Origin of the sequence: Anoxybacillus sp. PDR2, assembly GCF_009834045.1 — a bacterium.
GTDB classification, from domain to species: domain Bacteria; phylum Bacillota; class Bacilli; order Bacillales; family Anoxybacillaceae; genus Anoxybacteroides; species Anoxybacteroides rupiense.
The window spans coordinates 1,636,860-1,752,202 of the sequence record NZ_CP047158.1 but is presented as its reverse complement, the minus strand read 5'-3'; the positions used below and the strand labels follow the sequence as shown (position 1 = coordinate 1,752,202).

General features: G+C 43.5%; 106 protein-coding genes, 1 pseudogene and 2 riboswitches (2 of these 109 cut by a window edge). Of the genes and pseudogenes, 22 read left to right on the top strand and 85 right to left on the bottom strand.

The window, feature by feature from the left end:
- The 10 genes and pseudogenes from ilvA to GRQ40_RS08365 form a co-directional block, all read right to left on the bottom strand.
- On the bottom strand, positions 1-254 hold the start of the coding sequence (gene ilvA / locus GRQ40_RS08410; protein ID WP_159719735.1) for a threonine ammonia-lyase IlvA. 1,018 nt of this gene lie to the left of the window's left edge; 254 of the gene's 1,272 nt are visible here — the first part of the coding sequence; its start codon is at positions 252-254; the stop codon falls past the left edge of the window.
- Positions 255-353: 99 nt separating this feature from the next.
- Positions 354-800, bottom strand: a complete 447-nt coding sequence (locus GRQ40_RS08405; RefSeq protein WP_159719734.1) for a YndM family protein — start codon at positions 798-800, stop codon at positions 354-356.
- Positions 801-1,045: 245 nt separating this feature from the next.
- Complete coding sequence (locus GRQ40_RS08400; RefSeq protein ID WP_159719733.1) at positions 1,046-1,567, bottom strand: dihydrofolate reductase; 522 nt, start codon at positions 1,565-1,567, stop codon at positions 1,046-1,048.
- Between the two features lie 12 nt (positions 1,568-1,579).
- Positions 1,580-2,374: a thymidylate synthase gene (gene thyA / locus GRQ40_RS08395; protein WP_066149234.1), complete on the bottom strand. Its 795-nt coding sequence runs from the start codon at positions 2,372-2,374 to the stop codon at positions 1,580-1,582.
- 38 nt (positions 2,375-2,412) lie between these two features.
- Positions 2,413-3,117, bottom strand: a complete 705-nt coding sequence (locus GRQ40_RS08390) for an anthrax toxin lethal factor-related metalloendopeptidase (protein WP_159719732.1) — start codon at positions 3,115-3,117, stop codon at positions 2,413-2,415.
- Between the two features lie 103 nt (positions 3,118-3,220).
- Positions 3,221-4,405 (bottom strand): LL-diaminopimelate aminotransferase, encoded by a 1,185-nt coding sequence (locus tag GRQ40_RS08385; RefSeq protein ID WP_159719731.1) that lies wholly within the window; start codon positions 4,403-4,405, stop codon positions 3,221-3,223.
- Positions 4,406-4,802: 397 nt separating this feature from the next.
- A pseudogene (locus tag GRQ40_RS18490) lies at positions 4,803-4,919 on the bottom strand (YuzL family protein); the annotation flags it as partial.
- A gap of 4 nt (positions 4,920-4,923) precedes the next feature.
- Entirely contained in the window at positions 4,924-5,745 is an 822-nt protein-coding gene (locus GRQ40_RS08375) for a class I SAM-dependent methyltransferase (RefSeq protein WP_159719729.1), read from the bottom strand.
- Between the two features lie 38 nt (positions 5,746-5,783).
- Positions 5,784-6,221, bottom strand: coding sequence for a BrxA/BrxB family bacilliredoxin (locus GRQ40_RS08370; protein ID WP_066149226.1), 438 nt, complete (start codon positions 6,219-6,221; stop codon positions 5,784-5,786).
- 310 nt (positions 6,222-6,531) lie between these two features.
- Positions 6,532-6,930, bottom strand: a complete 399-nt coding sequence (locus tag GRQ40_RS08365) for a DUF4183 domain-containing protein (RefSeq protein ID WP_044743470.1) — start codon at positions 6,928-6,930, stop codon at positions 6,532-6,534.
- Positions 6,931-7,725: 795 nt separating this feature from the next.
- Between GRQ40_RS08365 and GRQ40_RS08360 the strand changes: the two genes are divergently transcribed.
- Positions 7,726-8,109 carry a DUF4183 domain-containing protein gene (locus tag GRQ40_RS08360; RefSeq protein WP_044743469.1) on the top strand — a complete coding sequence of 128 codons (384 nt, stop codon included), beginning with the start codon at positions 7,726-7,728 and terminating at the stop codon, positions 8,107-8,109.
- A 100-nt stretch (positions 8,110-8,209) separates the two neighbouring features.
- On the opposite strand, the gene GRQ40_RS08355 is transcribed toward GRQ40_RS08360, so the two are convergent.
- The 5 genes from GRQ40_RS08355 to GRQ40_RS08335 form a co-directional block, all read right to left on the bottom strand.
- Positions 8,210-9,340: a conserved virulence factor C family protein gene (locus GRQ40_RS08355; protein ID WP_159720813.1), complete on the bottom strand. Its 1,131-nt coding sequence runs from the start codon at positions 9,338-9,340 to the stop codon at positions 8,210-8,212.
- Entirely contained in the window at positions 9,321-10,004 is a 684-nt protein-coding gene (locus GRQ40_RS08350; protein WP_159719728.1) for an HD domain-containing protein, read from the bottom strand. The genes GRQ40_RS08355 and GRQ40_RS08350 overlap by 20 nt, the downstream gene beginning before the upstream one ends.
- Before the next feature lie 54 nt (positions 10,005-10,058).
- A complete protein-coding gene (locus GRQ40_RS08345; protein WP_066149221.1) occupies positions 10,059-10,535 on the bottom strand; it encodes a glutathione peroxidase in 477 nt (158 codons plus the stop codon).
- Between the two features lie 66 nt (positions 10,536-10,601).
- A complete protein-coding gene (locus GRQ40_RS08340; RefSeq protein WP_066149219.1) occupies positions 10,602-11,117 on the bottom strand; it encodes a hypothetical protein in 516 nt (171 codons plus the stop codon).
- A 168-nt stretch (positions 11,118-11,285) separates the two neighbouring features.
- Positions 11,286-12,974, bottom strand: coding sequence for a formate--tetrahydrofolate ligase (locus GRQ40_RS08335; protein ID WP_159719727.1), 1,689 nt, complete (start codon positions 12,972-12,974; stop codon positions 11,286-11,288).
- Between the two features lie 144 nt (positions 12,975-13,118).
- Between GRQ40_RS08335 and metA the strand changes: the two genes are divergently transcribed.
- From metA to crcB (GRQ40_RS08320), 3 genes are all read left to right on the top strand, one after another.
- A complete protein-coding gene (metA, locus tag GRQ40_RS08330) occupies positions 13,119-14,027 on the top strand; it encodes a homoserine O-acetyltransferase MetA (RefSeq protein ID WP_044743463.1) in 909 nt (302 codons plus the stop codon).
- Between the two features lie 509 nt (positions 14,028-14,536).
- A riboswitch (Fluoride riboswitch) is annotated at positions 14,537-14,596 on the top strand.
- Between the two features lie 52 nt (positions 14,597-14,648).
- Positions 14,649-15,065 (top strand): fluoride efflux transporter CrcB, encoded by a 417-nt coding sequence (gene crcB / locus GRQ40_RS08325; RefSeq protein WP_044743507.1) that lies wholly within the window; start codon positions 14,649-14,651, stop codon positions 15,063-15,065.
- Entirely contained in the window at positions 15,065-15,427 is a 363-nt protein-coding gene (gene crcB / locus GRQ40_RS08320; RefSeq protein ID WP_044743462.1) for a fluoride efflux transporter CrcB, read from the top strand. The genes crcB (GRQ40_RS08325) and crcB (GRQ40_RS08320) overlap by 1 nt, the downstream gene beginning before the upstream one ends.
- A 580-nt stretch (positions 15,428-16,007) precedes the next feature.
- Here the strand turns inward: crcB (GRQ40_RS08320) and GRQ40_RS08315 are convergent.
- The 23 genes from GRQ40_RS08315 to GRQ40_RS08205 all read right to left on the bottom strand — a co-directional run bounded on the left by GRQ40_RS08315 (position 16,008) and on the right by GRQ40_RS08205 (position 37,347).
- Positions 16,008-16,688 carry a class I SAM-dependent methyltransferase gene (locus GRQ40_RS08315; RefSeq protein ID WP_066149215.1) on the bottom strand — a complete coding sequence of 227 codons (681 nt, stop codon included), beginning with the start codon at positions 16,686-16,688 and terminating at the stop codon, positions 16,008-16,010.
- 174 nt (positions 16,689-16,862) lie between these two features.
- The gene (gene cobO / locus GRQ40_RS08310; RefSeq protein ID WP_066149213.1) at positions 16,863-17,402 is read right to left on the bottom strand and encodes a cob(I)yrinic acid a,c-diamide adenosyltransferase; all 540 of its coding nucleotides are present in this window, start codon (positions 17,400-17,402) and stop codon (positions 16,863-16,865) included.
- A complete protein-coding gene (gene cobA, locus GRQ40_RS08305) occupies positions 17,389-18,165 on the bottom strand; it encodes a uroporphyrinogen-III C-methyltransferase (RefSeq protein WP_044743459.1) in 777 nt (258 codons plus the stop codon). Before cobA ends, cobO begins: the two co-directional genes overlap by 14 nt.
- Complete coding sequence (gene cobT, locus GRQ40_RS08300) at positions 18,162-19,199, bottom strand: nicotinate-nucleotide--dimethylbenzimidazole phosphoribosyltransferase (RefSeq protein ID WP_159719726.1); 1,038 nt, start codon at positions 19,197-19,199, stop codon at positions 18,162-18,164. Before cobT ends, cobA begins: the two co-directional genes overlap by 4 nt.
- Positions 19,200-19,204: 5 nt before the next feature.
- Positions 19,205-20,710: a cobyric acid synthase gene (locus GRQ40_RS08295; protein WP_080861860.1), complete on the bottom strand. Its 1,506-nt coding sequence runs from the start codon at positions 20,708-20,710 to the stop codon at positions 19,205-19,207.
- On the bottom strand, positions 20,703-22,061 hold the full coding sequence (locus tag GRQ40_RS08290) for a cobyrinic acid a,c-diamide synthase CobB (RefSeq protein ID WP_159719725.1): 1,359 nt from the start codon (positions 22,059-22,061) through the stop codon (positions 20,703-20,705). The genes GRQ40_RS08295 and GRQ40_RS08290 overlap by 8 nt, the downstream gene beginning before the upstream one ends.
- Positions 22,046-23,143 carry a cobalt-precorrin 5A hydrolase gene (locus tag GRQ40_RS08285; protein WP_159719724.1) on the bottom strand — a complete coding sequence of 366 codons (1,098 nt, stop codon included), beginning with the start codon at positions 23,141-23,143 and terminating at the stop codon, positions 22,046-22,048. The genes GRQ40_RS08290 and GRQ40_RS08285 overlap by 16 nt, the downstream gene beginning before the upstream one ends.
- A gap of 1 nt (position 23,144) precedes the next feature.
- Positions 23,145-23,915 (bottom strand): precorrin-4 C(11)-methyltransferase, encoded by a 771-nt coding sequence (cobM, locus tag GRQ40_RS08280; protein WP_066149202.1) that lies wholly within the window; start codon positions 23,913-23,915, stop codon positions 23,145-23,147.
- A complete protein-coding gene (gene cobI / locus GRQ40_RS08275) occupies positions 23,912-24,613 on the bottom strand; it encodes a precorrin-2 C(20)-methyltransferase (protein ID WP_159719723.1) in 702 nt (233 codons plus the stop codon). Before cobI ends, cobM begins: the two co-directional genes overlap by 4 nt.
- On the bottom strand, positions 24,610-25,818 hold the full coding sequence (locus GRQ40_RS08270; RefSeq protein ID WP_044743452.1) for a bifunctional cobalt-precorrin-7 (C(5))-methyltransferase/cobalt-precorrin-6B (C(15))-methyltransferase: 1,209 nt from the start codon (positions 25,816-25,818) through the stop codon (positions 24,610-24,612). The genes cobI and GRQ40_RS08270 overlap by 4 nt, the downstream gene beginning before the upstream one ends.
- Positions 25,805-26,899, bottom strand: a complete 1,095-nt coding sequence (locus GRQ40_RS08265) for a cobalt-precorrin-5B (C(1))-methyltransferase (RefSeq protein ID WP_159719722.1) — start codon at positions 26,897-26,899, stop codon at positions 25,805-25,807. The genes GRQ40_RS08270 and GRQ40_RS08265 overlap by 14 nt, the downstream gene beginning before the upstream one ends.
- Positions 26,900-26,902: 3 nt before the next feature.
- Positions 26,903-27,550 (bottom strand): precorrin-8X methylmutase, encoded by a 648-nt coding sequence (locus tag GRQ40_RS08260; protein ID WP_159719721.1) that lies wholly within the window; start codon positions 27,548-27,550, stop codon positions 26,903-26,905.
- An 18-nt stretch (positions 27,551-27,568) separates the two neighbouring features.
- Positions 27,569-28,339, bottom strand: coding sequence for a precorrin-6A reductase (gene cobK / locus GRQ40_RS08255; RefSeq protein WP_159719720.1), 771 nt, complete (start codon positions 28,337-28,339; stop codon positions 27,569-27,571).
- Between the two features lie 11 nt (positions 28,340-28,350).
- A complete protein-coding gene (locus tag GRQ40_RS08250) occupies positions 28,351-29,181 on the bottom strand; it encodes a sirohydrochlorin chelatase (protein WP_066149188.1) in 831 nt (276 codons plus the stop codon).
- A 12-nt stretch (positions 29,182-29,193) separates the two neighbouring features.
- Entirely contained in the window at positions 29,194-30,759 is a 1,566-nt protein-coding gene (cobJ, locus tag GRQ40_RS08245; RefSeq protein ID WP_066149186.1) for a precorrin-3B C(17)-methyltransferase, read from the bottom strand.
- A gap of 254 nt (positions 30,760-31,013) precedes the next feature.
- Complete coding sequence (locus GRQ40_RS08240) at positions 31,014-31,850, bottom strand: energy-coupling factor ABC transporter ATP-binding protein (RefSeq protein ID WP_159719719.1); 837 nt, start codon at positions 31,848-31,850, stop codon at positions 31,014-31,016.
- Positions 31,851-31,866: 16 nt separating this feature from the next.
- Positions 31,867-32,580: a cobalt ECF transporter T component CbiQ gene (gene cbiQ, locus GRQ40_RS08235; RefSeq protein WP_159719718.1), complete on the bottom strand. Its 714-nt coding sequence runs from the start codon at positions 32,578-32,580 to the stop codon at positions 31,867-31,869.
- Complete coding sequence (locus tag GRQ40_RS08230; RefSeq protein WP_066149180.1) at positions 32,577-32,861, bottom strand: energy-coupling factor ABC transporter substrate-binding protein; 285 nt, start codon at positions 32,859-32,861, stop codon at positions 32,577-32,579. Before GRQ40_RS08230 ends, cbiQ begins: the two co-directional genes overlap by 4 nt.
- A gap of 3 nt (positions 32,862-32,864) precedes the next feature.
- Positions 32,865-33,605, bottom strand: coding sequence for an energy-coupling factor ABC transporter permease (locus GRQ40_RS08225; protein ID WP_159719717.1), 741 nt, complete (start codon positions 33,603-33,605; stop codon positions 32,865-32,867).
- A complete protein-coding gene (locus tag GRQ40_RS08220) occupies positions 33,602-33,991 on the bottom strand; it encodes a (2Fe-2S) ferredoxin domain-containing protein (RefSeq protein ID WP_044743442.1) in 390 nt (129 codons plus the stop codon). Before GRQ40_RS08220 ends, GRQ40_RS08225 begins: the two co-directional genes overlap by 4 nt.
- A 129-nt stretch (positions 33,992-34,120) precedes the next feature.
- Positions 34,121-34,312: riboswitch (cobalamin riboswitch) on the bottom strand.
- Positions 34,313-34,376: 64 nt separating this feature from the next.
- Positions 34,377-34,856 (bottom strand): ribonuclease E activity regulator RraA, encoded by a 480-nt coding sequence (gene rraA / locus GRQ40_RS08215; RefSeq protein ID WP_159719716.1) that lies wholly within the window; start codon positions 34,854-34,856, stop codon positions 34,377-34,379.
- Positions 34,857-35,342: 486 nt separating this feature from the next.
- Positions 35,343-37,019: a 2-polyprenylphenol 6-hydroxylase gene (ubiB, locus tag GRQ40_RS08210; protein WP_159719715.1), complete on the bottom strand. Its 1,677-nt coding sequence runs from the start codon at positions 37,017-37,019 to the stop codon at positions 35,343-35,345.
- Positions 37,020-37,056: 37 nt separating this feature from the next.
- The gene (locus GRQ40_RS08205; protein ID WP_044743439.1) at positions 37,057-37,347 is read right to left on the bottom strand and encodes a phasin family protein; all 291 of its coding nucleotides are present in this window, start codon (positions 37,345-37,347) and stop codon (positions 37,057-37,059) included.
- Positions 37,348-37,746: 399 nt separating this feature from the next.
- On the opposite strand from GRQ40_RS08205, the gene GRQ40_RS08200 reads away from it, so the two are divergent.
- Positions 37,747-38,181, top strand: coding sequence for a GNAT family N-acetyltransferase (locus tag GRQ40_RS08200; RefSeq protein WP_044743438.1), 435 nt, complete (start codon positions 37,747-37,749; stop codon positions 38,179-38,181).
- A 145-nt stretch (positions 38,182-38,326) separates the two neighbouring features.
- Here the strand turns inward: GRQ40_RS08200 and GRQ40_RS08195 are convergent, their stop codons facing one another.
- Entirely contained in the window at positions 38,327-40,471 is a 2,145-nt protein-coding gene (locus GRQ40_RS08195) for a DNA topoisomerase III (RefSeq protein WP_159719714.1), read from the bottom strand.
- A gap of 243 nt (positions 40,472-40,714) precedes the next feature.
- Between GRQ40_RS08195 and pepF the strand changes: the two genes are divergently transcribed.
- Positions 40,715-42,580 (top strand): oligoendopeptidase F, encoded by a 1,866-nt coding sequence (gene pepF, locus GRQ40_RS08190; RefSeq protein ID WP_080861810.1) that lies wholly within the window; start codon positions 40,715-40,717, stop codon positions 42,578-42,580.
- A gap of 42 nt (positions 42,581-42,622) precedes the next feature.
- Here pepF and yidC read toward each other — a convergent pair whose 3' ends face one another.
- The 3 genes from yidC to GRQ40_RS08175 all read right to left on the bottom strand — a co-directional run bounded on the left by yidC (position 42,623) and on the right by GRQ40_RS08175 (position 44,285).
- A complete protein-coding gene (gene yidC, locus GRQ40_RS08185; RefSeq protein ID WP_080861807.1) occupies positions 42,623-43,381 on the bottom strand; it encodes a membrane protein insertase YidC in 759 nt (252 codons plus the stop codon).
- Positions 43,382-43,408: 27 nt separating this feature from the next.
- The gene (locus GRQ40_RS08180) at positions 43,409-43,681 is read right to left on the bottom strand and encodes a hypothetical protein (RefSeq protein ID WP_066149164.1); all 273 of its coding nucleotides are present in this window, start codon (positions 43,679-43,681) and stop codon (positions 43,409-43,411) included.
- A gap of 85 nt (positions 43,682-43,766) precedes the next feature.
- Positions 43,767-44,285, bottom strand: a complete 519-nt coding sequence (locus tag GRQ40_RS08175) for a metal-dependent hydrolase (protein ID WP_066149162.1) — start codon at positions 44,283-44,285, stop codon at positions 43,767-43,769.
- Positions 44,286-44,589: 304 nt separating this feature from the next.
- Between GRQ40_RS08175 and GRQ40_RS08170 the strand changes: the two genes are divergently transcribed.
- The gene (locus GRQ40_RS08170; RefSeq protein ID WP_066149160.1) at positions 44,590-44,943 is read left to right on the top strand and encodes a hypothetical protein; all 354 of its coding nucleotides are present in this window, start codon (positions 44,590-44,592) and stop codon (positions 44,941-44,943) included.
- Between the two features lie 73 nt (positions 44,944-45,016).
- Here the strand turns inward: GRQ40_RS08170 and GRQ40_RS08165 are convergent, their stop codons facing one another.
- Both GRQ40_RS08165 and GRQ40_RS08160 read right to left on the bottom strand, forming a co-directional pair.
- Positions 45,017-45,814 carry a uroporphyrinogen-III synthase gene (locus tag GRQ40_RS08165; protein WP_159719713.1) on the bottom strand — a complete coding sequence of 266 codons (798 nt, stop codon included), beginning with the start codon at positions 45,812-45,814 and terminating at the stop codon, positions 45,017-45,019.
- 482 nt (positions 45,815-46,296) lie between these two features.
- Positions 46,297-46,545 (bottom strand): hypothetical protein, encoded by a 249-nt coding sequence (locus GRQ40_RS08160; protein ID WP_044743430.1) that lies wholly within the window; start codon positions 46,543-46,545, stop codon positions 46,297-46,299.
- Between the two features lie 246 nt (positions 46,546-46,791).
- Here GRQ40_RS08160 and GRQ40_RS08155 point away from each other — a divergent pair, with 246 nt between their 5' ends.
- The 3 genes from GRQ40_RS08155 (at position 46,792) to GRQ40_RS08145 (ending at position 50,038) form a co-directional block, all read left to right on the top strand.
- On the top strand, positions 46,792-48,078 hold the full coding sequence (locus GRQ40_RS08155; protein WP_066149156.1) for an ATP-binding protein: 1,287 nt from the start codon (positions 46,792-46,794) through the stop codon (positions 48,076-48,078).
- 122 nt (positions 48,079-48,200) lie between these two features.
- Positions 48,201-48,953, top strand: coding sequence for a type I methionyl aminopeptidase (gene map / locus GRQ40_RS08150; RefSeq protein ID WP_044743428.1), 753 nt, complete (start codon positions 48,201-48,203; stop codon positions 48,951-48,953).
- A 161-nt stretch (positions 48,954-49,114) separates the two neighbouring features.
- Entirely contained in the window at positions 49,115-50,038 is a 924-nt protein-coding gene (locus GRQ40_RS08145; protein WP_201295992.1) for an MBL fold metallo-hydrolase, read from the top strand.
- A 78-nt stretch (positions 50,039-50,116) separates the two neighbouring features.
- Here GRQ40_RS08145 and GRQ40_RS08140 read toward each other — a convergent pair whose 3' ends face one another.
- The 11 genes from GRQ40_RS08140 to GRQ40_RS08095 all read right to left on the bottom strand — a co-directional run bounded on the left by GRQ40_RS08140 (position 50,117) and on the right by GRQ40_RS08095 (position 63,362).
- A complete protein-coding gene (locus GRQ40_RS08140) occupies positions 50,117-50,971 on the bottom strand; it encodes a TIGR03943 family putative permease subunit (protein WP_044743426.1) in 855 nt (284 codons plus the stop codon).
- A gap of 208 nt (positions 50,972-51,179) precedes the next feature.
- Complete coding sequence (locus GRQ40_RS08135) at positions 51,180-52,043, bottom strand: permease (RefSeq protein ID WP_066149152.1); 864 nt, start codon at positions 52,041-52,043, stop codon at positions 51,180-51,182.
- Between the two features lie 872 nt (positions 52,044-52,915).
- Positions 52,916-54,778: a PTS fructose transporter subunit IIABC gene (locus GRQ40_RS08130; protein ID WP_159719711.1), complete on the bottom strand. Its 1,863-nt coding sequence runs from the start codon at positions 54,776-54,778 to the stop codon at positions 52,916-52,918.
- A 15-nt stretch (positions 54,779-54,793) separates the two neighbouring features.
- Entirely contained in the window at positions 54,794-55,705 is a 912-nt protein-coding gene (pfkB, locus tag GRQ40_RS08125; RefSeq protein WP_159719710.1) for a 1-phosphofructokinase, read from the bottom strand.
- The gene (locus GRQ40_RS08120) at positions 55,702-56,454 is read right to left on the bottom strand and encodes a DeoR/GlpR family DNA-binding transcription regulator (protein ID WP_159719709.1); all 753 of its coding nucleotides are present in this window, start codon (positions 56,452-56,454) and stop codon (positions 55,702-55,704) included. The genes pfkB and GRQ40_RS08120 overlap by 4 nt, the downstream gene beginning before the upstream one ends.
- Positions 56,455-56,708: 254 nt before the next feature.
- Positions 56,709-58,544, bottom strand: a complete 1,836-nt coding sequence (locus GRQ40_RS08115) for a diguanylate cyclase (RefSeq protein ID WP_044743506.1) — start codon at positions 58,542-58,544, stop codon at positions 56,709-56,711.
- A gap of 157 nt (positions 58,545-58,701) precedes the next feature.
- Positions 58,702-59,283: a DUF5317 domain-containing protein gene (locus GRQ40_RS08110; protein ID WP_159719708.1), complete on the bottom strand. Its 582-nt coding sequence runs from the start codon at positions 59,281-59,283 to the stop codon at positions 58,702-58,704.
- Positions 59,284-59,985: 702 nt separating this feature from the next.
- Positions 59,986-60,945 carry an endonuclease I family protein gene (locus GRQ40_RS08105; RefSeq protein WP_082063882.1) on the bottom strand — a complete coding sequence of 320 codons (960 nt, stop codon included), beginning with the start codon at positions 60,943-60,945 and terminating at the stop codon, positions 59,986-59,988.
- 26 nt (positions 60,946-60,971) lie between these two features.
- Entirely contained in the window at positions 60,972-61,094 is a 123-nt protein-coding gene (locus GRQ40_RS18745; protein ID WP_255458406.1) for a hypothetical protein, read from the bottom strand.
- A 403-nt stretch (positions 61,095-61,497) separates the two neighbouring features.
- Positions 61,498-62,967: a Na+/H+ antiporter NhaC family protein gene (locus GRQ40_RS08100; protein ID WP_159720811.1), complete on the bottom strand. Its 1,470-nt coding sequence runs from the start codon at positions 62,965-62,967 to the stop codon at positions 61,498-61,500.
- Positions 62,968-63,062: 95 nt separating this feature from the next.
- Positions 63,063-63,362, bottom strand: a complete 300-nt coding sequence (locus tag GRQ40_RS08095; protein ID WP_044746833.1) for a MerR family transcriptional regulator — start codon at positions 63,360-63,362, stop codon at positions 63,063-63,065.
- Positions 63,363-63,538: 176 nt separating this feature from the next.
- On the opposite strand from GRQ40_RS08095, the gene GRQ40_RS08090 reads away from it, so the two are divergent.
- Both GRQ40_RS08090 and GRQ40_RS18740 read left to right on the top strand, forming a co-directional pair.
- Entirely contained in the window at positions 63,539-63,733 is a 195-nt protein-coding gene (locus GRQ40_RS08090; protein ID WP_044746834.1) for a Fur-regulated basic protein FbpA, read from the top strand.
- Entirely contained in the window at positions 63,714-63,848 is a 135-nt protein-coding gene (locus GRQ40_RS18740; RefSeq protein ID WP_255357508.1) for a hypothetical protein, read from the top strand. Before GRQ40_RS08090 ends, GRQ40_RS18740 begins: the two co-directional genes overlap by 20 nt.
- A 171-nt stretch (positions 63,849-64,019) precedes the next feature.
- Here GRQ40_RS18740 and GRQ40_RS08085 read toward each other — a convergent pair whose 3' ends face one another.
- The 4 genes from GRQ40_RS08085 to GRQ40_RS08070 all read right to left on the bottom strand — a co-directional run bounded on the left by GRQ40_RS08085 (position 64,020) and on the right by GRQ40_RS08070 (position 68,711).
- Positions 64,020-64,751, bottom strand: a complete 732-nt coding sequence (locus tag GRQ40_RS08085) for a LytR/AlgR family response regulator transcription factor (protein WP_066149140.1) — start codon at positions 64,749-64,751, stop codon at positions 64,020-64,022.
- Positions 64,717-66,498 (bottom strand): sensor histidine kinase, encoded by a 1,782-nt coding sequence (locus tag GRQ40_RS08080; protein WP_044746836.1) that lies wholly within the window; start codon positions 66,496-66,498, stop codon positions 64,717-64,719. The genes GRQ40_RS08085 and GRQ40_RS08080 overlap by 35 nt, the downstream gene beginning before the upstream one ends.
- Before the next feature lie 224 nt (positions 66,499-66,722).
- On the bottom strand, positions 66,723-67,775 hold the full coding sequence (locus GRQ40_RS08075; protein ID WP_159720809.1) for an NAD(P)H-dependent flavin oxidoreductase: 1,053 nt from the start codon (positions 67,773-67,775) through the stop codon (positions 66,723-66,725).
- Positions 67,776-67,946: 171 nt separating this feature from the next.
- Complete coding sequence (locus GRQ40_RS08070) at positions 67,947-68,711, bottom strand: enoyl-CoA hydratase (RefSeq protein WP_044746837.1); 765 nt, start codon at positions 68,709-68,711, stop codon at positions 67,947-67,949.
- 367 nt (positions 68,712-69,078) lie between these two features.
- On the opposite strand from GRQ40_RS08070, the gene GRQ40_RS08065 reads away from it, so the two are divergent.
- Positions 69,079-69,540 carry a MarR family transcriptional regulator gene (locus GRQ40_RS08065; protein WP_370514202.1) on the top strand — a complete coding sequence of 154 codons (462 nt, stop codon included), beginning with the start codon at positions 69,079-69,081 and terminating at the stop codon, positions 69,538-69,540.
- Positions 69,541-69,676: 136 nt separating this feature from the next.
- Positions 69,677-70,912 (top strand): MFS transporter, encoded by a 1,236-nt coding sequence (locus GRQ40_RS08060; protein ID WP_159719706.1) that lies wholly within the window; start codon positions 69,677-69,679, stop codon positions 70,910-70,912.
- Positions 70,913-71,220: 308 nt separating this feature from the next.
- Here the strand turns inward: GRQ40_RS08060 and xylB are convergent, their stop codons facing one another.
- The 9 genes from xylB to GRQ40_RS08015 all read right to left on the bottom strand — a co-directional run bounded on the left by xylB (position 71,221) and on the right by GRQ40_RS08015 (position 83,367).
- Positions 71,221-72,720, bottom strand: coding sequence for a xylulokinase (gene xylB / locus GRQ40_RS08055; RefSeq protein ID WP_159719705.1), 1,500 nt, complete (start codon positions 72,718-72,720; stop codon positions 71,221-71,223).
- Between the two features lie 18 nt (positions 72,721-72,738).
- Positions 72,739-74,073: a xylose isomerase gene (xylA, locus tag GRQ40_RS08050; protein ID WP_159719704.1), complete on the bottom strand. Its 1,335-nt coding sequence runs from the start codon at positions 74,071-74,073 to the stop codon at positions 72,739-72,741.
- Between the two features lie 390 nt (positions 74,074-74,463).
- Positions 74,464-75,099 (bottom strand): YesL family protein, encoded by a 636-nt coding sequence (locus GRQ40_RS08045; protein WP_159719703.1) that lies wholly within the window; start codon positions 75,097-75,099, stop codon positions 74,464-74,466.
- Positions 75,100-75,193: 94 nt separating this feature from the next.
- Positions 75,194-77,311: a glycoside hydrolase family 52 protein gene (locus tag GRQ40_RS08040; protein WP_159719702.1), complete on the bottom strand. Its 2,118-nt coding sequence runs from the start codon at positions 77,309-77,311 to the stop codon at positions 75,194-75,196.
- Positions 77,312-77,591: 280 nt separating this feature from the next.
- A complete protein-coding gene (locus GRQ40_RS08035; protein WP_066147745.1) occupies positions 77,592-78,401 on the bottom strand; it encodes a carbohydrate ABC transporter permease in 810 nt (269 codons plus the stop codon).
- Positions 78,402-78,481: 80 nt separating this feature from the next.
- Positions 78,482-79,360, bottom strand: a complete 879-nt coding sequence (locus tag GRQ40_RS08030; RefSeq protein ID WP_066147617.1) for a carbohydrate ABC transporter permease — start codon at positions 79,358-79,360, stop codon at positions 78,482-78,484.
- Positions 79,361-79,436: 76 nt separating this feature from the next.
- A complete protein-coding gene (locus tag GRQ40_RS08025) occupies positions 79,437-80,756 on the bottom strand; it encodes an extracellular solute-binding protein (RefSeq protein ID WP_066147741.1) in 1,320 nt (439 codons plus the stop codon).
- A gap of 83 nt (positions 80,757-80,839) precedes the next feature.
- On the bottom strand, positions 80,840-81,625 hold the full coding sequence (locus tag GRQ40_RS08020; protein ID WP_066147613.1) for a response regulator transcription factor: 786 nt from the start codon (positions 81,623-81,625) through the stop codon (positions 80,840-80,842).
- Positions 81,622-83,367: a cache domain-containing sensor histidine kinase gene (locus GRQ40_RS08015; RefSeq protein WP_066147612.1), complete on the bottom strand. Its 1,746-nt coding sequence runs from the start codon at positions 83,365-83,367 to the stop codon at positions 81,622-81,624. The genes GRQ40_RS08020 and GRQ40_RS08015 overlap by 4 nt, the downstream gene beginning before the upstream one ends.
- A gap of 428 nt (positions 83,368-83,795) precedes the next feature.
- Between GRQ40_RS08015 and GRQ40_RS08010 the strand changes: the two genes are divergently transcribed.
- Positions 83,796-84,986, top strand: a complete 1,191-nt coding sequence (locus GRQ40_RS08010) for an ROK family transcriptional regulator (protein WP_066147607.1) — start codon at positions 83,796-83,798, stop codon at positions 84,984-84,986.
- Between the two features lie 90 nt (positions 84,987-85,076).
- Here the strand turns inward: GRQ40_RS08010 and GRQ40_RS08005 are convergent, their stop codons facing one another.
- The 15 genes from GRQ40_RS08005 to GRQ40_RS07935 form a co-directional block, all read right to left on the bottom strand.
- On the bottom strand, positions 85,077-86,060 hold the full coding sequence (locus GRQ40_RS08005) for an aldo/keto reductase (RefSeq protein ID WP_080861748.1): 984 nt from the start codon (positions 86,058-86,060) through the stop codon (positions 85,077-85,079).
- Positions 86,061-86,094: 34 nt separating this feature from the next.
- Positions 86,095-87,144, bottom strand: a complete 1,050-nt coding sequence (locus GRQ40_RS08000) for an aldose epimerase family protein (RefSeq protein ID WP_159719701.1) — start codon at positions 87,142-87,144, stop codon at positions 86,095-86,097.
- Positions 87,145-87,189: 45 nt separating this feature from the next.
- The gene (locus GRQ40_RS07995) at positions 87,190-88,188 is read right to left on the bottom strand and encodes a Gfo/Idh/MocA family protein (protein WP_066147601.1); all 999 of its coding nucleotides are present in this window, start codon (positions 88,186-88,188) and stop codon (positions 87,190-87,192) included.
- 384 nt (positions 88,189-88,572) lie between these two features.
- Entirely contained in the window at positions 88,573-90,063 is a 1,491-nt protein-coding gene (gene araA / locus GRQ40_RS07990; protein WP_159719700.1) for an L-arabinose isomerase, read from the bottom strand.
- Between the two features lie 20 nt (positions 90,064-90,083).
- Positions 90,084-91,769 (bottom strand): ribulokinase, encoded by a 1,686-nt coding sequence (locus tag GRQ40_RS07985; protein ID WP_156450506.1) that lies wholly within the window; start codon positions 91,767-91,769, stop codon positions 90,084-90,086.
- Between the two features lie 10 nt (positions 91,770-91,779).
- Positions 91,780-92,466 carry an L-ribulose-5-phosphate 4-epimerase gene (araD, locus tag GRQ40_RS07980; RefSeq protein WP_066147597.1) on the bottom strand — a complete coding sequence of 229 codons (687 nt, stop codon included), beginning with the start codon at positions 92,464-92,466 and terminating at the stop codon, positions 91,780-91,782.
- A gap of 93 nt (positions 92,467-92,559) precedes the next feature.
- Positions 92,560-93,654 carry a GntR family transcriptional regulator gene (locus GRQ40_RS07975; RefSeq protein WP_080861736.1) on the bottom strand — a complete coding sequence of 365 codons (1,095 nt, stop codon included), beginning with the start codon at positions 93,652-93,654 and terminating at the stop codon, positions 92,560-92,562.
- A gap of 218 nt (positions 93,655-93,872) precedes the next feature.
- Positions 93,873-95,093 carry a multiple monosaccharide ABC transporter permease gene (gene mmsB, locus GRQ40_RS07970; protein WP_080861734.1) on the bottom strand — a complete coding sequence of 407 codons (1,221 nt, stop codon included), beginning with the start codon at positions 95,091-95,093 and terminating at the stop codon, positions 93,873-93,875.
- 5 nt (positions 95,094-95,098) lie between these two features.
- The gene (gene mmsA / locus GRQ40_RS07965) at positions 95,099-96,634 is read right to left on the bottom strand and encodes a multiple monosaccharide ABC transporter ATP-binding protein (protein WP_159719699.1); all 1,536 of its coding nucleotides are present in this window, start codon (positions 96,632-96,634) and stop codon (positions 95,099-95,101) included.
- A gap of 72 nt (positions 96,635-96,706) precedes the next feature.
- Positions 96,707-97,783: a multiple monosaccharide ABC transporter substrate-binding protein gene (gene chvE, locus GRQ40_RS07960; protein WP_159719698.1), complete on the bottom strand. Its 1,077-nt coding sequence runs from the start codon at positions 97,781-97,783 to the stop codon at positions 96,707-96,709.
- A gap of 183 nt (positions 97,784-97,966) precedes the next feature.
- Positions 97,967-99,190, bottom strand: a complete 1,224-nt coding sequence (locus tag GRQ40_RS07955) for a response regulator transcription factor (RefSeq protein WP_159719697.1) — start codon at positions 99,188-99,190, stop codon at positions 97,967-97,969.
- Between the two features lie 12 nt (positions 99,191-99,202).
- Positions 99,203-101,002, bottom strand: a complete 1,800-nt coding sequence (locus GRQ40_RS07950) for a cache domain-containing sensor histidine kinase (protein ID WP_159720807.1) — start codon at positions 101,000-101,002, stop codon at positions 99,203-99,205.
- Between the two features lie 46 nt (positions 101,003-101,048).
- The gene (locus GRQ40_RS07945) at positions 101,049-102,053 is read right to left on the bottom strand and encodes a substrate-binding domain-containing protein (protein ID WP_044745421.1); all 1,005 of its coding nucleotides are present in this window, start codon (positions 102,051-102,053) and stop codon (positions 101,049-101,051) included.
- A 1,039-nt stretch (positions 102,054-103,092) separates the two neighbouring features.
- The gene (locus GRQ40_RS07940) at positions 103,093-103,971 is read right to left on the bottom strand and encodes an AraC family transcriptional regulator (protein ID WP_044745422.1); all 879 of its coding nucleotides are present in this window, start codon (positions 103,969-103,971) and stop codon (positions 103,093-103,095) included.
- 291 nt (positions 103,972-104,262) lie between these two features.
- The gene (locus tag GRQ40_RS07935) at positions 104,263-105,702 is read right to left on the bottom strand and encodes an aldehyde dehydrogenase family protein (protein ID WP_159719696.1); all 1,440 of its coding nucleotides are present in this window, start codon (positions 105,700-105,702) and stop codon (positions 104,263-104,265) included.
- A gap of 350 nt (positions 105,703-106,052) precedes the next feature.
- On the opposite strand from GRQ40_RS07935, the gene GRQ40_RS07930 reads away from it, so the two are divergent.
- Positions 106,053-107,357: a globin-coupled sensor protein gene (locus GRQ40_RS07930; RefSeq protein WP_159719695.1), complete on the top strand. Its 1,305-nt coding sequence runs from the start codon at positions 106,053-106,055 to the stop codon at positions 107,355-107,357.
- 102 nt (positions 107,358-107,459) lie between these two features.
- On the opposite strand, the gene GRQ40_RS07925 is transcribed toward GRQ40_RS07930, so the two are convergent.
- Positions 107,460-108,842 carry a methyl-accepting chemotaxis protein gene (locus tag GRQ40_RS07925; protein ID WP_159719694.1) on the bottom strand — a complete coding sequence of 461 codons (1,383 nt, stop codon included), beginning with the start codon at positions 108,840-108,842 and terminating at the stop codon, positions 107,460-107,462.
- 247 nt (positions 108,843-109,089) lie between these two features.
- Here GRQ40_RS07925 and GRQ40_RS07920 point away from each other — a divergent pair, with 247 nt between their 5' ends.
- On the top strand, positions 109,090-109,425 hold the full coding sequence (locus GRQ40_RS07920; protein WP_159719693.1) for a hypothetical protein: 336 nt from the start codon (positions 109,090-109,092) through the stop codon (positions 109,423-109,425).
- Positions 109,426-110,091: 666 nt separating this feature from the next.
- On the opposite strand, the gene GRQ40_RS07915 is transcribed toward GRQ40_RS07920, so the two are convergent.
- Complete coding sequence (locus tag GRQ40_RS07915; RefSeq protein WP_159719692.1) at positions 110,092-110,346, bottom strand: DUF1450 domain-containing protein; 255 nt, start codon at positions 110,344-110,346, stop codon at positions 110,092-110,094.
- Between the two features lie 191 nt (positions 110,347-110,537).
- On the opposite strand from GRQ40_RS07915, the gene GRQ40_RS07910 reads away from it, so the two are divergent.
- From GRQ40_RS07910 to GRQ40_RS07890, 5 genes are all read left to right on the top strand, one after another.
- Positions 110,538-111,266, top strand: a complete 729-nt coding sequence (locus GRQ40_RS07910; protein ID WP_044745428.1) for an amino acid ABC transporter ATP-binding protein — start codon at positions 110,538-110,540, stop codon at positions 111,264-111,266.
- Between the two features lie 22 nt (positions 111,267-111,288).
- A complete protein-coding gene (locus GRQ40_RS07905) occupies positions 111,289-112,149 on the top strand; it encodes a glutamate ABC transporter substrate-binding protein (RefSeq protein ID WP_066147575.1) in 861 nt (286 codons plus the stop codon).
- 207 nt (positions 112,150-112,356) lie between these two features.
- A complete protein-coding gene (locus GRQ40_RS07900) occupies positions 112,357-113,010 on the top strand; it encodes an amino acid ABC transporter permease (protein ID WP_066147573.1) in 654 nt (217 codons plus the stop codon).
- 26 nt (positions 113,011-113,036) lie between these two features.
- The gene (locus GRQ40_RS07895) at positions 113,037-113,687 is read left to right on the top strand and encodes an amino acid ABC transporter permease (protein ID WP_159719691.1); all 651 of its coding nucleotides are present in this window, start codon (positions 113,037-113,039) and stop codon (positions 113,685-113,687) included.
- A 408-nt stretch (positions 113,688-114,095) separates the two neighbouring features.
- Positions 114,096-115,343, top strand: the 5' portion of a protein-coding gene (locus tag GRQ40_RS07890) for a sensor histidine kinase (protein WP_159719690.1). The gene runs 6 nt beyond the window's last position; only the first 1,248 of its 1,254 coding nucleotides appear in the window; its start codon is at positions 114,096-114,098; the stop codon falls past the right edge of the window.

Below are 115,343 nucleotides of genomic sequence, written 5' to 3'. Positions count from 1 at the left end.
CTAGCACAAACAATTCCCCGTTTTCGTTCTTCGTCTGTCAGATGCTTCATGCAGTTATAAGCGCCGCGAATTTTAAACGAGCGCACAACCTGCAAATCCTCACGCTTTAAATAAACTTGACAGCCATAGCGCTCCGATAGCAATGCATTTCTTTGTAGCGGGGTGTGGTATACGACATCTTTTAGCGTATGATGCGCGATTAAAACATCTTCCACATACACGGCTCCTCGTTTTCGTTTCAATTGCTGTTCCATATTCCCTTGTCCTTTCCATCACTTTTTTAATTTGAAAATTATATCACAAATTTTAAAAAAGGAAAGGGAATTTTCAAAAAATTTATAAAAACAGGGCATTTACTGAGAATCGTCGTTTTGTTTCGGTTCTTCATACTCCTCTGCGAATTCGGTCGCCCATCTTCCTTCATCGAACCAATTTCTTGTTTGCCGCATGGTGCGGTCAGTGAAAAGATGGTTTTCAAGAAACAGATGAAAAAATGCTTCTGCAGCTCCAATCGCCAACGTTGCGAAAAAAGCAATATAAGCCATATTGGCCGTTCGTTCGATTAACCAATAACAAAAAAACCAAATCAACCCGAATGACAAAACAAGATCAGCAAGCGTTGCCACGAAATTTCCCATTCGCGGTAAAATCAATAAATCGCCAAGTACATATGAAATCACTGTTGCCGCCAATGAAATAAAAAAAATAAGCGAAATCGGCGTATTAAAAATGGTTAAAAACGAAAGCAACACTGTACTCCATAAAACAAATTTGATCACGAATGAAATGATATGCTTCATAACTTCTCCCTCCATTCTCGTTTAGTTATTGTTATCGTTCCTTTTCTACACCCTCTCTATTCAAAATCGGTCAAAAGAAAAACGTGCTTCGCAATAAGCGAAGCACGTTTTTGCGCAGACTGAAACGGACGCGGTAAGTCCTATATCCATCCAATTATGTGTTTTCACCCTTTCTTGTGGTGCCGGACAAAAGAGAAACGAAAACTGAAAAACACGGTTTACGGAGAATCGGAACGCGCATTTTTTCATGTCAAAGACCGGCCATGTTCGGAGTGCGGCCGCTTGCGTTCATAGACGAGAAACGCAAAGTCATACCGGTTTTTTTCGTCCTTTTGGCCTTGCTGGCTTGACACTAGGCACCATTCTCCCTCATCAAACGAAGGGAAGAAGGTATCCCCAGCAAATTGCCCAGCAATCTTTGTGATATAAAGGCGATCAGCCAACGGCAGCGTCGCTCGGAATAACTCAGCTCCTCCGATAATAAAAATCTCTTCATTCTCGCGCTCTGCTGCGATTTTTTGAATATCCGCTACAGAATGAATAATCGTGCAGCCTTCGGGACGAAAAGAATGATTGCGGGTTATAATAATATTTTCCCTTCCTGGCAGCGGCCGGCCAATCGACTCAAACGTTTTTCTGCCCATAATGATGGGATGGCCCATCGTAACGCGCTTAAAATAGGCAAGATCGGCTGGCAAATGCCAAGGCAATTGATTATCCTTCCCAATCACGCGATGGTGATCCATTGCGACAATAAGCGAAATCATCTTCTCTCTCCTTTAGATCGCAACCGATGCTTTAATATGCGGATGCGGATGATAGTCAACAATTTCAAAATCCTCAAACTGATAATCAAAAATAGAGTCCGGCTTCCGCTTAATCACCAGCTTTGGCAACGGTCGCGGCTCTCTTGTTAATTGAAGTCTTGCTTGTTCCAGATGGTTCAAATACAAATGAACATCCCCGCCTGTAAAAATGAGCTCACCAACTTCCAATTCGCATTGTTGGGCGATCATATGCGTCAGCAGGGCATAGCTGGCAATATTAAACGGCAAGCCAAGAAACGTATCGACAGAACGCTGCTGCCACATGCAAGACAATTTTCCATCCGCCACATAAAATTGAAACGCATAGTGGCAAGGCGGCAATTTCATTTTGTCAATTTCCGCGACATTCCATGCGCTAACAAGCAAACGGCGCGAATCAGGATTTGTTTTAATTTGTTCAATGACTTGGCTAATCTGGTCAACCGTTTTACCGTCCGCTCCTTTCCAAGAACGCCATTGCGCTCCATAGACAGGCCCCAATTCCCCGTTTTCGTCAGCCCATTCATCCCAAATCGTTACGCCATTTTCCTGTAAATAGCGAACATTGGTGTTGCCGCTTAAAAACCAGAGCAGCTCATAAATAATGGACCGAATATGTAGCTTTTTCGTTGTTAATAGCGGGAAGCCCTGTTGCAAATCAAATCGCAGCTGCCGACCGAATACCGATCGGGTCCCCACTCCTGTTCGGTCTGTTTTTTCAATCCCATTTTCCAAAATATCTTCAAGTAATTGTAAATATTGCTGCATCGTGCTCACCTCATGTTCTATCATAAATGAAAAAGAACTCATTTTCGAGTTCTTTTCGTCAATTGCTGCATAAATTCATACGTTTTTGGTGCCAATCTCTGCAAATGAGCGCGCGTTTCATTGTTATGATAGTAATAAGCAAACGCTTCCGCAAAATATTCTTCCGGATAATCAAGAAAATAGTACTGACCGGGAAACAGGCGCTCTGCTTCTTCGCGCCAAATCGCCAAAAAATCCGGGGTTTCATGAATGTCGTTCAATACAATATAATCTACAGAATGGGCAAGCTCGTGCAATTCTAAATTGATGGAACCATGCCCTTTTCCTTTGTCACTATGCCCGATTTTAACGAGCACAAGACGTGAACCGCCCATCCCTGGCACATCATCCCATGTTAAAAGCGCCATATAGCCGCGGGGCACCTTTCCGCGCAATGATCGGGCGGACGGCTCATCCGTCAGCTTTCCATTAAACAGTTTAATATATATCTGTTTATCGGCCATTTTTTGTAATAAATCCCCGTCAATGCGAGCCAGTGTGCTCACCATTTTTTTGGCCTCTACCTGGTTGAATGGCCCATCAGGCAAAATGACCATGTTTCGCAATAGCGAATAAGAGGGAACGTCCATCCCAGCAAGAGAGCTTGCTCTTAATAAAACACCGTGCGTATTCGGATATGGCGAAAACGACAGCAGCGGAATAACAGCTACAACCATTGCCACGAGACCAATCAAACGTTTCATCCAGCTATTTCCCTGCCTTTTCCTGCATGCTATGAAACTATCAAGCCAACAGACTCTTTTTTTCTACTATAGCACACGAAAACAGCTAGAGAAATGCAAAATTTTAGGAAAAAGAGGGAAGATGGAAGATGCCGCTTTGCTTAATGCGGCTAACAGCTTCGGCTAATCTCTCCTCATCTTGAACAAGAGCGATGCGGACAAAACCTTCCCCATTCGGGCCGAATGCATGTCCCGGCGTTACCACAACATGGGCTCGATCCATCAAAGCATAAACAAACTCTAGCGATGTCCATCCATCGGGAATTTCTGCCCAAACAAACATGCTTGCTTTTGGCCGCTCAATGTCCCAACCAATAGAAGAAAGGCTCTCAATCAACAAATCGCGGCGAGATTGATAAATGTTTCGGCTTTCTTCACAAAAAGAAGCTCCTTTTGTCAGAGCTGCGACAGCCGCTTTTTGAACAGGCAAAAACACGCCATAGTCTAGGTTAGATTTAAACTGTGAAAACACCTTGAGAATTTCTGCATTTCCACAGGCATATCCAATTCGGCATCCAGCCATATTATAACTTTTCGACAGCGAGTTGATCTCAATGCCTACATCCTTCGCTCCAGGAATAGATAGAAAACTAATCGGCTTATGTCCTTCATAATACAGCTCGCTATAGGCGAAATCCGAAACAACGATCACGTTATATCGTTTGGCAAATTCAATTACCTCTTGAAAAAAAGACTCAGTGGCTAACGCAGGAACAGGGTTCCCCGGAAAATTGACGATCATCATCGCCGCACGTTTTGCCACTTCCTCCGGGATCTCGCGAAGATCTGGAAGAAAGCCATTTTCTTTGCGAAGCGGCATGAAATAAGGCTCTGCTTGGGCCATCGCAATTCCTGTTGCATACGCCGTATAGCCTGGATCAGGAACTAAAATAAAATCGCCGGGATCGGCAAACACCATCGGCAAATGAACAAGACCATCCTGAGATCCCATTAAGCAAACGACTTCTTCATTTGGGTTCAGCTGCACCTTATGCTCCATTTGGTAATAGGAAGCCACCGCATCGTAAAATTCACTCGTTCCTGTTAAAGAATAACCGTATGTATCAGGCTGGCTGGCATAAAAAGCGATGGTTTCTCTTACAAAGGACGGCGGCGGCAAATCGGGACTTCCGATACTTAAATCAATCATATCAAATCCTTGAGCCATCTTCGCTTTTTTATAAGCAACCAACTCGCTAAATACAGAAGCGCCGAACGCTTTCATGCGCTCTGATATTTTCATTTCCATTCTCCAAAAAACCCCTTTCTTTTTCTTATTTTTTTGATATATATTATGAATATAAGGAATACTCCGAGACAAAGGATTTCACAATACCAGTGTAGCACAATTTGATCACTCTAGAATAGAAAGGATAGGATAAAAATGAATGCGATTTTTTTCGGACTAAGCTTGCTGACGATTGCTTATTACATTTATAGCTGTTTTGCTGACTCGTAAAAACTCGCAGGCTCCCCTGCGAGTTTTTGTTTTCATGACTATTTGGATATATTTCGACAGTCGGCAACTTGCTGTTGCCACGATTTAGCATAAACAAAAGACCGAACAGCCCGCCGTTAATGACAAATACGTTCCTATCAGCGGTGTTGTTCGATCGCTCAACCTTCCTATCTATCGCGCTATTGTTTTTTTTGCGAGCAGAATCAAGTTCGTGCGCTCCCGTTTCCGTAGTCGTCGTTCCTTGCCCTTGGATATGCGGAGAGCTTAAACCCGTCTTGGACGAATCTTTTTTTCGTTTTGACATGTTGTCACCTCCGTCCATGAATGTCCCCATCTTTATTTTTCTCTATTCCTTCTGCCAATTCAATCACCGCAAAATGGAACTTAGCCGTTTTACGCGCATAGACCGAAAAGCCGAAACGATGAAACCTTGTGCTCTGCCAATAGTCTTTAAGCACCACGCGCTGCCGCGCAACCCGTTTCGCATGGAAGATGGCCTCTTCAGCCAGCTCTGTATAAAGGGCAAAGGACTTTATGCCTTGAATGCCGTCCGATTCGACAATGGATTGTTCAAACATCGGATCGAAATAAACGACATCAAAGGAATGATCCGGAAGGGAACGTAAAAAAGAAAGGTAATCAGCGTGGAACACTTGAATGCGCCTCATCGCCTCATTCATTTGAACGATACCTGAATCCCATTGGCGCAATCCTTGCTGAACTAAATAAGCGATATAACGGTTCCCTTCTGTTCCAACAACAATGCCGTTTTCCCCTGTTACCGTACTGGCTACGATGCTGTCTGAACCGATTCCTACTGTACAATCTAAAAACGACATTCCTGGTTGCAGTTTAGTGGCTTCCAAAAACGGCTCCGTCTCTCCGCGCAATACCCTTTTCACTCGAAACATCGCCGAATTCGGATGAAAAAAGAAAGAGGACGTTCCATCAGACGGATATATTTCTAAACGTTTTTTTCCGACTACCATCACTTCATCGCCGTATTGCATTTGTAAGGCTTCTACCGACATTTTCTGACGCGGCACGTACAGAATATCGAGCTCATCCGCGATTTGTTTTGCCTTGGCGATCATGCTTGGATTCGTTCTTCCTGCAGTCGTAACAATCATACAAACCTCCACCAAAAAAGGATGTCTTGAAGACATCCTTATTCGCAGTGCGCTTCTAATGCACTCATAATATTTTCCATGACCGCTTCCATTGAATTTCCTTCAATTTCATGGCGCGGGATGAAATGGACAACCTCTTTTCCCTTAAGCAGCGCCATCGATGGCGAAGAAGGCTCGATTCCCACGAAATACTCGCGCATTTTTGCTGTCGCTTCACGATCCTGACCGGCAAACACCGTCACTAAATGATCCGGTTTTTTCTCACTGCGTAAAATCGCTTGTGTTGCGGCAGGACGCGCCAAGCCAGCCGCACACCCGCAAACCGAATTGACAACGACAAAGGTTGTTCCTTGAACATGTTCCATAAAGTTCTCCACTTCCTCAGCCGTTGTCAGCTCTTGAAATCCCGCACGGACAAGCTCATCACGCATCGGTTGAACGAGCTGGCGCATATATTCTTCATATGCCATTGACATTTGAATCCCTCCTAAACATGTCTTCAATGTCAAAAGGATACTATTTCCTTACGAAAAAATCAACGAAAAATACTGCTGTATCGATAGAAGCAAATACGTCTCTAGCCACCAGCAAGTTCACTATGATACTTGATTTTTACATCTTGAAACGGCGTGTAAACGGGATCGGCTCATCAAATTGACATGTTAACATGTGTATGGATATGGAGTTCATGAGTAGTAAAGGTCTCTTCCAACCGTGAGTTTTTACAGACCCCGTTCTGGGTTTCCTCTTTTTGAAGTTAGATTTATATAAACAGCCTTTATTCCATTAATCTTGATGATGCCTTCCTCCTTGTTTAATGGTGACAAATTGCAAAATGATCGGCGTACCTTTAAGTGGAACATCGGCAGAATTTAAAATCAACTTTCCTTCCTGTACTTCATACACGTTTTGCGGCTGCAGCACCCCGTTTATAAACAAATTGATAAAGGATACGTTCTTCGGGTCCAGTATTCCTCGATTTCCGTATTCCTTTAGTTCATCATCATTTGTATAAACCGTTTTGCAGCCATCGGATATCGAATTATATTGATACGTTTCGACTTGCAAAATTTGCGGCGGGATGAGCAAATCTACGCTGAGATGAATCGTTGTAGTTCGATTCACCCAGTCATATACCCTTGGAACAGCAATCACATGCCTCTGATCGTTCTGTTTTTTTCTCATAGATACCACCCAAACTGAAAAATAGATAACCAATCTTTCTCTTTATCAAGCGCTATTTGCCTTTTATGCAAGCGTTTGAAACGCTTGACCTATCAATGGAACGAATAGGATAACCGATTTCCCGGCCAATATGGATGGGAGTCTGTTCTGATCGATATCATTAGACGGCCCTTCAATCAAAAAATGCCAGCGGATCAATCGATCTTTCTGTCAGAAACAGAAGGAAAAACGGCGCATAAACTGGTTGGATTGATTCAGGCATTCGCCTGCTTTTTATATTTTTATGCAGAAAAAAAACATAAAGTGAACAAGGAAAGAAGATTATACAAACTAAGATGAACCTCTACTCCATCTCAGTGGATATGTTAATAGATCCAATGAGAAGACGGAATATATCGCTCTCTTTTTTACAGACGGAGGCAAGTCGGTTGCTTGCCTCGATCATGCCAAAGCGTGACCAAGAACAAAACAGCCAGCCACTTCCCGACAAAATTTATCTGTCTGGAAGCGATTGTTGTTCAGTCATCCGACCGTCATCATATCATCATAGGCTCCTTATCTGCTCATTTGCGGAAGTGATGTTGTCACAGCCAATGGGCTGAATCTATTTTTCTTTTTTATTCAAATACATGATAATTGGCTAAATCATTTTACCGTCCTCACTCATATGATAAATCATGAACAGTTAAGCAATAAACATGACCCGCGCAGTTGCTTTCTTTTTTTATGCCTTGCTTACTATGTTGGTTTATTGCTTTCTTAATTAAAAATCAAGAGGAAAGGGGGGATATGTTCATGGCTCTTCAACTTATGAAGCTCTTTGTTGGCGCTGCTACGGCCATCACGACCGTACCGACCAGCACCAAATTTTTCTACGTCGCTGCAGCTGATACAGCAGCAGGAGCTACGCTTACGATTGATGCGGCAGACTTTTTGGATGACAGCGGAAACGCGGTGACAACGCTACCAGCTTTAGCGACCGACAACAGCTATTACACGGTTTATGTGAATGGAGTTTTACAAATGGATGGAATCTCTACCTATACACCTGGTGGTACTGGGGTGGGATCACTTGCGATTGACGTGCCGGCGGGCACAGATACTATTCCGGCTGGAACGCCGATTGTGCTCGAAATTGTGCAATTCGCTCCAACCGCAACGACAGACGTTGAAACGTAACTTTTTTATAAAACTATACAATCAAAGCGTGACGGGCCATCCATCACGCTTTGATTCATTCTTGAGATTGATTGTCACTTATTAACAAAAATACAAAATTTTACTTTTCTTGTTTTCTCGTTTCTGTCATCTGTTTCCACACTGACCCTTTTGCTTCTTCGCCACCTTCAATGCGCTCGATGGCCATTTTTATTTGCATGCTCACTTCAAATTCCGGATCGTCTTCTGCCGCTTTTAATGCTGGCAAAGCGGATTCATCGCCGGTTTCGTATAGAAACATCGCGGCGCGCCAGCGGACAAGCTTGCTTTCATCCTTTAGCGCTTCAATCATCACCGGAATCGCCTCAGGATCGCCGATATCGGACAAACAGTCGCCAGCCGTACGGCGAACAGACACCGCTTTATCCTTTAACGCCTCATATAAATATGGCAGCACCTTTTTACCGCCAATCATCCCTAAATAAGCAACAGCTAAACGGCGAATCGATACTTTTTCATCCTTCAGCGCTTTTGCCAAAACAGGCAAGTCCGCTTCGCTCGGTTCCGCCATTTGCTCTAAAGCGGCATAGCGCTTGGTCCAATCTGGATGATCAAGCATTTCTTCTGTTACTTTTAGGCTGGTACGCCGTTGTGTCTTCGCTTGGTCTCCGCTGCGAAACATTTCCACCATTCGCTCCAGACGCTCAGGCGGATAAGCAGCGGAGAGCTCTTCGATCACTTCAGCTCCAATTTCGTCAAACGTACCGTAACGAACTCCTTTTTCCGACCATTTTCTTTCAAGAACTACATTCTCGGCATATTTTTGCGCTTCTTTTACAGCGTCCATAAACCGTTCTGGCAAGCCAAACCGCCGCTCCTGCTCTCCGTCTGTCAGCTTGACCTGCATAGGCAGACCGTACAGCATTTGGACGTATACCTTTATTTCACCGAAATGCTCATTATGCATACGCGTCCCGGCTTGGGCATCTTCCGCGTCTTCTCCGAACACTTCCCGCACCTTTTGCAAAATTTCTTTCCAATGATACTTAGCGTTTCGTTCAATGGCTAAGAAATCAGCCACATGATAAATCCCTTTTACTCCTTCAATTTGCATAATTTGCTGCAAAAGTGGCGGAGCCGTATGAATATTATCCGCTTTATAATTATGGCTCTTCCCAAATGGAAGCTCCTCATCCAGCAATACTTTCATCGTATTTGGACTTGGGGTTGGTTCAATCGATCGAATCCGCAAAATCGCTTCCTCCTTCATCATGAAAATCCCACTCTTTATAAAATTGCTGTAAAAATTGCTCCATAAATTCATGGCGGCGGATCGCAAGGTTTTTGGCGCTTTTGGTATGCAATAAGCTTTTCAATTTCAATAGTTTTTCATAAAAATGATGAATCGTGCTGCTAGAGCCATGCCGATATTCTTCTTTCGTCATCACATTTCGAACCGGCAGTGCCGGATCATACATAGGCTGCCCGCGATGGCCGGCATACATAAACGTTCTGGCAATTCCAATCGCCCCAATCGCATCGAGCCGGTCGGCATCTTGGACAACCATCGCTTCCAATGTTCGCGGCGCTTCTCCATTTCCTCCTTTATAGGAAACGGTTGAAATCGCCTCGATGACACTGTTTTCTTCTTTTTTCGAGAGTGAGCAGTGTTCCAGCCATTGTCTAACCTTTTTCATTCCCGCCTCTTCACTTCCCGCTATCTTTTCATCCGCAAGATCATGAAGCAGCGCGGCCATTTCCACGATAAACACGTCAGCTCCTTCTCTTTTTGCCAGCCAACAGCCAAGGCGGCGAACCCGTTCCATATGCCACCAATCGTGACCGCTTGAGTCATGCCCCAATACAGTTTTTACGTACTTTTCGGTTTCACGAATCATTTGTTCTTTGTTTTTCATCCCATCACCGACAAAAAACCGCCCTTCCCCTAAGGAAAGGCAGCTTATTCCTTTTTATAATAATTTCTCAATTTCCTGTTTTAATTCCGCAGGTCTTGTCTTAGGCGCAAATCGTTCAATAACCGTTCCATCGCGATCAACAAGAAATTTGGTAAAATTCCACTTAATCGCTTTTGTTCCAAATACCCCTGGCGCTTTCTCTGTTAAATAATCAAACAGCGGATGAGCATGTTCTCCGTTCACATCAACCTTTGCAAACATCGGGAACGTCACCCCGTAATTCAGCTCACAAAATTGAGCAATTTCTTCCTCCGTTCCTGGCTCTTGGCTTCCAAATTGATTACATGGAAACCCGAGAACCACCAATCCCTTATCGCGATATTGGTCGTACAATTCTTGTAGTTCCTTATATTGCGGAGTAAATCCGCATTTGCTCGCCGTATTGACAATCAATAAGATATTTCCCTTGTACTCCGCTAACGTTTTCTCCTCGCCATGAATCGTTTTCACTGTAAAATCGTAAATGCTCAATTAGCATCACCCCTCTCTCTTTTATAATAAAAGAACGGAGAGGAACTTTTCCACTCTGGCACTTTATCATTTGGCCAATAATTTCAGTTCGTGAAGAGATTTTAGCATATATGGCAGCATTTCCTGCAAATCATCGATATGGGTTTCATCAATAAGCCGGCCAAATTGCACTTTTATTTCATGGCTGCCTTGCCCGCTTTTATAATCGCGTCGCAAAGTTTGCGAAATGCTCCGATTGCTTCCCCAAATCTTTTGGAGCACTTCTTCCACTAAAGGGCAGACCGTTTCCTCCCGGATTAGTGGCATCGTAAACATAATCGTTAATTTGCACCCTGGAGCCGCTAATGTTTGCAGCAGTTCTCCAGCCATTTGCTCCAAATCCATTGTCAGCTCCACCTTGCACGATACATCCACTCCTAGCTGTCCCCGTAGCTGAAAAGCAATCTCGTACATTCGTGAAAGGTGCGCTAAATCGATGAAATCATGGCGCTCTATCACCGCGATGACGCCTTCTAAATCTAAATCATAAACAGCTCCTTCGATCACTGTTTTCAAATTATCAAACACGGTTGGATCAAACATTCGTGTGTCTCCCTCTTTATGAACTCCATCTTTATTTTTCAGCAGCAAAGTTGAACATGGGCCTCTTTCACTCGAAAGCGAAGGGGATGAGAACAACAGCATTCTCGTCATCAACAAAAAAATACTTCTGTTCGGCAGACGGCCAGCTTCGCCGGATCAGCCACTTAGTTAAAACAGCCCAATCGCTTGTCCGCGCTCATCAATATCCATCTTTAATGCGGCCGGCTCTTTCGGCAGTCCCGGCATCGTCATAACGTCTCCCGTCAAAGCGACAATGAAACCGGCGCCTATCGATGGCTTTAACTCCCTCACCGTAATGGCAAAGCCTGTCGGACGCCCTAATTTTTGTGGATCGTCAGACAGCGAATACTGCGTTTTCGCCATGCACACAGGTAAGCGATCCCATCCGTATTCCGCAAATTGAGCCATTTGCTTTTGCGCCTTTGTAGAAAACTCGACCGCTTGGGCTCCGTAAACAGCATGGGCAATTTTGCGAATTTTGTCAGGCAGAGGATCATGGAGATCATATAAAGGAGCAAATTGGTTTGTGCCATGTTCGATCATATCCAGCACTTTTTCCGCTAGCTCCATTCCTCCTTCGCCGCCTTTTTCCCATACTTCTGTTAAAGCAACTGGATAGTGATGGTCGCGGCAAAATGACAGCAGCGTTTCGATTTCTTGATCCGCATCAGTGATAAAGCGATTAAGAGCAACGACAAACGGCAAACCGAAGGCTTGAATGGTTTCGATATGCTTTTGTAAATTGCTTAACCCTCTTCGCAACGCATCCACATTTTCGACTGACAGTTCTTGCTTGGAAACGCCTCCATGCATTTTCAACGCACGAACGGTCGCAACAATAACAACAGCAGCCGGTTCGATTCCTGCGAAGCGAGCTTTAATATGCAAAAACTTTTCCGCGCCTAAATCCGCACCGAATCCTGCCTCTGTTACCACATACTCACCGAGCTTCTGCGCCATTTTCGTCGCAATAATGCTATTGCAGCCATGGGCAATGTTAGCGAACGGACCACCGTGCACCAGTGCTGGTGTATGCTCAGCCGTTTGAACTAAATTCGGTTTAAATGCATCCTTTAAAAGCAGCGTTAACGCTCCCTCAACACCCAAATCACCGACGGTCACCGGTTGCTTATCAACATTATACGCCACCACCATTCGCGACAAACGCTCTTTTAAATCGGTTAAATCTTTGGCTAAACAAAAGACAGCCATAATTTCTGAAGCAACGGTAATATCAAAGCCATCCTCACGCGGCACGCCTTGAGTTGGACCGCCGAGACCGACGATCACGCGGCGGAGGGCGCGGTCATTTAAATCGACCGCTCGCTTCCAAACAATGCGGCGCACGTCAATGCGCAGTTCATTTCCTTGATGAATATGATTGTCGATAAACGCTGCCAAGGCGTTTGTCGCGGTCGTAATCGCATGCAAATCTCCTGTAAAATGAAGATTAATTTCATCCATCGGCAGCACCTGTGAATAACCTCCTCCAGTTGCGCCGCCCTTTACGCCCATCGTCGGCCCAAGCGATGGTTCGCGCATTGCCACAATGGCTTTTTTGCCAAGCTTGTTCAACGCCTGCCCCAACCCTACTGTAACGGTTGATTTCCCTTCTCCGGCAGGAGTCGGGTTAATCGCTGTCACTAAAATCACTTTCCCATCTGGCTTGCTGGCTAACCGTTTCATCACATCAAGCGAGATTTTCGCCTTATAGTGACCATATGGCTCAAACTCCTCCTCTAAAAGACCAAGTTCCTGCGCAATCTCCTGAATGCGCTTTAATTTGATTTCTTTGGCAATTTCAAGATCTGTCTTCCATCTCGTTTTCGTTGTCATCGCTTTTCCTCCATCTATTCAACAGCTTGTTCTATTAGTATTTATTTTATCATTTAGAGAAATGTGAAAAAATTGATTGAACAAAATTCGTAATGTTCTTATAATTAAATTATTTAGAAAAATAAGGAATGGAGGATGAGACGATTGCCTATTAATATTCCCAAAAATCTACCTGCTAAAGAAATATTAGAGCAAGAAAACATTTTCGTGATGGATGAAGAACGGGCTTATTCCCAAGATATCCGCCCGTTGAATATAGCGATTTTAAATTTAATGCCACAAAAAGAAAAAACAGAAACACAGCTATTGCGCCTGCTCGGCAACTCGCCGCTGCAAGTGAATATTACCTTTTTGCATCCGGAAACACATGAAGCAAAAACGACAAGCAAGCATCATCTCGAACAATTTTATACGACCTTTCCTTCGATTCGACATCGCAAATTTGATGGAATGATTATTACCGGAGCTCCTATCGAGCATTTGCCATTTGAAAAGGTGGACTATTGGCGCGAGCTTCGAGACATTATGGAATGGACAACAACCAATGTGACCTCGACCTTGCATATTTGCTGGGGAGCGCAAGCGGGGCTTTATTTCCATTATGGCGTTCCAAAATATCAGCTGCCGCAAAAATGCTTTGGCGTCTTTGAACACTCGATCAAAGCAAAAAATATCAAACTATTACGCGGGTTTGACGATGTATTTCGCGTTCCGCATTCGCGCCATACTGATATTTCGCACAAAGATATCGAAGCCGTTCCAGAGTTGACGATTCTAGCGTCCTCCGATAAAGCAGGAGTATGTCTCGTCGCCTCAAACGATGGCAAACACATTTTTCTAACAGGGCATCCAGAATACGATGCCACTACACTCCAAGAAGAGTACGAGCGGGATCTCTCTAAAGGCCTGCCTATTCAAATTCCGGAATCTTATTTTCCAAATGACGATCCGACCAAACCGCCGTTGAATACATGGCGTGCTCATGCCAATTTGTTATTTGTCAACTGGCTCAATTACTACGTCTATCAAGAAACGCCTTATATTTGGGAGTGATGTTATTCTTTTTTCTTCGTGTTTATCTAATTGAAGAAAAAACTTGATTTAATAGGTTTTTTCCACCTATCTTCCCTTATTGTTTTTATTGTATTTAACTCATTTTCACCTAATTACGTGGTCAAATGCGTGGTCAATGTGGTCACAGAAAAAGCGGGAGCAATCCCGCTTATTTTTTAGATATCATATTTACATAGAATTTCACAAAGAACGTCATATATTTGGGAGTAAGTCGATTCTTTTTCTTTAGATTCGGCTAAATTGAAAGGCTTATCAAATTAATATTTTTCACTTATTTTCCTATCATTCATTTTAATGTACCATCATCCACCGGGAAGTTTCCCCACCTCTTACGGAATGGAGGTGGGGGCATATTCTGCTTACCATTTTTTATCTCTCCGTCTATTCCCCCTGCATAATCCAGCTTATCGTACAAAATGAACGCCAGATCCTTATGTAGGCCTTTCGATCATTGACAGAAGCCGCGCTTCCTTGATATAATCCAAGGTAATTGAAGAGGCGATGGAGTTCGCCGTAATTGCCTTTGAGCTGATGACTCCTACCGGTATGCAAATACTGGTGGAGTCTTTTTTTGTCCAAACTATTGAAGGGGTGGAAAAAATGATTTATATTGTTGTTGGCATCGCTGGCATGATCGGAGCGTTGTCTCGCTATTATTTGGGGCTGTTCGTGGATATATGGTGGCATCACCCATTTCCGTTTGCCACATTGTCCATCAATCTGATCGGCTGCTTTGCAATCAGTTGGATCACCATGTATTTAGCGCGTTTGCATAGACTCCCTTCCGAGCTTATAACAGCCATTAATACCGGATTTATCGGTTCGTTTACAACATTCTCCACATTTAGTGTGGAATCGGTAAGACTCCTTCAACAATCCGAATGGGCCATCGCCCTTAGCTATATTTTCAGCAGTTTAGCAGGAGGGCTTGCAATGTCTTGGCTGGGAGCTCAGACAGGTAATTTCCTTTTTGTTAAATCAACACAAAAGCATCGTTTCGAAGGAGAAAAAAAGTAATGCTCAATCATTCTGCTTTATTAGTAGCGATCGGTGGATTTTTTGGCGCCATTGCCCGATTCAGTATAAACAATTGGTTGAAACGGAGTGGAAGCACCCCTTTTCCAACGGGCACCTTTGTAATCAATTTAGCGGGAGCTTTTCTATTGGGATACATCTTAGGCAAAGAGCTGAATCAAGGCTGGCAGCTGCTATTAGGCACTGGTTTTATGGGAGCTTTCACGACCTTCTCTACATTTAAATTGGAAGCGATTCAGCTGCATGCGAATCGGAAACGGAAAATGTTCCTTCTATACTTAGGCGCAAGTTATCTATTCGGGATGCTTCTCGCCTTTTTAGGCATGAAATTAGGCCAGCGATGACGTCTGCTGGCTGCATGTAAGACTTTAAATTAAAAATTTGTTATAATGTTTAAATGGTTGCTTGTCGACAGTACTATACTGATTCCTTCTACACAGCAAAACTTCTTATATCTCGACAAAAACAGCTAAAGGGTTCGACACAAAAAAAAGAGAAATAAAGAAGAAAGCGATTCAGCACAGAAAAAAGAAAGGGATGACATAGGGATGAGAGCCGAACGAAGAAAACAATGGAAAAGTCATTGGAAAAAGTATAAGCACCTATATAAAGGATCGCGGATGGAACGGCGCAACAAATGGCGAAATAAGTGGGAAGATAAATATATTGCCAGTTAAATAAAAAGCAGGTTGTAGACAAAGTTGATGTTGACGTTGTCTACAACCATTTTAATTTCAAGAGGCTTAACAAACAAGGAGCATAGCCGAGTAAAGACGCAAATCGAACAAGAAACGTTCATGAGCGGATGAATAAGGCCAATGACGCAGCCTAAAAGGGCTTGCCTTTGTTAATAGGCAAACCCTTTTAGGCTTTTTATAATAAATAGTAGATACTCGTGGTGCCAGAAGAACGGCTCACGCCGCTTTAGCGTTTGCGCAACATAAATAGCCACATAAATGTCAGCGCCTGTTTTAACTCTGTCGGCAGACCGGAAACAGCCTCTTCATCCACTTCTTTTTTATACACGCCTTTCCCGTCCACAAGTTCCCAGCCATTCTCTTGCGCCAGTTTTTCAAACTCCCATGGCATCATCGTATTGCAAATGACCGACTTGCCGTATAGACGCTGATAGCTGTTGGCTCGAGGGCCTGCTGTCGGACCAAGCAGCCCGACACATAAATAGTGGCCGCGCTTAATGACCCGTTTCATTTCATTTAACGCTTTTAACGGTTCTTCCGTCCATTCAAGCGAATTAATCGCCATCGCTCCGGAAAACGCTTCATCATCAAAGGGCAAATGAGTCAAATCCCCTTGAATAAACCGAAGCTGCTCATTTTCTCCTCTTATTCTCGCTTTTTCCACCATTTCATACGATAAGTCGATGCCTACCACTCGGTAGCCTGACTGCGCCAGCTTCCAGCTTCCATATCCGTCTCCGCATCCTAAATCAATCATTTCGCTCCCAATGGGGATATAGGAGGCAAGAAACGGCAAAATCGTTTTCCTGCTGCCGCGTTCCCACATGTCCTCACTGCTTTTATTCCAAAATTCGGCCCGTTCGTCCCACTGCTTTTTCGCTTCTTCGTGCCATTTAAACATGTTCATGTTCGCTGCTTCCATCTCCTCTAAGTGAAAAAGTGGCTGTAAACCGATTATACATTGATCTTCAATGATTGAGAAGGACCACATGCTTTAGACTAGCATGATAGCAAACTTTATTTTTTCGCTCCCCCCTCTCCCACTTCCACTCTTAGGGTGAGAGACTCGCGGCGGATTAGGTTAAAACTCGATTCCCTTAACAGCGGAAATCCCTTCATGATAATCATGCTTCACCGCTTGCATGTTCGTTACAATATCGGCTAGAGCTATTAATTCCTTTGCGGCTGAGCGCCCCGTAACCACCAGATGAAGATGGGAGGGGCGCATTTTCATCAGCTCGACTACCTCGTCCAAGGAAAGAATATCATCAATAGGAAAACGCTGAATCGCCAGCGCATTATTGAGTTCATCTAAAATCATCAGATCATAGCTTCCCGACATGATTTTTTCCTTGGCAAACCGCCATGCTTCAGCTAATGCTCGACGATGCTCTTGCGGTGTTTTCGTCCATGTAAATCCAGCTCCCATCGCATGTATCTCAATCCCTAATTTTTTCAGCATTATATGCTCTCCATATGTCCGCTCAGGCGATTTAATAAATTGGATGATGGCTACTTTTTTCCCTCTTCCCGCCGCTCGCAGCGCCAGTCCAAGAGCGGCCGTCGTTTTTCCTTTTCCATCACCCGTATACACAATCAGTCTTCCTTTATTTTGTGTCAACGATCTCACCTTCTAATTCAGGAAACCATTGAATGGTTTCCCGCAACTTTACCACTTCTCCGACAAGAATGATCGCTGGATGAGAAATGCCCGCTCCTTCCGCTTTTTCAGCAATATTTTGTAGCGTGCCAACAACCGTGCGCTGCCGCATCGTCGTGCCCCATTCAATAATAGCGACTTTCGTTTCAGGATCCTTTCCATGTTGGATCAGCTGCTGGCAAATATAAGGCAAATTTCCGATCCCCATGTAAAACGCGATCGTGTCGCTCCCATCCGCTAACGCTCTCCAATTTAAGGAATCGGCTCCATGCTTGCTGCGGACATGTCCAGTCACAATGGTAAATGAAGTCGCCAGATGACGATACGTGACCGGAATGCCTGCATAAGCAGCAGCGGCAATGCCTGCGGTAATTCCGGGAATTACTTCAAACGGGATGCCGTGCTTTACTAGCACCTCCGCTTCTTCCCCGCCTCGTCCAAATACAAATGGATCGCCTCCTTTTAGGCGGACCACCATTTTGCCTTGCAGCGCTTTCTCCACAAGCCATTGGTGAATTTGCTCTTGAATGTTGTCATGCTTTCCCGGCTCTTTTCCGGCATATATCAATTGCGCCTCGTTTTTCGCATATTGGAGCAAATCTTGATTAACGAGACGATCATAAATAATGACATCGGCTTTTTGAATACATTCCAATCCATAAACGGTCATCAGCTTCGGATCGCCTGGTCCCGCTCCTACTAAATATACTTTTCCTTTGCTCATGTTTGCTCACCACCTTGCGATACACTCGCTTCTGCAAATGTCGTCATATTCAACATATTCACAGCAAATTGCAGCAACGGAAAGGCCACTGCCGCCCCGCTCCCTTCGCCAAGCCGCATGCTTAAATCAAGGAGCGGCTCTTTTCCTAACAACGTTAATGCCACACGATGGCCCGGTTCTTGCGAGCGATGCCCCGCAATCATATAGTCGGCTGCATAGGGATGAAACAATTTAGCTAGAAGAGCAGCAGTTGTACAAATAAAACCATCAAGTAAAATCGGAATACGCTTTTCCGCCGCGCGCAGCATCGCGCCAGCCATTGCCGCTATTTCGAGTCCGCCAATCTTGGCTAGCAGTTCAAGCGGCTGAGAAGGGTCCGGACGATGAAGCCGCAATGCCTGTTCGATGACTTTCGTTTTATGGGCGATCCTATCATCGGAAATACCCGTTCCTTTTCCAACGAGCTGTTCGACTTTTTGGCCGCTTAATGCCGCTAAAATCGCACTGGCAACAGTTGTATTGGCAATTCCCATTTCCCCGACGATCAAACAGCGAATTCCTTTTTCAATCATCTCATTAGCTTGCTGATAACCGACCAATAATGCTTGCTTTGCCTCTTCCTGCGTCATCGCTTCTTTTTCGCAAAAATGATTCGTTCCATATTTAACCTTTTGACGAATAACCCCTTCTCCCGGAATATCGGATGCTACCCCCACATCCACGACAGCAAATAATGCGCCAATTTGTTGGCTAAATGCATTGATCGCCGCCCCGCCGCGCACGAAATTCAGCACCATTTGCGCCGTTACTTCTTGCGGAAACGCAGAAACACCTGTTTTGGCCACTCCGTGGTCGGCAGCAAACAGAAGCACACCAGGCGGGGTCACCTGCGGAACATGAGACCCTGTCATTTTGGCAAGCTCAATGACAAGCTGCTCTAAACGTCCAAGGCTGCCAGGCGGTTTGGTAAGCTGGTTGACATGGGCTTCTACCTTTTGTCCCGCTTGTTCATCTAATGCTGGAATATCAAACAATGGGGTTACCTCCTTTGAAACTCCTTCATTTTTTGTTCAATTGTCTCGATTCGGACATGGCGCTTGACACAATCCGCTAACCGATCAAAGGCCTGCTCGCGCATCGCTCGATACGAAGGACGGTCATATAAAGGCGGAAGCCCTTTGCTGTGCCGGATGTGATTTAATAAATGGGCGCGAAAGGAATCGTTATGAAAAATATCATGAAAATAGGTCCCCCATACCCGTTCATCCTCTGTCTTGCATCCGTCTGTATGGGCTCCCATAGCAATCAGCGAAAGATAGCCGTCACAAGGGGTTGAATGTCCCATATGAATTTCATATCCGCGTACTTGGAAGCGCTCATTGCCAAGCGTCAACACACCCTCTGAAAGCACGGTTGTTTTTTCTTTCTCCAAGGTCGTATCGATCGGAAGAAAGCATAGTCCTTTCAGCTGCTTCACGGTTGTCTCCACGCCGAATGGATCGCGAATATGCCGGCCAAGCATTTGATAGCCGCCGCAAATTCCGATGATGGCGGTATTTCCTTGTTCATAAAGACGATTGATTTCGTCTGCGATTCCACTTTCTTTTATATACAGCAAATCTTCCATCGTATTTTTGCTTCCCGGCAAAATCAATAGATCCGGCTGACCAATTTCTCTTGCTTTTGTAGCAAAACGAACATGACAATCCGGCTCGCTGAAAAATGGATCGATATCGGTAAAATTCGAGATGCGGGGATATTGAACAACGACAATATCAATCTCTTTTTGAGCATTTTTGTATCTAGAAAACTCCGCCAGCTTAACAGAATCTTCTGCATCAATAGGTAAATCCGGCATGTACGGAACGACGCCGAGCACCGGCACATTTGTATAGGCTTCAAACCAATCCAATCCGGGCTGCAAAAGCGCCACATCACCGCGAAATTTATTAATGATCACGCCGATCACTCGTTTGCGGTCGGCTTCTTCTAAAAGTTGCAACGTTCCTACTAAACTTGCAAACACGCCGCCCCGCTCAATATCGCCAATCAAAATGACAGGAGCGTTCGCCATGCGAGCAATACGCATATTGACAAGCTCACGATCGTTTAAATTAATTTCAGCCGGACTTCCGGCTCCTTCGATGACGATTCGATCATATTCAGCCATCAGCTTCCGCAATGAGCGCTCGACAACTTGCAGCCCCATCGCAAAAAATTCGTTTCGATATGCACTTGCTTTCATGTTTCCATACGGTTTTCCGTGGACCACGATCTGCGACTCATTTTCCCGGCTCGGCTTAATTAAGATGGGATTCATATCTGTAGTTGCCACAATTCCCGCTGCTTCTGCCTGTACTCCTTGTGCGCGGCCAATTTCTTTCCCGTCAAACGTGACATATGAATTGAGCGACATATTTTGCGATTTAAATGGAGCTGTTTTCCATCCCTCCTGGGCAAAAATCCGGCAAAAAGCAGTGGTAATGATGCTTTTGCCTGCATCGGAATGCGTTCCTTGAAACATAATCGGCAGCGCTTTAGGCATGATGCTTCATCCTTTCGCATTGTTGAAGCCAACGCTTTACCATATCAGGACATGATGGAAAATACAGATGAATATAGCCAGCGACAAGATTTCCGCGCATATAGCCATCCTTTTTCACTCCGCGCAATCCTTTTGCTTCATAGGCAAAATCGCTTTCTGCCAAACGCGTAAAAGTAGAATAATGAAATTCATGACCTCTGGCCGCCGTCCCTTTCGGAAGCAGAAAATGATCTCCTGTTACTTCACGATAACCAAGAGCGGCTAACTTCTCCTGCATGCGCACTCTCCCCGGAATGACACCGACCATCTCGTAAAACGTGCGGTCTGTCGTTTCAATTCCTTCTGTCAAAAACATAAATCCTCCGCACTCTGCAAGGGTAGGAATTCCGCGTTCAATGGCCTGCTTTATTGATTGCTTCACATGCTCTTGCTTGGATAGCTGTTCGGCAAATTCTTCCGGAAATCCCCCGCCGATATACAAACCGTCTGCATCATCTGGAACCGTTTCTCCAGCCAGCGGTGAAAAAAACATAAGCTTCGCGCCATATGCTTCCAGCATCTCAAGGTTTTCTGGATAATAGAAATGAAAGGCAGCATCCTTCGCAACCGCGATCCGAACAGAAGAGACAGCATCACTGGATAAAAAAGAAGGCTTCACTTCTAATTCGGGAGCTTGAGCTAATTGCAACAGCCGATCAAGATCAATCGTTTGGGCGATTCGCTCGCCAAGCTTTGCAAAAAAATGGTCAAGCTCGCCGCGTTCAACGGATGGCACGAGTCCCAAATGCCGTTCAGGAATATGTAAATCGTCTTGTTTTTGCAAATATCCAATGACCGGAATGCCGCATTCTTGTTCAATCGCGGCCTTGACTAATCGAAAATGCCCTTCGCTGCCCACGCGATTCGCAATGACTCCAGCAATATGCACGCGCTCATCCAACAGCTGAAAGCCGCGGACAACAGCAGCGGCACTGCGTGCCATCCCTGAACAATCCACCACTAACAACACCGGGCTTTTTGTCAATAAGCTGATTTCGGCCGTCGACCCTTCTATCGAAGTCGCTTGCTTGCCATCAAAGAAGCCCATGACACCTTCAATCACGGCAATGTCTGCTCCTTCCCCCCCTTTTTGGCAGACCGCTTTCACAATGTCCTCTCCGCCCATCCAGCTGTCTAAATTGCGGGATGGACGGCCGGTAACAGCGGCATGATAGGTCGGATCAATATAATCAGGACCGCACTTAAATCCCTGAACCGTATATCCTTTCTTTTTTAGCGCCGCCATCACGCCAATAGTAATGGTTGTTTTGCCGACACCGCTTCCCGTTCCGGCGATCACCATTCTGCGCATTGCCTTTTCTCCTCCTGAAGCAAAGCAACGGAAATCGTTACATTGCCTGATTTTTTCTTCACAAGCGCAAGCGTATCAGCGCCGCTGTACAATTTTGCTGCCGGCTCGCTGACACCATACGCTCCCGTATAACGAAAGACCGTTTCCGAAGGTTGTTCGATCTCCACTTGATTAAGCTGTGCGGGAGAATAACAAATAAACTCCCAACCGTATTTTTGCACAACCTTAAGGAGCCCTTGTTCGTCCTTTTTCAAATCAATTGTACAAATCGCTTTCACGCTCTTCCAGGAAAATTGCAGCTCCTTGAGCGTTTCCATAATGACCGCTTCAATCTCCTCGGCAGATGTGCCACGATTGCAGCCAACGCCAAGAACAAGAACCTTTGGACGATATAGCACGCCATTCTGTAAAATCGCTTCTTCATTTTTGGAAAGCAGCCGATGCGTAACAACAAGGGCCGCATCCGGCTTAGCAGCAAGTGCATCTGCAATCGAAGCATAGACGCGAATATTAGACGGTAAAGGCGTATCATATCGCCACCAATTCCGTTCGCCTGATTCTTGGATAATGGCGACATGCTGCTCATTCACCACCGCAGCGCTCACAGGGGTCAGCTTGTCTTCCGACTCCCATACCCAGCCGAATGAGCGGCCGAATAAATCTACAGCGATCGTTTTTTGAACATCGGAAGCGGTTGTGATAACGGGATGGGCATGCAAAAGTTGAGCTACCTCACGAGTTAATTCGTTCGCCCCGCCAAGATGGCCAGATAATACGCTTATGACATGCTCCCCTTTATCATCAATGACAACAACGGCCGGATCTGTTTTTTTATCCTTTAATAACGGAGCAATCATCCGCACAACCGCGCCAAGCGAAATAATGAGAATCAACCCACGGTATGTAACAAACAGTGAGGGAAGCAAGAGACGCACATTTCCTTCAAATAAATGAATGCCTTTCTCCTCTTCATCGCCTCTGGCAAATTTGCTCGCGTAATATACACGGGCGCCTGGCAGCTGCTCGCCGATTTGGCGCGCGATAGTCACCCCATGCTTCGTAATCGCAACAACAGCGTACATGCTATTTCTCCCCCTGCCTATATCCATGCGTAAACGTTCGATCATAGAGCTTTGAGCGGTACGAACGCTCAGCTATTGCCGAATCAAGCGCCCATCCTGCCAAGATCAGCGCGTGCTTGCGAATGCCGTTGGCACGCATATCTTCATCTAATGTTCCGACCGTTGAACGGACAATTTTTTGATCTGGCCATGTCGCTTTGTACACTACAACGATTGGCGTTTCCTCGCTCCATCCCGCCTCAAGCAGCGCTTTCGTTACCTTTTTCGTCAACGTGGCGCTTAAAAATAACGCTAGCGTACAATGATGTTTCGCTAATTCCTCCAGCTTTTCCTTCTCAGGAACAGGGGTGCGTCCTTCTGCGCGCGTTAAAATCACGGTCTGGGTTAAATCGGGAACGGTAAGTTCAGCATGAGCAGCCGCCGCTGCTGCAAATACAGAGCTGACACCAGGAACGATTTCAACGCCAATCGCTTCTTTTTTTAATTGAACCATTTGTTCAAGCGTTGCTCCATAGATCGACGGATCGCCGGTATGGAGGCGCACCACTTTTTTGCCGCTTTTGACGCGCTCCACCATCAGCTGAACGATCTGTTCTAAGTACATGCCTGCTGTGTGGAAGATTTCCGCTTCCGGTTTAGCTTGCTTAAGTAAGGCATCATTCACAAGCGAATCTGTATAAAAAATCGCATCCGCTTCTTGGAGCAGCTTTTGCCCTTTCACTGTAATCAGCTCTGGATCGCCGGGTCCGGCACCGACAATATACAGCTTCATTTTTTCACCACCATTAACGTTAAGTATTCGAGCTCTACTCCTTCGAGCTGCTCAATATCCCAAATCACTTCTTCGTTTGATGTCACCTTTGTCACCACCGCGGCTTTTTGTACTAAATCAAGCTCCCGCAACAGCCGCAGCATCATAGGAATGACTTTGGCGACTTTAATAAATACGACACAATCGTGGGTTTCAATCGCTTTTTTCATCTCCTCATAATCATCGCGTGCTGGAATAATGGCGACATGCTCATCGCCATCAGCCAAAGGCAGCTGCAAACGGGCGGCAGCCGCATTGACAGATGAGATGCCCGGGATCACTTCGATACGCACATCCGGATAGTTCGTTTGCATCGTTCTCATAAAATGAATAAATGTGCTATATAAAAATGGATCGCCTTCAGTGACAAACGCAACATTTTTTCCAGCAGCAAGATGCTCCCACACAATCTGAACCGTTTCCCTCCATTTTTTCCGTAAAACGGAGGGATCCTTTGTCATGGGAAACACGAGACCAAGCATTTCTTTTTCGCTTGGGGAAAAATAAGCTTCAATAATTTGCTGAGCATAGCTTTTACTGCCGCGCTGTTTTTTCGGATAGGCGATCACATCCGCTTCTTTTAAACAGCGAAACGCCTTGACTGTCAATAGCTCTGGATCTCCCGGGCCCACCCCGACACCGTACAGCATTCCGATCATTGTTCTTCTTCCTTCCTATAAGCAGAAATAATATAAATAGGGTTTAGAGCATCAAAGCGGGTCAGCTGCAAAATCGGTTTGCTTCTTGATAATTGCGCCAATGTGATATCAGCCTGAAATCCCCGCTGTTTTAGCCCCTCCGCCGCTTCGTGCAATGTTTCGATCGTCACCGCGTTGATCACGATACGTCCGTTTGGCTTAAGCCTCTCGCAGCAAACATCAAGCAGCCGGTCCATTTCTCCAGATGTACCGCCGATAAAAATCGCATCGGGATCGGGAAATTCATTGAGATGATCCGGCGCACGGCCGTGAACAAGGGTGAAATCCGTGCGGAATTTCCGCATATTCTGCTGGCAAATATCGATATCATATTCATTTTTTTCAATCGCAAATATCGCTCCCTCGCGTGCGATTTTCGCCGCTTCAATCGCTACAGAGCCCGTGCAGGTTCCGATATCCCAAACAACGCTCGTTTCCCGCAGCTGAAGGGCACTAACGCTTAAAATCCGAATCTCTTTTTTTGTAATTAGCCCTTTTTCTGGTTTGCGCTGCAAAAAGGCTTCATCATCGATTCCAAAAGGCCAAATAGGTCCGGCTTCTTTTTTTTGCAAAATAACAATATTTAAAGGATGAAATTCGGTTTGTGCCATCTCTTCCAATTCAAAAAAGCGGCACCGCTCCTCATCGCTGCCGAGATTTTCCCCTACAAATGCGCGATATTCTGTCATTCCATATGAAAGCAGGTAACTAGCAATCTCGTTCGGTGAATGCTCTGCATCCGTTAAAATCGCTACTTTATCGCGCCCGTCAATTCGTTGCGCCAGTCCTTTCATGCTTCGACCATGCACGCTGACAACATATGCATCCTGCCAGCTCTCTCCCATCTTCGCAAATGCCCACTGTAGCGAGCTGACAGCTGGATACACTTCAATTGGAAGCTTGCGAGATAAGTAGCTACCGATCCCATAAAAAAGCGGATCGCCCGATGCTAAAATCACGGTGCGCTTTTCTTCCGTGCGCAGCCGTTCGACAAGAGCAGAGAGACCGTTTTTGATCACCAGCTTTTCCCCTCGGTAATCGGGAAAAAACGATAGATGGCGTTCTCCCCCGACCAATCGTTCACTATTTTCGATCCATTGTGCATACAAGGACGGCAGACTTTGTTTTCCGTCTGCGCCAATACCGATCAGTTTAATCGGCTGCATCCGCTTGCACCGCCTTTCCTAAAAATTGTCCGCTCATCGTATAAAGAGAGGTTTCCACCACAAGACCGCCACCAACTTCTCTTAAAGCAGAAGCGCAGCAATGCTCACATATTTTCCCAAAAAATGACATGTGTCCTGCTTCATACATTAGATCGCCGACTTGTGAGGCGGTATTGGCTTCCTGAATGGAACGAACAAGTTCAGGAGAAGCCCCCGACGCTTGAGCAATCGATGCTAAGAAATGAAAATCAACAGGAGCGCTTTTTGAATGGACCATCATGACTCCTTGAGCAATTTTCGAAAACTTCCCCATCATTCCAACCATCGATACCGTTTTGATTCCTTGCCTTTTACATTGCTTAAGCGTAAATCCAACAAAATCCCCCATCTCAATAAACGCTTCCTCTGGCAGATGAGGATATTGCTTCATCGCATACTTTTCGCTTCTTCCTCCTGTCGTTATGACGACATGATGACAACCCGTCGCTTTGGCTACTTGAATCGCCCGAACAATACTTGCTCGATAAGCAGATGTTGAAAAAGGGACAACGATGCCGCGCGTTCCTAAAATAGAAATGCCACCGATAATGCCAAGTCGGGCATTTAACGTTTTTTTCGCGATTTCTTCTCCTTTTGGAACAGAAATCACGATACGTATACCACCAACCCTTCCGTATTGCTGAAGGACATCTCGCGCGGCCTCGATAATCATTTTGCGCGGCACTGGATTGATAGCTGCCTCTCCGACAGAGACGGGCAACCCCGGCTTCGTTACCCGTCCTACCCCTTCTCCTCCATCTAGTTCAATTCGATGATCTTCAATCCAGGAAACGGTCGAAACAATTTCTGCCCCATGCGTAGCATCCGGATCATCTCCGCCATCCTTGATGACAGCGGCTGTTGCCCTATTGTCAACAATTTCGCACCGTTCCACTGCAAAAGTGACCCATCGCCCTACAGGCAAATAGATCGTCGTCTCCGTTTGCGGAATGCCCGTAATGAGAGCGGTCAGCGCTGCTTTGGTCGCCGCAGTGGCACAAGCGCCTGTCGTATATCCTTCACGCAATTTCGTTTCTCCCATCTTCTACCCTCGCTCAGCTAAAATCGAAAGTGCATTCAGCGCCGCTACCGTGACTGTGCTGCCTCCTTTTCGTCCGATATTCGTAATAAACGGAACATCTAACTTTGCAAGCTCCTCTTTCGACTCGGCAGCCGATACGAATCCGACAGGCAAGCCAATCACTAATCCCGGCCGCGCTTCTCCTTCTTTAATGAGCCGAATCAGTTCAAGCAATGCCGTTGGTGCATTTCCAATCGCAAAAATGCCCCCATCGGCTTCTTTGACCGCTTTCCGCATAGAAACGATCGCTCTTGTCGTGTTCAATCGCTTCGCTTCTTCTATCACATCAGGATCAGAAATGTAAACGTGCACACTTCCGCCATATTTTTCAATTCTTGCTTTATTCACGCCAACTTGCACCATTTGGACGTCAGCGACTACTTTTTTCCCTTCACGAATCGCTTGAATACCTGCGCTGATCGCATGTGGATGAAACAGCAGGCTTTTTCCTAATTCAAAATCAGCTGATGCATGAATGACACGTTGAACAATTGGATATTGCTGTTCCGTAAAAAGGTGCTCTCCCATCTCTTCATCAATGATTTGAAAACTGCGTTCTTCAATTTGCTGCGGTTGAATCGTCACAGGACGAAATTCTGTACGAAAGTCCATTGGCAAAACTCCTTTCATTTATAATCGTGGTAAGGATTCCTTCAGCGCAGCAAGGACGTCGGAAAATTCGGAATAGACCGTGCCATACTTAATCGATGGTCTGCGAATGACAATCGTTTCAATTCCCATTTCTTCAGCAGCGGAGATTTTTTCATCGACAAATCCCACTTTGCCGCTTTCCTTTGTAATCAAAAGTGTGACGCCAAAATGTTTGAAAAGCGCGAGATCTAATTCTTTCGTAAACGGTCCTTGCATCGCTACAATATTTTCTTGAGGAAATTGCAGCATTTCGCACTTTTCCATATTATCCTTGCGCGGAAGCATGCGAGCAATCACACGCACATCCGGCAAACCAAGCAGCTTGTCCGCAAAGATAGGCAGCGTTTTGCTCCCAGTCGTCAGCATAATAACCCCTTTTTTTATTGCTGCTAAATGAGCGGCTTCCTCATAGGTATCAACGAATGTGACGCGTTCATACGCCAACAGAACAGATTTTCGTTCATAACGAATATAGGGAACGTTAGCATCCTGAGCCGCTTTTATTGCATTTTTCGAAGCTTCTTCAGCAAATGGATGACTGGCATCAACAATGGCTTGAGCTTTTTTTGTATAAACGAGCTCCGTCAATTGAGCGGCTGTCAAACGGCCGAGGTGAACTGAAATCCCTGCGCTTTCCAATTGCTCGGCTGCGTGCTCTGTGACGACAGTCGCCATCACACGATAGCCCGCTTGCTGAATTTCAAGCGCCAATTCCCGCGCATCGCTTGTACCTGCTAAAACAATAATCATAGCATCTCTCCTTAATGATGATGGTGGTGGTGATGATGGTGATCGGCCATATGCAAGCGATATTGGCATAAATCGCAATTCATCTTCACCGTTTGTCCAAGGGCTTCCTCTAAGCGATCAAGCACAATCGTTTGCAGCTTTGGGTGAAACCCGAAATACCCAGCTAAAGCAAACTGTATTTGCGGATAACGACTGCTAAACTCGGAAACTTTGGCTTCAAGCCTTTTGATAAGAACGCCGGTAAATAGAAAATACGGCAAAATAACAATCTTTTTCGCACCAAGTTTTATACAGCGTTCCACCCCTTCCTCTAAAAGCGGAGCTGTGACCCCCATAAACGCCGGCTCAACGAGCGAGTAGTTCGTTCGTTCCCAAAACAGCCGTGCGATTTTATATAAATCGCTATTGGCATCAGGATCGCTGCCCCCACGTCCAAGCAGCAAAATAGCGGTATTAGGATCAGGAGCTTCCACATTTTCACCAATTTCTTGCAATCTTTCTTTTAAAATAGTAAATGTTTGCTCATGAATGCCAATCGGTCTACCATATATAAAGGTGACATGCGGATATTGCTGTTTCGCTTCATCGATTGCAGCTGGAACATGTAGCTTGGAATGGCCAGCCGCAAGCAAAATAATCGGAATGACGATCACTTCATCTGCTCCTTCTTCAACACAGCGTTTCATTCCTTCCAACATCGTCGGCAAGCCAAACTCTAAAAAACATGTTTCAATATGATAGCGAGCATCCACTTGGGGACGCAAACGCTCCACAAATTGGATGACTTGTTCGTTCCCTTCCGGATCCCGGCTTCCGTGTCCTACAAATAAAATCGCCTTCACTCTTTTTTCCCCCTATTCTCCACACGCCGAAACTTCGATTTTTTGATTGGTGCGAGGTTCTTGGTAAACAAAACCTCCTGCTTTTTTTACTCTTTGGAAAAATTTATGGAATCTTTCATTAGGATGCCCGTGTTCCTTATATTCTTGAATAATTTGTATGACGACAGGAACGATTTGCTCAGGCGGTATCCCCTCTGCCACAAGCTGCCCAGGATGGGCATTCCTCCCAATCGTTTTTCCACCTAAAAATAAATCAAACGCGCCTTTGCGGTAGACAATGCCTATATCTTCTCTTACCGCTCCGTAGCACGCCATTCCACAGCCGTTAATTCCCAGCTTTAGCTCTTTTGGCAGCGCCATTCCTCCCAGCTTTTCGTGCAGCTGTTCAGCGTATGGAATCCCCTCTTTTTTCTCACCATCGCAAAAATCGCATGCTTTAACGGTTAATACGTTGCCAATCGGCATGACAACAAGACCTGCTTCCTTCAATTTTCGAACCATGTCATCAGGACGGTCTGTCAACATTTCCAGCTTTAAATAATGATCCGGTGTATACATCATCTTGCCACGGTTCCCGACCATTTCAGCAATCAGCAGCATTTGCTGTGGCGTAAAGGCCTTATTCGCGACTCCCGGACTTACTGCCAGTTCAAAAATCTCCTCGATTGCTCTCGCTTGTTCGTATTGACGAATGGCCACTTTTTGCAGGGCTTCTTCCGCTGTTTTGCGCACACTCTCTGTTTCTTCTGTTTGATCGAGCGCCCACGGCTCGGCCTCCTTGCGCAGCCGTTCGTGCGGTTTTAGCCGCTGCTCCAGCTTATCCAAGCTATATTTCCGCTGGTATCCGCGCGGCGTAATCATCAGCCCATCATGCACAAATGTCGATGAATTGCCAATAATGACAGTCGTTAGCATACCTATATCATGTTCCAGCATATGTTCTAGATCTGTCATAACCACATTCTGCCGGGGGCGGTATGCGCTTTTCACCAGACCAACAGGGGTTTGTGGAGAACGGTAGCGCAGCAAAATGCGCTGAGCTTCGACAATTTGCCTCGTTCTCCTTCCGCTTTTTGGGTTATAAAGAGCAATGACAAAATCGGCCATCGCCGCTGCTTCAATCCGTTTCTCAATCACCGCCCACGGCGTCAAGTGATCGCTTAAGCTAATGGTACAAGCATCGTGCATAATAGGGGCCCCTAATAGCGCTGCACATGAATGGATGGCAGAAACTCCGGGAATGATTTCGACTTCTATTCCGCTTTCTTTTGTCCATCCCTTCTCAATTAATACCTCATATACAAGTCCCGCCATGCCATACACTCCTGCATCGCCGCTTGAAATAACCGCTACTTTCTTGCCCTTTTCCGCCCATTTCACCGCTTCCTGCGCTCGGCTCACCTCTTCTGTCATACCTGTGCTGATAATCGGCTTTTCTCCTATTAAATCCGCCACAAGCTCGATGTAAGTCTTATAGCCAATCACAATATCACTTTCTTCAATCGCTTGTCGTGCCCGTTTCGTCATGTGGTCGGCACTGCCCGGCCCAAATCCGATGACCAATAATTTTCCTTGCATTGTTTCACCTCTTTCTTTATGATTCAGTCTTCTCCTTTAGCCATGAAGGTTTAACAAGACGACGGCCGAGATCATGTCAGCAAAAGGTCAGATAGCAACGCTTCCAAAGTTCATCAATGTTTGAAAGTGGCTTGCGGCTCAAGAATTCGGCCATCAAAACTATAAAATGATGCCTCTATCACTCTAGAAGGCTGGGAACCTAGCAAACTGGCTAACCGTTTATGATTTAGTCTGATTTAAAGCATTTAAGAATCTTAAAAAAGCGCGTTCGCGTACCATTCTGCTTTTTCGCCTAATCGTTGCTTCAGCTCGCAAATATCGCGAGGGATTTTTGCGTCTTCGGGAAAAAGGGCGTTCCAAACGGAAGCAAGCAGCGGAATGCCGAGACGGTATTCTTGCAGTACGCTCGGCCGTGCAAACAGCTCTTGCGGTTCCCCGTGCATCACAATTTGCCCATCATGCATCACAAAGACGATGTCAGCCCATTTCAAAACAAAGTCAAAATCGTGAGTCGCAATGAATACCGTTGTTCCTGCTTGATGAATATCATTGATTTTTTCTACCAATCGCTCTGTTTGTAAGAGATCCAAATAGGCTGTCGGTTCATCTAACACTAGCAAATGCGGCCTCATGGCCATCACCGAAGCAAGAGTCAGCCATTTTTTTTGGCCGAGACTTAAATGGTGGACAGGCTTGTCCATCCATGATTGCAGGCCAAATTCACGAACCGTTCTGTCGATTTCCTGATTGATTTCTGCTTCATGTAGCCCCAGCTGATGCAAGCCAAAGGCTAATTCATCTCTCACAACAGGAGCCAAAAGCTGATGTTCTGGATTTTGAAAAACAATGCCTACCTCTCGGCGCCATTGTTGAATCGTTTGGCGCCGGTCATCCATTTTTTGCTCTTTCCAATAGATGCATCCGCGATTGGGGCGCAACAGCCCGTTCATATGCAAAAATAACGTCGTTTTCCCACAGCCATTATGGCCAATAAGCGCATATTTTTTCCCTCTGAAAATCTGAAGAGACACTCCCTTCAGCACTTCTTGGCCATGAGGATATTGGTAATACACCTCTTCTAATCTCAACATCTTTTTTTCCTCTCAATCATCTCATCCATATGAGTACCCCCATTCCGGCAATCGCCTCTACAATATAGCGCTTGCTCCATACACCACACGTTTCGTTTTGAATATAGACAAGCTCATCGGAAAACCCGCGCGCCCGTAATGCGAGCAATAAAGCATGGTAAGCGTCCCATATTTTTTGCCAAAGCTGAAAAATAAGCATGGCGCCATGCCGCCAATGACTGCCGCCGTTGCGGGCTTTCATCGCTGTATATAATTCCTCCGCCGCCTGCTCAAACACAAAGACAAATCGATACATAAAAAATAGTAATTCAATCATAACAGATGGTATTTTCAGTTTTTTTAATACATAGAGCAACTCTGGAAACGGCGTTGTTACTAAAAGGAAAAATAAGCACGACCATGCTGCAATGGAGCGCAGCGATACATCGATTGCTGCCGGAATATTTCCTCGATTCACGGATATGTGCCATGAATCAAGGGAAATAAGCAAAATCGGCCAGCTAATTAAAAGGAAAAGGATGACCATTCCCAACGTTTTTACATATACTTTCCAAGAAACACCTGCATACCCAATCGTCCATATGGCTAGCCAGAAAATAATAAAAAGATGCGTTCCTCTGCTTCCTACCATAGTGTTCAAAAGCAAGAGAAAAGAGAATAAAGTCTTTTGTTCAGGCCGCAGACAGCGCAGACGATTATGATAGGCAATCATGTCAAAATGCCGAATCATTCCGCTTCATCTCTTCGACCGGCTCGACCTTTATAAACGCCGATAATATAGCCAATCACCCCGGCGCCAAGCGCGGCTTGCAAAGAAAATAACAATGTTTCCACTTCCCCACCCGGCGGTGAAAAGATCGTCTCAAACCAAGGCTTATAATCCGGGACGATCGTTTGAATCGCTTTTTCCGCTTGATCATCTGTACCGCCAAAATCCGAATTGCGAACCAATAGCAAGGGAGCGACAGCTAATACAAAAGCAAGAACAATAAGCAATAGATTTCGCTTCATCTGCTAGGCTCCTTTCTGAAGTTGATTCAGCTCTCGACTGCTGTAAGTAGATAAAAAGTTCCACACAACAACAGTCAGCAGCCCTTCGGTGATCGCGAGCGGTATTTGCGTAATCGCAAAAATTCCGGCAAATTTAAGAAATGAAGCTGCTACTCCTCCTGTTGTGTCGGGAAAAGCAAGCGCCAATTGCCATGATGTAACTACATATGTGGCCAAGTCAGAAAGAAAAGCGGCTAAAAAAATGACAAATCGCTGCGAAATGTTATACCTTTTTCCTAAACGATACACCCCGTATGCTACTAGCGGACCGCATACCGCCATGGACATCGCGTTCGCTCCTAATGTCGTCAATCCCCCATGCGCCAGTAGTAACGCTTGGAATAAAAGAACGATGCTCCCCATCACCGTCATCGTTAGCGGACCAAATAAAACGGCCCCGAGCCCGACTCCAGTCGGATGGGAGCTGCTGCCTGTCACCGATGGGATTTTTAACGCCGAAAGTACAAAGGTAAAAGCTCCTGAAAGCGCAATCAACAATTTTAATTCAGGATGGCGCTTTGCGATCTTCATCAGCGCTCGCACTCCGGCGATGAAAAACGGCAGAAAAACAATCCACCAAAATAGCGCCCATTTCACCGGCAAAAATCCTTCCATAATATGCATAGCATAGGCTGGTGTGCCGCTATTGACAGTAAAATAAACAACAAGGCCACATAGCAGCAGCAGAAACTTCCATTGCTTCATACCCTCTCCTCCTTGATGCTAGCTTTTTTAGTAATGCCAACCGCAGCTGTTGGATGGCACATCGATAATCCATCTTCTCCATACTGATAGGTGACGATATCTTTTAAAGGATCACCATCTTTTAAATGTGTTTGGACAAGCTCTCTTCCTTTATCCGGCGTCACCCCCTTGTACCAAACTCCTTGCGGATACACGATTACTACGCACGCATCATTACAGCGGCCATTGCAGCGCGTTCTCGTTGTGTGTACAGTGCTGTCCAATTCCAGCCGCGCAATTTCATCACGAATGGCGATTGTCACCTCCTCTCCGCCTTTTCGCATGCAGCTGCCGCCGTTACAGATCAATACGTGATGCTTTACTCCAGTTAAATTCCACGTTGTCACACCGATCCTCTCCTTTTTGATGAAATAAAAAAGCACCTCTATCGATAGAGGTGCAGAAAAATGCATACGGCCAATCACAAATGCATATGTATACCATTCCCCCGCACGTCTACCTATAATCCCGTAGGTATCCGGCCGAGCAAATAAGGCAGGTCTCCTGACTTAGAATCATCGCTTCATTGCGCCTTCCCGAAGTTTCCTTCAGTGACATGATGCAATGAAGCTCCTCATCACAGTGGCGGGTACCGTGACGGCTTTTCACCGTACTTCCCTTTTAAGCCTGTCCCAATAGAGAAAGGCACCTTACTTGCTTTAGCAAACGATTCAATGATTCAGTTGTTCCTCCACAATGATATGATGAATTTTCGAAAAAAGTCAACCATTTTTATTTTTCGAACAGTTTTGTTTTAGCGACAACAACTCCATCGCTATCAACATACACATGCGCGCCCGGCTCCCAATGTACGCCCCCGAATTCAAGAACGCGATCACGCGCCCCTTTCCCTTCTTTTTTGCTTTTGACAGGGCATGTCCCAAGAGCGATTACGCCAAGCGGCATTTGCGCAATTTCAGCTGAATCGCGAATGCAACCATGGACAATCACGCCTGCAAGTCCTCGTTCACAAGCGATTTGTGCCAGACGATCTCCGAGCAATGCACAATTTCGCGAACCTTTTCCATCAACAACTAACACCGTGCCTGCCGGAATGGTTTCTAGCGCTTCGCGAACGAGCACATTGTCCTCGAATACCTCAACAGTGGCAATCGGTCCGGAAAACTCTGTTTTTCCGCCATAAGAATGCAACGGTAATTGGCACACTTGCAGCTCCGACAAAAATTGATCACATAAATCTGCTGTCTTCATTTAATTTCCCTTCCCCCATTTTTCTTTGTCTATTAAATCCTTTTGACATTTTGAAAAAAAATCCTGCAAAATCCGTCAAAAAAAAACAGAGGAACGGTGAAATAAGAAGAACTAATATGGTTTCCCGCAAGTGTGGATGATCATTTTACTAAAAATATGGAATGATTGAGCTAGACACAAGCTTTTCTGCCATATGCATGCCCAGTCGGCAAGTCATTTGCTTGCCGACTACGGCAGAAAAGCTGGGAATCAAGTAATGCCAATGATTTTTATTGGATCATCAGCACACCGGATTGTTTACATAAAATTATTATCGTAACACATTCTAGTCGAGCCTCTGCAGGCAGTCCCTATATAAGCAGGTTTCGACAGCACGCTTTGGCGTGACCGAGACAAGTCAGCGGCCTATCCTCTAACCGTGGTTCTCCATTTTATACAGCACGAGAAATAAAACAAGTAATCCACCACCAGCGATTAGGTCAACAGCTAAAACCGTCCGGATTTATAAATTAAATATAACAGCCATAAAAACATCAAAGAGGCGATACCAAACCCAATCTCAATTACTGGAATTTTCCAAAGTAAAGTCGATTGCCTACCTAAAGAAGAGCCAATAATAATCCCTGCCATAATAATGCTGAAAGACAGCAGCACAATACTGAAGGATAAGCGATTACTAATTTGATCTAATTTTTTTAAAAAAAGCGGCCATTCAGGAATATCCATTTTCAAATGCAGCTTTCCTTGTTTAATAAATGCCGTTAACTCCTTCATGTTCTTAGGGAAGTCCAGCAACATTTCTCCATAATTGAACACGCGCTTCCACACTTCTTCGGTTAGATGTTTAGGATGCAAGCGCTCCTTTAATAGCTGGCGTCCAAATGGTTCAGCAATATTGAGAATGTTCAGCTCCGGATCTAACTGCTCTGCTACGCCTTCCACTGTTAGCAACGTCTTTCCCAGAAGGGTTAAATCCTTCGGAATGCGAATAGAGTGTTGAAAGGCAACATGAAACAAATCATGAAGCGCCTCGCCAAGACTGATTTGGCTGAGCGGAACATTGTAGTACTTCTCTCTTAATTGTTCGATATCCTCATGCAATCGCGATACATCGACATGCTCAGGAACAAGCCCCATTTGATACAGCGATTTAACGATCCCATCTGTATTATGACGCATTAAAGCAATCACTAACGAAGAAAAGTGATATTTCATATCTGGCGTCAGACGCCCGATCATCCCAAAATCAATAAAAGCGATCACCTCCCCCGGCAATACGAATAGATTGCCGGGATGAGGATCTCCATGGAAAAACCCTTCTCTTAAAATTTGTTGCAAAATTGCCTTGGTTAGACGTTCGGCCAAATGTTTCAAGTCATATCCGCTTTCCTTCAGCCGCTCCAACTCGTTAAGTTTGATTCCTTCCACATATTCCATCGTTAGCACTTTTTTGCTTGAATACTCCCAAAATACTTTTGGAACATAAATGCTAGGATCTTGTTTAAATTGCTGAAAAATTTTATCAGCATTCCTCGCTTCAATCGTATAATCAAGCTCGGCCCGAAGAGATTGCGAGAATTCTTCAACCATATCGCCGATTTGATATTGCGCAGCCCATGAAAGGCGGCGCTCAGCGAGAATCGCTAAATCTTGCAGAATTTCTAAATCCGTTTCAATCATATGGGCGATATTCGGGCGCTGAATTTTAACAGCGACTTGTTCTCCTGAATGCAAGATGGCTCGATGAACTTGTCCAATCGAAGCGGCCGCAATCGGAACCGCCTCGAACTGTTGAAACAATCGATCCACATCACTTCCTAATTCCTCTTGAACTGTTCGTGCGACTTCGGCAAATGAAAAAGAAGAAACTTGATCTTGCAGCTTTTCCAATTCCCGAATAATAGGGCCAGGAATTAAATCCGGACGCGTGCTCGCAATCTGCCCCAGCTTCACGAAAGTTGGACCCAACTCCTGTAAAACGAGCCTGATTCGTTCTCCAATTGTTTTTTCATTCTTTTCCTGCGCATCGAAAAATAATCTTTGTGGAAGAGAAAGAAACTGGGAAAACCCGATTTCCTCCGCTACGATCCCAAAGCCATGGCGAATCAAAGCGACAGCGATCTCCCGATAACGACTTACATGACGCATCCTTTTTCCGGCCATTGGTCTGTCTCCTTTTGCAGCTCCAAAATCTTTTTATTTACTCGTTTTTCTGCTCCAAGCGTTGAATTCGTTCTTCTAATTGGCGAATATCCTCTTTTGTAGCTAAATCAAGTTTATCAAGCATTTGTTTTAGCTGCTCACGCACAGCGCGTTGAAACTCCGCTTTCCCTTCTTCCTTTTGCCGAATCCATTGATCAATTACATCTTTTGACTCTTCTAAAGATAATTCTCCTCTTTTCACTAGCTCATCCACCAATTTCTCTGCTTGCTCTTTGCTGACAGACGCCAAACCAAGCCCAAACGCCAACATTTTTCTAATCATATCCATTCTTATCCTTCCTCCTTCATTATGTGTTTTTTACATCTTTTGCATTTCGTGTTTGTTAGCTTCAATGTACCTTTGAATTTCGCTCCTGTCAAACATCTGTGCCTTCTGTTCCACCATAAAATGACGTTGCTTTGAATCCATCATGCCCTTTAGCAATAGAAAAGTTCCGCCAAACGGGCTATAAACGCTGAATAAATCATCTGATTGAAGGAGTCGGCGGTTCGGTTCGTCCTTGTCACGCAAAGGCATGAAGCTCTTACACCAATAAGAGGGAGGAAACAAAAAGCGATATATGATAGGCTGCCCAAAGCCGTTGTTTTTTTCCTTTGCCCAGTACCCAGCATTGTCTTTTTTCTTAAAATCGCTTATAATTCGTCGAAATAGGGAGGAGGAAACGCTTTGTTTCAAGTCGTTGAATATAAACGAAATGATATGATGATTTCCACTAATCGTGCCCTCATTCAAATGGACCGCGTATGCGAGTTTCTGGCTCAGTCCTATTGGGCCAATCAAAGGGAACGAACAACGATTATCAAATCGATTGAACATTCGCTATGCTTTTCTCTTTTTCACGGCCAGACACAGATTGGATTTGCACGCGTGGTTACTGACGGAGCGACATTCGCCTATTTATGCGATGTTTTTATTGATGAAGCCTATCGCGGCAGAGAGCTTGGCAAGTGGCTGGTAGAATGTGTCCTGCAGCACCCGGATCTTCTCAATATCCGTCGCTTTTTATTAGTGACAAAGGATGCGCATGGTCTTTACCAGCCGTTCGGATTTGAAGTGCTGCATGAGCCAGATCAGTTTATGGAAATCTTTCGCCATTGCTAATGGTTGCTGCTTAAGTTTGCTTTCTACCCGGCACGTGCTCAGCTATGCCGGGTAGAAAAAGGAGCAAGCATTTTTTAATATTTTGCAATGAGCCTCCCCCACCTACAATCCGTTAAAGAGACGGGAGACTTCTTGGTGGATAATGTTAAAACAAAAAAGTAATTCTTTTTTCCTGCTCATTCCACACTAAATGGGCATTAAATGTTTTATCCCCTTTTTTAAATCCTTTGATTAAATCTGTCTTTCCGTGCTGCAGAAGCTTTTTTACATTCGTTTGTGAAATCTTTTTACCGAGAATCACCTTTGAGATCGTAAATGAGCATTTTGTTTTCGCATAATGCGCGCAGCCATAAAACTCTCCTTTATCAATGACTGTTCCGCCGCAATACTTGCATTGGCCGATCGGTTTGCCAAGCGTTGCTTTCGATGTTGTACGCTGAATAGAAGCGGTATCGAATCCTGAGAAATTCCAATCCTTCGCCATCGCTGTTGCATCTTCTATGATTTTTATCGACAGCTTTTTTACTTGTTCCATAAATAGGGAAGCAGAGGCTTTTCCTTCGCCAATCTCGCTTAAACGCTGCTCCCATTTTGCGGTCATTTCCGGCGAGGCTAAAATCTTATCCCCAATCGCTTCAATTAAAATTTTTGCTTTGTCAGTAGCATATACTTGATTTTTTTTCACTTCGATATACTTTCGGTTTTTCAACATCGTAATAATGCCAGCCCGTGTCGCTTCCGTACCGAGACCTTCCGTTTTAGCAAGCACTTTTTCCAATTCTTCGTTTTCTAAAAATTTCCCCGCTGTTTTCATCAACGTAATCAATTGACCTTCTGTATACCGCTTTGGCGGCTGCGTTTTGCCTTCTTTCACATCGACTTTTTCCACTTTCCCCCGTTCTCCTTCCGCAAGCCGCGGAAGAGCGGCTACATTCTCTTCGTCATGCTGAAAGAAAACTTTCCGCCATCCTTCCTGAATTTGCTGCTTTCCTTTTGATATGAAAACCGCCCGCCCATCAACAAGCGTCGTCACTGTCGTATAATCAAAAATGGCTTCAGGATAATGGGCAGCAAGCAATCTCCGGACAACTAGATCATAAATATTTCGCTCCTCTTTCGATAACGTTTCAGGATTCACCACCTGCTCAGTTGGAATGATCGCATAATGGTCTGTCACCTTTTTTTCGTTTACATAACGTTTATTATGTAAAATACTTGTGTTTGGAAGCGGAAAGAAGGATTGATACGCTGCAAATTGGTTTAATTTTTGCAAAATTTCCGGAAACGCTTCCGCTTCCCCTCTTGTTACATATTGTGAATCAGAACGGGGATACGAAACGATTCCTCTTTGATATAGCTTTTGTAAAATATCAAGCGTTTTTTGCGGAGAGAATTGATAAAGTTTGTTGGCCGTTGCTTGCAGCGACGATAAGTTAAATAAAAGCGGCGGCTGAAACGTTTTTCGTTCCGTCTTGATTTCTTTGACTTCCGCTTGTTTATCTTGGCAAAATGCGGCAATTTTATTGGCCAGCTCTTGGTCCTTTAAACGAGAATCCTGCTGTTGCATCCATTTGCCCTCATAATGTTTGCCGTTCATAACAAATGAAGCAACAACCTCCCAAAACGGCTCTGGTTTAAAGCTTTCGATTTCTTTTTCACGCTTGACAATTAAAGCGAGAGTGGGGGTTTGCACCCTTCCAGCTGAAAAAACATCATTCATTCCTTTTTGTTTAAGTAAAATGCTGTAAATGCGAGACGCGTTCATGCCGACAAGCCAATCGGCACAAGCGCGCGCATATGCCTCTTCAAATAGCGGCCATGTTTCTTTTTCATCAAGCAGCCGGCGAAATCCTTCATCAATCGCTTTTGGAGTTAACGAAGAAATCCAAAGACGTTTCATCGGCTTTTTCACACCGCTCATGTGAATGATATTGCGGATGATCAGCTCTCCTTCCCTCCCGGCATCTCCTGCGTGAATAATTTCTATAACCTCCGGTTTTCGCAAGAGCTCCTTCACTATTTGAAACTGCTTCGCCTTGGATTTTTCCACTTCATAGCGAAATTGCTCGGGAATGATCGGCAGCATTTCCAGCTTCCATTGCTTCCACTCCGGCCGATACCGTTCAGGCGGAGCCAGCTGGAGCAAATGGCCGACTGCCCATGTCATATAAGCCCCCTTTGGAAACAACTCGTTTGGTAAAATTTCAAGATAGCCCTGGCGTTTTTTGGTCTGAAAAATCGAGGCCAACGCGATTCCTTGATCTGGTTTTTCCGCGATAATCACTTTCATAGCTTCTTTCTCCTTTAACCGATAAACGACATTTTTCTATATTAATCAACTTTAAAGATGAACCGAAGGATATCCCAAAAATATCCAGTCGAAAAAGTCCCATCACGAACATGACCGTTGAAAAACAGGCCAAACTCCTGCATGCAAAGGTAAACATGCCAAGTTCCATCCATCTCTATCGAGTAAGTTCGCTATTTTTGCACATACTACTATATGGAACCTACAGGAAAGGGAGTGGCAAAAATGAAGCGAATGCTTCTCATCATGCTCACGCTGTGGATGATTATCATTCCGCTCCATCATACACAAGCAGCAAGCAACGCTCAACGTTATACTTGGAATCTCGCCGATATTTATCCATCTGAAGACGATTTCAACAAAGATTACGAAAAAGCAGCCAAAAACATCCCGTTATTATCATCCTATCAAGGAAAGCTTCATAACGAAAGCAATGTGGCCAAACTGTTCGCTCTGCAGGAAAAAACAGCGCGCACGCTTGAAAAACTCTCTCTTTATGCACATATGAAGCAAGATTTAAATATTGAAGACAAAACAGCAGCCAGTTTAAAGGCGAAGCTAGAGGTGCTTTTTTCTCGTTATCAAGCCGCTACTTCATTTATCGAACCAGAAATTTTATCGCTTCCTAAAAGCAAGCTGAATGATTTTCAAACAAGCAAACAACTAAAAGGATACCGCCGCTATTTTCAAGAGCTGCTGGAGCAAAAAAAGCATACGTTGTCAAAAAAGGAAGAACAACTGCTCGCTAAGCTCTCTCCAATCACAAGCGATGCCGAAAATATTTACAATAACGCTTCACGAGGCGATTATACTCCTCCCGTTATGAAAACGGCGGATGGCCAAACGGTGCAGCTTACAGAAGGCAATTATTTAAAAGCGCTTGAGCACCCCGACCGGGCCTATCGCCAGCAGGCGTTCCAAACATTTTTTAAAAGCTATGAGTCCATCAAAAATACCGCAGCAGCAACATTATATGCTTCCGTTAAGGCGGATGAGCTATATGCCAAAGCACGCCGGTACAAATCAGGCCTTGATGCGGCTCTATCGGCCGATGATGTACCGGAACAAGTGTTCACGAATCTGATCTCAGGAGTCAACCAGCATTTATCGTCGCTGCACCGCTATGTGGAGCTGCGAAAAAACATATTGAAAACAGATCAAATTCATAGCTATGATATGTACGTTCCGCTCGTCTCACAAACAGTGGCCAACCAAATGAGGTTTCCGATTGACAAAGCACAGGCGCTTATACTCGAAGGCTTAAAACCGCTCGGCAAAGAATATATAAAGCAAGTGAAATATGCCTTTGACCATCGTTGGCTTGATGTCTATCCCCGCCCTAAAAAATATACAGGCGGATATAACACGGGAGCCTATGATACCCATCCGTTTATTTTGTTAAATTATGACCATTCACTAGACCAAACATTGACGATCGCTCATGAGATCGGCCACGCTATGAACTCTGTCTATACAAACCAAACACAACCTTACCGCTATTCAGGGCAATCCATCTTTACGGCAGAAGTGGCTTCGACAGCTAACGAGTGGCTGATGATGGATTATTTCATCAAACAGGCAAAAAACGATGAAGAAAAGTTATATTTACTCAATCAACAAATTGATCAAATTCGCGGTACCTTATATACACAAGTGATGTATTCTGAATTTGAAAAAACGATTCATGATCAGGTGCGGCAGGGCGGCAGCCTAACCGCTGAAGATTTGAATGCGCTTTGGCTTCGTTTGTTGAAAAAATACCACGGCCCTGCTTATGCGGCAGATCCTGAAGCCGGTCTTGGATGGTTGCGCATTCCTCATTTCTATGACGCCTTTTACGTATATAAATATGCAACATCGATTGCCGCATCGTTTGAGCTCGTCAAACAAATGAAGAAAGACCAAACAGGAGAAGCGACAAAGCGCTACTTAACATTTTTAAGCTCCGGAACATCGGATGATCCAATTTCTTTATTAAAAAAAGCCGGAGTGGATATGACTTCTCCGCAACCGTTAAATAGTCTTTTCGCTTACTTCGATTCGCTCGTCAATGAAATGGAACACATTTTGCGAAAACAAGGCAAGATATAGCAAAAACAGACCGCTTCCATTCGTATGGAAGCGGTCTGTTCATTACGATGCCTGCTCGTTTGACATTCTTGCTGATTTCAGCTGCATGCGAAAAATCAACGATTGAATAATCGAAAAACAACCGCCGACTACCCAATATAATGATAAAGCGGACGGAACAGAGTTCGCCCCTATAAAAATCATGATCGGCATAATATAGGACATGATGGCCATTTGTGACATTTGCTGCTCCGACATCGTTGGTGACAATTTCATGGAGATGAATGTTGTGAGAGCAGCTAAAATCGGCAAAATCAAATATGGGTCGCGATGCCCGAGCTGTACCCATAAAAATGAATGAAGTGTAATTTCCTGCGTCCGTCGAATCGCATAATACAGTGCCATAAAAATCGGCATTTGAATTAATGCTGGCAGGCAGCCATTCATCGGATTCACTCCGTGCTTTTGATATAGCTGCATCATTTCCTGCTGAAGCTTTTGTTGTGTTTGCATATCTTTGCTTTTATACTTTTCCTGCAATTTTTGGATCTCCGGTCGAAGCTTTTGCATCGCTAACGATGTTCGGAACTGCTTCAGCATGAGCGGAAGCAAACAAAACCGCACCATCAACGTAACAGCAATGATCGCCGGGCCATAGTTTCCACCAAACAAATCTCCCAATACCAAAAGCAGCTTGGACATTGGATAAACAAAATAATGATCCCAAATTCCTTGGCTATGCTCATTAATCGGAGCATTGCGATTGCAGCCACTTAACACTCCGACAATCACGAATAACATCAACAGCCATTTTTTCTTCATCATTTAGCCTCCTTGCTTATTCTCTTTTTAGCGAAAAGCAAGGAGACTCCTTCCATCCTCATCGGAAACAGGCGATCGTTCCCTGACTGGAATCTTTCGCTGCCTCCATATAAACAAGCGATACAGCGGCAGCCGTATCCATTGATTATCCTGCTGCCGGCTGTGTACCTCCACATCATAAAACTCAAGCTGATGGAGAAACAGCCTATTTTTCCGATATTGAGTCATGTAGCATTTCATCGCTACAAACAAAGCGCTCACTAACGATAAATAGGGCAGCAGATCAAAGGGTGTTTCCATTTCCCCTACCTCATTTCTTTCAGCGTCCTACCTAACATAAACATAACAGATTTGTTTAAGAAAAAAAAGCGAGATGTTCGCCCCCTCACCATATTTGCTGAAAAAACGACCGCAGCGATCGCAGCCATTCATGAAACAGCTGATACTGGCTGGCTATGTAGATCAGCAACGAAAAGGAACCATAAAAGAGGACCGTTTCCAAGCGGCTCCCTGTCCGGTATAACGGAATTTTGTATCGTTTATCCTGCAAAGGCCAGAACAGCGGCACTCCCTGAACCGATAAAAAATCCTCTAAAATGTGAAGCAAATAACCCAATACGAGCCCGCTTGCAAAAACCGACGGCGATTCAAGCATAATAATAAGAGCGAGTACAGCCCAAACAAAAAGCGAGTGAGTCATTCCGCGATGGCCGAACGCCTGCTTCACTTTTTGCGCAGCTCCTAATGACCGGCGGCCGACATATGATTTCGGTTCATCAATATCCGGCAGCAAGCTCCCCGCTATAATCCCGGCCGTATAGCTAATCGTAAACGGCAAAGAGGTTTGTGAAGCGATTGCCGCTCCAATGCACAACGATGTCACCACATGAGTATGATACCGCAATCAACCATCACCTACAAACACGTTTTCATTAATGATACCACAAAAAAGAATATTTGTTCGTCTCCTCACATTCTAATACGAAAAGCGCCTAATCGCAATAGACAGTAAGAAAATTGGTGAAAAACTTTAGCCATTATTCTAGGTAAATCCCTCTCACCATGATTACTTCTCACACGTGTTTAAACCGGCTTGCTGATTGCCTGTTCATTTTTTCTCATCCACTCTATTTCATTTCCTCGCTTTTTAAAAAAGAAGGCATTTTGTGTTTTGGGCACATATATTATGTATATAAGGGAGGGGTGCTATGTTTCCAAACTACAAAGAACTTTATCCTACCTCGGCTATTCCAATGGGGGAAAATGACCGCAACGCTTTTATACAAAATCTTTCTGAAAACAAAAAAACGTTGTTTTCCGCAACCCATTGGGTCATCGCCTTAGAAGGCTCGCCAACGGACCACGCTAGCGAGCTGTATTATTGGACCGTCAAAGTATACCCGTCAAACAATGAAAACATATTTTACTACGAATATCCTCATCTCGCCTCACTGCCGCTTTACTCATTTCATGATGCCGAACTGCTTGCTAAAGAAATTGAGCTGCAAATCAAAACCGACGAGTTATTTACAGAAAAAGAGCCTTTATTAAGATTTATATAATGTTTAGTTTTTTTCTCTTTTTACATCGCTTTGTGAAAAAGCATACAAAACTTTCTTGTTATTTTCGCCATTCTTAATTAGCACTAAAGTGTTTGGCAAGAGTAATGATCATCGCTCCCATGCGCTCCAGCTCTGGAGCAACGATGCGATCGACCCCTTCCTCAGAAAGCGCCTCAGCCGTTACTTTCCCAACGGCACAAGCGACCACATCCCTAGCAAAAGCCCGACGCAGCTGCTCAAGGTCTTTCTTTTCCTTAACAAAAGAAAAGAAAAAACGCACTTGCATCGCTGTCGTAAAACAAACAGCATCAACCTGCTGGTTCGTCACTTCTTCATATAGCTGCCCAAGAACCGCTTCATCTGGTGCAATATGCTGATAAGGCAACAATTCCGTATAAATGGCGCCCGATTCCTGGAGAAATTGCTTTAATGACGGAGCAGTATCTCCGTATAGTTGGACAACCACACGTTTTTGAGCAAATGAAAATGATTGTAGCGAGCGAATTAATCCTTTCGTCGTTCCGTCATCGCTTTCCGCAATAGGAGCGATTCCGATTCGTTTCAGGGCGGCTGCCGTTTTATAGCCGCGAATAGCAACATTCGCTTGCCGAATCGTCTCCAGCCACTTTTCTTTCATTCCTCCTCGCTCAGCTGCTTCTAATAATGCATCTACTCCAATCCCCGTTGTAAAGATCATCCAACTTGGGCGGCTTGCAATCACCTCTTCGATTTCGTGAACAAGCTCTTCTTTTTTAGCAAATACCGTTCCTTGAGCAGGTCGCACAAGCGGAATGCCTCCTTGCTTTTCAATCAATGTTGCCATTTCTTCCAGCTTTCTTGATGCACATAAAACGACTCGTTTTCCCTTCAATTTTGCTTCCCCTTCCTTGCAATGATGTTTATTTGCTAGACAAAATCCCCATGAACCTTGCCCTATCATTCTTGTAAACTATCTTATGTCGATTTTTTCCGCCGCAAATGGCTTAAGAGCGCAGCCATGCGAGGTCCCTAATGAAGAATACAAAACATTGGTCAACAGTCTCTAAAACGTTTAGAGCTTGATTGACTTGTATATCCATGTAAAAACCAACGTTCAGAGGCGGGGGGCATCACCTGCTCACATGAAAATAGATGTTAAAGTAGTAACCGTACGTTATGCTCACCTAGCACCGCGGATCCTAATTTAAACGACCATAGACCAAACAACGGCTCGCTTGCTAGCCAAAGGAAACACAGGTTTCAGATTTGTTTCATTTTTCATACACATAGTATATAACAAAAGGAAAAGCGTTGGCCACCTATCCATATAAAACCTCTAAAAGCGACAAAGAGCGGTCACAGACCGCCCTTTTTTTACAGCATATACATATGTATCAGCTTGCGCCGATCAAACGAACCGTAAATACGTGTTGGCTTGATGGAGATAATATCGTCAAAAGCAATATTCATCAACCGCATTTCTCTGTTGTATACAAATAATTTTTGCGCATCTTGATATAGCTTTACCGGCAAAAATGTTGCTTCTCCATGACGCATCTTGATTTTGACAGGCTGTTTTTGCTGAATCCATTGGATAAGTTGGTTATACTGATCCCCTGTCATAAAACTCCCCCTTTTTCTTTCCATTCCAATAAAATTATATAGAAGAAAATATTGAACAATAAACCAAAAAAAATCAACAAATTTTTGAGCAGTTAAACGAACCTTGTCATTTATGCATCAATGTGTTGAAAAAGCAGGATTTATGTCAAAATAACTCTAATGATTCCCCCTTAACATTTGACAGTTTTTTTGTTTACAATGAAATAGACTAGTACATGCTGTCGAAATGCGAAAGAAGGTGCTTTTATGCTTAATATTTTGAAGGATTTTTTGTTGAATTTATTTTTCATTTTAGCTCCCATTTTCGCCGTTCCGTTATGGCTAGAGGAACGAAAGGTGCCAAAACTGCTTAAAAATCATGTGCTAACCGTTTCGTTTGCTTTAACGACCTTTCTTTGCATGACTTTTCCAATCAGCACCGACACAGAGCGCGATTACAATCTGCACCAAATTCCTCTTTGGCTCGGAAGTTTATATAAAGGACCGCTTGTTGGCTTCATTCTTTGTTTGCTTGCAATTGGATATCACATACTTTTAGGAAAAGAACAATGGATGATTACCGTCATGCCATCCTTTTTTGTGATGTTCGTTAGCATGCTGCTGTCAAAATATTTTTTATCATTGTCTGTTAAGCAGCGTATCTTGCTCACCTTTGTTTTATCCACCTTTTCCGGGATGTTGACCGTCCTATTGGATCAAATGGCGTTCTCATCGCTGCCGTTTTGGTCTTCGTATTTGATTATTCAACCCATTAGCATGGCAACAGCCTGTTATTTAAAAGAAATGCTTTATAAAAACAACTCATTGCGCAAACAAATTATTCGAGCAGAAAAAATGGAAGTCGTTAGCCACTTAGCCGCTTCCATTTCTCATGAGGTGCGCAATCCGCTCACTGCCGCCCGAGGTTTTATGCAGTTGCTTGAGCAGAGCCATTTGCCACCGGAAAAACGAAAGCAGTACATCCAAATTGCCATCGAAGAATTAGATCGGGCGGAGTCGATTATTACGGATTATTTGACATTTGCTAAACCGGCCCCAGAATATGTAGAAAAGCTCAATGTCAAAACAGAAATTGAACGAGTCATTGATTTGCTGCGTCCGCTTGCCAACATGAACAGTGTGGATATTCAAGCATCGTTAATCCCCTTCCATGTAAAAGGAGAACGAGAAAAATTCCAGCAATGTTTATTGAATATTATGAAAAACTCCATTGAAGCAATGCAAAATGGCGGAACACTTGATATTTATGTATCTATTGAGCATGAGCAAATTTTAATCCGCGTGAGTGATACAGGAATCGGCATGACAAAAGAACAAATCGACCGGCTTGGTGAACCTTATTTTACGACGAAAGGCACAAAAGGAACAGGACTTGGCATGATGGTCGTTTATCGCATCGTTGAATCGATGGACGGAACCATTCATATTACAAGCGAAGTTAACAAAGGGACAACCGTATGTATCTATTTCCCATTAGCGCAATCAAGACAAAAGCAGACGGCCAGCGACCAAGAAAATGCTCTAGTCATTTAACCTTTTCCTTCATATACATAATATGAACCGCTCCAGCCTACGCGCTGTCAAGATGAGAGATTTCTCGGCAAATATGTTAAAATAAGAAAGAAAGATGAGAATAAAGGAGAAGCTTATTGACAATGATTCATTTAAAAACAGAACGAGAAATTCAGCTTATGCAGGAAGCCGGAAAATTACTGGCTGCTTGCCATCAAGAAATTGCCAAACTCATTCAGCCAGGAATAACAACAGCAGAAATTGACCATTTTGTTGAGAATTTTTTAGCTCAACATGGAGCTACTCCAGAACAAAAGGGGTATAAAGGCTATCAATATGCCACATGCGCTTCGATCAATGATGAAATATGTCATGGTTTTCCACGCCATGAGCCGCTGAAAAACGGGGATATCGTCACCATTGATTTCGTTGTAAATTTGCATGGAGCGCTTGCTGATTCGGCATGGACATATGCCGTTGGCGAAATCAGCGAGGAGCTGAAATCCTTGTTATTTGTTACGGAACAATCTTTATATAAAGGAATTGAACAGGCTGTAGTCGGAAACCGGATCGGGGATATCGGTTATGCTATCCAAACATATGTGGAAGCACAAGGTTTTTCAGTTGTCCGCGACTTTACGGGTCATGGCATCGGTCCGACCATTCACGAAGAACCGTTCATTCCCCACTTCGGGCAAAAAGGAAAAGGGATGCGCCTAAAAGAGGGCATGGTGATTACGATTGAACCGATGGTAAACACCGGAAAATGGCAGAGCCGCATGGACAAGAACGGCTGGACAGCCAGAACGGTAGACGGATCTTATTCTGCCCAATACGAGCATACAATTGCCATTACGAAAAACGGACCGTTAATTTTGACTACTTGTTCCATATAAAATGAATGGAGGTCCGCCTTTTGCGCGGACCATCTTATTCACTTTTTATTTGCCGTTCGTACAAATCATTTAGATACATCGTGAAAAATGAACCTGTCAAAGCAGCAGGAAGAGAGAATGTGATATGATAGCTCTCAAACGGTTTAAAAAGGAAGGAAAGCATCATGAAGCGATATGAAAATTTAGACCTTATTTCGACTAAAAAAACATTTTCTGACTTTCGTCGATGGCAAAAAGAACGAAAAACCAAACAAAAGGATCTTTCCTATCAAGTTCCACACGTTGATCCGCCTGAATATCAACAGCTTCATGAGAATCAAGCGAATACATTGCTTTCATGGATCGGCCATTCTACCTTTGTTATCCAAACAAATGGAATAACGGTTGTGACAGACCCTGTATGGGCTAAAAGAATGGGGACAGCTAAACGGCTTACTGCTCCGGGAATTGCGATCAACGACATGCCAACTGTCGATATTGTTCTTATTTCACACGGCCATTACGACCATTTACATTTTTCCAGCATTCGCAAACTAAAAGAAAATCCTCATTTTTTCGTTCCAGTTGGCCTTGGACGTCTATTCCGCCGAAAAGGATATCAACATGTGACAGAATGCTCTTGGTGGGATACCGTGGAGTATCGAGGAACATTCTTTACCTTTGTGCCCGCACAGCACTGGACAAGAAGAACATTGCTAGATATGAATACCTCCCACTGGGGGGGCTGGATCATCCATACAGATGGACAGCCAACCTTTTATTTTGCCGGTGACAGCGGCTATTTTCGCGGCTTTCGCGAAATTGGTGAACGTTTTTCTATCGACTATGCGCTCCTGCCCATCGGCGCTTATGAACCAGAATGGTTTATGGGGCCGCAGCACGTGACTCCTGAGGAAGCCGTTCAAGCCTTTATGGACTGTCAAGCCAATATATTTATTCCCATGCATTATGGAGCGTTCCGCCTCGCTGATGACACACCGCAGGAAGCGCTTGACCGTCTCGTATCTGAATGGCAAAGGCGCCAGCTCGATCTAGAACGGCTGCGCTGCTTAAAGCTTGGAGAAGTATTGAATTGCTGCGGCTAGCCAGCATAGGCAGACAGCCCTTGCTGCTTAATAAACGGCAAGGGCTGTCTGACGATCATCCATCTCCTATTCCATTTGCTAACGGTCATAGCCGCGAAACACATAGGGCTCTTCCGGTTGTTTCATCGTATGCCAAGATGCTACCTTCACATATGGAATAACAGCATTATACGGCTGGTAATACATAGTGGATAGTTCCCCTTTTATATGAATCCATTCATCATTTTTGAGAGCAGGCGGTTTTGCAAACTCAGCCAGCAGTCCATAGACCCCTGAATCAGCTACACAATGGATGATGCCAAATCGCAAAATAAATACTTGGTCCTTATTCGTTGTTTCATCATGGTAAACAAAGCCATCCAATTCAATCTCTTTATCGCTAAACTCACCTGGAAATTGATAAATGGTCTCAATCGCTTTTAAATAGTTTTGGTCATTGAGAATCAGACTGGATTTTTTAGAGAATTGAGCCAAATCCTTTCTCATTAAATCCTCATAGCCGCTTCGATCATAATAAATGCTTGTATCAGGACGCAAAAACTGCCGCTGCACGGTAGGGTCTTCGCTTTGCGTATCAAATCCTGGAATATGAAACCCTTTGGCTTTGACAATGTCTGAATCCAACGTAGCGATGGGAAATGCTAATGCTGAGACGATCGGAAAAATGAAAATAGCATAATTAAGCGCTTTTTTCCACTTCGGCTGCCCCTCTTCATGATGATGGCAGCAATCATCATGACAATGGTGATGATGTGTATGTTTCTCCTTTCGATTTGCGATGATAAATTGAATAACCGTTAGAAAAACAAACAAAAAAATGGCACTAAACGACAAGTAAGAGTAGCGCATATTAATGTATTTGCTTATATCACCAGTGGCATGCAAATGAAAAAAAACAAAAGCAAAGCCAAGTAAAATATATGTGCGCAGCATCGAACCGCCCTCCTTATTCACCGCTTTTTTATGCTGAACTGCCAGCAAGATATGGCCACCAAGCTGCTTCATCTCATCGATTCAACTATCGCCCTGCTTCCAAGCCATATGGATAGTAAAATTTCCGGATCAGAAAAGTCGTTCTCCTTAATGAATCCCCCTCCACTTACCCTTTGTTTAGAGGTGGGAGAATTCTCGACAGGTTATGTTAAATCAATAATGAGCCGATAAAAACAAAGAGTGTAATATAAGCAATCAGCACAAGCACAAATCGTGTTTTAAACGATTGAAGCAGCATAAGCGTATTCTTAATATCCAACATCGGTCCATATACTAAAAAGGCAGCCAATGCTCCAAAAGAAAATGTATTTTGAAACGACGAAGCAATAAATGCATCCGCTTCAGAGCATAATGAAAGCACAAACGCCAGCGCCATCATCACAAGAGATGCCGTCATTTTCCCGTGTCCAATGGCCAGAAGTGTTGATGTTTTGACGTACGTTTGCATAGCAGAAGCGATAAAAGCACCGATAATTAAATATTTCCCTGACGTAAAAAATTCTTCCACCGTATGCTCTAGCGTCCCCATCCATTTTTCCTTCAATGTCCGGGACGGGGAAGCATGGATCACTTCTTGGTTTCGCAGCTGCTCATCTTTATATTGTATCGATAATATGAGTCCAACCATGACAGCCACAATATACGCAAAAACCGCACGATAAATCACCATTTTAAAATTGCTGCCAAAGGCAATATACGTAGAAAACAGGACGATTGGATTAACGACAGGCCCTGTCAACATAAACGGAATGGCAGCATGTAGCGGCACCCCTTTCGTAACTAAACGGCGGGTAATCGGTACAATGCCGCATTCGCATGCTGGAAACAACACGCCAATGAGAGCTGAATACAGGACAGCCAGCACTTTATTTTTCGGAACCCATTTTTTGACCATTTCTTCTGTCACAAACATTTGAATAATACCCGAAATAAATACACCAATTAATATAAAAGGAATAGACTCTATTAAAATACTAACAAAAATAGTATTAAGCTGTAGAAAGGACTTCATGCGGCCTCTCCTTTTCTTTAATAAAGTTCATAACAGGATCTCACCATTATATCTGTATAAATTATAACTAAAACAATTGAACAAATGGTATCTGTAACAGCCCTCGGTCGAAAGGGTCTCGCGACTTGTTTTTCACCACGCACTTCTGTAACGAAAATGAGTGGAAAAATCGATTCAACCTTCGTATCCATGCAACTGTGAACATGACCAATTCCAACTATATATTGGCCATTCCATCAACGGATCATGTTGCAATCAGCCGACTGATTCCATCGTTCCAGACGTGCCGTTGCTGTATGCGAAGCATCGATGATCGTTATACTATCATAATACAACTGAACGTTTCAAACTTTCTATATGGAAATACAGATGGAGTTTTCACCAGAAACCCATCTCCTCCATTTTTTCGACAACGGAAGATCAATCGGTAACGGACTTCTGTCACGCCAAAGCGCCACTGAGCGCCGAACAATCAGCCGCTTACAAACAAAGCCACTTGCAGGAAGCAGCATCGGTTGCCCCTGGCAATCGGATCATCATATAGAGGTCTATGGCAAAAAATTTATTAATAAAACACCTTATTTGTTGAATATGTTTCCGTTTATCCGCATTGGCCAATAGCGTCTTTTTATGCCGGATGAAACAAATGATCGCTGACGGAAGCCAATCGCCAGAGACTTACCTGTCGCACGAATGTATAGCAAAAGTTCACACAACACCGTTTTCCGACCGATTCCGTCGTTATTGACAAATATACCCTAACAGCAACTTTTTTATTTTAGCACGACTGATCCATCCTTTTCATGAGAATTTCATAAAATTTTCTCATAAAAAAACGAAGCGTTTCCACGCCTCGTTTTCCTATCCATCTTTTATTCTTTCACTTCTTTTTTCCACAGACCAACCATCAAGGCTGTGACGATGGATCCTATTAAAATAGCAAGTATATATAACCATGGACTTCCTTTGACGATCGGAATGACAAAAATTCCGCCATGCGGCGCTGGCAGGCCGATTTTAAACAGCATCGTTAACGCTCCGGCAATCGCCGACCCGACAATAATCGAAGGGATGACACGCACTGGATCGGCGGCTGCAAATGGAATGGCTCCTTCCGTAATAAACGTGGCGCCCATAATATAGCATGTTTTTCCAGCTTCCCGTTCCGCTTTTGTAAATTTACGCTTAAACAATGTCGTGGCCAAGGCCAGACCGAGCGGAGGAACCATCCCTCCTGCCATAATCGCCGCATGTGGAGCGTAATTTCCGGCATCAATCATGGCAAGTCCGAATGTAAAGGCCGCTTTATTAATCGGTCCACCCATATCAATCGCCATCATTCCGCCAAGAATGAGTCCCAATAGTACAAGATTCCCTGTTCCCAGACTGGAAAGCCAATGCTTCATTCCATCATTTAATGCTTTTACTGGATCGACAATTACATACAGCATAATAAACCCAGTGATAAGAATACCAAATAGCGGATAAATCAATACAGGCTTAATGCCTTCAAACGCAGCAGGGAGCTTATGAAAGGCTTTCTTAAGTCCAACCACTAAATATCCGGCTAAAAAGCCTGCGATTAATCCTCCTAAAAATCCAGCCCCGCCATTAGCTGCGATAAATCCGCCAACCATTCCTGGCGCAAATCCTGGGCGATCAGCAATGCTCATGGCAATGAACCCCGCAAGTACAGGAATCATAAGCGCAAAGGCGTTGCCGCTTCCAATATCCATCAATGCCTTGGCTAATGGATGAAACGATGGATCGTTTGGATCAAAGGCTTTGATTCCAAACAGGAAGGAGATCGCAATCAAAATCCCCCCGCCGACCACGAACGGAAGCATGTTTGATACGCCGTTCATCAAATGCTTGTAAAAGCCTGTACGTCCTTTCACATGAGTTGATTCCAGCTTGGCCCCACTTCCTTGATAGACGGGTGCTTCTTGCTTTAAGGCCTGCTCAATCAGCCTTTCCGGTTGGCGGATCGCTTGAGCAACAGGCACTTGCAGCACAGGCTTCCCTCTGAAGCGCTCCATTTCTACTTGCTTATCTGCCGCAACGATAACAGCAGATGCTTCTTCAATCTCTTTCCCTGTTAATTCATTTTTGACACCGCTTGAACCGTTCGTTTCAACTTTGATGTCGATATTCATTTCTTTCGCTTTCGCTTTGAGCGCATCAGCCGCCATATACGTATGGGCAATTCCGGTTGGACAAGCTGTAACCGCTACTATTTTTTTTGCTGAAGCTGGCGCCGTTTCAGGCTCTATCTCTTCTGCCGCTTCTTTTTCTTTGATGACAGAAAGCAGCTCTTCCTTAGTTGAAGCGCTTTCAACACGTGAACGAAATGCGGCATCCATCAGCATGGATGATAGACGGGCGAGCGCTTCCAAATGAGTGTGATCCGCCCCATCCGGAGCAGCAATCATAAAAAATAAATGGCTTGGCTTTCCGTCCAATGCGTCATAATCGATTCCAGGATTAGATCGGCCAAAGGCCACCGCCGGTCTGGCCACCGCGGATGTTTTCGCATGAGGAATGGCAATTCCATCACCGATTCCCGTCGTACTCTGCGCTTCACGGAGCAAAACCGCCTCTTTAAACGCTTTCAAATCATGCAATACACCTGCTTGCTCTAATGTTTGAGCAAGCTCGTCAATAATTTCCTCCTTTGTTCTCGCTTTCGCCTCAAGAACAATCGTTTCCTCTGTTAATAAATCCGTAATTTTCACGATCACACCCTCCTTTTAAATGCGCATGATTTTTACTTGGCCAAGCAACCGCTCGACATTTTCTTTTGTGCATAAGTCTTGCGAAAAAGCGGTAGCGCTTCCGGATGCGACACTATAAGCAAATGATTCTTCTACACTTTTTCCGCTCGTATAGGCAGCTAGAAAGCCTGCGACCATCGAATCACCAGCGCCAACCGAATTTCTTACCGCTCCCTTCGGCGCTTCAGCAAACAGCGCGGTTTCCTTATCAAAAAAGAACGCTCCCTCTCCTGCAAGTGAGACAATGACATGCTCCACACCCCATTCAACTAGGCGGCGTCCATATATGGCGGCCTCTCTTTTCGAATGAAAAACCGTATCAAATAATTCTCCTAGCTCGCGATGATTCGGCTTCATTAAAAACGGCTGGTCGTTCATGAGCCTCTTTAGGGCGGGGCCGCTTGTATCCACGATCACTTTTACCTGCGCTTTTTTCGCCACGTCCATGATTTGTTCATAAAAACGTACAGAAAGCGAGGAAGGAATGCTGCCAGCCAGCACGAGAAAGTCATCAGGCCGCAAACATTGAATTTTTTTGAGCATTTCCTTTTGCGAATCAAAGGAAATCGCCGGGCCTTTTCCATTAATTTCGGTTTCTTTTCCCGATTTTAATTTAATATTAATTCGCGTATCTTCCGGCACTTTGACAAAATCAAACTGAATATTTTCGCGCTGTAATTCATGCTCAATAAAGGCTCCTGTAAATCCACCAATAAAGCCTAAAGCCGTATTTTGCACACCAAGACGTCTCAGTACGCGCGATACATTAATTCCTTTTCCACCTGGAAAGGTCGTTGCACTCAACGCTCGATTCAGTTCACCAATTTGAAAATGATCTACTTCGACAATATAGTCAACAGAAGGATTTAGTGTACATGTATAAATCATTTTGTCACAACCTTAACCTCGGTCTTTGCTTCGTATTGTTCCAGCAGTTCTTCATCTAACTCATCTGTAATAATCGTGGCCGCTGGCAAATCGGAAATTTTCGCAAATGTGCTTTCATTTATTTTCGAGTGGTCTGCTAAAACATAGGCTTGCCGAGAAAGCTTAATCGCCATGCTTTTCACCATCGCTTCTTCCGGATCTGGTGTTGTGTATCCGTATTCAAGATGGATGCCATTCACACCAATAAAGCATTTGTCAAAGCTATAATTTTCTAATGAATGAAGCGCCCCGCGTCCAATTAGCGCCTTTGTTTTCTTTTTAATCAATCCCCCTAGCAAATAAGTGGGAATATTTTTCTCCAGCAATGCTTCTAAATGAGTGATGCCGTTGGTCACAACAACAAGATCTTTGGCATTTAAATGCGGTATCAATTCAAGAGTCGTTGTGCCTGCATCTAAGTAAATGCAATCGCCAGCTTCAACAAAACCCGCAGCATATTGAGCGATCATTCGTTTTTCTTGTATATACTTTTCTGATTTCTCAAGTATGCTCAATTCCTCTCTTTTTTGATGCAAAACAGCAGCTCCTCCATGAACGCGCCGCAATTTTTTCTCCTTCTCCAGTTGGTTTAAATCGCGGCGGATGGTTGATTCGGAAGACGCCGTTGCTTCAACCAGTTCCTGCAATTTCACAATCTTTTTTTCTGCTAATAATTCTAGAATCAGGCGATGTCTTTCCGCTGTCAGCACGGTCTCACCTCCCCTTCTGAATCATATCGTTGCTTTCATCATATCGTATGGCGAACGAAAAATCAATCAAAATCAATCAATTTCATTCATAAAAAATCAAAAATTATCTATAAATCAATCAAAAATAATCATTCCCGATAAATACAGCTTGAAGGTCGAACAAAAGGTCTCTAAAAAATAACGGCCGAAGATAAGTCCACATACTCATCTTCGGCCGTCAAAAAACAACACGAACTCTATATTCATATACATGGCTAGCGATTCGTCCGCTCCAAACGCGGCATATATTGCGTTTCGATAAACTGAATAAACTGCTGGGCATAATAAGGGTCAAACTGTGTTCCTGCACAGGCGCGTAGTTCGGCCACAGCTTCTTCAAATGTCTTGGTGGGCTGATACGGGCGCTCTGTTGTCATCGCATCAAAGGAATCGATGATGCATAAGATGCGAGCCAGCTTCGGAATTTCCTCTCCTTTTAATCCATATGGATAGCCTTTTCCATCATATCGTTCATGGTGAAGCTCAACAAGCGGCAGCACATCTTCAAACCGGCGATTCGAAGCTAAAATTTCTTTTCCCCATATCACGTGCTTTTGGATAATCTCCCATTCATGAGGCTCCAGCTTTCCTTTTTTATTTAAAATGTCGCGCGGCACTTCGATCTTTCCGATATCGTGAATAAGCGCTCCTAAAATAAGCGTTTGTTTTTCATGATCGGTTAGATCAAGCCGTTCACTGAATTCAAGCGCATACGTAAAGACCCGCTTGCTGTGACGGTACGTATAGACATCCTTTGATAAAAAAATTCTCAACAGCTGCTCCATGTCCTCCAAATCTTCTTTAAATTCAATTTGACTCCAACAAATATTTTCCTCGTCATATATTTGTACATTATTCTTTCCTTGCGCTTTTGCATAATACATGGCTTGATCTGCTTTATGAATTAACTCACCGCTGTCATACATTCCTTTTTCATATTCAGCAATTCCACAGGAAAAAGAAAGACAGCGATAAGGAACATATTCAACACCAATAAAATACGTATCATTCACTTTTTTACGCAGCCGATCGAGAAATAAAAAGGCCGCTTCTTTCGTTGTGTTCGGCATTAAAATGGCAAATTCTTCGCCGCCATAACGCGCCACAATATAATTTTTCTCCTTTGTTTCGGCTTGCAATAAATCACCGAAAAACTTCAACAGCTCGTCCCCGCGCAAATGGCCATTGCAGTCGTTATATTTTTTAAAATCATCCAAATCCAGCAACGCGAGGCAAAAAGATTGCGGCAACTTTTTCACATCTGCAAAATGTTCTTTTAACGTTTCTTTAAAAAAACCATGATTGTACAAACCCGTTAAATCATCCCGATTCGCTCGTTCAGCGACGGATTGATATAGCTGCAAAAACTTTCGAAATACAAATGAAAGCAATGTGACTAAAACAGTAAATAAAAACAAACCAAAATATTTTTGTTCTTCTAATAAAATGGCTAAAACCAAAGAAAGCAATAAAGTAACAAAATAACTAATACAAGCTTCTCCTAAAACTCCCAAATTGAAAGTACCTTTGAAAATTTGCCCAGACAGAAAGAAAAATAGAAACATAAACATAATATTCAAGCTAAAATAAACTACTAAACTAATCATGTATGGAAATAAATTGTTGGTATTAATCTCTCCTATTCTTCCACCAAAAAGCAAAAATGTATAATATGCTCCCACCATCATTAAAGAATACATAGAAAAATTAAAAAGATGTTTCCACGAAGCAACTCTTCTTCTTTTATACAATAATTCAATAATAATACTAAAAAGCAAAACATTTAATGTTAAACTAATACCATACAAAAACATTGATGCTAAATAAATAGCTGAATCCATAGAAAATGAGTTATCTTTCGGAGGAAGATGAATAGAAAAATAACTTAATAAAAGAACCGATGAAGACAGCATATAAATTAAAACCCAATCCTCTAAGGATTGAGTAAAAAAACTGCTTTTCCACAAGCATACAAATAAGCCTGCGCCATAAATAATTGCTACATATAGTTTAACTAAATTTTTTTGATGAAAATATTTATTTGAAAACATCTTTAACCACTCTCGTTTTCAAAGGTTTTAAGGAGAAGTATAACACTTCTCCAAACTTGGACTTATGTTAAGCGAAATCCCGATGTCAACGCCACGATAACAGAACCGATGATGAATAGGTTCACAAGCACTTTTTTAACGGTTGCGTTCATCCTGTTCACCTCCCTTCATGGGCAGTTTGATGTGAAGAAGGATTATTCTGTCCATTCACCATAAGATGCTGAACAAAGAGAAACGCTCCTACATTCATGACCACATCGCCGATGCTGATTACTTGCCGGCGCGGATATGGCGGGGAAAGCGGAATAATGTCTCCTAAAAACGGCAAAACAGTGGAAGCGTGAATCGCTTCATGCTTTCCATATATGCCAGCCTTCAAAATTTCGACATACTCCCGCCCAAGCGTTTGTGCAGCTTCAATGGAAACAGGCATCCTTCCGCCGTTGACTGCCATAACAATGAAATTCAAAAACACTCCTGCAAAAATCACCAAAAAACCCGGCTGGTGTCGATTCATCCAGAGAAAAATCAGACCAACTACATAAATCAAAAGAAACAAGACATTGCTAGCTTGACCAATTATATCTATTTTATTTTGCAACATAAAAATACAAATTTCAATCCCTAGTAAAATAGGAAAAAGCCAGCCGCCGCGCAAGTTTATATGGGCAATCCCTTTAAAATTCCCCCCGCGCAATAAACCGATTAATAATGATAAAAGAATACCGTCATAGACCATCTTTTACTCTCCTTTGCCTCTCGCACCTTCCATCAATCGTCAAAATTCGCGCGCATGCCCTATGCCATCTCATTCCCTGAATCTATATACATCCACCTTGCGAAGAAATGGGAAGTCAATGGTTGGAGGCCAGTCCAAGCACTTGCTTTTCTCATGCAAAAATCAGAAAAAATATTTAGAAAATTATTACCCTTTATATCCATTAAATCTATTCTTGTATAAAAATGTAAATAGGAGTTTAGAACTATTTATATCAAGATATCTTTCAATCGCCCTTCTTCTCGTTTCAAACTCTATTATACAGCTTAAAGGCGAAGCGAGGGAAACGAATGTTTTTGGCAATCGGAAGGCGAAGCAGCCGGCTTATCGACCTCACACCTTTCCTTTGCGTCATGCATCTTGATGACGAAAACGGTCGTCCGAATACCCTATCTGATCATTGGCGAGAGAAATGTGGACACATTCCATTCATACCGTTGCACTCGATTACACCACGAAAAGAAAGGTTCATTCCGTTCTCTATCGATCATTTCGCATAACAAATGGCCGAGCGGCACCGCCTTTCACTGCCTGCCAAGCGATGATCTTCGGCCACCTTTCAAAAGGAGAAGGCGTTCCAGCGTCTCCTTCACTTAGAGATAGGATTGTCTTACTTGCTTCTATGTCCCCCTAAATGCCCCTCCCGGAAAAAATAACCACGATTTATATCGCTTTATTTTTTATGAGCTTGATCGGAAATACCATATGCTCTGCTAACTCCGGAACATCAATAAACGGATTGCGATTGCCTTGAATCAGAAAAATGGCTTGATTTCGATGTCTTTCATAAAGCGTAGCGGGAAACTGTTTGTGCCAGCGAATAAGCAACGGAACATCAATTTTACGGCGGACTCCCTTGGCAATTTGCGTCGGATAGCGCAGTAAAAAATATAACATCGCTCTTGCCACTGTCCCTTTTCCGTATTCCGGTTCAAAAAAGCCATTTTCAGCGACGCCGCAATGATTTTGAATCAGTTCATCAGGTGATTCTGGTTCATAGAAGGGAAAGTCAGCATATGGAAAGTTAGAGCGGACCGTATTGCATTCCGGCTGGCACACAAACAGATGATGCAAATCTCCTTTCATCGGCTCTCGCGCTCCAAACCATGATTGCGGCACAACATGCTCCGTGTTAAATTTAAATTGCTGTTCAATCCCTTTTATCTTTTGTTCGACATTCAATTCACTTTTTCTTATTTTTTTTAACAGCAGCCGGAATTCCTCATATCTCTTTTTAACGATTTCATAATCTCGGACAATCATCGTTTCCGGGGCCTTTTTCTCTCCTGAATAAATGCTTTGAACGGAGCCATCCGGATGAAGATCGACCCATGTATACAAATACTCATCCTTACTGAAAAAATACGGCAATCTCCGCTTATGCGTTTTTGTAATCAGTTCGTGATACTGTACAAACAGGGACAGCTTATCCGCTTGATGCTCAATCTTCCGGTAATATCTCTTAATCGCTTGACCATCTTTTGTTTCATCGTAATAGATCCTTGCATCCGCTTGGATTTGCTGCTGGTTTTCCTTCAATACCATCAACTGCGTATCGCAGTCCTCGCAATTCCACTGTTCAAGCTCCTGAACACTTTTCAACAGGTTCATTTCATTTTCCATCTTCCTCCACCCGCCTTTTAGGAGGTTTATCCGCCGGTTTTTAGGCAAACAACAAGCTTCTCTGTCCCCTGATTGATAAACGGCTGCATATGGATCATCATTCTTTCTCTATATGGTACGTCAATGCTTGCTTTCTTGACCGTGCGCATCTTGTTTGGCTTTCCATTTTACACTAGAACGCCACGGGTCATTTGAATTCACTAGACAATGAGAAGACAACAAGGAAGGGGATGATGATTGATTGTTTCTTCTGTCTACAACTAACGTAGCAGCTAGCTCTCAGGATGAAGCCGATGATGCAACTGGACAAATAAAATGGTGATTATCTGTATTATATCAAAAAAACCGATTGGCAGATATTCACCATTTGAAAAACTGTCGAGGCATGCCTAGTAAGCAAGGTTCAGTAACTGGAAGCTCTGAAAAAATAGCGGCCGGAGGCAAGTTCAAAAACCTTCCTCCGGCCGTTGAAAAACCGCACGAGATCCATATGAATCAAGTGACCCTTATATAGACTTTTTCACTTAGCCGCTTTTCAGCCATGCTACCAGACTACCGCATAATAAACGACATGACGCTGAATAAAATGACGGCTAGGCCCGCTGCAATAAAAGAAGGAAGCAGCTTCGTGCGCGCATATTCAATCACCGGCAGATCTAAAATGGTACAAAGCGTTACCGTGTTATCGCTAAGCGGGGAAGCAAAAGCGCCAAATGTACCGCTAGCAAATACAGCGCCAATCACTAATAAAATGTTCGTGCCCGATTCATGAGCAAGCGTAACGCCAAGCGGCATTAATAATCCCCACGTTCCCCAAGAGGAGCCGATAAAATAAGAAATCAGCGCACCCAATAAAAACAATACAGGAGCTACAAAATAGTGAGGAATCCAGCCTTTTACATGATCCGTAATATACTGCGAGAATCCCAAGTCCTCAGAAATCGCGGACACCGCCCAAATTAATGAAAGCATAATAATGACAGACATTAACTCATTTCCGCCTTTGACAAAATGAGTGAGCAAATCCGCTAGCTTAAATTTTTGAAATAAAAAGTAGGCCACAGCGACGATGACCGTTATGATTAACGATTCCAGCATGACTCCAAGGGCATCGCTGCGCAGAAAAGCATCAAAAAAGCTGTTTGCTCCTTTCCGTCCGTCCCACCAGCTAAGAAATAACGTTAATACAAGCACAAATGAAAGAGGAATCATTAAATTCCAAGGCCTGATCGGCGTTTCTTTTTCAAATGCCTTTGGACAGGTTTCTAATCCTTCCTCCCCTTGAGCCTCGTTCGGATTGGCTTCCGCCTCGCTTGCCGCTTCAACCATGACCGCCTGATTCCATTTTTTTATGTCGGCCATCGGCTCCGTTTTTTTCGAGTATTTAAAAAAGCTATAATACAGACCAACCACAATAATGGTGAATGAAAAAAAGTTAAAAGGAATGCTTTGGACATAAATGTTGTAGGCTTTTTCATGAATCCCGGCGGTTTTCAGCGCTTTATCAATCACCGACACCATGTATCCGACAAACGCAGTCGCCAGCGGAATCAACGCTACGACAGGATTGGAGGTCACTTCAATTGTAAAACCGATTTGCTGGGACGATAAATGAAGACGTCTTTTCAGCGCTTTCATAATAGGAGCCACTGTCACAATCCGAAAATCAGGATCGCTAAAGGTCACCATCGTCGAAACCCACGTAAGCAGGAGAGCGCTTCTCGCTGTTTTCACCTTTTTGCTCACGAGGTGAACAAAGCCTTTGATTCCTCCTGTATATTTGATCATACTAATTAAGCCAGCAAATACATAAAGGAAAATAATAATTCGGATGTTATTCGTTTGCATAAGATTATGAACGACATAAGACAGCATCGTTTTTAAACCGCCAAGCAGCGTTGGCTCTATTAAGTAGCTGCCTAGCATCAGCGCAGCAAACAAACCGGGAATGACTTGCCGCGTCCATATTGATAGTGGAATCACAATTAAAAATGGGAGAAGAGATTTCCAAGAAGGCTCCATCATGAACCGCTCCTTTGTCAATAAATCTTTTACTTTATATGTTAGTATGATTCGTACGGCTAAAATGTATTCTCTTCTCCATTTTGGCTATTGGTTTATCCGCGCAGACGAAAGTGAGCATTCATTTGTCCTTTTAACATTTTTTCTCTAACTTCCTTTGTCAACTCTTTGCGAATTTCTCGGGTCGTAACGCCCTCTTCTCGCTTATCGGCAATATCCATTAATCGTTCTACATCATCAAATGAATATTTGCGCGCTCCCTTTGATCGATCTGGAAAAATGAGCTTTCGTTCCTCATAGTAGCGAATCTGCCGTTGCGAGAGCCCTGTTAACTCACTAACAATTCCGATCGAAATAACCTTTTTGAATTTATAAGAATCTTCTTTATGTGACATGGCGCCCCTCCTATGATAGTTTTTCTAACATTATTATAAAAGTTTTAAGGGAAAACTGTTACCATATTGTTAAAAAAATTAACAATCATTCCGATTTTATGTAAGAAAAACTAACAAAAAGATATGAAATCATTAGCTGAATCATATAAGATGAAAAGAAAAAGGGAGTTGATCATATGGGAGCATTCATGCGGAAAGCCCTGTCGAAACAAAAGCAGTTTTATATTTATGAACTGATGAGGACGGGACAGTTTGTCAATCCCGATCTCCTTTCCCAATGGACCGTAAGCGATCTGCGTCATGAATATGAGAAAAATAAAAGCCGTCGGAAAAGAAACGGAGGGGATGATGTTGAATCGGCAAGCTCTTGAATTAGCTAAAAAAGTCGTAGATTTAGATATAAAACGCGACGAACTGTTTGAACAGCTTATTCTTCTTGTCGGCGATCGAGCGTACGAATTGTTGCGATTCGTACAAAACAGATGACCTTTCATCGCCCCCTGCCTCTCACTCCTTTTCGTTCAGGGGGCCCTATGTACAAAAAAGGAGCATAAAATTAGCTCCTCTTCTTCATCAGCATTTTTTCAATAGCCTTTTATGTCTCGTTTCCATCCCTTGATTTTCCATTTCAAATAAAGTGAACTAAACTAGCTTCCTCTATAATTCCAACCGTTGTCGCAATGCTTTGACATAATTCCGGCTCACCGGAATTTTATCGGCCGTTCCCTCGAGTGACAGCTGATATGCTCCATTAAACCAGGGGGTGAGCTGCGCAATTTTTTCCACATTCACCAAGTAGCTTTTATGCGGCCGGAAAAACAGATTTCCTTTTAGCTTTTGCTCCAAATCCTTTAGCGACACCTTCGTATAATACGTTTTTTGCTTCGTAACAATAAGCGTATCTTTAATTTCTCGACAGCAATACAAAATATCGTGTGGCGAAACATAAACAATCCCGTCGTCTTCCTCGACGGCCAGCTTGCGAACCGCCTCCTCAGAAGCAGCCGGCCTTTCTTTTTCAAATTTGCGAATCAAACGCCATATCGTTTCGCGAATCTGCCCTTCATCAAATGGCTTCAGCAAATAATCGACCGCTTCACATCGGAACGCCTCTACCGCATAATTAGGATAGGCGGTAGCGAACACAATGCTCGGCGGCTGCTTCATGCGCTGCAGCATTTTAGCTAGACTTAATCCGGACATTTCCGCCATTTCAATATCAAGAAAAACCACATCGGGCTCTAATGTAACAATTTTCTCTAATGCGCTTTCTCCGCAATCCGCTTCACCAACAAGTTCGATCTGTTCATATACACAGAGCAGATGCTTTAGCTCTTCGCGGCTCAAAGGCTCATCATCTACGACCATAACCTGAATACGCAACCGCATATCCCACCTTTCTTTCTGTATATGGAACAAGCAATTGAACCGTTGTTCCCTTTCCTTTTTCAGAGGCAAGCGAAAGCTCCGCCTCCTCCCCAAGCAGCGATTTTAAACGCTCATAGACATTATACAATCCGATTCCTGCACCGGATTGGGAAGCAATCGGCGCCTTCAACAATTGCGATAATTGCTCCTCTGTCATTCCTTTTCCATTATCAGAAACGGAGATTTTCACCATACTTCCCTCTGCTTTGACAGAAATAACAATTTCGCTTCCTTTTTTCATATGCTTCAAGCCATGCCGCACCGCATTTTCGACAAGCGGCTGCAATGTCATCGTCGGCAGGGTCATTTGCTCATACCCGGCCTCGATTTCATAGCGGACGCGCAATTTATCTTGAAATCTCGCTTCTTCAATCGTCAAATACGCCTGGACATGCCTGATCTCCTCTTCAAGTGTTGACAGCATCTCCGTTGCATCCGCTAAATTTTTGCGAAAATAATACGCTAAAGACACAAGAAGCTGTCTGGCGCGATTCGGATCGATGCGAATACATGAGACAATCGTATTAAGCGCATTAAATAAAAAATGCGGGTGCACCTGTGCGTGCAGCGCTTTAATTTTCGCTTCTTTCATAAGCTGATAATATTTTTCTGCTTCGGCAATTTCAAGCTGCAGGCTTAAAAGCGAAGATAGCCCTTTTACAAATTCTACTGCAATCGATGATAGCTCCGCTTCCGAATGAAAATAAAACTTAAGTGTCCCAATGGTTTCATCTTTTCGCTTCAGCGGAGCAATAATGGCTTTATGCAGCGGACAATGCCGGTGGCCGCAAATCACACGATCGCGCACAATTATCATTTCTCCTGTTTCAATCACTCGGCGCGTCATTTCTGTTTGGATCGGCTCGTCAGCCAAGTGGTGGTCACTGCCTGCCCCCACATGGGCAAGAATATGAGTTCGATCCGTAACGGCCACCGCTACGGACGGCACCTCCCGAATAAAAAGCTCGCATATCGCCCTAGCGGACTGCGGAGTCAAGCCGTTTCGCAAATGATGAACGGTTGCTTCGGCCAGACGCATCGCTTTTTCAGCCTGTAGAGCCCCCGCTTTTTCTTCCTCTTGAAAAACATTGCGAATCACTAAAATAAAAATGGCGCTGCCAAGCCCGTTCGCAATAATCATTGGAATTCCGATTTCTTCTACCAAAAGCCACGCACTCGCAAATGGCTTGGCCACCAACAAAATGACAAGCATTTGCAAAGACTCGGCGGCCATTCCCACCATAAGTGCCACACGTGGCGAAAGAGCGTTCGCTCTTTTTTTACGATGATGCACAATCCCAGCAATAGCACCGGCAGCCATCGTAGAAATTCCGCAAGCCACAGCGGTAAATCCACCAAGAAACAACCGGTGAATTCCGGCAATCAGCCCGGCTCCAAGCCCTACTTTCCAGCCGCCGAGAAGACCGGCAATAACAACTCCAATAACACGCGAATTAGCAAGCGCTTCATTCTCTTTTAACGACCATGGCCATTTCATAATTTCAAATGTTTCAACCCGAACGGTCAAGCCTGTATAAGTACCAACAATGCCGAAAATTCCGAAAATGACCATAATAATAAACCGCTGCATCCCGTCTACTTCTTGATGATAAATTAAGCGGCGAAAATATGGAAGACGCGTCAATAAAAAAGCGACCATCACAATAATTCCAAGCCTTTCAACCATGGAAAGACAAAGCTGCCACATCGCTCTCACCTCTATTTTTTATCATATCATGTTTTACACATTTCGCTAGAACTTTTGGTGTTGATATTTACAGAAAAATCAAAAAAAATATATTCGTTCTACTTTCGCATCAGACAGTGCTCGAATAGCCAAAAAAGCGATAAAAAAACGGGGCTAGAAAATCAGCTTCTCCCCCGCTTTCATGATTGATTAAAAATCATCTATGCTTTCGTAGGCAATCCATTTTACAGATCCAAAATCATCCTTTCCGCCCATGCTTCCTTCAGCTGCTCCCTTAATAGTGAAAGCAGTTCGGCTGCCGGCAGCGCCTTAGCTAGCCGATATCCCTGTCCAGCCCATAATGCCATCGCATGCGGGTCGCCATGTTGGGCAGCAGCTTTGCGCAGCTGTTTAGTCAAATGATGCACCTGCGGATAAGCAGCTGGAGCGGTTGCATCATGTTGAAGGAAAAATCGATTCACAAGACCTCGTGCCGGCCGCCCTGTAAACGCACGGGTAACCGCTGTCGTTTGAAACTGCGGATCAGCAAGCGCTGCCTTGTGCACCGGATGTGCCCCGCTCTCTGGGCAACGCAAAAAAGCGGTTCCCAACTGTGCGGCACATGCTCCTGCCGCCAACACGGAAGCAATATCCCGTCCTGTCATGATTCCCCCTGCTGCAATCAACGGCACCTTGACAACATCGCGAACTTGCTGCAATAAAACCAATAAGCTCGTTTGGTCGTCCGCTTCTTTGCTGTTGCGAAATACGGAACGATGCCCTCCCGCTTCCATTCCTTGCACACAAAGAGCATCCGCTCCCTCTTGTACTGCCTGGATCGCTTCATCCTTTGATGTCACGGTTACAATTATAAAGGAGCCATGAGCTTGTAATGACTCCATCACCTCGCGTGAAGGACAACCAAATGTAAAACTGACGACCGGGACTTTTTCTTCCCTTAAAACCGCAAGCTTCTCCTCCCACTCATCATCGTCCCATTTTTCTGCTTCAAGCGTGATGCCAAAACGTTTCGCTTCTTCCGCTAATTCTGCTTTGTAGCTGACTAATTCCTGCTCGTCTGCTTTATTTTCCCCAGGTACAAATACGTTGACGCCAAATGGAGCAGTGGTCAAGCCCCGAATCTTTTTTATTTCACTTCTCATTTCTTCCGCCGTTTTATAGCCGCCAGCTAAAAAACCGAGCCCTCCGCCATTGGACACTGCAGCGGCCAGCTGTGGAGTTGAGGCCCCGCCTGCCATTGGGGCCTGAATAATAGGAAGCTGAAGCGAGCGCAGCATTCCGTTCATCGGCATCTCCCCCTTTCCGACTGTTGCGCACCCATAAAAAGCTGCATGGTGTCATAGATGAATACAGGATAACTATCCGAAATCCAACAACCATTTTGGGATAAATTTTCTTTACAGTCCACCGAAATACTTTGCTTCTGTTGAAAGAACCGTATATATAAGCTACTTTCCGATAAAATTTGGCTTCCGTTTTTCAAGAAAGGCGCGAATCCCTTCACGATGATCTTTTGTTTGCCGCATATGCTGCTGCCATTCTGCTTCAAGCTGCAATACCTTTAATAACTCATTTTTGCCTAAACGGGCATACAACATTTTACTGGCAATCATCGCTTGCAGCGGCTTAACCTGCCATTCGCTGATTTTTTGCTCGATTTGCTCCCCATCTTCCGCTAGCCAATCAACGATGCCAAGCTCATAGGCTTCATGTGCGCTCATTTGTTTTCCTTCCCAAATCAATTGCTTAGCCTTGATTTCACCGATCCGTTTCGCTAAAAAGAAATGACCTCCTCCATCCGGAATCAGCCCAATCCCAATAAAATTCATGGCTAAACGCGCTTCCTTCGCAGCCATCACATAATCGCCCGCTAAAGCCAAGCTTAATCCCAACCCTGCTGCAGGTCCATGAATCGAAGCAATGACGACCTTTGGCAACGTATACAAAGTCACAATAATCTTTTGAATCGTACTCATCACCTTATGAAACGCTTCTGGGTCATCTACATTAAGCATCGTTTTGATATCGCCACCGGCAGAAAACCCTCTTCCTCTGCCGCGAATGACAAGAATGGAGGCTTCACTTTGCTCGACTTGATGCAACGCTTCTAGCAGTTCATTTAGCATTTGAACATTGATCGCATTTAATGATTCGGGACGATTGAGCTCTAATAACGCCAAGTTTCCTGAAAAAGAAAGCACGACTGTTTCCATTTTTCTCCCCCTTGTTTGACTCATATGGGTGCGATCATTCATAGCAAGACCGTCTTATTTTCATTTTCTGTAAAACTGCCGGCATGACAGACGGCATGCGGAAAAAAGCTTGAACAATCCACAGCCCTTTTATTTGTATTTCCTCATAGCAAGCAAAATTCCTTTTTTATAAGCCAAAATCCACCCCCTCGCATCTAGTAAAGCCATCATTATGGTCCGTTATCCTCAAAAAAGAGCAGCGGCGTAAAGCCGACACCCCATCCTATAAACAAATAGAGTTTTGAAACGAAAATAAAAATCTCATATAATAAAGTTAATGCACCAACGAGTAGGAGGACAGGCAGTGGACAAAGAAGAACAGGTCTTAATGAGCTTCAAGAATTTATTAAATAAGTTGATTTTGCTTAATAAGACTAAGATGGAAGAAAGTCTTAAGGGTTATAAGCCTTCTGAAGTACATTGCATCGAATACATTGGAAAACATGTAGATTCCAATGTAACAAAACTTGCGGAGTTCTCTTATATGACTAGAGGTGCCATAAGCAAAATGACCAAGAAGCTCATAAAAAAAGGCCTTATCGAAAGCTACCAGAAGCCGGATAACAAGAAAGAAATCTATTTTAGACTCACTGAGCAAGGGAAAATCATTTATAAAATCCATGAGGAACTGCACAAAGAATTTCGAGAGCGAGATAAAGCCGTATTTGAGCAAGTAACAGAGGAACAACTTGATATGATGATCCATTTCGCAGAGAAGTATAGCAGGCATTTGGAGGCGGAAATAAAAAAACAGGGGATCAAAATAAATCAGAACAAATTTGATGAATAAAAATGAACCAAAGACAGCCCAACTCTACCTGAGTAAAGGCTGTCTTTTTATCGCGATTATTTTGTTGACAAAGAAACAAAAAATGATATATTGTTGACAAGGAAACAAAATGACAACTTTTAAGGAGAGAATCTAAATGTTGAAATTTAGAGCACACAATGGACAGAACAGAGAACAAACCATAGATACAAAGGCTTTACTATTCGGTCTTATGTCCGTGTTTCTTTGCGGTGTAGGCTTCAGCATCATAGCGCCTGTCGTCCCATTTTTAGTGCAGCCTTATATAAATAATCCGGGAGAACAGGCTATCGTTGTTACGCTGTTGACCTCTGTTTATGCGATCTGCGTGTTTTTTGCGGCCCCCGCACTTGGGGCTTTGAGCGACAAATACGGTCGTCGCCCATTGCTCTTAGTATGCCTTTTGGGTTCGGCCATAGGGTACTTCGTTTTTGGTATAGGAGGAGCTCTATGGGTGCTATTTGTCGGGCGCATCATAGAGGGAATCACAGGCGGGAGCATAGGCACGATCTTCGCATATTTCGCAGACATCATTCCTCCGGAACAGAGAACTAAATATTTTGGGTGGATGAGTGCAGTTGTAGGCGCAGGCACTGTCATTGGCCCGACTCTGGGTGGATTGCTTGCCAAGTTGGGGTATTCTGCACCCATGTATTTTGGAACGATCATCACTTTATTGAATGTTGTTTATGGATTCCTTTTTATGCCTGAAAGCCTTGACAAGAATAAAAGACTGAAAGAGATTACCATAGTAAGACTGAACCCATTTACGCAGCTTACAAACATACTTTCCATAAAAAACTTAAATAGGCTGCTTGTCTCCGCGTTCTTGCTTTGGATACCGAACGGATCTTTGCAAGCGGTGTTTTCACAATTTACAATGGATACTTTTAGTTGGAAACCTGCGCTAATCGGACTTATGTTTTCCATTATTGGCATCCAAGACATCCTTTCACAAGGTTTCATCATGCCAAAGCTCTTGAAAAAACGCGGCGATAAACAGATAGCCATTCTTGGAATGGCTTCAGAGATGATAGGCTACATTCTTATTGCGTTATCTGCTTTATTCTCATTCTATCCTCTATGCATCGCTGGAATGTTTATATTTGGTTTTGGCGATTCGATCTTCGGTCCTTCCTTCAATGGGATGCTCTCGAAGTCTGTCGATTCTAGTCAACAAGGAAGGATTCAAGGAGGCAGCCAATCTATTCAGGCTTTAGCAAGAATAATTGGGCCAATTATTGGAGGGCAAATCTATGTATCACTTGGGCATGCCGCACCCGCTTTTATGGGCATGATCCTTATAGCAGCGGCAATACCTGTTTTGTATAAGGGTACGCATATAAATATGTAAACGACCACGTGCTTTATGGAGGCAATGCCCTACCTTCATTTTCGATGATAGAAAGGAACGCAAATGCGGCACATACATCTTCACGTTATGTGTAGGAAATTTCCATTGCCCTTCTTATATCTCCTAAATGATTCATGTAGTGATCAAGAAATATTCTATATGTTAACATTTTTTTAATACCTAAATGGAAATTTAGAATACTCTGCTATACAGAGGTTTTAAGAACCTATAATAAATAGGCGGTGACGCAGGATGAAAACATTTGTCAACAATTTAGGGGTGTCAGCTTTACGCCGACACCCTCTTGTTTAGTTTCGAAACTTCTTTAACTGTTCATTGATTTCTTTTGTCTGTGCATAAATTTGCCGATACACATGGAATAGCTCTTGATAGCGCTGAGCTGCGTCCTCTTGAGGCTCAACCAGCTGTTCGACTTGCTTAAACGTAGCTGCACACTCTTCCAGAGACTCAAACCAGCCGCAGCCGCATGCCGCAATCATTGCTGCCCCTAAACCTGGGCCTTGTTCATTTTTCAGTTTTTCAATCGGTGTATGAAAAATATTAGCTTGAATTTGTAGCCACTCATGACTTTTGGCTCCCCCGCCGATGGAAACGATCGACTTCATTTTTTTGCCGCTCCGCTTTATGATCTCCACCGACTCATTTAAAGAAAAAATAATGCCTTCCATCACGGCACGCGCAAAATCCCACTTTGTATGCGATGCATCAATTCCGATAAAAGAGGCGCGAATATGCGCATCGGCATGCGGTGTTCGTTCCCCGACTAAATATGGCGTAAATAACAGTCCATTGGCTCCGATTGGCGATTCTGCTGCTTGGTGAATCACTTCTGAAAACGAGATTTCCGGCATAAATGTTCGTTTTAACCAATCAAAACTATATCCGGCAGCCAAGGTAACGCCCATAATATAATACGAGTTTGGCTTCGCATGGTTAAAATAGTGCACCTTTCCAGCAAAATCTTTGGTCGCCGTTTGCTCATATGCTAAAACAACACCCGATGTGCCGATGCTGCACATCGTTGTTCCTTCTGATAAAATGCCAGCTCCGATCGCTCCACACGCATTATCCGCTCCACCGGCAAACACCTTGACATTCGCGGAAAGCCCGATCTGTTCGGCAATATCGGAAAGCAGTGTGCCTACATAGCTAGTCGATTCCACAAGAGGTGGACACAATCGCTCATCAATGTCCAGAAGCTCGCAAATTTCTCGGCTCCATGCTTTCTTTCGTATATCCAGTAATAACGTGCCAGCAGCATCGGAATACTCCATTGCCATCTGCCCGGTCAGCCGAAAACGAACATAATCCTTTGGCAACAAAAATGTGTAGGCTTGTTGGTATAACTGAGGCTCATGCTTTTTCACCCACAATATTTTCGGTAAGGTAAATCCTTCTAACGCGCGATTTTGCGTAATAGATAGCAATCGATCCACTCCGACCCGTTCTTCAATTTCAAGGCATTCATTTGCCGTTCTTGTATCATTCCAAAGAACGGCCTTTCGCAGCGCCTCTCCTTTCTCATTTAAGAGCACCAATCCGTGCATCTGTCCGGAAAAGCTTAATCCGCATACGGAGCGCGGATCGATATTGGCTGTTTGTACTACTTGTCTTAACGCAACCATCGTTTTTTCAACCCAATCCTCCGGGTTTTGCTCACTATATCCAGATTGCGGCTGATAGAGAGGGTAAGGCTCCGTCCACTCCCCTCTCACCTGCCCGTTTCGGTCAACAAGCAACACTTTTACCGCACTTGTCCCTAAATCAATTCCGATAACGTATTCCATATGGACCTCTCTCTTTCATTAACGGGATACGCTCAACACGCTGACTTCAAGCAAATATTGGTTGAGCAACGTCTTAAGACGCTCGAGACGGCCGGATGTATTGCGAATCTCACCAAGTTGCAGCGCATATTTTTCTAATTTTTTAAAATCAGCAGTTTCTTCGACAATCTCGCGACCAATGCCTTCCGTATAGCTCTTGTACCGCTCTTCGATCAATTGTTCAAATACGCGGTCTTCAAGCAAACGATGGGCCACTTTCAAGCCGATCGCAAAGCTGTCCATGCCGGCGATATGGGCATAGAACAAATCTTCCGGTTCAAATGATCCTCTTCTCACCTTAGCGTCAAAGTTCAAACCGCCTTTGCCAAGACCATTGTTTTTCAAAATTTCGTACATGGCTAGAGTAGTAGAATACAAATCCGTCGGAAACTCGTCCGTATCCCAGCCTAATAGCGTATCTCCTTGATTCGCATCGACCGAACCAAGCATGCCGTGAATGCGGGCGACTTGTAATTCGTGCTCAAACGTATGGCCAGCCAATGTTGCATGATTGGCTTCAATGTTGAATTTAAAGTAGTCTTTCAGTCCATATGTTTGCAAAAATGCAAGAGCAGTTGCCACATCGAAGTCGTATTGGTGCTTCGTCGGCTCTTTTGGCTTCGGCTCAATCAAAAATTGTCCATCGAAACCAATTTCTTTCGCATAGTCCACCGCCATACGCAAGAAACGGGCCAAGTTGTCAAGTTCCAGCTTCATATCGGTGTTCAGCAGCGTCTCATAGCCTTCCCGTCCTCCCCAGAAGACGTAGTTTTCCGCTCCGAGCCGTTTGGCAATCTCGAGCCCTTTTTTCACCTTCGCTGCTGCATAAGCGAACACATCAGCGTTGCACGACGTCGCCGCTCCGTGGACAAAGCGCGGATGGCTGAACAAATTCGCCGTATTCCAAAGCAGCTTCGTTTTGCTCGTTTTCATGTACTCTTCGATCATGTCGACAATTTCATCAAGGTTTTTGTACGTTTCAGCAAGCGTATCTCCTTCTGGAGCGATATCGACATCATGGAAGCAGAAAAACGGAACGTTCAACTTTTCAAATAGTTCAAACGCCGCCTCGACGCGTGCTTTCGCCAAATCCATGCCGCTGTAATGGTCCCACGGGCGAATCATATTGCCAGCGCCAAACGGATCCGACCCATTTCCGGTAAATGTATGCCAATATGCAACCGAAAACCGCAAATGCTCCGCCATCGTCTTGTCGCCGACCTTTTCTTCCGGATTGTAAAACTTAAACGCTAATGGATTGCGTGACTGTGGACCTTCATACGCAATCGAGCCAATATTCGGAAAATAAACCATATTCAAATCCCCCTTAGCGGTTAATTGATATCAACACGCAAGAATCATATTGCTTCAGTTCCATTATAGCGCGTTCATATTTGTTTGTCTATCAGATAAACAAAGTTTTATCTTTGTTTTCTTATTCGTTTTTCAATGGTGATTTTGAATAATAAACCTCTTCGCATCTCTGTAAAGGCACCTAAAACAAAGTTATTCACCCTCTGTCACACGAATACTTGACGAAGAGATTCACAGGATTTCCTTCCATTACCAATGCTCTACATCTTCAAGCTACGCGTTCATTGGATATATTCTTCTTTTTTGTCCTCATCCCCATCCATATATTCTTTCAGATGGAGATTAGTCTGCTTTTAAATGATTTTTCCATTCGAAACGGATGAACTTGTTTCATTTTGCAAATGATGAATTACTCTCTGATTTTCTTGAATTTTTTTGAAAACTCCACAACGCTCCTGACATGAGAACAAGCGAAAACGCACTTGCTCCGAAAAATGGAAGGAAGCTAGGAACGTAAAGAAAGAAGATCGTCAGCAAAATGATTCCTGTTAGCATTGCCAGTGTAATAAATGGATTGGCGATTCCGATGAAAAAAGCGCACTTCATATACTGTCTAAAACGTAATTGATAATGAACATAGACAGGAAAAATATAGACAGCCGTAATGACATAAAAGATGAGCGCTATAAAGAAAAACAGCGAAAAGATTGTCTGCATCCATTCTTCAGCGTTTACTATAAACCAAAAATCTATATATAAAATATAGGCAGTGCCGCCCAACAGCAGCCCGATCATATTGGAAGGGAGAAATTCTTTTTTATAAGTAGCAAAAAATGTTCGAAAAACAGGGAAATCCATCTTCCCCATCATCCATTTTCTCACCACCGTAAATAGAGCAACAGAAGCGGGGGCTACTCCCGCAACAATCATTCCTATGCATGAAAAACAAATCCATAATAGATTAAGATAGGCTAACTTTACAATCCAATCACACGCAGAATACAGCCAATCTTCTCTTCTATTCATAATCCTTTCCAGTCCCTTCTTCCTCAACGATCAATACAATAAGCACCTTTTCTTTTTTAAAATATTCAAATAGTAATAATGAAGAACAAAGAACTTATTCTCCTTCGTTTAACCATAAAATACTCGTCACGCCGCGCGGGTAATATTTGCTGCCGCTAATTTCACCGGCAATTATTTGGTCGCTCCAGCTCCAAATCGATAGCTCGGGATGTGTGAGCCATGCTATATGCGCCGCATCGGCTTTCTTTCCTAATTCATCCCATTTCCATCCTAAAAGATGCCGCGCAATAAATTGGCACAAATAGATTTTGCTGAGCCATGAATTGTTACTTGTTGATGAAATTTTCCATCCGCCATCCGGGAAGAGGCAAATTCCTTCTCGTAACACATAACGCAAATGTTTGCGCAGCGCTTGAATATATCCCCCAAAGCGGCCGTCGTCTTTTAAAGCCTCATGGCAATTCGTGAAATAAGGGAATACAAGCCCCTCAATGGCCGGAATGATTTTCGAATCATTTCCTTCTCCCATTACGGCCGGAATATACCCGTCATCGGTCACATAGCTGACGATCGTCGCCGCGCATTTTTCCGCCTGCTCCCCAGCCAGTGCGGCTCCTTCTTCCTTGCCGACATCACGGAACAATTTCTCAAGCGCTACATAGGCCGCCCAACATTTGCCCGCCAAATATAAGTTGTTGCGTGCTTGGCCAAGAGAAACGTCTAAACTATCATATGTCGTGATTTCCGCTCCCCCCATCGTACGGCTGCTATCAAGTCCCATTATTCCATTCCGCTTTTGCGGCTGGGGATGATCGCGGCGAATCATGCTTTCCAAGCATTGTTCTAAGATGGGGAGCCGCTGTTGGCGCCATGCCCAATCTTTTGTTTGCTCGATGTATACCGCGGCGCAAAGCACCCAGTTGACGAGTTGTTCGTGCGTCATATGCGAAAAGCAGCCGCTGATTCCATATAGCTCATAAGAAGAATACTGGGGACGGGAAAACGTATTGGCCACTCCCATATCATGAGTGAAGCTGATGCCTCCCGGATATTCTGTTTCCTCTCCCGGAAAGCGGACACGATCCTCATAGCTATACCGTTCAACATATAAATCAAGCACATTTTTAACTGTCCACGGATTCATTTTCAACTCAAAAAACAGCTGATCAACGGTTAAATCAAAGGTATTCATCATGCGATATTCGCCTTCATTGACAACCCAAATCGGCTTCCCTTCATGCTCAAGCAGCTGGGTGTTGCCGTAATAACTTCGAATGGCATGAGCCATCATAAATTTTTGATCGTCGGAGAGCCATGCTTTTTCAATGAGCTCGTTCGAACGGAACGACTGTTCTTTCAACACCTCCACCTGCTCTAACGCATAAAGGCCCACTTCTTCGATATTGTTGAAAAAACGGGTATAGAAATAAGAAGCATCCATTCCCACCGTTGCATAACCGCCACGGTAGAAACAAACGGCAAATTGATATGTTTTCTTCTCCCCAGCTGGCACATCCGCAATTAATGCGCCGATTTTCCCAAGTCCGAACGTCCAGTTTTCTTCGAGCGGAGTCGTCAAAATATCCTCCATACTAAAATGCAAAGCAGAGCGGACGCCTTCATCTTTTGATACAATCCCAACAATCCGGCCTTGGCCAATCCCGCACAGCTCTTGGCACGTTTCATCGATTCGTCTCATCGACGTATACGGATCGGTGCCTTCAAATCCGAAAAATGCCCGTCGCGCTTTTGTTCCGTTTGTATTGTCAATCGTCATCTCGACGATAACGGCTGGGACTAACGCCAGCTTCAGCTCTTCAGCGGTCGCCGTTTTTGGATCCGGCACCGCTTTCACCGGAGAATAAATCGTAAACGTTAAATCTTCCGCTTTCCATGTATCGGTCGCAACACGAAATTCCCGTTCGATGGCCTCTTTGGCAAACGGAAGGAGAATGTTCGGCTTTTGCGGATTCGGATCCGGATTTTCAATATCATATCGTTTGCTTTCATCTTCTCCTGACATTTCTAAAAAGGGAAGGACATGATACAAGCCCGGTTTACTTAACGATTCTATCCCAATCCATACGTTTTGCCGCGGCGGTCGGCCGAGTTCAAGATCCAAGCCCCCGTTCTTTCCTGGAAATCCCAACGTAAAGCTGGCAAACGCTCCAACGGGCGAATGATGGGCGTTAAAAAATATATTTTTAGGCATTGAGCATTATCTCCTTTCTCCCCTAAATGACCTTAAAGCTCGAATGTGAATCATCGACAATCGAGAGCAAATCTATAAAACTGGTTTTGTCGAACAACCAAGATTCAGAAAACAGTGATCCATAGCTCCATCAACGAATGTGTGAAGCGCTTCGTTGGCCAATCACTTCTCGATCGCCGAAAAACCACACACTCCCTTTTAAGCGGAAAAGGCTAAAAAGCTTCGTTTGATTGATCGATCGTTTTCAAGCTATTCGTTCTCTTATGCCATCAAACTCTCTTTATCCCTTAATGGCACCGGCCGTAATCCCTTCGACAATTTTGTCACTGAGAAAAAAGAAAGCGATTAAAATCGGCAAAACACTAATCATCAGCGTGGCACCAATGGCTCCCCAATCGGTCGTATATTGCCCAATAAAGTTTTGAATTCCTACAGTCAAGGTTTTATATTGCTCAGAGCTAATAAATGTATTAACAAACACAAATTCATTCCAGTTGTAAATCATATTAATAATAGTAGTCGTGACAATGACAGGGGATGTCATCGGCAAAATCACTTGGAAAAACATCCGATGGACAGAGCATCCGTCAATAATAGCCGATTCCTCCAATTCGCGCGGCAAGGAATGGTAAAATCCAAGTAAAATCATGATCGTAATCGGCAAATTAAACCCGATATTTGTTAAAATGATCGACATTGGATGGTCAATTAATTGAAGTTTAGTAAAAAAGCCGAATAATGGAATTAGTGTGGAATGCACGGGTATCATCAACCCAACGATAAACATCCCTAGCACCACGTGTTTCAGTCTCCAATTCATGCGCGTCAGCGCGAATGTAGCAAAACTCGCCAACAAGACCGTAAAAATGACTGATACGGCAGTAATCCAAACACTGTTGAAAAAATAACGGCCAATGTCTCCCTCCACCCATACTTTCACATAATTTTCCCAGCGAGGTGGAGACGGAAGCGCCAATAACGGCGTATTAAAAACCTCTTGATTATTTTTAAGCGAAAAGAATAACAGCCAAACAAGAGGAAGGATTTGAAAAATAGCTAAAATGATTAAGATGGCATAAAAAATGGCCATCCCTATTCTTTTCCCTAGGGCTCGAAAGGATGATAACGAAGCTTCCGTTTTTCCTGACACTAGTGCTTCCCCCTTTTGTGCTAATACTGGATTTCTTCATTTGAACGGGTAAGTTTTCTAATCAACCATGTCACTAAAACGCAAATCAGCAGCAATGAAAAAGCGACGGTGCTTCCATATCCGAAATTAAAACTGCGGAATGCCTTTTGGTACATATAAGAAGCGATGACTTCACTCGCGCCGTTTGGCCCCCCGCCCGTCATCACATAGATTAAATCAAAGTATTTTAACGAACCGACAACAGCTAGCACAATCGTGACTTTAACGACTCCCGCAATTAACGGAAGCTTGATTTTATAGGCGAGCTGCCACGGATTAGCACCGTCGATTATTGCCGCCTCCATAATCGATGCGGGAATGCTTTTTAAAGCAGCATAATAAATCAAAATATAAAATCCGGCATATTGCCATATAATCGGAACAAAAATGGAATATAGGGCAATCGAAGGATCAGCCAGCCAGTTTGGCGGATCATCTATTCCTAGAAACAGGAGAAAATGATTTAACATCCCGTTCGATGGGTGATAAATCCGTAACCATAGCTGAGCAATGGCAACTGAAGACAACAGCATCGGAATTAAATAAATTTTTCTTAATAAATGGGCTCCCTTGATTTTTCCTGACAGTACGAGAGAAACCGCCAAATAACCGGCGAGGCTGATCACGGAAAACACCGCCAGCAAAAAGGAGTGGTATACGCTTTTCCAAAACATCTTATCTTTTAGCAGCTCTTTATAATTATCGAGCGCGATAAACTCCATGCGTCCGATGCCGTCCCATTTCATGAAACTGTAATAGCCCGTCATCACGATCGGAATGTACACCAATGTCAAAAGCAGCAGCAAAGACGGCAAAATATAGAGCGCAATGACTTTTTTATCGGACATCATTTTATTCATGCTGTCTCCTCCTTTCTCATTGGACAAAAAGGACATATATGGCATATGTCCTTTTTGTCGTCCTTCTTTTCTCTCATCATTGCGTCTTAGACAGCACTTCTTGATGCTGTTTAGCGAAGTCTTTCGGTGTCACTTCTTCACCAAATAACGATTGGATTAAATTTAAATGTGTTTGCGCTGCTTCCGGGTTCATTTGCACATCGGCAAATAATGTAATATTGCTAGCTTTATTTAATTCATTGAGCACATCGATATACATTTGCGGCAGATCGACATTAGCCGTGTTCACTTTTGTTGCTGGAATGACACCCGCTTTTGTGACTGACTGCTCGCCCCATTTTTCAACGAAAAATCTTACAAACTTTTTCGCTTCCTCCTTCGCTTTCGAATTTTGCGCTACAAACAATCCGACTCCCGGTCCTCCGACCCAGCTATCCACATTTCCTTTTCCGCCTTCAACAACAGGGAATTTAAAGAATCCGACTTTGTCGCGAAACTCCTTTGGAATATCTTCATTTGTTGTAAACTGCGGCAAATCCCATGTTCCCATTAAATACATAGCTGCTTTTTCGTTGGTAAACTCCGCTTTTGCTTCATCGTTCGATAAACCGTTAAATCCCTTGATAAACGCTTTCATTTTGACGAGGTTTTGGACTTCTTCCGCCGCTTTGATTAATCCTGGATCTGCAAATGTACCGCTTCCGTTTATCGCGTTTTTTAACGTGTCAGCGCCGCCGATTCGGTCGGCTAAATACATATACCACATCGATCCTGTCCAGCGATCCTTATTGCCTAACGCGATTGGGGCTACGCCATTTTTCACAAGCGTTTGCACCACATGCTTGAACTCTTCATATGTTTTAGGGACTTCTAAATGATATTTCGCAAAAATTTCTTTATTATAGTACACAGGAGTGATGTTAAGCTCCAATGGAAGGGCATACGTTTTGTTGTCAACCGCATATGCTTCTGTTGTCCCGGAAACAAACTGATCTTTAAGACCACCGTCTAAAACATCATCTAAAGGTGCAAATAAATTCCCTTTCACGTATGGCTCTAAAAATCCTGCCGCCCAAGTCATCCCAACATCAGGAAGCTCATTGGAAGCTGCTAATACTTTTAGCTTGTTTTTATATTGTTCGTTTTCGAGAATTTCCGTTTTGACTGTTACATTCGGATTTTCTTTTTCAAACTCTTTAATAATGTCATTAACAATCATATAGTGCTGCTTTGAGCTTCCGGCAGGCCAAAGATGCATAAATGTAAGCGTCACTTTTTTCCCGTCTTCGGGTGAAGCTCCATTTTCATTGCTTGAGCTGGAGCTAGAGCAGCCTGTGACGGCTAGCGCCAATACGAACATCATGCCGATCAGCCATGAATGCGCTTTCTTTTTCAACAAAGCCATTTCCCCCTTTGAATCTTTTTGGTTTGCTAAGATTATATCATTGGCTGATGGGGAAATAAGGCCACACTCATTGCCTAAAATTCTACTTTTTTTAGATGTTGCTTTCTGAAGCGATAGGGAGTCATTCCTTCAAATTCTTTAAATACTTTAATAAAATATTTCGCTGTTTGATAACCGACAGATTCGGCAATTTCTTCAACAGATAAATCGGTTGCCACCAGCAAGCTCTTGGCTTTCTGTATCCTGCATCTTGTCACATATTCACTAAAGGTCATATCTGTTTCTTCTTTAAAAAGGACACTAAAATAGCTTGCATTCAAATGTACATGCCTAGACACATCGCGCAGGCTCAATGGCTGATGCAAATTTTTATGAATGAACTGTATGGCTTCCCTTACGGAAGAAGAGCGGATATGTTCTTGAATTTGAATGACTTGATGATCGATCATCTGTGCCAGCATTTCTGATTTTTTTCGCTCTTCCAATATCGCCAGCGCCTGTTCCACCGCCTCAATGAGTTTATGTTTGCTGACCGGTTTGAGAAGATAATTGACCACTCCTAATTTGATTGCTTTTTGGGCATAGGCAAATTCAGAGTAAGCGGAAATAATAATCACAACTGGCTTATGCTTGTGCTCCGCAAAGGCCTCGATCAGCTGAAGCCCAGACATTTGCGGCATGCGGATATCTGTTAAGATTAAATGAACGGGGCGCTGTCTCAGAAGCTCGATTGCTTCATCCCCGCTGGCCGCACAAAGAATCTCGCATGTTCCCATCGCCCAAGCATCCAGCGTTTTTTTCAGTCCGATTCGCGCTCTCGGTTCATCATCGACGACTAAAATCGTCTTTACATCCATCATCTTTGTTCACCACGCTTAGGGATTTTCATAGAAACGTGCGTTCCTTTTCCTAATTCACTATGAATGAACAGCCTTCTATCTTCTCCATAATAAAGCTGCAAGCGCCGATTGACATTGATGATCGCCATGCCGCTCCCTTTCAAAAGGGAAAACTCTTTATCATAGAGACGCTTACGGATCTCTTGAACGGTTTGTTCCTCCATTCCATGTCCATTGTCCGTAACTTTAATGATTAAATCAGAGGAATCGCTGTCTTCCTCGATGGTGACCCAAACAGAACCCGGCTCCGCCTTATTGCCGATGCCATGCAAAACAGCATTTTCTACTAGAGGTTGAATCAGTAGCTTAGGAATAGGAATCTCTAAATATTGAAAAGGAACAACCATATTCCATAAAAGGCGGTCTCCCCACCTTAATTTCATGATCTCAAGATAGCGGCGAATATGTTCAATTTCCTCGCGAAGCGTTACCCATTCATCGTTCTTTGAATGGCTAATCGTATAGCGAAACAACTCGGACATATTTAGCACAAATTGCGATAATTCCTCTTCTTCTTTATCGACAAGTGACCAATATAGAGCATCGAGCGTATTAAAAAGGAAATGAGGGTTAATTTGCGCTTGCAGCGCCTTTAGTTCAGTGCGGTTACGTACCAATTCTTTTTCATAAACAACTTGAATCAAATGATTGATGTTGTCTACTAATGAATTGTACGTATTGTTTAATTCATTAATCTCAATAGTAGAAAAAATAGGCGGACTCGGCTTTAATGTCCCGTTTTTTCCTCGCTTCATGATTTTGGTTAGCCTTAAGATCGGCTTGGTGACTATGGTCGAGAGAATAAAGGAGAAGATGAGAAAAATGAGAAAGCCGATAGCTCCTGAAAGTAGGATCGCATTTTTTAAGATCGAGAGGCCGCTTGTCAGCACCTCTACTGGTGTCATCATAACAAGCAACCACCCGGTCAGGGGGGATCGCTGTTTGACCACAATATACTCCTTTCCATCCTGCTTGATCATCCGCTGTTGGGTATGCAAAATAGGAGCAGGATCTCCTTGAAAATTAGAAAAAATAGATTGGAAATCATGATCGACAAGCAGCATATAGCCTTTTTCCTCTGTTTCATTGCTATAAACGTCCGTTAGTTGAAAATAGTCGCGATTCACACGTACTAATAAATACCCTCCTGGAGAAAACCAGCGGTCCATTAAGCGAATTTGCCGAATCGCTAAAAAATCTGAAGAGGCTGGATCTCGTCCAATCCAAACAATCCTCCCCTTCGCATCATTCGCTCTTTGAATCGATAAAGCTCCTATGCGATTGACCAAATCCATTTCATTCAGCGGGAACACTCGTTTGTAATGATTCGTATAAAGTTCAAAGGAATGAATACCTTGGGAATACGTTTGGTACGAATTGACGATTTGCATTAAATATTGCCGTTCGCTAAACCCAAGCAAATGGCCTCCAGCCTCTTTTAAAAGCAATTTTTGTACATACGCGTCTGTCGCCACTTGATTGGTCAATGCATCCAGTTGTCCATAAAGCGCTTCCAATCTGCCGTTTGCCTGAATGGCTGTTTGGCGAATTTGCTCCTCGGCATTTTGTTTTAATAACACCGATACGAAATGAAATGTCATCATTCCTACGAAGAGCAAGACAAATGTCATGACGAATATAAAAACGATTAGAATTTGGTTGCGAAGAGTATTAAAGCGATTCAATTTTTCTCTTATCTTCATATTCAGCAAGACACCTACCATTTATGACGCACATATTACATAGATGAAAGATCGCTCGCAGGATCAGAGCAAATTATAGATGTTTGCGACGGTAGGAGACAAATCACAGACTTGTCTCCTACCGTCATACCTGCATATTGGCGTAGGAAATCGTAACACGGGATGATGCCGCTAACAGAAAGATTCACTCCGTTCTATATCGATGCAGCCCATGGATTCACTCCCCCCGTCGACAGCTTCGTTTTTACAAGCTCACCTATTCTTTCATCCAGCATTTTGAGCAAAAAAATCGTTATTGCTGAACAAGTCTAAATGTTGCAAAATTTAATTTTATTATACCTTTTGTTTGTTTATGTGACAAACAAAGTTTGCCAACCATCTAGAATTGCCGTATAAATTATGATACATTGGTACATAGGGTGATTCATTTGACAAAAGTAACGGGAAATCCACATCTAATTAAAAAAATTAATAAGTCGCTAGTGCTTGAGATGATAAGAACACAGGGTCCTTTGTCGCGAGCTGATATAGCACAGCGTTCCGGACTGAATAAAGGGACGGTTTCTTCCTTAGTCAAAGAATTAATCGAGGAAGAGCTCGTATATGAAATAGGCCAAGGAGAATCAAGCGGCGGACGGCGGCCTGTTCTGCTGCTGTTTAATGAAAAAGCCGGCTTCTCGATCGGCATCGATTTAGGGGTTCACTACATTTTGGGAGTGTTAACAGACCTCCAAGGAAACGTCATAGCCCAAAAGCGAGTGTCTTTTCAAAATAAAGGGTATCAAGCGGTATTGGTTCTTATCAAAGAAACCGTTCTCTCTCTGCTTGAACATATGCCAAAGAGCCGCTACGGATTGGTCGGTATCGGAATGGGCGTACCAGGAATTGTTGATAAAACAGGGACGGTGCTGTTTGCTCCGAATTTATCGTGGAAGGATATCCCTTTAAAACAGGAAATGGAGGCTGTCTTTCATGTTCCTGTCGTCATTGATAATGAAGCCAATGCGGGAGCATATGGAGAAAAACGCCTCGGCGCCGGACAAGAATTCGACCACATTCTTTATGTGAGCGCTGGCATTGGTATCGGTGTCGGTTTGGTGCTTAACGGTGAGCTTTATCGAGGAACGAACGGCTTCGCAGGCGAAAGCGGCCATATGACGATTGACATCGACGGACCCGTTTGCCGCTGCGGAAATAAAGGATGCTGGGAGCTGTACGCCTCAGAACAAGCCATTTTGGAAAAAGCCAAACAGCAGAATGTTGTTTCTGAAACAAAAGAAGTTTCTTTGGAGACTTTATTAAGCTTGGCCAAGCAAAATGATCAAAAAGCCATTCAGTTATTTGCTGAAATTGGCCGCTATTTAGCGATTGGAATCAATAACCTTCTCAACACCTTTAATCCACAGCAAATCATCATCGGCAACCGCCTTTCGATGGCAAAACAGTGGATTAAGCCGGCGATTCAGCAAGCGCTCTCTTCTCGCACTTTGCCGTTTCAGCCAACCCATTTAAGCCTTCATTTTTCTAAGCTATCCATTGATTCAACGGCACTAGGAATGGCTTTGTTTGTCATTGAAGATTTTTTGAAAAAAGGAGAAAAAATACAAGTGTTTCTATAACCAGCTCTCATCGACCGTTGAGAAGCAAGTGACGAGCTGATAACAAACAAGGGGATCCCAGCATGTTTTATGGGATCCCCTTTCTTTTAGTTAATACGCCCCTCGAATAAACGGATGCACTTCGTTTCGATAAAACTCGGCTAATTTTTCCTTTTCCTCTGGGCTAAAGGAAGGAACCATGGCAGCTTGCAAATTGTCCTCCACCTGTTTAATCGTCTTAAATCCTGGAATGACGCATGTAATTGAGTCATGATCTAAAATCCAGCGAAGGGCTGCTCTTGTCATATTTCCTCGGCCATTGGCAATCCACTCTAGCTGTTCGCTGAGCTCTACCCCTTTATGGAACTCAAGGCCGGCAAATGTTTCTCCGACATTGAAATGCTCGCCATTTCGATTAAAGTGGCGATGGTCACCTTCTGCAAACGTTGTCGTTTTTGTAAATTTTCCTGTCAGCAATCCGCTGGCCAGCGGCAGCCGCGCCAATATGCCTACTCCCTGCTCTTTCGCCTGTGGAAGCAGCTTTTCTAAAGGCTTTTGCCGGAAAATATTAAAAATGACTTGCAGCGCTTTGACGTTCGGATTGGCCAAACAAACGAGCCCTTCCTCTACCGTCTCAACACTGACGCCGTAATAACGGATCTTCCCTTCTTGCTGCAATTGATCAAGCACTTCAAACACACGCCCATCCTTCAGCACTTCCAGCGGCGGGCAATGAATTTGATAGAGATCAATCCGCTCACGCTGCAGGCGCTTTAAGCTTCCTTCACAATACTTGCGCACCTGTTCCGCAGAATATGTGCGGAAATCATGAATATCGCCCGCCCGGCAAAATTTTGTGGCGATGTAGATGTCGTCTGCTTTTCCTTTTGTCGCTTTCGCTAGAAGTTCTTCACTGCGTCCATCTCCATATACATCGGCTGTATCGAAGAAATTTACACCAGCTTCAATCGCCCGCTGCAACCCTTTTAGTGCTTCTTCTTCATCCGTCTGTCCCCATGATCCGCCAATCGCCCATGTCCCAAAGCTAATTTCACTTACCTCAAGCTCGGTATTTCCTAAACGGCGATACTTCATGACTTTCTCCCTCCATATGTAAGCATCTATTTTTTTAATCAGCTACGCCAATCTTATACTTCGTTACAGAAGAATAGGTGTCACCTGCACGCAAGATCGGGCTAGGAAAATGCGGATGATGAACAGCGTCCGGCAGTCCTTGTGTTTCTAGGCAAATGCCAAGATATTTCCTTGACGGCACGCCGCCCAAATCCACCCCTTCCGGCAACTGGTTCGACGTGTACACAACGACGCCGACTTCATCCGTCTCAACCGTCAATACCCGGCCGCTCTCTCTGTCATAAAGCACAATCTCGTTGTCATGATGCCGATCCAACCAAAACGGGTGGTCATACCCCCCACCAACCAACTCGATTTGCGGATGTCCGGATGCGACAGCCTCTCGTATGCTCTTTCCTTGCCGCAAGTCAAACGGCGTGCCAGTGACATCTAAGACGCGGCCCGTGGGAATCAGCTCCTCATTCAACTCCAGTACGCGCGAGCTTTGGATCATCAACATGTGATCCAAAATATCACGTTTGCCGTTGCCGCTTAAGTTAAAATACGTATGATTGGTCAAACTCAACGGGGTATCCTGATCGGCGACAGCCCGATACGCAATGCTCCATTCGTTCGCATGATTCAGCGTATAAGTGACTTGGACATGCACTTGGCCCGGATATCCTTCTTCACCATCAGGACTCGTATAAGAAAATTGCACTCCAGCCTCATGATCAGCTTCAATGACTTTCGCATCCCAAATCACGCGATGAAATCCATTGATCCCCCCATGTAAATGGTTCCCATTCTCATTTTTATGAAGCGCATAGGCTGTTCCATTCAACTCAAAAGACGCTTGATGGACTCTGCCTGCTACCCGCCCGATGACAGCGCCGAAATACGGTTCATTTTTTATATAAGGAGTAAAGTCATCAAAGCTAAGTACGATATTTTCATAGTTTCCATGACGATCCGGAGCGATTATTTTCGTAATAATACATCCATAATTAAGGCACGTCACCTCTACGCCGTTGTCATTGATTATCGTAAAAGCGACAATAGGGTGCTCTGACAGCTCTGCCCATTTTTTCTCAATGATTTTCATCGCCGCAGCCCTCCTCCTTTATTAATAAAAAACGCTCGACACTCATCATGCTAGCGGTACTTTTCGTCCCGTCTCTGCCGATATCCGGCATGCCTCCAGCACTCTAGCCTGCTGAAGCATCGCCTGATGGGAGTAGCTTGGCTGCTTTCCTGTCAAAATACATTCAGAAATGTGTTCAACCTCAAGCACATATTGATCGCCCGCCACTATTTCCTCGCGCACTTCGCCAGAAGCGGTTTGCACGACAATCAATCCCTTGCCATCGTGCAAATCGGGCCGATATGCCCGCGGCACGGTCAGCTTTCCCTTTGTTCCAATGATTTCATATTCATTGCGCCAAACGGCTTCAAAACTACAGTCAAATAAAGCATGAACACCATTGTCCATTTTCATCCATCCGCTTGTCGTTACATCAACCGAATACTGGTTGTCATAGCTGGAATGAACGGCTAATTCAACCGGCTCCGCATTTAATAGATAACGAATGGAATGGACGCAGTAGCAGCCAATATCGAACAGGCTTCCGCCGCCTAATTGTGCATTCATCCGGATATTATTTTTGCGTTCCTGAAGATCAAACGAGAAGCCCACTCGAATGGTCTTTATCTCTCCTATTTCACCTGAAGCAAGAATATCTTTCACTCTTTGATGCTGCGGATGAAACTGATACATAAATGCTTCCATCAAAATGATTTGATTCTTTTCACAAGCCGCTACCATATTGCTGACATCTTTTTCACATAAAGCGGCCGGTTTTTCGCACAGCACATGTTTTTTATGTTCTGCTGCTTGAATGGTCCATTCGGCATGCAGACTATTAGGAAGTGGAATATACACAGCATCAATATCAGGATCGTGAAGCAAAGCTTCATAGCGATCATAAGCCTTTGCAATTCCCAGCTGACGCGCCACTTCATGCGCTTTTCCGCTCTCGCTTGCAATCGCTACCACTTCAGCATTTTGCGAACGCTGAATCGCAGGAATCAACGTTTCTCTTGCAATCGCAGCGGTGCTTAAAATCCCCCAGCGGACTTTGGAACTCATCTTCCTTCACCCCTTTTACTAATCAAGACCTATGGTTAGCAGTCGCCTAGCCAACAATATCGCGTTGTTTGAAATTTCTAAAAACGAATCGTAATACTTCCATCATAGCAAGGTTTAGTTAGTTTGTACAGGAAACAAACTAATATATTTATCGACAGGTTCTTTCAACAAACAAAACTAAAAGATCTGCAAATAAACGACCCTTCCCCTTGCTTTATCTGTCTTATTTTTCTAATTCCGTTCAAAATATCAATCTTTATTAATCTCCACCTATTCTCTTCTAATCATCAATTCCCCAATCAATGAGCCCTGGACTGATGAATAAAAAAGACATGAGAAGCAATTTCCTCCCCCATGTCTTTTGATTGCGTTCACTTCAACATCTTAGCGATACCGCCATACTACTTCATTCCACATGAGCTCATTTTTGATCGTTTGCGGTGAAGTGCGCTCATCGATAACTACACATTCAATGCCGCCCATTTCCGCAAAATCTTGCAATTGCTCCGTTGTGACGGCAAACGAGAAGCATGTATGGTGAGCGCCTCCGGCTAAAATCCATGCTTCTGCGGAATCGCGAAGTGACGGGCGTGGTTTCCATAAAACTCTTGCAACTGGGAGATTAGGTATTTCCTTTTCTATTTTAACCGCATCCACCTCGTTCACAATCAATCGGAAACGATGTCCAAGATCAATTAGGCAAGCATTCACCGCTGATCCCGCATCACCATCAAAAACAAGACGGGCCGGATCCTCTTTTCCTCCGATCGACAGAGGATGAACTTCAATTCTCGGTTTTGTTGCGGCAATCGTCGGGCACACTTCAAGCATATGGGCGCCGAGAATCATTTCGTTGCCCGGCTCAAAGTGGTACGTGTAATCTTCCATAAATGACGTTCCTTTGCCATTGGCCATCACTTTCATAAGCCGAACAAGCGCAGCCGTTTTCCAGTCTCCCTCGCCGCCGAAGCCGTATCCTTCCGCCATAAGCCGCTGAACTGCGAGCCCTGGAAGCTGCTTCATGCCATGCAAATCCTCGAACGTCGTCGTAAAGGCAGTAAAGTTCCCATCTTGTAAAAAGGCTTTTAGTCCAAGTTCAATCCGCGCCTGTTCACGGATCGACTCGCGAACAGGCCCTTCTTGGCGGCCGGCTGGTACAATGTTATACAGCTCCTCGTATTCATCAAGCAGCTCGTTCACTTTTTGTTCGGAAATATCGCGGATGTATTGGACTAAATCCCCAACGCCATAGCCGTTGACCGACCAACCGAATTGGATTTGCGCTCCAACTTTGTCCCCTTCAGTAACTGCTACTTCGCGCATGTTGTCGCCAAAACGGGCCACTTTTAGATTTCGGCTTTCCGCAAAAGCGACAGCCGTCCACATCCATCCTGCCATTTGCTTAAGAACATCCTTCTCCTCCCAATGACCAACGATCACTTTCCGGGCGATCCCCATTCTCGCGCCGATAAATCCGTATTCCCGATCACCGTGGGCTGATTGATTTAAGTTCATAAAGTCCATATCAATGCGATCCCATGGAATGTCACGGTTAAATTGAGTGTGGAGATGCAATAGCGGTTTTCTTAGCTGCGACAGACCGCCAATCCACATTTTCGCTGGAGAAAATGTATGCATCCATGTGATCATCCCCGCACAAGCGTCATCGGCATTCGCTTCTATACAAAGCCTACGAATGCCATCTGCCGTTGTAGCAATTGGTTTCAACACTATTTTAAATGGAAGAGCGCTATCCTGATTGAGCCCTTCCGTTATTCTGTTGGCATGAACCTCCACTTGGGATAATGCCTCTTCCCCGTATAAATGTTGGCTTCCTATGACAAACCAAAATTCATATGGACGTAACTGTAGCATCCAATCTCTCCCCTCATTGATTAAACATTGGATTCTTCTAATCTTGCGTTTTCTTTCAATGCTTTTAATCGCTTCATCACATGATTTCCGCCGCGCCCAAAATAGTCATGAAGCTTTACATACTCTTGATAAAGCTGCTCATAAATAGCCACATTTTCCCGTATCGGCTGAAATACTTCATCGCGGACCCTTCCCATTTTTTGCGCCGCCTCTACAATCGATTCATATCCGCTGTTTTCTTTGCCGGCAGCGACGGCTGCAAACATCGCTGCTCCAACAGCCGGGGTATGCTTAGAAGCTGCCACTTTAATAGGACGATTCGTTACATCGGCATAAATTTGCATAAGCAATTTATTTTTTTGCGGCAGTCCACCGCACGCATAAAGCTCCTCCACTTTGACACCGCTTTCAACAAAAGCATCAATGATTCTCCGTGTGCCAAATGCCGTCGCTTCAAGCAAAGCTCGATAAATTTCTTCAGGTTTTGTCAGCAATGTATAGCCAACGATGAGCCCCGTTAAATCGGCATCGACCAGCACCGAACGGTTGCCGTTCCACCAGTCCAAGGCAAGCAGCCCGGTTTCTCCCGGCCGATAGGCAGCAGCCCGCTTTTCGAGCCATTCGTGGACGTTGCCCCCTTCTTTTTCCGCCGCTTCTTTGACATATGCCGGAACGCCTTGTTCGACATACCAAGCAAAAATATCACCGACCGCTGATTGTCCTGCTTCATAACCGAGATAGCCAGGGATGATTCCGTCTTCAACGACACCGCACATTCCTTCCACATGTTTCTCTTCTGTTCCGAGCAGCATATGGCAAATAGAGGTTCCCATCGCCATGACAAGCTTTCCGGGTTCTACCACACCAACTCCAGGTACAGCGGCATGGGCATCGACATTTCCTACGGCGACCGCTGTTCCTGGAAGCAATCCCATCATTGCCGCCATTTCATTGCTCAGTCCGCCCGCTTTAGTTCCGAGAGGAATGATTTCGCCGCGCAACTTCGTTTCTGTTAAGTGTTCCAGCCGCGGATCAAGCGCTTGGAAAAACTCCTTGCTTGGATAGCCGTCTTGTTTATGCCAAATCGATTTGTAGCCTGCCGTGCAACTGTTCCGCACGATTTGTCCCGTCATCTTGAAAACAACCCAGTCAGTCGCCTCTAAAAAGAGGTCGGTTTGCTCGTAGATGTCCGGCGCCTCATTTAAAATCTGCCAGATTTTCGCAATCATCCATTCGGATGAAATTTTCCCACCGTATCTCGGCAAAAATGCTTCTCCTCTTTTGGCAGCGATCTCATTTAACTTGTTCGCTTCACCTTGAGCCGCATGATGCTTCCATAATTTGACCCAACTGTGCGGCCGATGCTTAAAGTTCGGTTGGAAACAAAGCGGCTCGCCGAAAGCATCAACCGGTAACATTGTACATGATGTAAAATCAATGCCAACACCAATCACATCCTCAGGACGAACACCCGACTTTTGCAAAACGGCAGGAACCGCCGTAGCTAATACTTCGATATAGTCTCCGGGATGCTGGAGCGCCCAGTCTGGCTCCAGCTTTATATTCGATTCTGGCAGTGCTTCATCGATCACTCCATGAGCATATAAAGTAACATGATCGGCGATTTCGTTTCCCTCTAAATCGACAAGAACCGCTCGCCCAGACTCCGTTCCATAATCAATGCCAATCACATATTTCATCATGATATCCCCTCCGTCATTGCCCATAGTAAGCGTTTACTCCATGCTTCCGAAGATAATGCTGATCTAATAAAGATTGATCTATTGTCTGGACATTTGGATTCAGCTGATATGTTCTCGCTGCCATTTTTGCTACTTCTTCAAGAACGACGGCATGATAAACGGCCTGATTAGGATCTTTCCCCCAAGTAAAGGGACCATGGCCATGAACGAGCACTCCAGGTACTTGCATCGGATCAAGAGAATGGAACGTCTCCACAATGAGGTTTCCCGTCTCTAGTTCATACGCTCCTTTAATTTCCGCTTGCGTCATTTTTCTCGTGCAAGGAATTTCTCCGTAAAAATAGTCGGCATGTGTCGTTCCTAACGCCGGAATCCCTTTTCCAGCCTGTGCCCAGATCGTCGCCCAAGGAGAGTGCGTATGGACAATGCCGCCAACCTGAGGAAACGCTTTGTATAAGACTAAATGCGTAGGAGTATCAGATGAAGGCTTTAAGTTCCCTTCGACAACCTTTCCTTCTAAATCAACAACAACCATATCCTCTTTTGTCATTTTTTCATAAGCGATACCGCTTGGCTTAATGACCACAAGACCTTGCTCACGGTCAATGCCGCTGACATTTCCCCATGTAAACGTGACCAATTTCTGTTTGGGAAGCTGTAAATTCGCTTCCCAAACAAGCTGTTTTAACTCGTCAATCATCTCCCCCACTCCCTAATAAAAATGATGTCACCTCCATTATAATTTTGTACGTACAATTTTTCTATAGTTTTTTGAAAATTTTATTCAAATATTTTAAACTCTTTTCGTCGAATCACGAATAATCAGTTCAGGCTGGTATACAATATCCTCTACTTCTTCATGTTGCTTTTCAATCATTTTCACGAGCATTTCAGCTGCCCTCACCCCCATGTCCACTTTTGGATGGCGAATGGTGGTCAACTTCACTTCTGTCGCTGTAGCAAATGTCGAATCATCAAAACCAACGATGGAAATGTCGTTAGGGACACTGAGCCCTTGCTGCCGAATGACATCTAATAGTTTGACCGCCAGTTCATCATTGTAGCACACAAACGCAGTTGGCCTTGCTTCTTTAGGCTGCTGCAAAAAAAGGCGTGCTGCTTCTAATGGCTTCGTGTCTCTTTCCTCTGTCATATAAGAGATAAGATGGCCTGTCGTCAGCGGCATGCCATGCTCTTGATGTGCTTGAATAAAGCCTTTGAGTCGATTGACACCTTGCAAATCATCCGTTTTGAAAAACCCCGCAATCCGTCGATGCCCAAGCTGGATTAAGTGATCGGTAAGCAAATAACCACCACGCGCATCATCCATTTTTATGTACGGACAATTCATTTCCAAATATCGCTCGTTAATCATCACGTAAGGAATGTGCAGATTGTTAAGCACTAAATAATAGTTTAAATTAGGGTTCCCTTGGGCGCTTTTTGTCGGTTCGATGATGAGGCCACTTAGCGGCTGCTGAATCATCGCCTCTAAATGTTCCCGTTCCTTATCCTTATTATTGCCTGTGCTGGCTAAAAGCAGCCGATAGCCTTTTTCATAAAGGGCTTCCTCCGCTCCTCGAACAATGTGGGGGAAAATATAATCAGAAATATACGTCGTTAAGATCGCTACCGTTTTGGTGGTTTCTTGTTTTCCTATTGATTTGGGCTTAGAAACAAACGTTCCGCTTCCTTGGATTTTATATAGCCATCCTTCATGTTCAAGTTCCCCCAACGCCTGGCGAACGGTATGGCGGCTTAACTGAAATTGGGTTACAATTTCATATTCTGTCGGTATTTTTTCATCCGGTTTTAATTTCCCTGACTTTATCCAAGATAAAATTTCATTTTTTAACTGCAAATACTTTGGTATATTTTTATCCTTCATATGTTCACCGCCTTATGACCAAATATCGATTTGCAAATGGGCTCATTCACTATCCAGATTGTCTTGCTTAGTTTCAGCATTCCGTTTCATTTTGCAACGGTCGAAGCATCGGCACCATCTATCATTCATTATAACAGTTTTTATTTGTACGTATATATAACATGGCATTTTTTTCATAATAAAAGAGGGGGCTCCCCCTCTCTTTCACACACTTGTCCCTAAGCTGATTTGTTTTTATTATAAATATCGAAAGCGACAGCCGCGAGCAGCACAAGTCCTTTAATCGCTTGCTGCCAATCAATTCCTAATCCAAGCAGCGACATCCCATTGTTCATGACGCCCATTACCAAACCACCGATAATCGCTCCGCTTACACTTCCGATTCCCCCGTATGCCGATGCTCCGCCAATAAAACAAGCAGCAATGGCATCTAGTTCAAATAAATTCCCAGCTTTCGGAGTGGCTGCGTTTAAACGGGCAGCAAAAATTAATCCGGATAATGCGGCTAAAACTCCCATATTGACAAATACCCAAAAAGTGACTCTTTTCGTCTTTACACCTGACAGCTGTGCCGCCTTCTCATTGCCGCCGATGGCATATATATGACGGCCAGCAATGGTCTTGTTCGCAACGAAGGAATAGACAGTAATCAAAACGGCTAAAATTAGCAAAATATTAGGAATTCCCTCATAGGTGGCTAGCACGTAAGCAAAAAGATTAATAACCGCCAGCACCCCAATTAACTTCGCGATAAACACAGCTTGATGTCCTACTTCAAATCCGTATTTCTTCTGCTCGTTTCTTTTTCTTATTTCAAGCCATAAAAATAGCAGGGACAATAGAGCGGCCAGCACCATTGTGAAAATATGAAGGCTGTCTCCATGAAATACGTCTGGAATAAAGCCAGAGCTTATATTCTGAAACGATTTTGGAAACGGGGCAATGGACTGTCCTTCTAAAATAACCATCGTCAATCCCCTAAATAATAGCATGCCCGCAAGCGTAACAATAAAAGCAGGAATTCTCACATAGGCGATCCAAAAGCCTTGCCACGCTCCAATCAATGCTCCCAGCAGCAAACAAACCAGCACCGTCGCCGTCATGGAAACATGATGTTCAACCATTAAAATGCCAGCTAAAGCCCCTACAAAAGCTGCTACCGAGCCAACGGATAAATCAATGTGTCCGGTAATAATGACAAGCATCATGCCGATGGCTAAGATGAGAATATAGCTATTTTGGAGAATTAAGTTGGTTACGTTTAAAGGACGCAATAAAATACCGTCTGTTAAAATTTGAAATAAACCGATAATAAGTACAAGTGCTACGACCATGCTGTAGCTGCGAATATGATTTTTGATTGTTTGTGCAAACAGCCTTGTTTTGCTTTCATTTGCGGCTGAATGATGTGAAGACATTTTTTGTGTTGGTACTTGCATGATGTCTACCCCCTTATCCTTGTTTTTGTCATGAGTTTCATCAAGCCTTCCTGTGTCGCCTTATATCGATCTACTTCCCCGGTTATTCTTCCTTCACTCATCGCATAGATTCGATCACACATGCCAAGAAGCTCTGGCAGCTCCGATGAGATCATTAAGATCCCCTTTCCTTCTTGAGCCAGCTGGTTCATGATCGTATAAATCTCATATTTCGCTCCAATATCAATCCCGCGTGTCGGCTCATCTAAAATCAAAATGTCCGGTTCCGCATACATCCATTTTCCTAATACAATCTTTTGTTGATTTCCGCCGCTTAGCTTTTCCGCTTTTTGAAAAACACTCGGTGTTTTAATTTTCAATCTGTTTCGGAACTTTTCAGATTCGATGATTTCCAGATTCTCATTGACAATAAACCACTTCGCGATTTTATTTAGACGAGACAAGGTCATATTTTTACGAATATCCTCCATTAAAATCAGACCGTTTCCTTTCCGATCCTCTGTTACATAAGCAATGCCCTGCTCAATGGCCTTGCTAACATTCCGAACATCAATTTCCACGCCATTTTTAAAAATTTGTCCGCTAATTTTTTTTCCATAAGATCGCCCAAAAAGACTCATTGCGAGTTCGGTTCTCCCTGATCCCATCAAACCAGCAATGCCGACAATTTCTCCTTTACGGATATATAAATGAACATCATCAATTACTTTTCGTTCATGCTGAAAAGGATGATAAACGTTCCAATTTTTCACTTCAAATATGACTTCGCCAATTTTTGATTCCCGTTTGGGATAACGGGCTGTTAAGTCCCTTCCAACCATTCCTTTAATAATCCGATCTTCTGTCACATGATCTTTCTTCATATCTAGCGTTTCGATCGTTTTTCCATCCCGCAAAATCGTAATGGAGTCAGCAACACGTGCGACTTCGTTTAGCTTATGAGAAATAATAATCGCGGATACTCCTTGCTTTTTCAATTCTAATAAGAGATTTAACAAGTTCTCGCTATCAGCCTCATTTAAGGCAGCAGTTGGTTCGTCTAAAATGAGCAATTTCACTTTCTTTGCTAACGCCTTAGCAATTTCCACAAGCTGCTGCTTCCCCACTCCGAGAGTCCCCACTAACGTATGAGGCGATTCATCTAATCCGACTTTACTGAGCAATTCTTTCGTTTTAGCAACCGTTTCATTCCAGTTGATGATCCCTCTTTTTGCCTGCTCATTTCCTAAAAAAATATTCTCTGCAATTGATAAGTACGGAATTAAGGCCAATTCCTGATGAATAATCACAATTCCTAGCTGCTCACTCTGCTTAATATCTTTAAACTTGCATACCTCTCCCTTAAATAAAATCTCTCCATCATACGTTCCGTACGAGTAGACGCCGCTTAACACTTTCATCAACGTTGATTTTCCTGCCCCATTCTCCCCGCAAAGCGCGTGAATTTCACCTTCCCGTACTTTTAAATTCACATTATCAAGCGCTTTCACCCCAGGGAATTCCTTTATAATCCCCCTCATTTCTAAAATAAACTCGGACATATGTCTTCCTCCTTGCGAGAGAGTACGGATATAAGGGGGATCAATGCCCTTGTATCCGCCTTTCTCTTCGATCTATTTCTCTAAGTCTTCTTTTTTGTAATAGCCGCTGTCCACCAATACTTTTTCGTAGTTAGATTGATCCACCGAAACAGGCTCAAGCAAATAGGATGGTACTATCTTTACCCCATTGTTATATGTTTTTGTATCGTTAACCTCTGGTTTTTTTCCTTTTAATACAGCATCCGCCATTTCAACAGCTTTTTTCGCTAGTTCACGTGTATCTTTAAATACTGTTTGCGTTTGCTCACCAGCGATGATCGATTTCACCGACGCCAATTCGGCATCTTGTCCAGTTATAACAGGCATCGGCTTGCTGGTTGTGCCATAGCCAACTCCTTTCAGCGATGAAATGATACCGATGCTAATGCCATCATAAGGTGACAAAACAGCATCCACTTTTTCATTCGTATAATGGGCACTTAGCAAATTGTCCATTCTTGCTTGCGCAGTTGCTCCATCCCATCGTAACGTGGCTGCTTGATCAAATTTTGTTTGACCGCTGCGAACCACCAATTTTCCGGAATCAATATAAGGCTTTAATACAGACATCGCCCCATCAAAAAAGAAATAGGCATTATTATCGTCAGGCGAGCCCGCAAACAGTTCAATGTTAAATGGACCTTTCCCTTCCTTCAATCCTAGTTTTTGTTCGATATATGTCCCTTGCAATACTCCAACTTTAAAGTTGTCAAATGTCGCATAGTAATCGACATATTTGCTGTTTTTAATCAGACGATCGTAAGAGATGACTTTAATTCCTTGTTTATGCGCCTTTTCAAGAACATCCGTCAATGCCTCGCCATCAATCGGAGCAATAACTAAAACATTGACTCCTTTTGTAATCATGTTTTCAATTTGCGATACTTGGTTTTCAACGACATCTTCGGCATATTGTAAATCGGTTTTATAACCAAGCTTTCGAAATTCTTTTTCCATATTTTTCCCGTCACTAATCCATCTTTCCGATGATTTCGTCGGCATTGAGATGCCTACAAATCCTGCTTTGCCATCACCTGCTCCGCTTCCACTACATGCAGTTAACGCAAAGGTAAACATAAATAAAATCATGAATGACAACCAGTTTTTCATAGCTTTTTTCCCCTTTTATAAAGTGATTGAATAATTACCTAAAATATAGCACCAAGATAACTTTCAGTCTTTTCAATAAAATAACTATTTTTATAAAAATTTGACTTGCTTAAAGCGCTTTCAAAAAAAAAAGAAGAGCTATCAATAGCTCTCACTTAATCAATGGAAAATTACGCGGATCCCTTATAGTAAATTTTCGTGAATTTCTTTAAAAAGGAAGGCTCCCTTACGATATTGATTTGGAGGGATTCCAACGGTTTTTTTGAAAGCTGTGCTAAAATAATGCTGTGTTTCATATCCTACTTGTTCGGAAATTTCATAAATAGGAAGTTTGGTAGAAGTCAATAACTGAATAGCCTTTTTCATTCGGGCTTCTGTTACTAAATTAACAAATGATACTCCAAGCTCTTGTTTCATCATGCGGCTTAAATAAACAGGAGACACGTTTAAAAATTGAGCAACAGATTCTAATGTTAGCTTTGGATTCGAAAAATGCTCTTGAATATATTGTTTGGCGCGGCGCACGATCGGAGAAATATTCGTTTCTTTATAAATTAGTTCTTTACAATGCTGATAGGCCTCAGCTACCTTTCTCATCCCTCCCTCGATGCTTTGTATGTAAACGTTAGTCTGTACATTCAAATATTGTTTCAGTGTTTTTTCAATGGTTCGGATCATCCCTTCATCAATTTGCCCCCAAATACAAGCGACGATAAATCCAGCAGTATCTCGAAACATTACATGACAATCAGTAGACAGCAATTCAGACGCAATGTTTTCGATTGCAAAAAAGAGCAGCTGCTTATCCCGGTCATTGAGCAATGGCTGATGATTAAAAAAATCTTGCCAATAAATCATTGCTAATTGATTCGGGGCAGATGAAGGAAGCTGGAAAAAGGAAAGTTGCGCCATAATTTCTTTCTCTGTCAGCTCGCCATGGATCCATTTTAAACAAAATTGTTGCCGGATGAGCGAAAAGTTTTTTTGAACCTGCTCCGACAGCATCCTGATGTATTCGTTTTGCTTGAACCCTTGTTCCAGCGCTTGTTTTATTTTCATTACGACCTCTCGCAAATGCTGAGGATGAGTCGGCTTCAATATATAATCGTCAACCTGCAAACGAATCGCTTCTTGTGCATAAGTAAATTCATCGTATCCGGTAATAACCACCATTCTGCATGCAGGCAGTTTTTCACGAATCTGCCTCATTAATGTAATGCCATCCATCATTGGCATATTCAAATCAACAAAAAGAACGTGAATCTCATGATATACAGCCAGTTCTAACGCTTCTTCTCCATCCTCAGCTTCCGCGATTATCTCCATGTCAAATTCTCTCCAATTGATTGCCTCTCGTATTCCTTCGCGAATAATCGGTTCATCATCAGCAATTAACACCTTCCACATCTCTCTTTCCTCCTACATCGCTTGTCTAACAATTGGATGGATCATCGTCACGGTCGTTCCTTTTCCTTCTTCACTGTCGATCCATAAACCGTAAGTACTCCCAAAGGTTAATTGCATTCGCGCTTGCACATTCAACATTCCATATCCCTGCACCTTTCCTATCTCCTTTTCTTTGTCACGAGCCGTAAAATCAACCGTTAAGTCTTCACGCAAAGATGACAATAATTCTTTTGACATTCCGACACCATCATCATGAATGCGAATGATCAGCTTTCCATCCTGTTCCTCAGCTTGAATCAAAATATGGCCAGGTCCTCTCCGCTGCTTGATACCGTGATAAATCGCATTTTCTACTATCGGCTGCAAGACAAGCTTTAAAATATATAAATCTTGAACGTTAGAAGCGATGTCAAATGTATAGTTCAACTTGTCTCGATATCTCGTTTTTTGAATGCTTAAATAGCTTTGAATATGTTCCATTTCTTCCGCAAATGAAATGATATCCCTTCCTTTGCTTAATCCGATGCGAAATAGCTTTGACAACGCTTCCACTACTTGGGCTACATCCTCCGCTCCTCTTTTTCTAGCCAGCCAATGAATCGTATCTAACGTATTGTAAAGAAAATGAGGTTTAATATGCGCCTGCAAGCTCCGAAGCTCCGCTTCCCATCTTTGTCGTTCCTTCCACTCTACAAGAGAAATGAATTTTTGGATTTGATCGAGCATTCGATTAAAACTTCTTCCTAACATACCGATTTCATCTGCACGAACACTGTGATAGCGGCTCGTTAAATCGCCTCCCTCTACTTTTTTCATAAATGAGATCAATTGTCTGATCGGTCGTGATAGCGAATGAGCCAAATAGTAAGAAGCGCCGATACCAATAAGACAGACCAAAAATACAAAACAAGTGACATAAAAACGGATTTCCATGATTTCTAACGCTGATTCTTGATTGGAGAAGACCCCAATCGTTGTCCAGCTTGTAAACGGTGAACGCTGATAAATAAATTGCAAATATTGTCCATCTACCTTCTTGCTAAATGTTCCGGAATCCCGATTGCCAAGCCATTGAGCCGGGATATTCGCGATAAGCGGATGGGCAGGTGAATAAATATTTTCGCCGCGATGATCGATAACCATTAAGTATCCTGATTTTCCTAAACGAACACTTTTCACGGCTTCCGCAATAACACGCAGCTTTAGGTCGATTAAAATCACTCCTTCTACCTGCTGAGTTTCTGGATTTAAAACGGCTCTAACAACTGACACCACTTCCTCTCGTTTATAATTCGTGTGTGTTGTTACATTACGTTTCTCCGGGTGGCCAATAATTTTAAAAATGCCTTTATTTTGTACAGCCTCCTGATACCATCCTTCCTCTGTGAGCGGCTTAGCTGAACGGGTATACATTTCGTTGCTGATATACTCTCCTTTATGATTAGCAACAAGAATACCCGCAACTTCAGGATACAATGTTGTTAATCCGCGCAGAAATTGATGAATTCGATATTCATCGCTCGTTTCACCAATTCCTTGCATCCTCTCGTTTCCTTCTAAAAACTTTTTTATTTCTGGATTAAATGCTGTTAAATAGGTAATATTTTGCATATTATTCAAGTAAAACTCGAGCGTTCGATTCACTTGGTTAATCACTTGAAGTGTATTTTGATTAATTTGCCGATCAATAATCCGATCAACTGTCCAACCTGTTACGCTCCCAAGTCCGATGGAGGGAAAAATGATAATGAATAAAAAAAGGAAAATCAGCTTATAGCGAATAGGTACATTATTAATCTGAAAATATTTCATTTGCTTCAATCCTGATCCCTCATTTCTAGCATCCGCATTCTTTCCCTTATTTCGCATAAAAGCTATCCACGTTTTCTTTCGTTACAACTGTAATTCCAGTGTCCATATACGCAGGCAATAAAGGATAGCCAGATGGCAAAGAAGGAGTTAAGCGATGGTGAAGGTGAAATAAAAATTGCAATGACCAATATCCCATATTCCATGTTCCTTGAGCCAATGTGGCTTCTATCATTCCTTGTTTCACCATATCCAATGTTCGTTTATCGGTATCAAAGCTAATAATTTTTACTTTCTTCGCTGTTGCAAACGATGCAACGGCTTCACCCACTCCGACTCCTCCATTGGCCTCGGTAACAAAAATACCTGATAGCTCTGGATATTGTTTTAACAGCTCTAGAGCGGCTTGCTTCGAGGCAAGGGCATCTCCTTTCCCATCCTTTACTGTTACGACTTCCATTTCCGGATATTCTTTATCAATCGTTTCAATAAACCCTTTTGTCCTTTGTTGGTGATTTAACTGATTGGGAAGCGTAATAACCGCTACTTTCCCTTTTTTTCCTAACAGCTCTGCCATTTTATGCGCCGCTGTCACTCCGGCATTATAATTATTCGTTCCTAGGAATGAAAACGCTTTACTAGAAAGAGCATCGGAATCGAATAATACAACTGGAATTCCCTGTTCCACAGCTTTATTAATCGTTCCAGTCAGTTTATTTGGATCTATTGCAGAAATCGCAATGCCAGCTGGTTTTTTGGCAATTACTTGCTCAAGCACCGTCACCTGTTCATTTACGTCATATTGTGTCGCCCCCCGATACTCTACTGAAACATTGAGTGCTTGAGCCGCATCCTCAAATCCCTTTAAACAATTTTTCCAATAGTCAATTCCAGATAAAAAAGTGACCATTACATACGTCTCCTCGATTTTTCCTTGTAAAGTTTGCTCTTCTTGATTAACAGTCCGAATACGGGAAGCTTGCAAATGATAGTTATATACATAAATGAGAAAGACACCGATTAAAAAAACATAAACCAATAACAATTTTTTCATGGCAATCCCCCTGTCTATTGTCACCATAGGATGTTAAAACATGATACAACTTGATTCGTTCCACCCTTTTTCTAAAATTGGATCAGGGTCTAAAAGATAGAAAAAATCCACTTTGAAAATCCAACAGTCGAAAAAAAGATTCTGCCGATTCGAATCGGCTAGAAGTCTAACCTTCTCATTACCCGTGATGCTAGTCGAGCATCAAATGCAACTATACAGATCTAGATTGATGCATGAACACTTGTCCCTCAGCGTGATCAATCCCCCCTTTTCACGTGAGCTTTTAATTCTGATCTCTGGAATCCCTCCTCATATCGTTCAAATTGAAAAATCCAGATAAGTAAGGCGTTTCAATAAGGCAAAAGAACCGTTTGAAACGCTTTATAGTTGAAATTCCAAAAATATATGTATAGATTAGGAAACTTTCGGTATATTTATATGGTCACAGGCTTTTATAAATGTAGCGATCAGGCGCTAAATAAATCCAAAGCAAAAATATGGTTTCGCATTCGCTTTAATTTGTACGTATCAATAAACAAAATAGAAAATTCGTCCATTTCCGTCTCCTTATAAAACATAAAATCTACATATTTTTTGTTCGTACAATTTTATTGTACCATGAATAGATAATAGTTAACTATTGAATTTCAAATCGTTTACGATGTAGCTTTAGGAAGAAACGTGAAGAATCCTTTTGATTTGGAGGGAGCCATCTCTCAAGCAAACATATTCCGAATCAAAAAAATGAGCTGTTTAGGACAGCTCATTTTTTACATACAACTTACCGATGGCCCAGGCGACGAAATAAAGAGAAATTTGTGGATTTTCCTTCATCATGAAAACGAGTGGTAAAGGTTCGAATGCGTTGCTTTTCCACCGTATTGATGAGGACGTTGTTCCGGCAGACGCCTGATTAAACTCCCAACGTTAACCTCAAAGCTCTGGAAATACTTTCGCTCATCAATAAAGAAAGCTGACACATTCAACGGTGATAAATTTTCCTCATGAAAATTTATCACCGTTTATTCCCTCACTTCAATTATATGGATTTTTTTGAGATGGGAATCCATATTTCGCTCTTGAAAGTGGGCGAGTGGATATTTTTATTCTCATTCCACAAAATTTCCGGCCCCTCAGCCGCTTCATAATGGGTTGAAGGAAACCATTCAGAATAAATACGTCCCCATCCTTCTTGCAATGCTTGGGGAAAGGGTCCCACTACTTCAAATACAGCCCATGTCGAGGCAGAAACCTCAAGCTTCGTTAGATGATCTGGGCATTCTTTCGTTGTCGCCACGCCAATATAATGGTCCAATTCTCCCTTCTCTTCCATTCTTCCCTCAGAAAAGTTCACAGAGGCGCTAAGCAGCCCTAAAGGTTCCACATTTGAAAGCCGCTTCAACTCATTGATTGTGTCATCATCTAAGCTTTTCCACATGGAGGCAATCTCCGGATTGACTCCATGAAAAATCAGCGGAACTCGTCTCATGATGCCAACGATGCGAAACGGTCCTTTTTCTTCAATGCGATAGTTCATTTCATTTCCTCCTCTTACAGATAACTGGAAGGTCATGGACGGATAAGCTTTCAATGAACAGCCGCCATTCCTAGCTTCCGATGGTGTGATCCCATGCAGCCCTTGAAATGCTCGGGCAAATGAATCCGGGGAGCTGTATCCATATTTCAGGGCTATATCAATAATCTTTGCCTTGCTCTCCTTGAGCTCCAAAGCGGCAAGCGTCAGACGTCGGCGCCGGATATATTCGGATAACGGAATCCCCGAAAGAAAAGAAAACATCCTTTTGAAATGGTATTCTGAGCAAAGTGCCAGCTTTGCTGCTTCTTTAAAATCAATTTCTGCCGTCAAATTGGCTTCAATGTACTTCATCGCTTCGTTCATATTCTTAAGCAAATCCATCTTGATGACCTCCTTGCCCATAGAATAACAGGAATGAAGGAACGCCGCCCGACATTTCGTGCCCAATCATGCAGGGAGCTTCCCGGATGGATCCATTGTCCCCTTTTCGCCGCAGACACGGCTGATCATGTTCAGAGCCGCCAAAATCGATCGAGCTTCGCTGCTTTTTTCCCATGTTTATAATATGGGAGCCAATACAAGCATTCATTCAAACCTGCTATCAAGCAAGCTGTCCTACCGCTTTTTAAGCAAAAAAACTGTGCCGTCTAAAAGAAACGGCACGGTTGCTCCTTACTGATTGCGATTGAAAATCACAAGTTTTAACTCTGTCATTTCTTCGATTGCATAGCGGATGCCTTCACGGCCAAATCCGCTTTCCTTGACGCCTCCATATGGCATATGATCCACCCGGAACGTCGGAATATCATTGACAAGCACTCCGCCGACATGCAGCTTTTCTGCTGCTTTCCACGCGACATGGACATTATCTGTATAGATGCCGGCTTGCAAACCGTAACGTGAATCATTGACCAATTCAATCGCTTCATCAATAGATGAAACTTTATTAATCAAAACAATCGGAGCAAACACTTCATAGCACGATACTTTCAACGTAGGCGCTGCATTTAAAATGACCGTCGGCAGCAAAATGTTTCCTTGCCGCTCTCCGCCGATTGCTACTGTCGCACCGCTTTGTTTCGCTTCTTCAATCCACTGCAATGACCGCTCGACATCTTGAGGTGTAATCAGTGCTGAGACATCTGTACTAGCATCAAGCGGATCGCCGATTTTTAACTGCTGAGCAGCTGCAATAAATTTTTCTACAAATTCGTCATATCGTTTTTCATGAACATAGATGCGCTGAAGGGAAATACACACTTGTCCTTGGAAAGAGAAAGCCCCAAAGACACAGCGCGGGATCATCCGGTCGATGTCTGTTTGCTCATCGACAATGACGGCCGAATTCGATCCAAGCTCCAGCGTCACACGCTTAAGCCCGGCTTTATTGCGAATGCCAATCCCTACCTCTGGGCTTCCCGTAAATGTCACCATACTGACGCGCGGATCCGTGACGATCTGATCGCCTACAGTTCGGCCGCTTCCCGTTACTACATTGAGCGCTCCTTTTGGCAGTCCCGCAGCTTCAAACAGCTCAGCAATCAAATAGGACGAAAGCGGAGTTTGGCTTGCCGGCTTTAATACGACCGTATTTCCGGAGGCAAAGGCCGGTCCGAGCTTGTGCGCAACAAGATTCATTGGGAAGTTAAAAGGAGTGATCGCCCCGATGACTCCAATCGGTTCTCTCGTCGTAAATGCGATTCGGTTTTCCCCACCCGGCGCCGCATCTAACGGAATGGTTTCACCATGAATACGCTTCGCTTCCTCCGCAGCAAATTTATAGGTTTGAATGGTGCGGGCCACTTCCGCTTTTGCCGTTGTCAGCGGCTTCGCAGCTTCTGTGGCGATGATTCGCGCCGCCTCCTCTGAACGCTCCTGTAAAAGTGACGCCACCTTTTCTAAAATAGCCGCTCGTTGGTAAGCTGGCATTGGCTTCATTTTTCCCCGCGCTTCATATGCAGCCGCAATCGCTAAACGAACCTCCTCCTCCGTCGCAGCTGGAATTTCGGCAAGCGCCTCGCCAGAATAAGGAGACCGCAATGTCGTATACGCTCTTGCTTCCACCCACTCTCCATCAATATATAGCTTCTTTTTTTCAAAAGTCGTTTTCATCGTACTCCCACCCTTTCCGTTCTCCTCAATAGCCATAACATGCTAACACAACCACCATTATCTTTATTCGTCTTTTGACGGAAAAGTCCTGCTGTTGATGATTCTCCACTTCTAAAGATATAGGCAATTTTTAACCTCACATTTTCTCTTTCATCTTTTTATTCACTATTTTCAATAGGTGTTGTACAATTACAATCGAAATAAGTAAACGTTTACTTCTCAAACATCCATTCACCAATCATTGAATTCACCGTCAGGAAGTCCGGTTTGCTTATTCCTTTCGAATCATGTTTTATAGCATATTTATACTATTTTTACATTTATTATAGTTACAAAGGGAGCGAGCACACATGAGTTTTTCAATTTTTATGAGAAAAAAGGAGCAGCCCGCCAGCACAATCCATATCAATCCAAACGTTCCAACTAGACTGATCCGTCTTCAGAATCCTTCCATTAACAAGCAAATCGAAATGATTGAGCTAACCGAACGGGATCTGGCCATACTTCAAGCGTTAAAGCCGTTTATTGAAGAAAAAATCGATACCATTGTCACCCGCTTCTATGATGTGCTTCAAACAGAGCCTTCACTGCTCGCTATTATTCAACAGCACAGCTCTGTTGAACAATTAAAACAAACGTTAAAGGTCCATGTCATTGAAATGTTCAGCGGAAGAATTGATGATGAGTTCATCGCGAAACGCAGGCGCATTGCGATCGCCCATTTGCGCATCCAGCTTCTCCCAAAATGGTATATGTGCGCCTTTCAGCAATTGCTGTTGGCTCTATTAGACGTCATTTTTCCTCATATTTCTGAGCCGCATGCGCTAATGGAGGCCACTAAATCGATGACCAAAGTACTAAGCCTTGAACAGCAAATTGTGTTAGAGGAATATGAAAAAGCAAACGAAAGAAACCGGATGCAAATGGAGCAAATAAAAAATGAAATGAAAGAACAGCTTAAAGCGATGGTTCAAGAGCTTTCCACTGTATCAAGCGAAGTCAGCTCCTCGGCTAATGGATTAACAACTCAAGCCAAGGATATTTTGCACTTTGCTAAAGAAGCCGTTCAAATTGCGGATACGAGCGAACAACAATCGGTCAAAGGCCAAGAAAAACTACAGCGCCAGCAATCAACGATTCGTAATTTTCAACAGATGATGAAAAAAATTCAGACGGAAGTACATAGCCTCCAACAATCAGCTGCGAAGATCGAAAATATCAACAGCCTTGTCACGGCCATCGCCGACCAAACCAATATGCTCTCGCTTAACGCTTCGATCGAGGCTGCCCGGGCTGGAGAGCACGGAAAAGGGTTTGCGGTCGTTGCCAACGAAGTTCGCAACCTTGCCTCGCAAACGAAACAGTCGGTTTCGAGTGTAGCGGACATTTTAAACGAGCTCAACTCAAAGGTTCATACGATCTCGCAATCATTGGATGCCATGGCTTCATTAATTGCGGAAGGTACAGATGATATGGAGAAAATCAATCAATTTTTCAATGAGTTCGGCTTGTCCTTAAAGCAAATTCGCGAACAAAATCAACGCATTGATCACGAAATGAAGCAATACGTTCATGTTGTGTCAGAAATGAGCCAAGCCATCGCCGATGTCGCTGCATCTGCTGAACAGGTGGAGAAAGTGGCCTATGATCTGTAGAGAAGCCAAATCGGTGCTACCGAAAGATATCGGTGTGCTCCGCCATCTGGCAGCCAAAGCCCCGATTACCCGAACCCTCGCTTCGAATAACGGGGCTTTTTCCTATATGACCGACACTGATAAATCCACACCTACTACACCGACAATTTGCTGCTGATGCAAAATAGGCGCAGAAATCGTCAGGCACGGCTTCTTCGTTAACGCTGAAATATAAACGTCTGAAATAAACGTGTTTCCTTTGCTTGCCTCGATAAACCAAGGACGTGCCTTCGCGTTGACAAGTCCCGCGGGAGGACTGGAATAAACGAAGGTCCCGTCTAAACGATTCGACCAGACCGCTTCAATATTAGAATGAGAGCGCAAAAATTCGTTCAAATATTTTTGGTGCTGCCGCTCGTCCAGTTTATATAATGGGCACGCCTGCAAAAACGTAAACAGCCGCTTTTTCGCTTCTTCGATCATTTGTTCATCAAGAGAAGCAATCGTTATCGCATGATCTTTTTTCATCATGCCTTGTAATTCATTGGAGGTTTGCTCTAAAGCTTCATTGATTCGCATGATTTGCTGGACATTTTGGTGCTGATGATCCATATCCTTTGCTACTGTCTGAGCATATTCTTTATTTGCTACCGACATATTGGAGATTTCATCAAGCAATAACGCGATTTCTTGAATGCTTTCCGTTTGTGCCTCTACCGCTTGTGTCGAATCCGATACCATGCCTGTAATTCCGCTTAGCTTCCCCTTAAATGCATCAAGAATGTAAAGCACATCCGTCATTTCTTTTGTGCCATGTTCAATTTGTTCCGTCTCCTTCTTCACCATGTCTGTCGACAAGGCAATTTCTTTTTGGACCAATGATAAAATTTCACGCGTTTGTTCAACCGCTTTTGATGTTTGTCCAGCTAAATTTCCGACTTCATTGGCTACTACCGAAAACCCTTTCCCATGCTCTCCTGCTCGCGCCGACTCAATGTTGGCGTTTAATGCCAAAATGCTCGTTCTTTGTGAAATAGCACCAATCGTCGCAAGAATTTGATTGATTTCCTGCGATCGAGTGACAAGGCTATCCATTTGCCGCAGCAGCATTTGGTGACTGCTCCGAAGTTCCGCCATTTCTTCCTGTAATTTTTTGAGCGACTCCCATGAATGAGCCAGCTCTTCATAAAACAATTGGCTGCTCGAATGAATTTCTTGGGAAACAGCAGAAATTTGCACAGCCGCCGTTTCGATTTTTTTTATTTTTCCCGCCACACTTAACACATCATTCACTGTTTTTTCAAGGTGCGCCGTTAATCCAACCGTGCTTTCCTTGCTTGACGAAGATGTTTCACCGAGAGAATGGGCAGCCAGCTTCATTTGTTCAATAATTCCTTTTAACTGATCAGCTGCTACTTGGATCTGTCCCATGACATGTCGATCATCCGTTTCACTGGAATGATGTAACAAATCGTTTTCTTTCAAACGCCGCTTTAATAAAAACATACAATCTCCCCTTCGATGTTATATTTTATAACAAAATTATAACATTGATTCAAAAAACAACCGAATATCTTTTTGAATATTTTTTATTTTTTCACTATCCATTTTCACTCGATGAGCCTTTCTGTCTCACTGATGATCCACTATTCTTTTCCATACATGATTTCTCTTGATTCGTACACATTAATAACTGTTTAAACCGATTCATTTAACCGTTTGTATATATTGATGAAAGAGGAGTGTAAACAAAATGAACCTGTTACGTCTATTCAATTTCGGACGTAATCGCATGATGTGGAAGCAAGCATTACGTCTGATGGGGCGGCGAAACAATCACCGCACAGCAACTTGGAGCATTCTTAGCTTCGGTTTAGGAATGGCGTTAACGGCTGTTTTGAATAGGAGAAAAGCTCGAATCTCTGCATTTTCCCTCAAACAGCCACTTCAACAAGCGATGAATAAAATGAACAGCTTAATGAACCGAAATCGAGAAATGAAACAGCCGAGCTTAGCAACGGTGGAGCTTTCACAGGAGCTTACGCAAAACCAAACGAGCACGACGCCGACAAATAACCAACCGTCTTAGCAACCCCTCTTATTCCGCGCAAAATCTCTCCTGCCTTTTATGAAAGAGGCGGGAGGTTTTTCTATACGTTATTTGATTAACCAATTTGCTTCTTAACCGTTGTGATACCTGTCAAAATAACCGTTCGATGACAGGAATATACTAAAAACAAATCCCCCGTCTTTGCATGATCTAAACTCCATCTACTCCCAGGCTTGCTGACGTTTTTCCTACTGAATTCACATGATTTTATTAAATAAAAACCTTCACAGGAATCCTTTTTGCTAATGTTTTTGCAAAATCAAATAAAAAGACTTTTCATCTCTACGGAACTCGTTAGCCAGACAGCAAAGCTCTGATAGATAAAACTTGTGATTCATCGATATTTGATATGAGCAAGGGCATGCCCCATTTTCTCCGGTCGAAAGGCACATGTACAGACTTGTGTTCTGACCATGAGTTTTTATACCTTTCTCCTATCGATTATCGCCTAAGGATAATCGATGGATCGATTGCATCGCCCACCAAGTCCAATCATAAAAAAAGAACCAATACATTGGTCCTGGTTTCCATCAGCGATTCATCCTCGATACAACGCCATATAAATATGACGCTTTTTTCCATCCTTTCTCTCTACCCTTTTTATCGCGCCACTGCCGTCAGCTTTTAAATGAAATAGCCAATCGATCATTGCGCGGATTTTGCACGAATTTTCCGCCAATCTTGAATCAGGCGCTGCTGAACTTCGCCGTACAATTCATCCACCGTGCTGCATCTTACCATTTCTTTATCAATTAATGCAAATGGACAGTGTTTGCATGTCTTGCATTTCCCTAAACAGTCTTTGCGCTTAATTTTAATGTTTTTATAGGTATCTTTTAAAAACACATAAAGCTGTTTTGATTCAAACTTATTTTTCTTACAAAAACAGATCTTCTTCATTTCTGCCTTCCAAACCTCCACAATGATAAAAATTATCATTTTCATCTACTCTAATAATACCAAAAAATTTTCATCGCGAAACAATAAAATTATTTTTTCTCGTTGTTTTTTGTAGATTTCAGTAGATTGTTCTTTATAGTTTATTCAGAAAAAAATAAATTTTTCAAAATCGTTTTAAAGGGGGGAAATCATTGATTCATTTTCGTCAAGTGAACAAACATTACGGCAGCTTCCACGTTCTAAAAGATATCAATCTTTCCATTGAACAAGGAGAAGTTGTCGTCATTATCGGTCCATCTGGCTCAGGAAAAAGCACCTTAGTCCGCTGCATTAATCGTCTTGAAACGATCACAAGCGGCGAATTAATCGTCGACGGTGTGAAGGTGAATGACAAGAATGTCGACATTAATAAGCTTCGCCGCAATATCGGCATGGTCTTCCAACATTTTAACTTATACCCGCATAAAACTGTATTGCAAAATATTACGCTCGCACCTATTAAAGTTTTAGGCGTTTCAGAAAAAGAAGCAAAAGAAACAGCTATGTATTATCTCGAAAAAGTGGGGATTCCAGATAAAGCAAACGCTTATCCCGCTGAATTATCCGGCGGTCAGCAGCAGCGGGTCGCCATTGCCAGGGGCCTCGCCATGAAGCCGAAAATTATGCTGTTTGACGAACCGACATCAGCGCTGGATCCCGAAACCATTGGCGAAGTGCTAGATGTAATGAAAACATTGGCTACAGAAGGAATGACCATGGTCGTTGTTACGCACGAGATGGGGTTTGCTCGTGAAGTGGCAGACCGAATTGTCTTTATGGACAAAGGGCAAATTCTCGAAGAAGCCTCGCCGGGAGAATTTTTTGCCCACCCGCGCGAGGAGCGAGCTCGCTTGTTTCTGAGCCGTATTCTTAGTCATTAGACAACAAATAGGGGGAATTTTTATGAAAGCCAAAAGAATGTGGAAAAAAGGAATCGGACTTGTATTGGCAGCCATACTCTGTTTATTCGCTTTAGCCGGCTGCAACAGCAGTGAAACAGCATCCACAGACAGCAAAGGAGACGGATCGAAGCAAACAGAATCAGCTCAAAGCACCTTAGACAAGATTAAAGAAAGAGGAAAGCTCGTCGTCGGAGTAAAATATGATTTGAATCTTTTTGGGTTAAAAAATCCGGAAACTGGTGAAGTAGAGGGTTTTGATATTGACATCGCCAAGGGTCTCGCCAAAAAAATTCTCGGTGATGAAAATAAAATTGAATTAAAAGAAGTAACATCGAAAACGCGAATTCCGATGCTAAATAATGGTGAAATTGATGCCATCATCGCTACGATGACGATTACAGAAGACCGGAAAAAGGAAGTCGATTTTTCTGATGTTTATTTTATGGCTGGACAATCCTTGCTTGTCAAAAAGAACAGTAAGATTAATGGAATAAAAGATATCAAAAAAGGAGTTACCGTTTTAACCGCAAAAGGGTCCACTTCTGCGCAAAATATTCGCGCCAAGGCTCCAGAAGCAACCGTCTTGGAGTTTGAAAATTATGCGGAAGCCTTTACAGCATTAAAAGCTGGACAAGGCGATGCCCTCACAACCGATAATGCATTGCTTTTTGGCATGGCGAAACAGGATCCGAATTTCCGGGTTGTGGATGAGACATTTTCTGAAGAGCCTTACGGAATTGCTGTGCGCAAAGGAGACAAAGAGTTTGTCGATCTCATTAACGAATATTTGCGCGAAATTAAGGAGAATGGCGAATACGATAAAATCTATGAAAAATGGATTGGAGAAAAGCCAAAGCAATAATAGCCATTTGAACGGATGAGCGGGCATATTCCGCTCATCTGCTATTCTATAGAAAGACCATTTGGAAACGGAGCGAATGAAGACAACAACCAGAGGTAAGCCACAAACTCTCCTTCTGCCACGCAAGTTGTGCGACAAAAGCCTAGCTTGCCATCTATTCGTATATCAAAAACAACCTTGTATCAAGCATAACGAGGAGGTGCAATCATGCCTGATTATTCAATTTTAATCGAACATTGGGATCTATATATGCAAGGTTTTCTTCATACGATAAAATCCAGTGTTCTTGCCCTAATCGGCAGTTTACTTATTGGAACGGTGATGGCTATCTTTCGCATTGCGCCGGTGCGTCCATTGAATTGGATTGGAGCGGCATATGTTGAATTTATTCGCAATATCCCGCTCATTTTAATTGTATTTGTATTTTTCGTCGGGTTGCCGGCTCTTGGCATTCGTTTGGACTCCTTCACCGCCGGAACATTGGGATTAACCGTTTACACAGCTGCCTTTATCGCCGAAGTCATCCGTGCCGGGATTCTTTCTGTGCCAAAAGGACAGATGGAAGCCGCACGATCATCGGGATTAACTTATTTGCAAGCCATGTGGCATGTGATTTTGCCTCAAGCTATTAAAATTGTCATACCGCCTATGGGCAACCAATTTATCAATCTCGTTAAAAACTCTTCTGTTCTAGGCGTTATTGCGGGGTTAGATCTGATGTATTTTGGTGATTTAATTTCCTCCGAAACGTTTGTCACTTTTGACGTCTATATTTTTGTTGCCATGTTTTATCTAGTGTTAACTATTCCGCTTAGCTTAGGCGTTGGCGCGCTCGAACGCCGCTTAGCAAGAAGTCGATAAGATAATAGAAAAAGGTGGGGTGAGAAATGGACTTTATCGGTGCTTATTCTCCAGTTCATTTAAAATTTTTACTTGAAGGATTTGCCGTCACGCTTGAAGTAGCTTTTATTTCTATTGCGCTTAGCTTTGCGATCGGCATTATCATTGGGATATTGCGTTATGGGCAGATTCCTGTCGTTTCCCACATTCTCGCAATCCTAGTTGAAGTCATCCGCAACTTGCCGTTATTATTGATTATTTTCTTTACTTATTTCGCTCTTCCTGAGATCGGCTTTAAGCTCGATAAGCTTTATGCCGCGATTTTGGCGCTTGTTATCTTCGAATCAGCTATGCTATCAGAAATTGTGAGAAGCGGATTAAATTCCATTGAAAAAGGGCAAATTGAGGCAGCGAGATCATCAGGGCTGACGTATTTGCAAACACTATGGCATATTGTCCTTCCCCAAGCGTTAAGACGCATGGTGCCGCCCATTGTCGGACAATTTATTTCTTTATTGAAGGATACATCGCTAGCTGTTGTCATTGCCCTGCCTGAATTAATGAATCATGCTCAAATCATTAATGGAAGAAATGTCAATTATGTCATTCCGATCTTCCTGATCGTCGCCATCATGTATTTTGTCGTGAATTATTCATTATCACTGCTTTCGCGAAAACTTGAATATAAGTACCGATAAATACAAAGAAAGGATGAAGAATCAGGAGTGGTGATCATCCAGTAAAACTCAATGAACCGTACTGGATTCCTTGCTTTTTTGCTGAAGTAAACAAGCGGGTTTGCTTGCCTACTTACTGGGCATGCTATAGGCATGCCCTTTAACCATAGATTCACAGACATCATTCGTTCAATCTTTAAACTTATACGGCTGGCTTCTCCACTTTTCTCTCATCGGAAACGTTTTCTGCCACTCGAAATGCTGAGCATCCAAAAGACGATTCTTCATCCTATGAAACAGATTGGAAAATCCATTTAGTTTTATATAAAATATAATGATAAGAAATCCATACATTTTCTTAATACCCTTTTATTGTATAATAATATGATAGAATAGGAGAAGATTTCCTGATAGGCAGAGGGGAACACGATGCGTGAACGAATTTTAACATTATTGCTTCTCATCTCTGCTACAGCTTTTCTTGGAGAGATGAAAGTAAATCCATTTTCTAGTTCTTTCCGATTTTCTTTAGGAAGTGTCGCTTTTTTCTTTGGACTTATTTGGCTTCGTACGATTCCTCTATGTCTGACTGGCTTTTGTGTTGGGGTGTTTGTCACCGCCTTTCGCGTAATGATTGATTGGTTAACCAAACAGCAGCCATTGGCTGATAGCTTACTGGTTCATTTGCCCGCAGGCATTTATTACATTTTCTTTGCTTGGCTTGTCTATATGACAAAATTCCGCCAGCATCTGGACCACCCTATCCACGTCGGAGTGCTTGGGGCAGCGATCGATTTTACAGCGAATATCGTGGAGCTGTTCGTTCGTCAGCTGCTTGGTGAATCTTTCACCATCGCACACGAAACCGTTTTTATGCTGCTTTTGTTTGCAATTTTGCGAAGCTTCTGCGTAATAGGACTATATAACATTTTAACCATTCAGCATATGCGGGCTTTAGGGGAAGCGCGAAGACAAGAGCTGGAACGCCTTGTCATGATTAATACAAGCCTTTATGAAGAAGCATTCTATCTGCGAAAATCGATGAGCCATTTAGAGGAGATTACGCACAAAAGCTATGAGCTGTATACACAGTTGATGGAGTCTAAGCAGGCCGAGCCGGGCACCGCCCTGTATATCGCTGAACATATTCACGAAGTCAAAAAGGACTCGCAGCGAATTTTGGCGGGATTGTCTGATCTGATTAGCCAAGAACAAGCAGAATTGAATTTGCCGATCAAAGAATTGTGCCGCATGGTCATTCGCACTAACAAAAAATACGCAGAACTTCTCGGCAAATCGATTTATTTTCATGAAGCATGTGACATTGATTTACCGACCCGTCATGTATACGCCCTTCTTTCTGTCCTAAACAATTTGGTCGCAAATGCCGTCGAGGCGGTGCCAGATTCCGGATGGATCTCTCTTCATGTGCAATTCGAGCACAATGAACTGGTGTTTCGCGTAACTGACTCAGGTCCTGGAATTCCCGATGAGGATCGGGATTGGATTTTTCAGCCGGGATTTACGACAAAATATGATGAAAATGGCAACCCTTCCAACGGGATTGGATTGACCCATGCGCAAGAAATTGTTCATAGCTTTAAGGGGCACATACAACTGACATTTGACGAACGCAACCGAACACAATTTCAAGTCAGAATTCCAGGCAGTCAACTG

Coding starts and splice junctions, on each gene's coding strand:
- GRQ40_RS08370 (WP_066149226.1), bottom strand. CDS start 6,221: ATGTCAATGGCATATGAAGAATATATGCGCCAGCTCGTTCAACCGATG.
- GRQ40_RS08270 (WP_044743452.1), bottom strand. CDS start 25,818: ATGCAGCCGATTAAACTGATCGGTATTGGCGCAGACGGAAAACAAAGT.
- GRQ40_RS07950 (WP_159720807.1), bottom strand. CDS start 101,002: ATGAAATATTTTCAGATTAATAATGTACCTATTCGCTATAAGCTGATT.
- GRQ40_RS18745 (WP_255458406.1), bottom strand. CDS start 61,094: ATGCGCACGGTCAAGAAAGCAAGCATTGACGTACCATATAGAGAAAGA.
- GRQ40_RS08100 (WP_159720811.1), bottom strand. CDS start 62,967: ATGGAGCCTTCTTGGAAATCTCTTCTCCCATTTTTAATTGTGATTCCA.
- mmsA (WP_159719699.1), bottom strand. CDS start 96,634: ATGTCCGAGTTTATTTTAGAAATGAGGGGGATTATAAAGGAATTCCCT.
- GRQ40_RS07945 (WP_044745421.1), bottom strand. CDS start 102,053: ATGAAAAAATTGTTATTGGTTTATGTTTTTTTAATCGGTGTCTTTCTC.
- GRQ40_RS08360 (WP_044743469.1), top strand. CDS start 7,726: ATGGCTCTTCAACTTATGAAGCTCTTTGTTGGCGCTGCTACGGCCATC.
- GRQ40_RS08035 (WP_066147745.1), bottom strand. CDS start 78,401: ATGGCCATTTTTTATGCCATCTTAATCATTTTAGCTATTTTTCAAATC.
- GRQ40_RS07930 (WP_159719695.1), top strand. CDS start 106,053: ATGAGTTTTTCAATTTTTATGAGAAAAAAGGAGCAGCCCGCCAGCACA.
- GRQ40_RS07995 (WP_066147601.1), bottom strand. CDS start 88,188: ATGAGTTCCAAAGTCCGCTGGGGGATTTTAAGCACCGCTGCGATTGCA.
- GRQ40_RS07895 (WP_159719691.1), top strand. CDS start 113,037: ATGGACTTTATCGGTGCTTATTCTCCAGTTCATTTAAAATTTTTACTT.
- GRQ40_RS08340 (WP_066149219.1), bottom strand. CDS start 11,117: ATGTTTGATCCAACCGTGTTTGATAATTTGAAAACAGTGATCGAAGGA.
- pfkB (WP_159719710.1), bottom strand. CDS start 55,705: ATGATTTATACATGTACACTAAATCCTTCTGTTGACTATATTGTCGAA.
- chvE (WP_159719698.1), bottom strand. CDS start 97,783: ATGAAAAACTGGTTGTCATTCATGATTTTATTTATGTTTACCTTTGCG.
- GRQ40_RS08205 (WP_044743439.1), bottom strand. CDS start 37,347: ATGGATATGATTAGAAAAATGTTGGCGTTTGGGCTTGGTTTGGCGTCT.
- GRQ40_RS08295 (WP_080861860.1), bottom strand. CDS start 20,710: ATGCCTAAAGCGCTGCCGATTATGTTTCAAGGAACGCATTCCGATGCA.
- GRQ40_RS08040 (WP_159719702.1), bottom strand. CDS start 77,311: ATGCCTAAAAATATATTTTTTAACGCCCATCATTCGCCCGTTGGAGCG.
- GRQ40_RS07975 (WP_080861736.1), bottom strand. CDS start 93,654: ATGAAGGATAAAAATATACCAAAGTATTTGCAGTTAAAAAATGAAATT.
- GRQ40_RS08015 (WP_066147612.1), bottom strand. CDS start 83,367: ATGAAGATAAGAGAAAAATTGAATCGCTTTAATACTCTTCGCAACCAA.
- GRQ40_RS08405 (WP_159719734.1), bottom strand. CDS start 800: ATGAAGCATATCATTTCATTCGTGATCAAATTTGTTTTATGGAGTACA.
- xylA (WP_159719704.1), bottom strand. CDS start 74,073: ATGGTTTATTTTCCGAATATTGGCTCGATTGCGTATGAAGGTCCACAG.
- GRQ40_RS08285 (WP_159719724.1), bottom strand. CDS start 23,143: ATGTACGCTGTTGTTGCGATTACGAAGCATGGGGTGACTATCGCGCGC.
- GRQ40_RS08315 (WP_066149215.1), bottom strand. CDS start 16,688: ATGAACATGTTTAAATGGCACGAAGAAGCGAAAAAGCAGTGGGACGAA.
- GRQ40_RS08030 (WP_066147617.1), bottom strand. CDS start 79,360: ATGAATAAAATGATGTCCGATAAAAAAGTCATTGCGCTCTATATTTTG.
- ubiB (WP_159719715.1), bottom strand. CDS start 37,019: ATGGCCGGAAAAAGGATGCGTCATGTAAGTCGTTATCGGGAGATCGCT.
- cobM (WP_066149202.1), bottom strand. CDS start 23,915: ATGAAGCTGTATATTGTCGGTGCCGGACCCGGCGATCCAGAGCTGATT.
- cobJ (WP_066149186.1), bottom strand. CDS start 30,759: ATGCAAGGAAAATTATTGGTCATCGGATTTGGGCCGGGCAGTGCCGAC.
- GRQ40_RS08005 (WP_080861748.1), bottom strand. CDS start 86,060: ATGAAGTATCGCCGTTTAGGAAATACCGAGCTTGAGGTAAGTGAAATT.
- GRQ40_RS07940 (WP_044745422.1), bottom strand. CDS start 103,971: ATGGATTTGCTTAAGAATATGAACGAAGCGATGAAGTACATTGAAGCC.
- GRQ40_RS08350 (WP_159719728.1), bottom strand. CDS start 10,004: ATGAAAAACAAAGAACAAATGATTCGTGAAACCGAAAAGTACGTAAAA.
- GRQ40_RS08290 (WP_159719725.1), bottom strand. CDS start 22,061: ATGCGCAGAATGGTGATCGCCGGAACGGGAAGCGGTGTCGGCAAAACA.
- GRQ40_RS08335 (WP_159719727.1), bottom strand. CDS start 12,974: ATGACAACGAAAACGAGATGGAAGACAGATCTTGAAATTGCCAAAGAA.
- GRQ40_RS07920 (WP_159719693.1), top strand. CDS start 109,090: ATGAACCTGTTACGTCTATTCAATTTCGGACGTAATCGCATGATGTGG.
- GRQ40_RS08170 (WP_066149160.1), top strand. CDS start 44,590: ATGTTTCCAAACTACAAAGAACTTTATCCTACCTCGGCTATTCCAATG.
- GRQ40_RS08385 (WP_159719731.1), bottom strand. CDS start 4,405: ATGGAAATGAAAATATCAGAGCGCATGAAAGCGTTCGGCGCTTCTGTA.
- GRQ40_RS08390 (WP_159719732.1), bottom strand. CDS start 3,117: ATGAAACGTTTGATTGGTCTCGTGGCAATGGTTGTAGCTGTTATTCCG.
- araD (WP_066147597.1), bottom strand. CDS start 92,466: ATGATTGACGAGTTAAAACAGCTTGTTTGGGAAGCGAATTTACAGCTT.
- GRQ40_RS08000 (WP_159719701.1), bottom strand. CDS start 87,144: ATGAAAATCATTGAGAAAAAATGGGCAGAGCTGTCAGAGCACCCTATT.
- crcB (WP_044743462.1), top strand. CDS start 15,065: ATGCTCAATCATTCTGCTTTATTAGTAGCGATCGGTGGATTTTTTGGC.
- thyA (WP_066149234.1), bottom strand. CDS start 2,374: ATGCAGCAATATTTACAATTACTTGAAGATATTTTGGAAAATGGGATT.
- GRQ40_RS08140 (WP_044743426.1), bottom strand. CDS start 50,971: ATGCTGCGCACATATATTTTACTTGGCTTTGCTTTTGTTTTTTTTCAT.
- GRQ40_RS08225 (WP_159719717.1), bottom strand. CDS start 33,605: ATGAAGCAATGGAAGTTTCTGCTGCTGCTATGTGGCCTTGTTGTTTAT.
- GRQ40_RS08095 (WP_044746833.1), bottom strand. CDS start 63,362: ATGTCACATAAAGAAGATTCTTATAAATTCAAAAAGGTTATTTCGATC.
- GRQ40_RS08065 (WP_370514202.1), top strand. CDS start 69,079: ATGAGCTTCAAGAATTTATTAAATAAGTTGATTTTGCTTAATAAGACT.
- crcB (WP_044743507.1), top strand. CDS start 14,649: ATGATTTATATTGTTGTTGGCATCGCTGGCATGATCGGAGCGTTGTCT.
- GRQ40_RS08260 (WP_159719721.1), bottom strand. CDS start 27,550: ATGGACTTTCGTACAGAATTTCGTCCTGTGACGATTCAACCGCAGCAA.
- GRQ40_RS07935 (WP_159719696.1), bottom strand. CDS start 105,702: ATGAAAACGACTTTTGAAAAAAAGAAGCTATATATTGATGGAGAGTGG.
- GRQ40_RS08110 (WP_159719708.1), bottom strand. CDS start 59,283: ATGGTCTATGACGGTATTCTTTTATCATTATTAATCGGTTTATTGCGC.
- araA (WP_159719700.1), bottom strand. CDS start 90,063: ATGCTACAGTTACGTCCATATGAATTTTGGTTTGTCATAGGAAGCCAA.
- GRQ40_RS08195 (WP_159719714.1), bottom strand. CDS start 40,471: ATGAAAGTGATTATCGCGGAAAAACCAGATCAAGGAATCGCGTTGGCC.
- GRQ40_RS07905 (WP_066147575.1), top strand. CDS start 111,289: ATGAAAGCCAAAAGAATGTGGAAAAAAGGAATCGGACTTGTATTGGCA.
- GRQ40_RS08090 (WP_044746834.1), top strand. CDS start 63,539: ATGGGAGCATTCATGCGGAAAGCCCTGTCGAAACAAAAGCAGTTTTAT.
- yidC (WP_080861807.1), bottom strand. CDS start 43,381: ATGAAGAAAAAATGGCTGTTGATGTTATTCGTGATTGTCGGAGTGTTA.
- GRQ40_RS08105 (WP_082063882.1), bottom strand. CDS start 60,945: ATGGAAAATGAAATGAACCTGTTGAAAAGTGTTCAGGAGCTTGAACAG.
- cobK (WP_159719720.1), bottom strand. CDS start 28,339: ATGATTATTGTTTTAGCAGGTACAAGCGATGCGCGGGAATTGGCGCTT.
- GRQ40_RS08155 (WP_066149156.1), top strand. CDS start 46,792: ATGCTTAATATTTTGAAGGATTTTTTGTTGAATTTATTTTTCATTTTA.
- GRQ40_RS08365 (WP_044743470.1), bottom strand. CDS start 6,930: ATGAGAAAAAAACAGAACGATCAGAGGCATGTGATTGCTGTTCCAAGG.
- mmsB (WP_080861734.1), bottom strand. CDS start 95,093: ATGCAAGTACCAACACAAAAAATGTCTTCACATCATTCAGCCGCAAAT.
- map (WP_044743428.1), top strand. CDS start 48,201: ATGATTCATTTAAAAACAGAACGAGAAATTCAGCTTATGCAGGAAGCC.
- GRQ40_RS08085 (WP_066149140.1), bottom strand. CDS start 64,751: ATGCGGTTGCGTATTCAGGTTATGGTCGTAGATGATGAGCCTTTGAGC.
- GRQ40_RS08045 (WP_159719703.1), bottom strand. CDS start 75,099: ATGAATAGAAGAGAAGATTGGCTGTATTCTGCGTGTGATTGGATTGTA.
- GRQ40_RS08265 (WP_159719722.1), bottom strand. CDS start 26,899: ATGGGAGAAACGAAATTGCGTGAAGGATATACGACAGGCGCTTGTGCC.
- GRQ40_RS08075 (WP_159720809.1), bottom strand. CDS start 67,775: ATGCTGCGCTCGCTTCAGCTTCCTATTATTCAGGCCCCAATGGCAGGC.
- GRQ40_RS08180 (WP_066149164.1), bottom strand. CDS start 43,681: ATGGAAACACCCTTTGATCTGCTGCCCTATTTATCGTTAGTGAGCGCT.
- GRQ40_RS08160 (WP_044743430.1), bottom strand. CDS start 46,545: ATGACAGGGGATCAGTATAACCAACTTATCCAATGGATTCAGCAAAAA.
- GRQ40_RS07925 (WP_159719694.1), bottom strand. CDS start 108,842: ATGTTTTTATTAAAGCGGCGTTTGAAAGAAAACGATTTGTTACATCAT.
- GRQ40_RS07915 (WP_159719692.1), bottom strand. CDS start 110,346: ATGAAGAAGATCTGTTTTTGTAAGAAAAATAAGTTTGAATCAAAACAG.
- rraA (WP_159719716.1), bottom strand. CDS start 34,856: ATGAAGACAGCAGATTTATGTGATCAATTTTTGTCGGAGCTGCAAGTG.
- GRQ40_RS08375 (WP_159719729.1), bottom strand. CDS start 5,745: ATGATTGTTACGACTGCAGGAAGAACGAATCCAAGCATGATCGCCAAG.
- GRQ40_RS08240 (WP_159719719.1), bottom strand. CDS start 31,850: ATGTTGAGATTAGAAGAGGTGTATTACCAATATCCTCATGGCCAAGAA.
- GRQ40_RS08400 (WP_159719733.1), bottom strand. CDS start 1,567: ATGATTTCGCTTATTGTCGCAATGGATCACCATCGCGTGATTGGGAAG.
- pepF (WP_080861810.1), top strand. CDS start 40,715: ATGAAGCGAATGCTTCTCATCATGCTCACGCTGTGGATGATTATCATT.
- cobI (WP_159719723.1), bottom strand. CDS start 24,613: ATGATCGGAATGCTGTACGGTGTCGGGGTGGGCCCGGGAGATCCAGAG.
- GRQ40_RS08070 (WP_044746837.1), bottom strand. CDS start 68,711: ATGGAAACAGTCGTGCTTTCTTTTTCAGGAAACTTGGCGTTATTAGAG.
- cbiQ (WP_159719718.1), bottom strand. CDS start 32,580: ATGATTCGGCATTTTGACATGATTGCCTATCATAATCGTCTGCGCTGT.
- cobA (WP_044743459.1), bottom strand. CDS start 18,165: ATGAGCAAAGGAAAAGTATATTTAGTAGGAGCGGGACCAGGCGATCCG.
- GRQ40_RS07900 (WP_066147573.1), top strand. CDS start 112,357: ATGCCTGATTATTCAATTTTAATCGAACATTGGGATCTATATATGCAA.
- GRQ40_RS07955 (WP_159719697.1), bottom strand. CDS start 99,190: ATGTGGAAGGTGTTAATTGCTGATGATGAACCGATTATTCGCGAAGGA.
- xylB (WP_159719705.1), bottom strand. CDS start 72,720: ATGGAATACGTTATCGGAATTGATTTAGGGACAAGTGCGGTAAAAGTG.
- GRQ40_RS08230 (WP_066149180.1), bottom strand. CDS start 32,861: ATGAAGCGAAATCTATTGCTTATTGTTCTTGCTTTTGTATTAGCTGTC.
- GRQ40_RS08060 (WP_159719706.1), top strand. CDS start 69,677: ATGTTGAAATTTAGAGCACACAATGGACAGAACAGAGAACAAACCATA.
- GRQ40_RS08135 (WP_066149152.1), bottom strand. CDS start 52,043: ATGAAGTCCTTTCTACAGCTTAATACTATTTTTGTTAGTATTTTAATA.
- GRQ40_RS08020 (WP_066147613.1), bottom strand. CDS start 81,625: ATGATGGATGTAAAGACGATTTTAGTCGTCGATGATGAACCGAGAGCG.
- GRQ40_RS08080 (WP_044746836.1), bottom strand. CDS start 66,498: ATGTGGCAGCTTTGTCTTTCCATGGTTGAAAGGCTTGGAATTATTGTG.
- GRQ40_RS08115 (WP_044743506.1), bottom strand. CDS start 58,544: ATGTTTTCAAATAAATATTTTCATCAAAAAAATTTAGTTAAACTATAT.